Source organism: Bacillus sp. NTK071 (genome assembly GCF_017303315.1).
In the GTDB taxonomy this organism is placed as follows: Bacteria; Bacillota; Bacilli; order Bacillales; family Guptibacillaceae; genus Guptibacillus.
In genome coordinates, this window is record NZ_JAFKOI010000003.1 from 115,344 (window position 1) to 230,686 (window position 115,343).

General features: G+C 40.8%; 107 protein-coding genes, 1 pseudogene and 1 riboswitch (2 of these 109 cut by a window edge). Of the genes and pseudogenes, 34 read left to right on the forward strand and 74 right to left on the reverse strand.

Annotation, left to right across the window (positions count from 1 at the left end; all coding sequences use genetic code 11):
* Together JI666_RS08295 and JI666_RS08300 are read right to left on the reverse strand one after the other, a co-directional pair.
* Nucleotides 1–231 carry the 5' portion of an SLAP domain-containing protein gene (locus tag JI666_RS08295; RefSeq protein ID WP_206890657.1) on the reverse strand. The gene continues 147 nt to the left of window position 1, outside the view, so only the first 231 of its 378 coding nucleotides appear in the window; its start codon is at nucleotides 229–231; the stop codon falls past the left edge of the window.
* Complete coding sequence (locus JI666_RS08300) at nucleotides 228–1,277, reverse strand: FUSC family protein (RefSeq protein ID WP_206890659.1); 1,050 nt, start codon at nucleotides 1,275–1,277, stop codon at nucleotides 228–230. Before JI666_RS08300 ends, JI666_RS08295 begins: the two co-directional genes overlap by 4 nt.
* A 107-nt stretch (nucleotides 1,278–1,384) precedes the next feature.
* Between JI666_RS08300 and JI666_RS08305 the strand changes: the two genes are divergently transcribed.
* Nucleotides 1,385–2,020 (forward strand): DUF429 domain-containing protein, encoded by a 636-nt coding sequence (locus JI666_RS08305; RefSeq protein ID WP_206890667.1) that lies wholly within the window; start codon nucleotides 1,385–1,387, stop codon nucleotides 2,018–2,020.
* A gap of 226 nt (nucleotides 2,021–2,246) precedes the next feature.
* Here JI666_RS08305 and JI666_RS08310 read toward each other — a convergent pair whose 3' ends face one another.
* The 3 genes from JI666_RS08310 to JI666_RS08320 are packed head-to-tail and all read right to left on the reverse strand — an operon-like array spanning nucleotide 2,247 to nucleotide 4,102.
* A complete protein-coding gene (locus tag JI666_RS08310; protein ID WP_206890670.1) occupies nucleotides 2,247–2,444 on the reverse strand; it encodes a hypothetical protein in 198 nt (65 codons plus the stop codon).
* Nucleotides 2,445–2,498: 54 nt separating this feature from the next.
* Nucleotides 2,499–2,972, reverse strand: coding sequence for a glutathione peroxidase (locus JI666_RS08315; protein ID WP_206890671.1), 474 nt, complete (start codon nucleotides 2,970–2,972; stop codon nucleotides 2,499–2,501).
* Between the two features lie 59 nt (nucleotides 2,973–3,031).
* The gene (locus JI666_RS08320; RefSeq protein ID WP_206890673.1) at nucleotides 3,032–4,102 is read right to left on the reverse strand and encodes a class I SAM-dependent methyltransferase; all 1,071 of its coding nucleotides are present in this window, start codon (nucleotides 4,100–4,102) and stop codon (nucleotides 3,032–3,034) included.
* A gap of 135 nt (nucleotides 4,103–4,237) precedes the next feature.
* On the opposite strand from JI666_RS08320, the gene JI666_RS08325 reads away from it, so the two are divergent.
* The 3 genes from JI666_RS08325 to JI666_RS08335 all read left to right on the forward strand — a co-directional run bounded on the left by JI666_RS08325 (nucleotide 4,238) and on the right by JI666_RS08335 (nucleotide 8,499).
* Entirely contained in the window at nucleotides 4,238–5,980 is a 1,743-nt protein-coding gene (locus JI666_RS08325) for a B12-binding domain-containing radical SAM protein (protein ID WP_206890675.1), read from the forward strand.
* 130 nt (nucleotides 5,981–6,110) lie between these two features.
* Complete coding sequence (locus JI666_RS08330; protein WP_286170667.1) at nucleotides 6,111–7,562, forward strand: amidase; 1,452 nt, start codon at nucleotides 6,111–6,113, stop codon at nucleotides 7,560–7,562.
* Nucleotides 7,563–7,590: 28 nt separating this feature from the next.
* Nucleotides 7,591–8,499, forward strand: coding sequence for a DMT family transporter (locus JI666_RS08335; protein ID WP_206890677.1), 909 nt, complete (start codon nucleotides 7,591–7,593; stop codon nucleotides 8,497–8,499).
* A 65-nt stretch (nucleotides 8,500–8,564) separates the two neighbouring features.
* Here the strand turns inward: JI666_RS08335 and JI666_RS08340 are convergent, their stop codons facing one another.
* Genes JI666_RS08340 through JI666_RS08355 form a run of 4 tightly spaced genes read right to left on the reverse strand, consistent with a single transcriptional unit; the run spans nucleotide 8,565 to nucleotide 12,177 of the window.
* Nucleotides 8,565–9,314, reverse strand: a complete 750-nt coding sequence (locus tag JI666_RS08340) for an IucA/IucC family C-terminal-domain containing protein (protein ID WP_206890678.1) — start codon at nucleotides 9,312–9,314, stop codon at nucleotides 8,565–8,567.
* Entirely contained in the window at nucleotides 9,289–10,104 is an 816-nt protein-coding gene (locus tag JI666_RS08345) for an ABC transporter ATP-binding protein (RefSeq protein ID WP_206890681.1), read from the reverse strand. The genes JI666_RS08340 and JI666_RS08345 overlap by 26 nt, the downstream gene beginning before the upstream one ends.
* Nucleotides 10,105–10,120: 16 nt before the next feature.
* Nucleotides 10,121–11,170 carry a FecCD family ABC transporter permease gene (locus JI666_RS08350; protein ID WP_206890683.1) on the reverse strand — a complete coding sequence of 350 codons (1,050 nt, stop codon included), beginning with the start codon at nucleotides 11,168–11,170 and terminating at the stop codon, nucleotides 10,121–10,123.
* Complete coding sequence (locus JI666_RS08355; protein WP_206890685.1) at nucleotides 11,167–12,177, reverse strand: FecCD family ABC transporter permease; 1,011 nt, start codon at nucleotides 12,175–12,177, stop codon at nucleotides 11,167–11,169. The genes JI666_RS08350 and JI666_RS08355 overlap by 4 nt, the downstream gene beginning before the upstream one ends.
* Before the next feature lie 169 nt (nucleotides 12,178–12,346).
* Here JI666_RS08355 and JI666_RS08360 point away from each other — a divergent pair, with 169 nt between their 5' ends.
* Nucleotides 12,347–13,303: an ABC transporter substrate-binding protein gene (locus JI666_RS08360; RefSeq protein WP_206890687.1), complete on the forward strand. Its 957-nt coding sequence runs from the start codon at nucleotides 12,347–12,349 to the stop codon at nucleotides 13,301–13,303.
* Between the two features lie 137 nt (nucleotides 13,304–13,440).
* Nucleotides 13,441–14,358 (forward strand): zinc dependent phospholipase C family protein, encoded by a 918-nt coding sequence (locus tag JI666_RS08365; RefSeq protein ID WP_206890689.1) that lies wholly within the window; start codon nucleotides 13,441–13,443, stop codon nucleotides 14,356–14,358.
* A 169-nt stretch (nucleotides 14,359–14,527) separates the two neighbouring features.
* On the opposite strand, the gene JI666_RS08370 is transcribed toward JI666_RS08365, so the two are convergent.
* Nucleotides 14,528–15,814 carry an MFS transporter gene (locus tag JI666_RS08370; protein ID WP_206890693.1) on the reverse strand — a complete coding sequence of 429 codons (1,287 nt, stop codon included), beginning with the start codon at nucleotides 15,812–15,814 and terminating at the stop codon, nucleotides 14,528–14,530.
* 150 nt (nucleotides 15,815–15,964) lie between these two features.
* Between JI666_RS08370 and yxiS the strand changes: the two genes are divergently transcribed.
* On the forward strand, nucleotides 15,965–16,273 hold the full coding sequence (gene yxiS / locus JI666_RS08375) for a protein YxiS (RefSeq protein WP_206890695.1): 309 nt from the start codon (nucleotides 15,965–15,967) through the stop codon (nucleotides 16,271–16,273).
* A 96-nt stretch (nucleotides 16,274–16,369) separates the two neighbouring features.
* Here the strand turns inward: yxiS and JI666_RS08380 are convergent, their stop codons facing one another.
* Nucleotides 16,370–17,290: an NAD(P)-dependent oxidoreductase gene (locus JI666_RS08380; RefSeq protein ID WP_349769313.1), complete on the reverse strand. Its 921-nt coding sequence runs from the start codon at nucleotides 17,288–17,290 to the stop codon at nucleotides 16,370–16,372.
* 35 nt (nucleotides 17,291–17,325) lie between these two features.
* On the opposite strand from JI666_RS08380, the gene JI666_RS08385 reads away from it, so the two are divergent.
* Entirely contained in the window at nucleotides 17,326–18,285 is a 960-nt protein-coding gene (locus tag JI666_RS08385; protein ID WP_206890698.1) for a YndJ family protein, read from the forward strand.
* Nucleotides 18,286–18,305: 20 nt separating this feature from the next.
* Here the strand turns inward: JI666_RS08385 and wrbA are convergent, their stop codons facing one another.
* The 3 genes from wrbA to JI666_RS08400 all read right to left on the reverse strand — a co-directional run bounded on the left by wrbA (nucleotide 18,306) and on the right by JI666_RS08400 (nucleotide 19,995).
* Entirely contained in the window at nucleotides 18,306–18,932 is a 627-nt protein-coding gene (wrbA, locus tag JI666_RS08390) for an NAD(P)H:quinone oxidoreductase (protein ID WP_206890699.1), read from the reverse strand.
* Nucleotides 18,933–19,108: 176 nt separating this feature from the next.
* The gene (locus tag JI666_RS08395) at nucleotides 19,109–19,549 is read right to left on the reverse strand and encodes a MarR family winged helix-turn-helix transcriptional regulator (RefSeq protein WP_206890700.1); all 441 of its coding nucleotides are present in this window, start codon (nucleotides 19,547–19,549) and stop codon (nucleotides 19,109–19,111) included.
* A 74-nt stretch (nucleotides 19,550–19,623) separates the two neighbouring features.
* A complete protein-coding gene (locus tag JI666_RS08400; RefSeq protein WP_349769314.1) occupies nucleotides 19,624–19,995 on the reverse strand; it encodes a MarR family winged helix-turn-helix transcriptional regulator in 372 nt (123 codons plus the stop codon).
* Nucleotides 19,996–20,234: 239 nt separating this feature from the next.
* On the opposite strand from JI666_RS08400, the gene JI666_RS08405 reads away from it, so the two are divergent.
* Entirely contained in the window at nucleotides 20,235–20,657 is a 423-nt protein-coding gene (locus JI666_RS08405) for an organic hydroperoxide resistance protein (protein ID WP_048311227.1), read from the forward strand.
* Nucleotides 20,658–20,840: 183 nt separating this feature from the next.
* Nucleotides 20,841–21,635, forward strand: a complete 795-nt coding sequence (locus tag JI666_RS08410; RefSeq protein ID WP_206890708.1) for an MBL fold metallo-hydrolase — start codon at nucleotides 20,841–20,843, stop codon at nucleotides 21,633–21,635.
* On the opposite strand, the gene JI666_RS08415 is transcribed toward JI666_RS08410, so the two are convergent.
* From JI666_RS08415 to msrB, 3 genes are all read right to left on the reverse strand, one after another.
* Nucleotides 21,632–22,681, reverse strand: a complete 1,050-nt coding sequence (locus tag JI666_RS08415) for a GGDEF domain-containing protein (protein ID WP_206890709.1) — start codon at nucleotides 22,679–22,681, stop codon at nucleotides 21,632–21,634. The genes JI666_RS08410 and JI666_RS08415 overlap by 4 nt on opposite strands.
* Nucleotides 22,682–22,827: 146 nt before the next feature.
* The gene (locus JI666_RS08420; RefSeq protein WP_206890716.1) at nucleotides 22,828–23,826 is read right to left on the reverse strand and encodes an NAD(P)/FAD-dependent oxidoreductase; all 999 of its coding nucleotides are present in this window, start codon (nucleotides 23,824–23,826) and stop codon (nucleotides 22,828–22,830) included.
* Nucleotides 23,823–24,779, reverse strand: coding sequence for a peptide-methionine (R)-S-oxide reductase MsrB (gene msrB / locus JI666_RS08425; protein ID WP_206890718.1), 957 nt, complete (start codon nucleotides 24,777–24,779; stop codon nucleotides 23,823–23,825). Before msrB ends, JI666_RS08420 begins: the two co-directional genes overlap by 4 nt.
* A gap of 167 nt (nucleotides 24,780–24,946) precedes the next feature.
* Between msrB and JI666_RS08430 the strand changes: the two genes are divergently transcribed.
* Together JI666_RS08430 and JI666_RS08435 are read left to right on the forward strand one after the other, a co-directional pair.
* Nucleotides 24,947–26,179: an aminopeptidase gene (locus tag JI666_RS08430; protein WP_206890720.1), complete on the forward strand. Its 1,233-nt coding sequence runs from the start codon at nucleotides 24,947–24,949 to the stop codon at nucleotides 26,177–26,179.
* Between the two features lie 254 nt (nucleotides 26,180–26,433).
* Nucleotides 26,434–27,375, forward strand: a complete 942-nt coding sequence (locus JI666_RS08435) for an ATP-grasp domain-containing protein (protein ID WP_206890722.1) — start codon at nucleotides 26,434–26,436, stop codon at nucleotides 27,373–27,375.
* A 537-nt stretch (nucleotides 27,376–27,912) separates the two neighbouring features.
* Here the strand turns inward: JI666_RS08435 and JI666_RS08440 are convergent.
* Entirely contained in the window at nucleotides 27,913–29,037 is a 1,125-nt protein-coding gene (locus JI666_RS08440; protein WP_206890729.1) for an HD-GYP domain-containing protein, read from the reverse strand.
* Between the two features lie 254 nt (nucleotides 29,038–29,291).
* Here JI666_RS08440 and JI666_RS08445 point away from each other — a divergent pair, with 254 nt between their 5' ends.
* A complete protein-coding gene (locus JI666_RS08445) occupies nucleotides 29,292–30,401 on the forward strand; it encodes a DUF2515 family protein (protein WP_206890732.1) in 1,110 nt (369 codons plus the stop codon).
* A gap of 24 nt (nucleotides 30,402–30,425) precedes the next feature.
* On the opposite strand, the gene JI666_RS08450 is transcribed toward JI666_RS08445, so the two are convergent.
* The 3 genes from JI666_RS08450 to JI666_RS08460 form a co-directional block, all read right to left on the reverse strand.
* The gene (locus JI666_RS08450) at nucleotides 30,426–30,881 is read right to left on the reverse strand and encodes a hypothetical protein (RefSeq protein ID WP_206890734.1); all 456 of its coding nucleotides are present in this window, start codon (nucleotides 30,879–30,881) and stop codon (nucleotides 30,426–30,428) included.
* A 2-nt stretch (nucleotides 30,882–30,883) separates the two neighbouring features.
* Nucleotides 30,884–31,696, reverse strand: a complete 813-nt coding sequence (locus JI666_RS08455) for a DUF3100 domain-containing protein (protein WP_240688029.1) — start codon at nucleotides 31,694–31,696, stop codon at nucleotides 30,884–30,886.
* Between the two features lie 176 nt (nucleotides 31,697–31,872).
* Nucleotides 31,873–33,087 carry a dicarboxylate/amino acid:cation symporter gene (locus JI666_RS08460; RefSeq protein ID WP_206890735.1) on the reverse strand — a complete coding sequence of 405 codons (1,215 nt, stop codon included), beginning with the start codon at nucleotides 33,085–33,087 and terminating at the stop codon, nucleotides 31,873–31,875.
* A gap of 226 nt (nucleotides 33,088–33,313) precedes the next feature.
* On the opposite strand from JI666_RS08460, the gene JI666_RS08465 reads away from it, so the two are divergent.
* The 4 genes from JI666_RS08465 to ulaA all read left to right on the forward strand — a co-directional run bounded on the left by JI666_RS08465 (nucleotide 33,314) and on the right by ulaA (nucleotide 37,784).
* Nucleotides 33,314–33,601 carry a hypothetical protein gene (locus JI666_RS08465; RefSeq protein WP_206890737.1) on the forward strand — a complete coding sequence of 96 codons (288 nt, stop codon included), beginning with the start codon at nucleotides 33,314–33,316 and terminating at the stop codon, nucleotides 33,599–33,601.
* Between the two features lie 403 nt (nucleotides 33,602–34,004).
* Complete coding sequence (locus JI666_RS08470; RefSeq protein ID WP_206890739.1) at nucleotides 34,005–36,110, forward strand: BglG family transcription antiterminator; 2,106 nt, start codon at nucleotides 34,005–34,007, stop codon at nucleotides 36,108–36,110.
* 15 nt (nucleotides 36,111–36,125) lie between these two features.
* Entirely contained in the window at nucleotides 36,126–36,401 is a 276-nt protein-coding gene (locus JI666_RS08475; RefSeq protein WP_136946554.1) for a PTS sugar transporter subunit IIB, read from the forward strand.
* Nucleotides 36,402–36,404: 3 nt separating this feature from the next.
* Nucleotides 36,405–37,784 (forward strand): PTS ascorbate transporter subunit IIC, encoded by a 1,380-nt coding sequence (gene ulaA / locus JI666_RS08480; RefSeq protein ID WP_206890743.1) that lies wholly within the window; start codon nucleotides 36,405–36,407, stop codon nucleotides 37,782–37,784.
* An 85-nt stretch (nucleotides 37,785–37,869) separates the two neighbouring features.
* Here the strand turns inward: ulaA and JI666_RS08485 are convergent, their stop codons facing one another.
* The 4 genes from JI666_RS08485 to JI666_RS08500 form a co-directional block, all read right to left on the reverse strand.
* Nucleotides 37,870–38,940 (reverse strand): DUF4030 domain-containing protein, encoded by a 1,071-nt coding sequence (locus JI666_RS08485; protein ID WP_206890745.1) that lies wholly within the window; start codon nucleotides 38,938–38,940, stop codon nucleotides 37,870–37,872.
* The gene (locus tag JI666_RS08490; RefSeq protein WP_206890747.1) at nucleotides 38,924–39,499 is read right to left on the reverse strand and encodes a sigma-70 family RNA polymerase sigma factor; all 576 of its coding nucleotides are present in this window, start codon (nucleotides 39,497–39,499) and stop codon (nucleotides 38,924–38,926) included. The genes JI666_RS08485 and JI666_RS08490 overlap by 17 nt, the downstream gene beginning before the upstream one ends.
* A 257-nt stretch (nucleotides 39,500–39,756) precedes the next feature.
* Nucleotides 39,757–39,927 (reverse strand): hypothetical protein, encoded by a 171-nt coding sequence (locus JI666_RS08495; protein WP_206890748.1) that lies wholly within the window; start codon nucleotides 39,925–39,927, stop codon nucleotides 39,757–39,759.
* A 383-nt stretch (nucleotides 39,928–40,310) separates the two neighbouring features.
* The gene (locus JI666_RS08500) at nucleotides 40,311–41,735 is read right to left on the reverse strand and encodes an aldehyde dehydrogenase family protein (protein WP_206890751.1); all 1,425 of its coding nucleotides are present in this window, start codon (nucleotides 41,733–41,735) and stop codon (nucleotides 40,311–40,313) included.
* A gap of 209 nt (nucleotides 41,736–41,944) precedes the next feature.
* Here JI666_RS08500 and JI666_RS08505 point away from each other — a divergent pair, with 209 nt between their 5' ends.
* The gene (locus JI666_RS08505; protein WP_206890758.1) at nucleotides 41,945–42,667 is read left to right on the forward strand and encodes a 3-ketoacyl-ACP reductase; all 723 of its coding nucleotides are present in this window, start codon (nucleotides 41,945–41,947) and stop codon (nucleotides 42,665–42,667) included.
* A gap of 61 nt (nucleotides 42,668–42,728) precedes the next feature.
* On the opposite strand, the gene JI666_RS08510 is transcribed toward JI666_RS08505, so the two are convergent.
* Together JI666_RS08510 and JI666_RS08515 are read right to left on the reverse strand one after the other, a co-directional pair.
* A complete protein-coding gene (locus tag JI666_RS08510) occupies nucleotides 42,729–43,721 on the reverse strand; it encodes a S66 family peptidase (protein ID WP_206890766.1) in 993 nt (330 codons plus the stop codon).
* Nucleotides 43,722–43,850: 129 nt separating this feature from the next.
* Nucleotides 43,851–44,867, reverse strand: a complete 1,017-nt coding sequence (locus tag JI666_RS08515) for an aldo/keto reductase (protein WP_211201473.1) — start codon at nucleotides 44,865–44,867, stop codon at nucleotides 43,851–43,853.
* Nucleotides 44,868–45,150: 283 nt separating this feature from the next.
* On the opposite strand from JI666_RS08515, the gene JI666_RS08520 reads away from it, so the two are divergent.
* Entirely contained in the window at nucleotides 45,151–45,411 is a 261-nt protein-coding gene (locus tag JI666_RS08520) for a GlsB/YeaQ/YmgE family stress response membrane protein (protein ID WP_206890996.1), read from the forward strand.
* Nucleotides 45,412–45,572: 161 nt separating this feature from the next.
* Here JI666_RS08520 and JI666_RS08525 read toward each other — a convergent pair whose 3' ends face one another.
* The gene (locus JI666_RS08525; RefSeq protein ID WP_206890768.1) at nucleotides 45,573–46,748 is read right to left on the reverse strand and encodes a GNAT family N-acetyltransferase; all 1,176 of its coding nucleotides are present in this window, start codon (nucleotides 46,746–46,748) and stop codon (nucleotides 45,573–45,575) included.
* A 22-nt stretch (nucleotides 46,749–46,770) separates the two neighbouring features.
* Nucleotides 46,771–47,346, reverse strand: a complete 576-nt coding sequence (locus JI666_RS08530) for a hypothetical protein (protein WP_206890770.1) — start codon at nucleotides 47,344–47,346, stop codon at nucleotides 46,771–46,773.
* A gap of 181 nt (nucleotides 47,347–47,527) precedes the next feature.
* Between JI666_RS08530 and JI666_RS08535 the strand changes: the two genes are divergently transcribed.
* Complete coding sequence (locus tag JI666_RS08535; protein WP_206890772.1) at nucleotides 47,528–47,812, forward strand: spore morphogenesis/germination protein YwcE; 285 nt, start codon at nucleotides 47,528–47,530, stop codon at nucleotides 47,810–47,812.
* A 44-nt stretch (nucleotides 47,813–47,856) separates the two neighbouring features.
* Here the strand turns inward: JI666_RS08535 and qoxD are convergent, their stop codons facing one another.
* From qoxD to JI666_RS08570, 7 genes are all read right to left on the reverse strand, one after another.
* Nucleotides 47,857–48,177, reverse strand: a complete 321-nt coding sequence (qoxD, locus tag JI666_RS08540) for a cytochrome aa3 quinol oxidase subunit IV (protein ID WP_206890775.1) — start codon at nucleotides 48,175–48,177, stop codon at nucleotides 47,857–47,859.
* A gap of 1 nt (nucleotide 48,178) precedes the next feature.
* Nucleotides 48,179–48,787, reverse strand: coding sequence for a cytochrome aa3 quinol oxidase subunit III (gene qoxC, locus JI666_RS08545; protein WP_206890780.1), 609 nt, complete (start codon nucleotides 48,785–48,787; stop codon nucleotides 48,179–48,181).
* A 14-nt stretch (nucleotides 48,788–48,801) separates the two neighbouring features.
* Nucleotides 48,802–50,742, reverse strand: a complete 1,941-nt coding sequence (gene qoxB, locus JI666_RS08550) for a cytochrome aa3 quinol oxidase subunit I (RefSeq protein WP_206890782.1) — start codon at nucleotides 50,740–50,742, stop codon at nucleotides 48,802–48,804.
* 17 nt (nucleotides 50,743–50,759) lie between these two features.
* Entirely contained in the window at nucleotides 50,760–51,695 is a 936-nt protein-coding gene (gene qoxA, locus JI666_RS08555) for a cytochrome aa3 quinol oxidase subunit II (RefSeq protein WP_206890998.1), read from the reverse strand.
* A 379-nt stretch (nucleotides 51,696–52,074) separates the two neighbouring features.
* A complete protein-coding gene (locus JI666_RS08560) occupies nucleotides 52,075–53,514 on the reverse strand; it encodes a sucrose-6-phosphate hydrolase (RefSeq protein ID WP_206890783.1) in 1,440 nt (479 codons plus the stop codon).
* 64 nt (nucleotides 53,515–53,578) lie between these two features.
* Nucleotides 53,579–54,973: a sucrose-specific PTS transporter subunit IIBC gene (locus tag JI666_RS08565; RefSeq protein WP_206890785.1), complete on the reverse strand. Its 1,395-nt coding sequence runs from the start codon at nucleotides 54,971–54,973 to the stop codon at nucleotides 53,579–53,581.
* Nucleotides 54,974–55,155: 182 nt separating this feature from the next.
* Complete coding sequence (locus JI666_RS08570; protein WP_206890787.1) at nucleotides 55,156–56,145, reverse strand: LacI family DNA-binding transcriptional regulator; 990 nt, start codon at nucleotides 56,143–56,145, stop codon at nucleotides 55,156–55,158.
* 210 nt (nucleotides 56,146–56,355) lie between these two features.
* Between JI666_RS08570 and JI666_RS08575 the strand changes: the two genes are divergently transcribed.
* Nucleotides 56,356–57,759, forward strand: a complete 1,404-nt coding sequence (locus JI666_RS08575; RefSeq protein WP_206890789.1) for an MFS transporter — start codon at nucleotides 56,356–56,358, stop codon at nucleotides 57,757–57,759.
* Between the two features lie 45 nt (nucleotides 57,760–57,804).
* Here the strand turns inward: JI666_RS08575 and JI666_RS08580 are convergent, their stop codons facing one another.
* Together JI666_RS08580 and JI666_RS08585 are read right to left on the reverse strand one after the other, a co-directional pair.
* Nucleotides 57,805–59,136, reverse strand: a complete 1,332-nt coding sequence (locus tag JI666_RS08580; RefSeq protein ID WP_206890791.1) for an NAD(P)/FAD-dependent oxidoreductase — start codon at nucleotides 59,134–59,136, stop codon at nucleotides 57,805–57,807.
* A gap of 140 nt (nucleotides 59,137–59,276) precedes the next feature.
* Nucleotides 59,277–59,561 (reverse strand): hypothetical protein, encoded by a 285-nt coding sequence (locus JI666_RS08585; protein WP_206890792.1) that lies wholly within the window; start codon nucleotides 59,559–59,561, stop codon nucleotides 59,277–59,279.
* Between the two features lie 173 nt (nucleotides 59,562–59,734).
* Here JI666_RS08585 and JI666_RS08590 point away from each other — a divergent pair, with 173 nt between their 5' ends.
* Nucleotides 59,735–60,814, forward strand: coding sequence for a CotH kinase family protein (locus tag JI666_RS08590; RefSeq protein ID WP_206890795.1), 1,080 nt, complete (start codon nucleotides 59,735–59,737; stop codon nucleotides 60,812–60,814).
* Between the two features lie 199 nt (nucleotides 60,815–61,013).
* Here JI666_RS08590 and JI666_RS08595 read toward each other — a convergent pair whose 3' ends face one another.
* From JI666_RS08595 to JI666_RS08615, 5 genes are all read right to left on the reverse strand, one after another.
* Nucleotides 61,014–62,882: a cation:proton antiporter gene (locus JI666_RS08595; RefSeq protein WP_206890796.1), complete on the reverse strand. Its 1,869-nt coding sequence runs from the start codon at nucleotides 62,880–62,882 to the stop codon at nucleotides 61,014–61,016.
* A gap of 272 nt (nucleotides 62,883–63,154) precedes the next feature.
* A complete protein-coding gene (gene topB, locus JI666_RS08600; protein ID WP_206890798.1) occupies nucleotides 63,155–65,317 on the reverse strand; it encodes a DNA topoisomerase III in 2,163 nt (720 codons plus the stop codon).
* A 111-nt stretch (nucleotides 65,318–65,428) separates the two neighbouring features.
* Nucleotides 65,429–66,340 (reverse strand): HD-GYP domain-containing protein, encoded by a 912-nt coding sequence (locus tag JI666_RS08605; protein WP_206890799.1) that lies wholly within the window; start codon nucleotides 66,338–66,340, stop codon nucleotides 65,429–65,431.
* Nucleotides 66,341–66,454: 114 nt separating this feature from the next.
* Nucleotides 66,455–66,937 (reverse strand): hypothetical protein, encoded by a 483-nt coding sequence (locus tag JI666_RS08610; protein ID WP_206890801.1) that lies wholly within the window; start codon nucleotides 66,935–66,937, stop codon nucleotides 66,455–66,457.
* Between the two features lie 192 nt (nucleotides 66,938–67,129).
* Complete coding sequence (locus tag JI666_RS08615) at nucleotides 67,130–68,794, reverse strand: glycoside hydrolase family 13 protein (protein ID WP_206890803.1); 1,665 nt, start codon at nucleotides 68,792–68,794, stop codon at nucleotides 67,130–67,132.
* Between the two features lie 212 nt (nucleotides 68,795–69,006).
* A riboswitch (purine riboswitch) is annotated at nucleotides 69,007–69,108 on the forward strand.
* 59 nt (nucleotides 69,109–69,167) lie between these two features.
* Between JI666_RS08615 and ade the strand changes: the two genes are divergently transcribed.
* A complete protein-coding gene (ade, locus tag JI666_RS08620; RefSeq protein WP_206890805.1) occupies nucleotides 69,168–70,889 on the forward strand; it encodes an adenine deaminase in 1,722 nt (573 codons plus the stop codon).
* Between the two features lie 43 nt (nucleotides 70,890–70,932).
* On the opposite strand, the gene JI666_RS08625 is transcribed toward ade, so the two are convergent.
* Entirely contained in the window at nucleotides 70,933–72,096 is a 1,164-nt protein-coding gene (locus JI666_RS08625) for an iron-containing alcohol dehydrogenase (RefSeq protein ID WP_206890806.1), read from the reverse strand.
* A 66-nt stretch (nucleotides 72,097–72,162) separates the two neighbouring features.
* Nucleotides 72,163–73,134, reverse strand: coding sequence for a Gfo/Idh/MocA family protein (locus JI666_RS08630; RefSeq protein WP_286170671.1), 972 nt, complete (start codon nucleotides 73,132–73,134; stop codon nucleotides 72,163–72,165).
* Between the two features lie 172 nt (nucleotides 73,135–73,306).
* Between JI666_RS08630 and JI666_RS08635 the strand changes: the two genes are divergently transcribed.
* A complete protein-coding gene (locus JI666_RS08635; RefSeq protein WP_048311180.1) occupies nucleotides 73,307–73,792 on the forward strand; it encodes a CarD family transcriptional regulator in 486 nt (161 codons plus the stop codon).
* Nucleotides 73,793–73,890: 98 nt separating this feature from the next.
* On the opposite strand, the gene gntK is transcribed toward JI666_RS08635, so the two are convergent.
* From gntK to gnd, 3 genes are all read right to left on the reverse strand, one after another.
* Entirely contained in the window at nucleotides 73,891–75,432 is a 1,542-nt protein-coding gene (gntK, locus tag JI666_RS08640; RefSeq protein ID WP_206891001.1) for a gluconokinase, read from the reverse strand.
* 80 nt (nucleotides 75,433–75,512) lie between these two features.
* A complete protein-coding gene (locus JI666_RS08645; protein WP_206890808.1) occupies nucleotides 75,513–76,856 on the reverse strand; it encodes a GntP family permease in 1,344 nt (447 codons plus the stop codon).
* A 12-nt stretch (nucleotides 76,857–76,868) separates the two neighbouring features.
* A complete protein-coding gene (gene gnd / locus JI666_RS08650; protein WP_206890815.1) occupies nucleotides 76,869–77,768 on the reverse strand; it encodes a phosphogluconate dehydrogenase (NAD(+)-dependent, decarboxylating) in 900 nt (299 codons plus the stop codon).
* A gap of 155 nt (nucleotides 77,769–77,923) precedes the next feature.
* Between gnd and JI666_RS08655 the strand changes: the two genes are divergently transcribed.
* Together JI666_RS08655 and JI666_RS08660 are read left to right on the forward strand one after the other, a co-directional pair.
* The gene (locus JI666_RS08655; protein ID WP_206890816.1) at nucleotides 77,924–78,781 is read left to right on the forward strand and encodes a MurR/RpiR family transcriptional regulator; all 858 of its coding nucleotides are present in this window, start codon (nucleotides 77,924–77,926) and stop codon (nucleotides 78,779–78,781) included.
* Between the two features lie 171 nt (nucleotides 78,782–78,952).
* Complete coding sequence (locus JI666_RS08660) at nucleotides 78,953–80,071, forward strand: NADH-dependent flavin oxidoreductase (protein WP_206890818.1); 1,119 nt, start codon at nucleotides 78,953–78,955, stop codon at nucleotides 80,069–80,071.
* Between the two features lie 35 nt (nucleotides 80,072–80,106).
* On the opposite strand, the gene JI666_RS08665 is transcribed toward JI666_RS08660, so the two are convergent.
* The 3 genes from JI666_RS08665 to JI666_RS08675 all read right to left on the reverse strand — a co-directional run bounded on the left by JI666_RS08665 (nucleotide 80,107) and on the right by JI666_RS08675 (nucleotide 83,473).
* On the reverse strand, nucleotides 80,107–80,418 hold the full coding sequence (locus JI666_RS08665; RefSeq protein WP_286170692.1) for a DUF1330 domain-containing protein: 312 nt from the start codon (nucleotides 80,416–80,418) through the stop codon (nucleotides 80,107–80,109).
* Nucleotides 80,396–82,669, reverse strand: coding sequence for a molybdopterin-dependent oxidoreductase (locus JI666_RS08670; RefSeq protein ID WP_206890828.1), 2,274 nt, complete (start codon nucleotides 82,667–82,669; stop codon nucleotides 80,396–80,398). The genes JI666_RS08665 and JI666_RS08670 overlap by 23 nt, the downstream gene beginning before the upstream one ends.
* A 108-nt stretch (nucleotides 82,670–82,777) precedes the next feature.
* The gene (locus JI666_RS08675; RefSeq protein ID WP_206890831.1) at nucleotides 82,778–83,473 is read right to left on the reverse strand and encodes a helix-turn-helix transcriptional regulator; all 696 of its coding nucleotides are present in this window, start codon (nucleotides 83,471–83,473) and stop codon (nucleotides 82,778–82,780) included.
* A gap of 135 nt (nucleotides 83,474–83,608) precedes the next feature.
* On the opposite strand from JI666_RS08675, the gene JI666_RS08680 reads away from it, so the two are divergent.
* From JI666_RS08680 to JI666_RS08690, 3 genes are read left to right on the forward strand one after another with little or no spacing between them, the layout of a single operon-like run.
* The gene (locus JI666_RS08680; RefSeq protein WP_206890832.1) at nucleotides 83,609–84,499 is read left to right on the forward strand and encodes a R2-like ligand-binding oxidase; all 891 of its coding nucleotides are present in this window, start codon (nucleotides 83,609–83,611) and stop codon (nucleotides 84,497–84,499) included.
* Nucleotides 84,500–84,518: 19 nt separating this feature from the next.
* Complete coding sequence (locus JI666_RS08685) at nucleotides 84,519–86,045, forward strand: aldehyde dehydrogenase family protein (protein WP_206890833.1); 1,527 nt, start codon at nucleotides 84,519–84,521, stop codon at nucleotides 86,043–86,045.
* A 17-nt stretch (nucleotides 86,046–86,062) separates the two neighbouring features.
* Nucleotides 86,063–87,277, forward strand: a complete 1,215-nt coding sequence (locus JI666_RS08690) for an iron-containing alcohol dehydrogenase (protein ID WP_206890834.1) — start codon at nucleotides 86,063–86,065, stop codon at nucleotides 87,275–87,277.
* A 43-nt stretch (nucleotides 87,278–87,320) separates the two neighbouring features.
* On the opposite strand, the gene JI666_RS08695 is transcribed toward JI666_RS08690, so the two are convergent.
* The gene (locus JI666_RS08695; RefSeq protein ID WP_206890835.1) at nucleotides 87,321–87,938 is read right to left on the reverse strand and encodes an NAD(P)-dependent oxidoreductase; all 618 of its coding nucleotides are present in this window, start codon (nucleotides 87,936–87,938) and stop codon (nucleotides 87,321–87,323) included.
* 55 nt (nucleotides 87,939–87,993) lie between these two features.
* Nucleotides 87,994–89,190: a class I SAM-dependent rRNA methyltransferase gene (locus JI666_RS08700; RefSeq protein ID WP_206890836.1), complete on the reverse strand. Its 1,197-nt coding sequence runs from the start codon at nucleotides 89,188–89,190 to the stop codon at nucleotides 87,994–87,996.
* Between the two features lie 123 nt (nucleotides 89,191–89,313).
* Here JI666_RS08700 and JI666_RS21650 point away from each other — a divergent pair, with 123 nt between their 5' ends.
* Both JI666_RS21650 and JI666_RS08705 read left to right on the forward strand, forming a co-directional pair.
* Complete coding sequence (locus JI666_RS21650) at nucleotides 89,314–89,439, forward strand: hypothetical protein (RefSeq protein ID WP_286170675.1); 126 nt, start codon at nucleotides 89,314–89,316, stop codon at nucleotides 89,437–89,439.
* An 88-nt stretch (nucleotides 89,440–89,527) separates the two neighbouring features.
* Nucleotides 89,528–90,859, forward strand: coding sequence for an MFS transporter (locus tag JI666_RS08705; protein ID WP_206890837.1), 1,332 nt, complete (start codon nucleotides 89,528–89,530; stop codon nucleotides 90,857–90,859).
* 76 nt (nucleotides 90,860–90,935) lie between these two features.
* On the opposite strand, the gene JI666_RS08710 is transcribed toward JI666_RS08705, so the two are convergent.
* Complete coding sequence (locus JI666_RS08710; RefSeq protein WP_206890839.1) at nucleotides 90,936–92,447, reverse strand: RQC-minor-2 family DNA-binding protein; 1,512 nt, start codon at nucleotides 92,445–92,447, stop codon at nucleotides 90,936–90,938.
* A gap of 164 nt (nucleotides 92,448–92,611) precedes the next feature.
* Here JI666_RS08710 and JI666_RS08715 point away from each other — a divergent pair, with 164 nt between their 5' ends.
* The gene (locus JI666_RS08715) at nucleotides 92,612–94,066 is read left to right on the forward strand and encodes a phospholipase D family protein (protein WP_206890841.1); all 1,455 of its coding nucleotides are present in this window, start codon (nucleotides 92,612–92,614) and stop codon (nucleotides 94,064–94,066) included.
* Nucleotides 94,067–94,112: 46 nt separating this feature from the next.
* Here the strand turns inward: JI666_RS08715 and yxzF are convergent, their stop codons facing one another.
* Nucleotides 94,113–94,202, reverse strand: a complete 90-nt coding sequence (gene yxzF / locus JI666_RS22065) for a small protein YxzF (protein WP_491745569.1) — start codon at nucleotides 94,200–94,202, stop codon at nucleotides 94,113–94,115.
* Nucleotides 94,203–94,331: 129 nt separating this feature from the next.
* Between yxzF and JI666_RS08720 the strand changes: the two genes are divergently transcribed.
* The gene (locus JI666_RS08720) at nucleotides 94,332–94,700 is read left to right on the forward strand and encodes a VOC family protein (protein ID WP_206890842.1); all 369 of its coding nucleotides are present in this window, start codon (nucleotides 94,332–94,334) and stop codon (nucleotides 94,698–94,700) included.
* A 52-nt stretch (nucleotides 94,701–94,752) separates the two neighbouring features.
* Here the strand turns inward: JI666_RS08720 and JI666_RS08725 are convergent, their stop codons facing one another.
* From JI666_RS08725 to nagA, 5 genes are all read right to left on the reverse strand, one after another.
* The gene (locus JI666_RS08725; protein WP_048311162.1) at nucleotides 94,753–94,983 is read right to left on the reverse strand and encodes an excisionase family DNA-binding protein; all 231 of its coding nucleotides are present in this window, start codon (nucleotides 94,981–94,983) and stop codon (nucleotides 94,753–94,755) included.
* A gap of 289 nt (nucleotides 94,984–95,272) precedes the next feature.
* The gene (locus JI666_RS08730; RefSeq protein ID WP_206890844.1) at nucleotides 95,273–96,022 is read right to left on the reverse strand and encodes an SIS domain-containing protein; all 750 of its coding nucleotides are present in this window, start codon (nucleotides 96,020–96,022) and stop codon (nucleotides 95,273–95,275) included.
* A 15-nt stretch (nucleotides 96,023–96,037) separates the two neighbouring features.
* Nucleotides 96,038–96,760, reverse strand: a complete 723-nt coding sequence (locus JI666_RS08735) for a GntR family transcriptional regulator (protein WP_206890846.1) — start codon at nucleotides 96,758–96,760, stop codon at nucleotides 96,038–96,040.
* Between the two features lie 33 nt (nucleotides 96,761–96,793).
* Nucleotides 96,794–97,510: a glucosamine-6-phosphate deaminase gene (gene nagB, locus JI666_RS08740; protein WP_206890847.1), complete on the reverse strand. Its 717-nt coding sequence runs from the start codon at nucleotides 97,508–97,510 to the stop codon at nucleotides 96,794–96,796.
* A gap of 12 nt (nucleotides 97,511–97,522) precedes the next feature.
* Nucleotides 97,523–98,701, reverse strand: a complete 1,179-nt coding sequence (gene nagA / locus JI666_RS08745) for an N-acetylglucosamine-6-phosphate deacetylase (protein ID WP_206890850.1) — start codon at nucleotides 98,699–98,701, stop codon at nucleotides 97,523–97,525.
* A 181-nt stretch (nucleotides 98,702–98,882) separates the two neighbouring features.
* On the opposite strand from nagA, the gene nagE reads away from it, so the two are divergent.
* Nucleotides 98,883–100,736, forward strand: a complete 1,854-nt coding sequence (gene nagE, locus JI666_RS08750; protein WP_206890857.1) for an N-acetylglucosamine-specific PTS transporter subunit IIBC — start codon at nucleotides 98,883–98,885, stop codon at nucleotides 100,734–100,736.
* Nucleotides 100,737–100,794: 58 nt separating this feature from the next.
* Here the strand turns inward: nagE and JI666_RS08755 are convergent, their stop codons facing one another.
* From JI666_RS08755 to JI666_RS08820, 14 genes and pseudogenes are all read right to left on the reverse strand, one after another.
* Nucleotides 100,795–101,358 (reverse strand): hypothetical protein, encoded by a 564-nt coding sequence (locus tag JI666_RS08755; RefSeq protein WP_206890859.1) that lies wholly within the window; start codon nucleotides 101,356–101,358, stop codon nucleotides 100,795–100,797.
* Between the two features lie 12 nt (nucleotides 101,359–101,370).
* Nucleotides 101,371–102,558, reverse strand: a complete 1,188-nt coding sequence (locus JI666_RS08760; protein ID WP_206890861.1) for a ParM/StbA family protein — start codon at nucleotides 102,556–102,558, stop codon at nucleotides 101,371–101,373.
* A 494-nt stretch (nucleotides 102,559–103,052) separates the two neighbouring features.
* Nucleotides 103,053–103,322 (reverse strand): DUF4190 domain-containing protein, encoded by a 270-nt coding sequence (locus tag JI666_RS08765; RefSeq protein WP_206890862.1) that lies wholly within the window; start codon nucleotides 103,320–103,322, stop codon nucleotides 103,053–103,055.
* Between the two features lie 253 nt (nucleotides 103,323–103,575).
* Nucleotides 103,576–105,099, reverse strand: a pseudogene (gene mqo, locus JI666_RS08770) (malate dehydrogenase (quinone)); the annotation flags it as partial.
* A 229-nt stretch (nucleotides 105,100–105,328) separates the two neighbouring features.
* Complete coding sequence (yiaA, locus tag JI666_RS08775; RefSeq protein WP_206890865.1) at nucleotides 105,329–105,799, reverse strand: inner membrane protein YiaA; 471 nt, start codon at nucleotides 105,797–105,799, stop codon at nucleotides 105,329–105,331.
* 211 nt (nucleotides 105,800–106,010) lie between these two features.
* On the reverse strand, nucleotides 106,011–106,490 hold the full coding sequence (gene rlmH, locus JI666_RS08780; RefSeq protein ID WP_206890866.1) for a 23S rRNA (pseudouridine(1915)-N(3))-methyltransferase RlmH: 480 nt from the start codon (nucleotides 106,488–106,490) through the stop codon (nucleotides 106,011–106,013).
* A 110-nt stretch (nucleotides 106,491–106,600) separates the two neighbouring features.
* A complete protein-coding gene (locus JI666_RS08785; RefSeq protein ID WP_206890867.1) occupies nucleotides 106,601–106,765 on the reverse strand; it encodes a CxxH/CxxC protein in 165 nt (54 codons plus the stop codon).
* Between the two features lie 84 nt (nucleotides 106,766–106,849).
* On the reverse strand, nucleotides 106,850–108,058 hold the full coding sequence (locus JI666_RS08790) for a S1C family serine protease (RefSeq protein ID WP_206890868.1): 1,209 nt from the start codon (nucleotides 108,056–108,058) through the stop codon (nucleotides 106,850–106,852).
* A gap of 90 nt (nucleotides 108,059–108,148) precedes the next feature.
* The gene (locus JI666_RS08795; RefSeq protein WP_206890869.1) at nucleotides 108,149–108,943 is read right to left on the reverse strand and encodes an MBL fold metallo-hydrolase; all 795 of its coding nucleotides are present in this window, start codon (nucleotides 108,941–108,943) and stop codon (nucleotides 108,149–108,151) included.
* 17 nt (nucleotides 108,944–108,960) lie between these two features.
* Nucleotides 108,961–109,860 (reverse strand): two-component system regulatory protein YycI, encoded by a 900-nt coding sequence (locus JI666_RS08800; protein WP_206890871.1) that lies wholly within the window; start codon nucleotides 109,858–109,860, stop codon nucleotides 108,961–108,963.
* The gene (locus JI666_RS08805) at nucleotides 109,847–111,220 is read right to left on the reverse strand and encodes a YycH family regulatory protein (RefSeq protein WP_206890873.1); all 1,374 of its coding nucleotides are present in this window, start codon (nucleotides 111,218–111,220) and stop codon (nucleotides 109,847–109,849) included. The genes JI666_RS08800 and JI666_RS08805 overlap by 14 nt, the downstream gene beginning before the upstream one ends.
* The gene (gene walK, locus JI666_RS08810) at nucleotides 111,217–113,019 is read right to left on the reverse strand and encodes a cell wall metabolism sensor histidine kinase WalK (protein ID WP_206890875.1); all 1,803 of its coding nucleotides are present in this window, start codon (nucleotides 113,017–113,019) and stop codon (nucleotides 111,217–111,219) included. The genes JI666_RS08805 and walK overlap by 4 nt, the downstream gene beginning before the upstream one ends.
* A gap of 7 nt (nucleotides 113,020–113,026) precedes the next feature.
* On the reverse strand, nucleotides 113,027–113,734 hold the full coding sequence (gene vicR, locus JI666_RS08815) for a cell wall metabolism response regulator VicR (protein WP_206890880.1): 708 nt from the start codon (nucleotides 113,732–113,734) through the stop codon (nucleotides 113,027–113,029).
* Nucleotides 113,735–114,056: 322 nt separating this feature from the next.
* Nucleotides 114,057–115,343 carry the 3' portion of a M23 family metallopeptidase gene (locus tag JI666_RS08820; RefSeq protein ID WP_206890881.1) on the reverse strand. 114 nt of this gene lie beyond the right edge of the window, so 1,287 of the gene's 1,401 nt are visible here — the last part of the coding sequence; its start codon lies beyond the right edge, outside the window; the stop codon is at nucleotides 114,057–114,059.

A 115,343-nucleotide genomic window follows, 5' to 3' on the forward strand; every position in this document is an offset into this window, starting at 1 on the left:
GTCACCGTCCTCCTTGTAACAAAGCAAGCGATCTTGTAATCGCCAGTCGTCCCTCCCATTTAGAATGCAAACAGATGCAAGTACGCATCCTTGATGGTTGAAAGCAGCCCTAACCGGAACAAACTCCAATCTTCCTTCTTGTATAGGATTCTGTTCGTAAACGGTCTGGAACATTTTCCGATCACTTGGAGCAATTGTCCTGTCCCATTTCTCTTCAAATAATAAGGTCAACGCGATCGCTCCCTTTTGCTATATCGATCTTCTTTTTCTTCCAACGTGCAGAGGTCATCAATCACATCATTTAAAGAGAGAAGCTCAAAAATAATAATCATCTTCCCAGTAAAATGATGACGTGGCTCATCCACTTCTGTTCGCTCATTATCGAGTCGATGAAACAACTCGTCTAACTTCTCGATACTCTCCAAATGCTTTTGGGTAAGCTGGTTGGACGGTTTATGAAATGCTCTTGATATTGAATGACCCGCCTCGCATATAATGCGATGGTCTTCTTCAACCATTCCTTTTCTTGTATCTGTAAACAACATATTGCCCAGGTGATAAAGGATTTTCTGCAAGTATTCGAGCTTCTTTAGAACGACTGAAAAGCTACGAACGTCATGCATGCTGTGTCTTCGGTACTTCCATTCCTCTCGCTGGTAGGAGATTAATTTATACGTCCGTTCAAGATCTCGACTTAAACGTTGGTATACAAGCGTCTGTTTTCTAGCATGCGGCAAATCTGCAATGATTTGCTCAAGTAAATCACCCGCATTATGATAGAGTCGCTCGACACCCTCGTTGATCATCGTATGAAATTTTGGGGGCATCACGAAATAGTTTACTGCGGTTGAGACAACAATTCCGATTAACGTTGTACTGAGACGAAAGGCGAATAAAGACATGTAATCACCTGAAGTATCTGGGATCATCGCTACTGCAGTAAGCGTTGCAACAAGCATACCGTCATCCAAACCAAGCTTGTGGCACGCAATAAGTGTGAAGGTCGCGGCTAGCGCGTATGTGAAGGGAGATTGATGAAGAAAAGATTCAAACAACATGGCAAACCCGGCACCGATTGCGGCGGCTGGAAAACGCACGATTCCTTTTTTAATCGAATCTGATGCCGTTGGCTCAACTGTTACAATTGCCGTAATGACCGCAAATAGAACTGGCAATCCAAGCGCATCACAAATCCAGGCTGTCAAAAAAGCTGCCAGACCCGTCTTCAGAATTCTCCCACCTACAAATTTAAATACTTTCTGTTTTAGTTCCACCATATATATCAGTCCGTTTCTATTCTTTCATTATAACGTACGTAGATGGTTTACATGAACCCGTTTTCAACTTAATGTGTACTTAAACAAACTCTGAAGGAGAAATCCGTATGACCATATATGTAGGTATTGACCTATCCGGGCCGTCCAATACAAAAGAAACGTCGCTCGCTTTCTTTAAAGGAGAAGACTCGCACCTTACCTTCCAACAGATCGTTAATGGGGCAACAGATGAGGAGATCTACGAGCTGTTGCAAGAGCAAACAGACTCAGTCGTCATCGGCATTGATGCGCCGCTCTCCTATCAACCTGGCGGAGGAGATCGGAAAGCCGATCGTGCTCTAAGGAAAGAAATTATCGCAAAAGGAATGAAAAGCGGATCGATAATGACCCCTACCATGACGCGAATGGTTTACTTAACGCTACGAGGAATTACGCTTTCAAGAGGCTTATCAAGCACAACCTCTGCTAGCATTGTTGAAGTTCATCCAGGAGCTGCAGTTGGTTTACGTTCGCCGGACCTCTCTTCTGTCTTAACCTATAAATTAGAAATTGATCCTCGTCACAACCTTAAAGCGTTTCTCGAAAAAGACGGTGTTAAAGACATACCAACTGATGTGCTTCAATCGTCCCACTCCTTCGATGCCTGTCTCGCTGCTTATGCCGCATGGAAATGGAAACAAGACAAATCTGAATTTCTCTATCCTGCCGAGCCTCCTTTTCACCCGTTTCCATTTAGTTGTTGAAAGGTTCTTTTCTCAAAAATTGTTGCTATATGAGTGGGTTAATTTCCGCTCCAGGATGCTCGCTTTCCGCGGGGCGGGCGCTGAGCCTCCTTCCGCTCCAATCAGCTAAGTGTAACCTCTCATACGAAAATTTCTTTTAAAAGATTTTTCTATAGAAAACCTCAAATCATAGCTAATTGAAGCGGAAATTCACCACAGAAAACACCATAGAAAAAGACCCTGTGCACTAGCTGCGCAGGGTTTTTTGATCTAAGACTTTTGGAACGATGCCGCGAACGACGATGTATAGTAGACTTATAAAAAATGCTGTGATTGCCATTGCAAATGAAGGAAACACATCCCATTCACGGTCCATGTCCCAGCCACTGAACATCGCTCCTGAAAAAGTGCCAATCATATAGCAAAACGGAATCCACCATTTCATTTCGAGATCACCTCAAAAATGATATACCCCGTTTCGACAACATTCGAACCTTTTTTAGAGCATTCCTTCAATCTCTTTTTTAATAGACGATGGTTCTGTTTTCGGCTCAAAGCGCTTGATGACTTGACCATCTTGATCAATCAAAAACTTCGTAAAGTTCCATGGAATATCTTCGTGTGGAACACCAGGTGCTTCGTTCGTTAAGTACTTGTACAATGGATGTGCGTCTTCTCCATTCACGTCCACTTTCGCGAACATTGGAAAGCTTACACCGTAATTGATCGAACAAAACTCTTCAATTTCTTCCTCTGAGCCTGGTTCCTGAGCGCCGAATTGATTACAAGGAAAACCAAGAATTTCAAACGGCTTATCTTCTAAAGACGTATACAATTCTTGGAGCCCCTCATACTGTGGTGTTAAACCACATTTACTTGCCGTATTTACAATGAGAAGGACCTTCCCACTGTATTCAGATAACGGAACCTCTTTTCCTTGAAGCGTTTCTGCAGTAAAAGAATGGACACTCATCAAATTCCTCCTAATGATTACTTCACCCCACTTTTACCATAGTTAGGATGGTAAGGCTACTAACGCGCTCTTGCGATAATGCCATTGTGAACTTTTATAAACCCATGCCTGACAATATCAAACCCGTTCTCATAGGCATACAGCCCCATCTGGCGGATATCCATTAATTCGCGATACGTATGGTTCATCATATCGGCCATCACGTGATAATAGATTCTCGATTTCATCTGATTCCGCGGTGTAGTCATGACCACATACCCATCATCCTTCACGAATTTTCGATGCCACTCAAGTATGGCTGGCTTATGTTCATCAGGGACATGCTCAAGAAGACCAACGCTCAGAACAATATCAAACTCTTTATGAAAATCAAGCTCCCGGATATCTTTTACAAGATACGTAATGTTCATTTGGTCTTTGTACCAAACCTTTGGAGCGCCCGTTTGGGGATTCGTACCAAGGAATGGATAAGTATTCGGAAAATGCGCAAACCGATCCGTCTTACAGAAAGCATCATAATCGACCATGACTACTTCTCCGCCAGGATACATGGCGTGAAGCTGCATCGCTTCATATCCTTCAGCCGCCCCGAGAAAGAGAATACGAGGATTCTTCACATCCAATCCCTCAAAAAGAGCTCGTTTTCCGCGCGGATCCCAGATGCCATCTTCAATACGGTGAACGTAGTTCCACAGGGATAGACGCGCCATCTCCCCGAGACCTTGCTTAATGTCACGAAGGTGGAAACCTTTGAAGCTATCTTTCAGAGAGGATTTCAAGCGCTGCTGCTCAGCAGGTACGTCCTGCATAAACAGATTATGAAAAGATCGATTGAAATACTCCCAGGACGTTTTAACAGGCATATCCTGCTCGTGCTCTCTTTCCCAATCTTTCCGTTCCTTCGCAAGCTTTTTTACTTCAAAAGGCCTACCAATCTCTTTCCATGACAGCTGCGACCAGTCACTCACAACATTGGCGTTCAGAAATCGATCCAACTGTTCGTTTCTAGCATTTCGTAGATCGACGCGATAACTTGGCAAAAGTGCAGTATACTCGAAGTCCTGTTCTGAAAAAGGATGTTCCGGCGTTATTGAAGCAAGTTCCACTAGCGTCACTCCCTGCTTTTTCATTCATTCTCTCACGTAATCGTTTTCATTTCAAATATTTTCCGAATAATCAGACTGTAAGTTCCCCATTCTGTAACTGATTAATTTTTCCTGAAGGTGATATAATGAAGAAATTAACGATGCAGGAGTTGGAAAAGAATGAAGATTGTTGTTAGTACGTTAAATGCGAAGTTTATTCATACATGTCTCGCGTTGCGTTACTTAAAAGCTTCCGCTGCCCCAGAGTATGACGTCAAGATGGCAGAATATACGATTAAAGATCCGATTATGAATATTGTAAGTGACCTTCATAGCATGAAAGCAGATGTAATTGGATTTAGCTGCTACATTTGGAACATTGAAGAGACGATTCCGGTTATTGAAATGCTGAAGAAAGTAAACCCATCGTTAACGATTGTACTCGGTGGACCAGAAGTTTCATATGATGTGTATGAGTGGCTCGACCGTATTCCACAAGCGGATTATATTGTGATGGGTGAAGGCGAGGAGACGTTCAAGAACCTTCTTCAATCAATTGAATCAGGGGATGCCGAACACGTTAAAGGAATTGCCTACCGTAAAGACGGAACCAACCATATTAATTCACCTGCACCAAAGCTTAGTTTGAGTGAAATTCCTTCTCCATTCCGATTTGAAGAGGATCTCGCTGACCTTGGTCGTCGTGTCACTTATGTTGAAACAAGTCGTGGCTGTCCTTATTCATGTCAATTCTGTCTTTCTTCTATTGAAGTCGGCGTCAGGTATTTTCCTGCCGAACGCATGAAGGAAGAACTTCGCTACCTAATGGACAATGGTGCCAAAACAATTAAATTCGTCGATCGAACGTTTAACATTCGAAGAAACTATGCGATTGATATGTTTCAGTTCTTAATTGACGAGCATCGCCCAGGCTGTGTTTTCCAATTTGAAATTACAGCTGACATCATGCGTCCTGAAGTGCTTGAGTTTCTAAATCGCGAAGCACCACCAGGACTATTCCGATTTGAGATTGGAATTCAATCAACTAATGATGAAACGAACGAGCTTGTGATGCGAAAGCAGAACTTCGAGAAGCTTGCACGTACTGTCACAATGGTGAAAGAAGGCGGAAAGATTGACCAGCATCTTGATTTAATTGCAGGTCTGCCTGAGGAAGATTACAATTCGTTCCGTAAAACATTTAACGATGTCTTCTCTTTCCGACCAGAAGAGCTACAGCTTGGATTTCTTAAAATGCTTCGTGGTACGGGTGTCCGCTTAAGCGCTGAGAAACACGGCTATCTATATATGGATAACGCCCCATATGAAATTCTCGGAAACAACGTCCTATCGTTTGATGACGTGATTCGCATTAAACAGGTAGAAGATGTGCTCGAGAAATACTGGAACGATCATCGAATGGATACAACGATCGAATATTTAGTAACCACTGTCTTTGCATCTCCATTTGACTTCTTCCAGGAGTTCGGAAGTTACTGGGAAGGGAAAGGCTGGTCACGGATCGGTCATCAACTTGAAGATCTTTTCCGTCGCCTTGCTGCTTTTATTAGCATATATGCGCCTGAACACTTAGAGCACGTTACCACGCTGATGAAAATTGATTATCTTTCTAAATCGAAAAAGAAACCTCGTACTGTTTGGTGGAGCGATCGTCTCGGCAAAGAAGAAGAAATTGCTTTGTTAAAGTTCGTTAATGAAAATCCACTCGTACTTGGAGAAGCTTATCAAGCGTTAAATCTATCAGAACGTGATCTTTATAAACATACCGTCATTGATCTCCTTCCCAGCAGTCAGGAAGAACCTGATCAAAAAAATATTTTACTTGTTTACTATCATCCGAAAACAGATGAGCGTGAAGTGTTCTACGGCCCGCTTCCTTCAGAATCTTCGGTTGTCCTGTGAGGAAATGAGGCATTTCGTTGATCGCGAAGTGCCTTTTCTCTTTCTCCTTATAAAGGATTCTGATGCTAAAAGCCGAATAGATTAACTAACCAATGTCGGAGGGTAGGCCGACAAAATATGGAGGGATAGCATGACACTAGTAGAAATGGATGCCCTGTCCCTGTCGAAGAAAATTTCCAATCGAGAAATTTCATCGTACCATGCTGTAAAAACGTATATTGAGCACCTTAACACGATCAACCCTGTCCTAAACTGTCTTGTTGAGAATCGCTTTGAAGCTGCTTTAGAAGAAGCAAGAAGAGCTGATTATACACTTACAACGGAAGAAGCTAGAGGTCGTTTGTTTGGTGTTCCAATCAGTGTAAAAGAGTGTTTTCATGTTGAGAATATGACCACAACAGGGGGGCTTAGCTACCGAGCAGGCTCGCGTGAGAAAAAAGATGCAGAAGTAATCAGACGTCTTCGAGCAGAAGGAGCGATTATACTCGGCAAAACGAATACCCCTGCGCTTTGCTTCTGTCAGGAAACAGATAATAAACATTACGGGAGAACGAATAATCCGTGGGATATTACGAGAACAGCCGGAGGGTCAAGTGGCGGAGAGGGCTCGCTGATCGCAGCAGGTGGTGCCGCTGTTGGGATTGGGGCTGATATTGGTGGGTCGATACGCTTTCCTGCACATTTTAATGGCGTAGTCGGATTTAAATCAGGAGAACGTCAGGTATCGCAGGAAGGGAATTTTCCATATGTCGATAAACCAGAGCAGGAGCGCATGCTTGGCATTGGAGCTATAAGTAAGTCTGTTCAGGATGCACGGCTAATCAACGAGATTATTGCGAATGAACCGCCACCTGATCGTACCCTTTCAGATTTTAAGATCGTCTATCCCCTTCCACACCACCGTTTTCCGATTAACCGTGAGACGTATCAACTGATTACGAGTATAAGAGATACGTTTGATGGAGAACTCGCTGAAGAACAAGCAAACCCGCCGTTCTTTAATGAGGCTGCCTTGATGTGGCAGCAAATGATGTCCATTGATGGTGGAGCCGATATGGCAAAGCTGATGTTGGACCATGACAAAGCGAGTCCATTCGGGGAATACATGAAAGAAAAGTTCTTCCGCAACTCTGATGTCCACCCTTATCTTTCATGGGCATTAATTGGAGCGCGACTTTTTAAACCAACGCAAAAGCAAATCAACCAGATCCACGCTGCCCTAAAGCGTGGTGATGATATTCTAGAAGACTATTTAGACGATCGTATATTAATTATGCCTGTTTACCATTCGCCAGCTCCAGTTCACGGTCAACTCTATCAAGAGCTTTTTTCGATACGGAAAACGTTTCTGCATTACATGCCAAACGTAGCGTATGCCAATGTATGGGGACTTCCCTCCCTTGTCGTTCCTGTTGGAACAAGTAAAGAGGGGCTACCGATCGGTGTTCAGCTTGTCAGTCGCGTCGGCAATGAGGAAGCGCTCTTCCAATTCGGTGAGCAGCTTGAGAAACGGGTTGGTGGCTATAACCGCTGTACAGCACACGATAATGCCAAGGAACAAGCTGAGGCTGAATTGGTTTAACGAGTCACAATGGAGGAATGAATAAGAGTTGTCTACAGAACAAAACACGAAACCATACGTAGCTATTATCATCGCTGTTCTTTTCGTATCAACATCAGCCGTTTTCGTGAAGCTAGCTTCTGCACCTGCTTCGATCATTGCGATGTATCGTCTTCTGATCGCGATTTTGATTATGCTACCAATTGTTTTTATCAAGTATAGAAATTCATTTAAAGCTATTAAAGGAACAGACTGGGGATATGGAAGTCTAGCAGGCGTGAGCCTCGCTTTTCACTTCATTCTCTGGTTCGAGTCACTGAATTACACTTCTGTCGCAAGTTCAGTTGTTCTTGTTACACTACAGCCGCTTTTTGCATTTGTCGGTACGTTTCTCTTCTTCAAAGAAAAACTCACCCTTCCCGCGATTGCAGGAGGGGTAACGGCTGTTGCTGGATCAATTGTAATTAGCTGGGGCGATTTTCAATTAAATGGGATTGCACTATTAGGCGACCTACTTGCTCTAACAGCTTGTGCCATGGTAACCGGCTATCTCTTATTCGGTCAGAATATCCGAAAGAGGCTAGATCTCATTCCATACACATTCATTGTCTATGGGATTGCGGCTGTGACGCTCGTTCTCTATAATCTGATCTTGCACTATCCTTTTGTTTCATACCCTGCTTCTGACTGGATGTATTTCATCCTACTGGCACTCTTCCCTACTCTCTTAGGCCATTCGCTCCTAAACTGGGCGGTGAAATGGGTAAGCGTGAACGTTATTTCGATGAGCATCCTTTTTGAGCCAATCGGAGCAAGTCTCCTTGCCTATTTCATTCTTGGAGAGACACTCCATAAGATGCAGTGGATTGGAGGAGGCATCATCTTAGCAGGGCTATATCTGTTCATTCGAAGTTACAGACGAAAACCAGCGAACAAACTTAAAAAGCGTGCCCTTTAGGGTACGCTTTTTCATTCGACACCAATCGAGCTAAACCGGGTGGTGCCTGTCACCCGCGGTCCCGCCTAGCGGGCTTTTGGGCATGTTTTACAGCACGGGCTTTCAGCGGAGATTTGATCTTTCAAACAGCACGTTTTTCGGATGCGCAGAGATCCTTCCTCTCGTTCTGTTTTCTCAGAATAATAAGGTAGGAAGGGGTTAGCTCCGCACGTGAAGCTTGTGCAGTTGAACTCACGAAGGAAATAATGAAAGTCCTCTTCTCCCCTACGTTTTTGCTCGGAATCCCCTTCACCCGGAATAAGTGTTTCATAGAGCCAGAATAAATAGATCGCTGCGTTTTCCCAGAGAATCGTAGCGGATAGTTTCGTCGCTTTCACCATTGTTTCAATAATAGGTGCAAGGTTCTCATTAATCAGCTCGTTCGCTAGCACAGCTCTAGCATCGATTCGATCCTTCCCATTCCTTCTCCATTCATCACGGATAACAAGATTCATACTCCAAGACTCGGCATCTGTATCCAGTTGATAGGCAAGTTGCTCTGGAGCTGCCACAATCGGCTTATTCCACATTGTAAACGCATATAGACTGGAAACGAGCGTCATTAAACCATAACGCTTCATAAACTGTGATCCAGCGACAATAGGATTAGGGAAATGTCCGTCACCCACAAGGCGTTCGAGTATCGCCGTCAACTTCTCCTCATCAAGAAGTTGCTCTACATTTGGGTAACTACTTGCATCAATTCCAATGTGAAGACGAAGCTTCTCAAGTCGTTTCTTCTCTTCTATGCTAAACTTTTGTGGTGTTGCGGCCATGAACCTTCCTCCCCTTCCCATGCGGAACACAGAGTGGTGTGCCGAATAGCGGATCTTCGATAATGTCACTTCGAAGTCCAAATACTTGCTGCACAAGCTCTTCATTCACAATATCTTCTGGCTTCCCCTGGTCATAAATCCCTTTATCTTTGACTGCAATAATATGGTCAGCGTATCGGCACGCAAGGTTAAGATCATGCAGCACCATCAGAATCGTTCGATTGTCTTCTTTATTCAATTCAAAAAGCAAATCAAGTACTTCTACCTGGTGAGCTAGATCTAGATACGTCGTTGGTTCATCAAGTAGAATAATGTCTGTATCTTGAGCGAGTGTTAGCGCAATCCACGCTCGTTGACGCTGTCCACCGGAAAGCGAATCCACATTCCGCTCTGCAAATTCTTCCATGTGTGTTGCTCGTAACGCCTTTTGTACGGCTTGTTCGTCTGCCTCTGACCACTGACTTAACCACGTTTGATACGGATACCGTCCTTGCTTAACAAGTTGCAGAACAGTTAGTCCTTCAGGAGCCACGGGTGACTGCGGAAGAATAGCCATTTTACGAGCAATTTCTTTCGTTGGTTTGTTCGATATCGCTTCTCCATCAAGAACAATTCCTCCAGAATGGGGCTTTAGGAGGCGCGCTAGGCTTCGTAACAGCGTCGACTTGCCACATCCATTTCCACCAATTAACACACTCATTTCACCTTTAGGAATAAGTAAATTGAGCTCATCAATAACGGTATGCTCACCGTATCCAAGCGTTAGATCTTCCGTTTGTAAAGCGTACACTTCGCCCACCTCCTCATTATTTGTTTCTTGATCGATACAATAGATAAATAAAATACGGCGCCCCAATTGCTGCTGTGAACACTCCAGCAGGCACTTCAAGCGGAGAAAATAACGTGCGTCCAATTAAATCTGCGATCATAACAAGCATGCTTCCAACTAACGCAGACACAGGGACGAGCACACCAAACGAGGAACCTACCAGCTTCCGCGCAATGTGCGGAGCCATTAGCCCTACAAAGCCAACGCCTCCCGCAAAAGCGACTGCGCCTCCTGCGAGTCCTGTGCTAATGAAGAGCAAAACGATTCTATCTCGTAGAAGCATAGCTCCTGCCCCTTTTGCCACATCATCACCTAGCTCTTGAAGATTCACCCTTCTGGAATACACCATGAGAAGAATGAGAAGAATCGCCACCCATGGAAGCAGTGTGAGTACATCCTGTCCGTTTGTCCCATGCACGCTACCTGTAATCCATATATTCGCATCTGAGGCTCTATAGATTGGTCCAACAATCATCAGTAACGTCGTTAAAGCTTGTAGAACAGCTGTAAGACCGATCCCAATTAGCACAAGACGGATTGGTGAAATGCCGTTTTTCCAAGATAAAACAAAGACGAGAAAACCTGCTAGAACTGCTCCGATAAAAGAAGCAAGCGGTTGCCATTGAATACTTACAGTTAGCGCATTCGTTTTGTCACTAAACACCGTTAGAAATCCAATCGTAGCAAGCGCCCCACCCCAGGTAATCCCTAAAATATCAGGGGAAGCGAGTGGGTTACGAATCATCCCCTGCAAAATCGCTCCTGAAACTGCTAAAGCTGCACCAGCAAGAACCGCCATCGCAATCCTTGGAAAGCGGAACTGCTTCACAACAAGCTCATTCATATCTGTCCCATATCCGAACAGTGCTTTTACGACAGCATCAGGTGTCATAAAAATCTCACCAATGCCTATGCTAAGCAATGCTGTTACAATAACTGCACCTATTAAGGAAGCAATTATCCAGACAGCACGTCGATCAATTAGAAATGAAAATGCTTTTATTCGAAAGGAAGTGTATTTCGTCATAGCTGCTTAAACTCCCTTCGAGCAATGTAAATGAAAAATGGTGTGCCGATCACAGCCGTTAGAACACCAACAGGTGCTTCAAGCGGCATAATCACGTAGCGCGCTGCAATGTCGGCCGATAGTAAGAGAATTGCGCCTAGTATAGCACTGTAAGGAATAATCCAACGATAATCAGTGCCTGTTAAAAAGCGCGCAAGATGCGGAACCACAATCCCAACTAATGCAATCGGTCCTGCAACCGCAACAGAGCCTCCCGCAAGCAGAACAATCAATAGCGCAGCACCTGCCTTCACAAGGAGCGTCCGCTGGCCAAGCCCTTTAGCGACATCTTCACCCATGACAAGCGTATTAATTTTTTTACTAATGAAAACGGCACCAACTAATCCAATTACGATATATGGAATGACAGCTCCAAGCATGGCTAAGCTACGACCTTCAATAGAACCCGCAAGCCAGAACAGCACATCCTCTAGGGCTTTCTCGTTTAATACGAGCATCCCTTGCGTTAATGAAGAGAACATCGCTGCAATAGCAGCCCCCGCAAGCGTCAGCTTCATTGGTGTAAGTCCTTCTCTTCCCAGTGCCCCAAGTACGGAAACAATCACGGATGCAAGTGCTGCTCCGAGAAAGGCGAGCCAGCTGAATGCTGCGAGCGATGTGACAGAGAAGAACGTCACAGCTACAACAATCGCAAAGCTTGCACCTGCGTTAACACCAAGAATAGAAGGGGAAGCGAGCGGATTACGTGTGATTGCCTGCATCAATGCTCCCGCTACAGCGAGGCTTGCCCCAACGGCTGCACCAATTAAAGCACGAGGAACACGATTCTCAATAATAATAATATGTTCATTGCTTCCGTCAAACTGCGTAAATGCTTGAAGTGCTGTTGACCAGGATATACTTGTAAGACCATAAACAACACTTGAAGCCATAAGGGCAATCACAATGAGAACACCAATCGCAATTCCTATCCATTTACTGTTTATTGTTTGTAATTTATGAGTCATAAAGGTTTAATCCCTTTCTTTATCATCCACTTTAAGTGTAAAAAAAGAACGAAACCGTGTCAATGATTTTGAGAATCAATCTCAATTACGTATTGACTCTTTTGTGACAATTGAGTATCATTACAGCGTAAATGAAAATGATTATCACTTTACATAGGAGGCTACTACAATGCATAAAAAAGGTTGGATGATCCTTACTCTTGCCATGGTTATGATTCTTGCTGCATGTGGAACAAACGGGAATAATGCAAGCGACGGTAAGTCAGGAGATCAAGAAGAACAAGCAACTCGCACTGTTAGTCACGCGATGGGCGAAACAGAAGTTCCTGAAAATCCCGAAAAAGTTGTTATTCTAACGAATGAAGGAACAGAAGCCCTTCTTGCAATGGATGTTACACCTGTTGGTGCTGTTCAATCATGGCTTGGTGATCCCTGGTATGACCACATTTCAGATCAAATGGAAGGTGTAGAAGTCGTAGGAACAGAAAGTGAAGTAAATCTTGAGGCTGTTGCGGGACTCAAGCCTGACTTAATTATCGGAAATAAACTTCGTCAGGAAGACATCTATGATCAACTTAGCGCGATTGCCCCAACCGTTTACTCAGAAACATTGAAAGGCGATTGGCAGGAAAACTTTACGTTCTATGCAAAAGCGATGAACATGGAAGATAAAGGCGACGAAGTGATGAGCGCTTATAATGACCGCATCGACTCCATGAGTGAGGAGCTTGGTGATCAGCTTGATAAAGAAGTATCCGTTGTTCGTTTCCTTGCAGGACAAACGAGAATCTATTACAAAGACTCATTCTCAGGTGTTATTCTCGAGCAACTAGGCTTCGACCGCCCTGAATCGCAGCAAAAAAATGACTTTGCTAAGGAAGTAACGAAAGAGCGCATTCCTGAAATGGATGGTGACGTACTCTTTTACTTCACTTATGACGCAGGAGATGGAGATGCCAATTCCACTGCAAAAGAATGGACAAACGATCCTCTCTGGAACAACCTTGAAGTTGTTAAAGAAGACAATGTTCACGAAGTAAGCGATGCGATTTGGAACACTTCTGGTGGCGTTATTTCTGCAAATAAGATGCTAGACGATATTGAGAACGTCTTTCTAAGTAAATAGGACAAAGTCCGGCTGATGCCGGGCTTTTTTCATGCTTGTTTCTCAGATATTAAGGGAAAGAAATAATAAATGTGGCAAGAAGACAGGTTCTTGTCAGGTATAATAGAGTAACACATCTATAGAGGGGGGATATATCGATGCCAAATGTCTGGACACATATATTATTCGGAGAAGAAGCTGCTATGGAGGCCGGCATATGGAATACGATCAAAGAAGACCTTCCTTTCTTTCGACTCGGTGCACAGGGTCCTGATCCCTTTTTCTACCATAATTTCTGGCCCTGGAAAAAGAAGAAACCTGTACAGGAAACAGGTTCAGTGCTCCACCAGATTAATTGTGGTCCATTTCTAATGGACATGATTGAATACGGAAAGCATAATGATTCAAAGCTTCGTGCCTATATACTAGGATTCGTTACCCATCACATTCTAGACCGAAATGCACATCCTTACATCCATTACCGCTCAGGACTCGAAGGCAATCGCCACCAGCAGTTAGAAATCATTATCGATACCATTTTGATGAAAGAATACAAAGATATCGAAACGTGGAAAACACCTGTTTATCAAGAAATTCACATCGGAAAGTCTCTCTACACACCGATCGAAGTCATGCTTTATGAGCTAATTCAAACGCATTATCCCGAAACGGCTGATCGCATGCCCGATGATTACATTAATCATTCGTATCGAGATATGCTTCTTGCGCTTAAAATACTATTCGACCCGCTCGGCTGGAAAAATCAAATCTTAAAGAAACAAGTTTCCTCCTTTTCTTACCGAAAACAGATTGGGGATGAAGATTATTTAAATCGCGAAGGAACAACATGGATTCATCCAGCCGTTAAACAAGAAGAGTCTACCGCAACTTTTGAAGAGCTGCTCGAACAAGCGGAAGAAGAAGCAACGAGTATACTTCCACTTATTCTTGACTACTGGCATAATGAAGAAAATTGCATCACTGAATTAAAAAACCAAATTGGTGACCGTTCGTATGATACGGGGAAAGACTGTAGCCTATCGTTGGAGTTGAAGCATTTTGACCCAATTGTGTAAGCGGAAACAAAAAATGCTCAGAGTAGACTCTGAGCATTTCTCATGTAACGATTACATGTTTTATCCGCGATATTTTCGATATATCCGCGAAAATCCTGTTTTATCCGCGATAAACAAAATATATCCGCGAATTTGAGATTATATCCGCGAAACCCCACCTGAACCACCATCACACATCAACACCCTCATTCACCATTACAATCTTGGCCTGTTCTTTTCCTTTATCGATATTCACTTTGTTAAGTAAATAGATGCCTGCTAGGAAGAAGACGACAAGCGAGACGATACCGAAGCGACTTGATCCTGTGAGCTGCCCAACAAAAGCAAATAGGAACGGTCCAAAGATCGCTGAGAATTTAGCTGATATGCCAAAGAAACCGTAAAATTCAGCGTGACGATGTTCAGGTACCATACTGCCGAAGATTGAGCGACTTAACGCCTGTGCACCACCCTGAACAAATCCCACCATCATCGCAAGAAGATAGAAATGGGTAGCTGTTGTCATAAAGTAGCCAAGTAGTACGATTCCAACATAGATCCAAAGCGCAATCATGAGTGCTCGTTTTGCACTAATTTTCTTTGCAAGGTAACCGAAGAAAAAGGCAAAAGGGATGCCAACAAATTGCGTAATCAGTAATGCAGCAATTAAATCATTCGCTCCAATGCCGATATCCCGACCGTAAATGGTTGCCATTTTGATGATAGTAGATATGCCATCATTAAATAACCAGAAGGCAATTAGAAAGATTAATAGCTGTTTATAGTGATTCAATTCTTTAAATGTCATCCGCAAGCGTTTAAAGCCAATTGACATATACGAACCGCTTAATGATGGCTGGCTGTGCGGCTCCTCTTTAACATGTTTGAACAGCGGAAGTGAGAAAATAAACCACCAGACACCAACACTTGCAAAAGAGAGCTGTGTTGCAACAAGGGCGTTCGGGAGAAGAAACCACGATGGATTCATAATCATAAGCAGGTTAATAAGAAGCAAGACTCCTCCACCTATATACCCAAACGCGTATCCTCTTGCTGAAATCCGGTCGATCTCTTCGCCTTTTGCAATCTCAGGTAAAAAAGCGTCGTAGAAAACATTACTTCCAGAAAAGCCAATCGTACCGAAGATTAATAGAATTGATGCTAGAAGATAGCCGCCCTCACCTACAAATGCCATTAAAATACTGGCGACCATTCCCATATACGCAAAGAACCGCAGAAATTGCTTCTTAGAATTTGAGTAATCGGCTATTGCCCCGAGAACTGGTGCAAGAAGAGCAACGATTAGAACCGCAAGCGACTGAGAATAGCCCCAATAAGACGTTGCAAGGCTACGATCTATATTCTTTGCAGCTACATCGTAATAAAAGACAGGTAGGACGGCTGCCATCATTGTCGTCGCAAACGCAGAGTTGGCAAAATCGTACATCATCCAACTTCGAATCTCTCTTTTTCTCATCTCGTTTCCCCCATGAAGTTCGATTGTATGAAATATCGCTGATGAACCGATTTGTCTTCCTAAGAAAATTCATCCTTTATAACATGGATACTTGCCACACTTTCATCCGGCGAGTACACTAACGATAGAATAGTGAAACGGAGGGCCATTATGGACCAAAAAGAGATTCAAGAACAAGTAATTGAAAACTATAAACGTGATGAAAACATGATGATTCTTGTCTTTGCTCAGTGGTGCGTGAACAACGATCTTAATCCAGAAACGCTTTATGAAAAAGCATACCCTGATCAAATTAACAATTCTTCACTCAAGCAAAGCATCGAGCTTGTTGTTCCTAAAGAGGAATCAGAGCACATTCCTGACCAAACGGTTATCGGAGTACTGTCTCTATTCGGAAATGACGACCTCGCTTTTGTTGTAACGGAAGAAATCGAAAAGCGTCAAAAAGAAGAGAAATAAACGCTTTACCAGTTTATTCGGCAACAAGAGGAAACTTCCCTTTTTACGTAGAACAAAGAGACCCACAGCAACTGCTGCGGGTCTCTTTATTTGCATTTAATTCTCACGAAATAACTTTACTAATGCTTGTGTACCGCTACCCTCTTCCCCTCGTTCAGCGAGGTCTTCATACAATTGCTTTGAAAGCTCAAGTCCTGGTGTGAGCATGCCCATTTGTTTTGCAGATTCCAGGGCAATCGTCATATCTTTAATAAAATGCTTCACATAGAAACCTGGCTCAAGGCGATTTGAAATCATTCTTGGTGCAAGGTTACTTAATGACCAGCTACCTGCTGCTCCTGATTCAATGCTCTCTAGAACAGTAGAAGGGTTTAATCCAGCTTTTTCTGCGTAGACGATTGCTTCACACACACCAATCATGTTGCTTGCAATCGCAATCTGGTTACACATCTTTGTGTGCTGACCTGCACCTGCAGGACCTTGCAGCACAATGTTATGTCCCATCACTTCAAGGATAGGCTTAACTTGCTCAAAGATTTCTAGTTCGCCCCCAACCATAATCGATAACTTTCCTTCTCTCGCGCCAACATCTCCTCCTGAAACAGGAGCATCAAGTGCATAGAGCTGCTTTGACAAAGCATGCTGATAGATTTCCTCCGCAAGCGCTGGGCTTGAAGTGGTCATATCAATCAAAATAGAATGAGCACGAGCATTCTCAAGTAATCCGTTCTCTCCTATGTACACTTCTTCTACATCTTTCGGATAGCCAACCATTGTCATGATCACATCCGCTTTAGATGAAAGATCCTTCACAGACTCCTGCCACTCAGCTCCCTCGTTAACAAGAGTTTCCGCCTTTTGTTTCGTTCTTGTATAGATTAGTGTTCGGTATCCTGCATCGATTAGATTTCGTACCATGCTCTCTCCCATCACTCCTATACCGATAAATCCTAGTACAGGCTTTGTAGACATTTCCATTTCATTCGCCTCTCTTTCAAAAATTTCCTTTTCTCTCACTTCTCTTCATCGTACACTAAAAGAGAGGTGAAATCATGATGAAAACAAGTAGCTTTGCTGGTCTTTTTCTTTGGGTACTATTTGTGGTAGCAAAACTAGTTACCACGCCAATTGATACACTCCAATATGTCATGATGTTATTACTGTTCGCTTATCTGGTTCTCGTTCCTTTAACGCTGAACCTTGTACCGCAAAAGAACGCTTTTTATCGTTACGCAACACGACTTCAGCCCTTTGCTGCAGTCTGTGCAGGCATCTCCTTCTTTTTTGACCAGGGACTTATTGCCGTTCTTTTAGCAGTCCCCTGGCTGATCACAACCATTTTCATTGCCCTATATGGCTTCACACGCTTATTACAAGAATGGAAGAGAAGTACAATTTTCGATGTGTTAATACAGCTCGGATTGATGTATATCAGCATCGGTGGTGTCTGGCTCATTCTCCACCGATCAGGAATAGAGATTCTTAACTTTAGCGATGTTATCGTGCTGCTAACATCCATTCACTTTCACTATGCGGCGTTCATCACACCGATTTCAATGGCGTTCATTGGCAAGATGCTTGTTAAAACAGCACCAGCTTTGAAACCATTGTTCAAATTAGTTGCGTTCCTTGTGTTGATTGGACCGCCATTTATCGCAGCAGGAATTACGTTCGGAGACACAATGCCTGTTCTCGAATTTGCTTCCGTTGTAGAATTTGTCACGCCGCTCGTCGTTTTTTCTATCCTTTGTCTCGTCTACTTAATCCCGAAATTGGATTACGCAGTGAAAATGCTTTTATCCATTTCGTTTGTTTCTCTTCTCTTCTCCATGAGCTCAGCGATGATTTACGGATTTGCGCATGTAAATGAGACGGTTATCCTTGGTATACCCTTAATGATCTTCTTTCATGGTTTTGTGAACACATTTGGGTTTTCCCTTTTTGGATTACTCGGTGTGACCGCATTAAATGACACAAGCACACCAATACAAAAATCCAGCCTCTCGATGTAGAGAAGCTGGATTTATTTTAATTATAGTGTTTTCAATGCACCGGCAACTTTGGCGACACGTGCACCAAGGCGAGAAGCCATTGTTAGTTCAGCTTCTACAGGTGAACGTGAACCGTCAGTGCCAGCTATCGTCGACGCACCGTATGGTGAACCACCGATACCCTCTGTTGTTAGCTGCTCTGGATTCTCACCATAAGGTAAGCCAACGTAAATCATGCCAAAGTGCATGAGTGGAACGAATGTTGTAAGAGCTGTTGTTTCTTGACCCCCGTGAACAGAACCTGTGCTTGTAACAACGGCAGTGGCTTTACCTTCAAGCTCACCATTCATCCAGAGTGAACCAGCTGAATCTAGATACTGCTTCATTTGTGCTGGCATTGAGCCATATCGAGTCGGAACTCCCCAAACAATGCCATCAGCCCAGCGAAGGTCATCAAGCGTTGCTTCTGGAACATCATCCTGTGCTTCTTGCGCTTCTACGTAAGGTGGTTGTTGGGACATCGCCTGTTTCACAACATCAAATTCAGGAACCTTTACAACCTTCACTTCAACGTCGCCAGCACCTTTTGCGCCTTCTGCTACCGCCTGTACCATTTGATAAATGTGACCATATGCACTGTAATATGGAATTAAAATTTTTGTACTCATTATCCCACTCCTTTTCGAATTGTAATCTATAGAAAAGCCACTGCCGGCTGATCTAATTTAGTTCGATCTCAATTATCTCTACTTCGAGATTTTACCCGTATGAGAGTTAAGTAAACATTTCAATTGGCTTCATTTCAAGTATCTTTAATTCGAGATATTAGGTAGAGAAGAAGCCCTTAAAGCTTCTCTGCGTAGTGACCAAGTTTCTTCAGCAAGCCTATAGCCGTTTCCTTTTCACTTACATCCAATCCTGCGAAGATCGATTGAACCTGTTTCTCATGATTAGGGAAAATACGATCCATTAAGCTTTTCCCATCATCTGTAATCACGGCATGTGTAATTCTACGATCATTCGGACAAGGATTACGTGTTAAATACCCTTTTCCTTCAAGTTTGTCGACAACATACGTGATGCTTCCACTTGCGAGTAGGATTTTCTCCCCAATTTGCTGCAACGGCTGGCTCCCTTTGTGATACAGCAACTCTAATACAGCGAATTCTGTGGGATTTAATCCATAGCTCTGGATATCCGTTTTAATTTCATCTGTTACAGATCGACTAGCCCTTGCAAGCACAATAAACAGTTTTAATGACAGTTCACGATCGATTTCACTCATGGCACTCACCCTTAGCTTCTAATATCTTGAATTCGAGATAATTATACTTATGTTAAGCTCAATCTGTCAATGCTTCATTTTTTATCATTGACAGAATGAATATGATCCAACAACTGTTGGAAGCCAGTTAACGCTTTTGTAAATTCCTCTTTTGACAGACCACTGTTTGTCGCCATAGCGTCAGGAATTATTGAAGCATCGTCCCTTAACTCTTCCCCTTTAATCGTTAAACGAACCATCACTCTTCGTTCATCTTCTTTTGAACGTTCTCTTCTAACAAGTCCGGACTCTTCCATTCGCTTAAGCAACGGTGTGAGCGTTCCAGAATCGAGATAAAGTTCTGCACCAAGTGCTTTAACCGTGGTTTCATGTTGCTCCCACAGAACAAGCAATACAAGGTATTGAGGATACGTAATTCCTAATTTATCTAAATAAGGGCGATACATTTTCGTGATCTCCCTTGAACAAGCATAAACAGAAAAACATAGCTGATTTTCTAATTTTAATTGATCATTGTGTTCGATTGCTAACACCTTCTTTTGTAATAAGTTGTGCACAATCAATTTATCTTGATTAGAGGAAGATGTCAACTTGAGTTGTTTCGTTGACAAACTAACTGAGCTATTATACATTTAGTTTTGTAAAATTAAATTGTGCACAACTTAAATAATGGGAGGAATTTAAAATGGAAGCTTTATATACAGCAAAAGCAGTAGCAAACGGTGGTCGTCAAGGTAAGGTAGAGTCATCAGACGGTGTGATTAACATGGATCTTCGTATGCCTAAAGAACTTGGCGGTCAGGGTGGGGAAGCTACTAACCCTGAACAACTATTTGCAGCAGGATATGCGGCATGCTTCGATAGCGCACTAAATATGGTTGCGCGTATGAAGCGTATTAAGATTAAAGACACTTCAGTCGAAGCTCACGTATCAATTGGGAAAGAAGAGGATGGCGCATTTGGACTTAGCGCGAAGCTACAAGTAACCATCCCTGGTGTTGATCAAGCAACAGCTGAAGAATTAGTGGAAGCTGCACACCAAACATGCCCATATTCAAGAGCGACTCGTGGCAACATGGAAGTTGAATTAGAAGCAATTGCGAAATAAGTGAAGAAATGAGAGGGAGCTGCCAATCGGGCGGCTCTTTTTTTGGTTTGGCCAATATAATTTAATTTTGGCTAATATATCTTGATTTTGGACGATAAACCACTACACAAGCACGCAATCACCCTTTTTTTCTACAGAAAACTAGCTATACTAATACTAGAGTAATGGAAGGTGTGATCAATTGTGCTCACTGTTTCAGAATTTGAGAGCATTAAAGCGATTAAAGGCACATTTAAACTTGGTGGCGTTAGAATGAACGTCTACCTCTACCTTGTTGATGGGCTTTTGATCGATAGTGGTCCGAAACGGCTGCAAAAAGAGATTGTGGACTACTTATCAAAGGAAAGCTACAATCAAATCATTTTCACGCATCATCATGAAGACCATACAGGTAACGCAACGGTTCTAAACAATGTTCCAACCTATATTCACCCGGCAGGCATCACCCTTTGCGAGCAAAAACCGCATTTACCTTTCTATCGGCGCGTCTTCTGGGGTTCAAGAAAACCATTCACACCTGAAGGAATCGAGCATCAAATCCAAACGAGGCACCACACATTTGAATTGATTCACACACCTGGTCATGCTCCAGATCACCTTGCTTTGTTTGAAAAAGACCAGGGATGGCTATTTACAGGTGACCTTTATGTGATGAGTCATCCCAAAAGCATCTTTGCTTTCGAGTCGATTCCCGACGTTATTACGTCTCTTGAAAAGGTGTTAACTTACGATTTCGATACAGTCTTATGCTCCCATGCAGGTGTTCTTCCAAACGGTCGGAGACGCTTAGAAGAAAAACTCAACTATTTGCGTTCTGTTCAGGACGAAGTGCTCCAAAAATACAATGATGGAAAACCAGTTTCTCTCATTCAAAAAGAACTTTTTCCTTCGAAACATATTCTTAATTATTTCTCTCTTTTTGAAAACTCTTCAAAACACATCGTCACATCGATCATAAACAAAGGAGGATCCCGCTAACGTGCGTGACCCTCCTCTACCTGTTGGTCATACCAACATATTCTGTTTCTTCCCAATCTTTTCGCCTCATATAAACGCTCATCGGCAATGCGCAAGCACTGCTCAATGCTACTTTCCAGTGGGAAAAGCGCAGTTCCATAGCTCATCGTAACAGAGAAGTATTCAGCATCGGTTTTGAAACGCAACTTCCTTATCGCGGACTGAATACGCAATAAGCATTCCTTTGCTTCTTCACTATTTGTCGCATTTAGAATAAAAGCAAACTCTTCACCACCATAGCGATAGGCTTTCGCGTCATCTTCAAGCTCTTCTTCCACTACCATCCCAATCTGCTTTAAAACATCGTCTCCTACCAAGTGCCCGAATCTGTCATTAACAGATTTAAAGAAATCGATATCGGCAAGGACAAGCATCAGTGGCTGATCATTCTTCGAACACGTATGTAGATCTTCCTGGAAAGCGCGATGGTTATAAAGATTTGTTAGAAAATCCTTGCGCGCAATGTCCTCAAGTTTCGTATTCTTGGATCGCATTGTGCGCTCTCGCGATACAATGATTCCTCCTAGAACACCCATAAATAATAGAAACATACAATCAAACATGTAATCGATCAACTGCTGTCCCTGAAAAGAATACCCATTGAATAAAAGGATGGCAGTATATCCTGCCCCGAGTAGAAAAGATGCGATTATTCCTCCACTAAATTTCCAGTAGACCGCAACATGTAAAATGAGTAGATACGCGATTGGAAAGAAAGGACTCCCAGATCCACCAGTCAAGGAAACAAGCCATAGAAAGGCTGCGTAATCAAAAACGACACTTACTTTTGTCATAAACAAATAGATTCTAGAATTGATTTCGGTCTTACGAAGAGAAAGTTCTGAGATCGCCATGTAAACCAATCCAAAAAGAAAAAGAATTAAAAATCCGATGCTACTACCATTTAGATAGAAGTAGTAATAGCTACCGGCAATAAGTAAGAATATCCATCGAAACATTGACAAAATCATCTCGATGATATGATCGTTTTTCGTTAATAGATTCATTCACATACCCCTGTTATAAGTTTGGTTGGTTATATCGCTGAATAACTTTGTAATATTTACCATGTTTTTATTATAACTGAATAGGCATGAAACATCGCTTTATTTTCAAAACTTTCTAAAAGGAAATGAAAGAAAAAAGAAAGGCTTCAGATCGAAGCCTTTCTCTCCATTTCATCATTCATTTCATTTGCAGCATCTAAGCCTGATAAGACCGCACTTTCAATTCTAGTTCTCCCAGATTGATCATCGCTTCGTAAAAAGGCGTCTCCAGCCACAACAATTGATTCCTGTTCTGACACCCAAAGCGTTGGAGAGGAATGAACCTGTTCAGCCTGCGCATAACGCCATCTCTTAAGTTGAGAAGACGAAACGTGCTCAGAATGAATAATGGGAGATACTCTATTCATGAGTTCAGTCAAGATTACCTCATCTTCTTTTGAGTAAAAAGATTTCGATAGCTCTGACGTCGCATAAATACTGATAATTCGTTCCTTTGAGATTCCCTTAGAATAGCTATCAACAATTCGTTCAATCCCATCGGGCAAATCTGCGTCTTGATGCCCCGAATTCGGAAGTGTTGTGGCAGATTCTTCATTCAATGCAAGCAAACCAACAAGCGCAGGATCGAACACAATACGACTGAGTGATTGATGGGCATGATTTGATAGCTGAATATCACTTGCTTGAAGAAGCTTAAGTGACTGTGGCGCAGGTGGAGTTAAAAGGACAGCGCGCGCTTTAACACTATCTCCTTCTTCAAGAAATAGCACGTAGAAATGACCATCATGCTCAATGCGCTCAACTTTAGAGGACAACCGGGCTGGCACCTCGCTCGCGAGGTGCTTTACCAATTGATTCATCCCATCCGTCGACTTGTATCTTGCATGATTTTCACCAAACCATTTAGACACCCAGCCATTCTGCCCCCAATGATCTACTAATTGCTGGAACTCTTCTGTTCCCACTGTAAAAAATTGAGCGCCGTGATCTGCCTTGCCACCGTTGATTCGTCTTGTTGCAAGACGACCGCCCACGCTTTTACTTTTATCAAGAACAAGAACTTCTTTTCCACTTTCAATCAGCTTAGTTGCGGCAACAATGCCAGAAATGCCGCCACCAACAATGGCTACGTCAACTTCCTTCATTCAAAAAGCACTCGATATTCGCCGTAACCTTCTTCCTCAAGACTTTCCACTGGGATAAATTTCATCGCAGCTGAATTAATGCAATAGCGGAGGCCATTCTCTCCAGGACCATCATTAAAGACATGGCCAAGATGAGAATCGGCTTCCTTACTGCGCACTTCCGTTCGAATCATAAAGTGGCTAAGGTCTTTCTTTTCTTTCACGCGATGATTATGAATTGGTTGTGTGAAACTTGGCCAACCGCAACCTGCATCATACTGATCTGTTGAGCTAAAGAGTGGCTCGCCTGAAACGATATCAACGTAGATCCCTGCCTTGTTATTGTCATAATACTCATTTTGGAAAGGACGCTCTGTACCGTTCTTTTGCGTTACTTGATACTGTTCAGGAGTTAATCGCTCGCGAAGTTCCGCATCATCTTTCTGATACGCCCAATTCTTTTCAATGAAATCTGCGCGACCAGAACCTTTCTTATAGCGGTTGTAATGAGCTGGGTTTTTCTTATGATAATCCTGATGGTAATCCTCCGCTGGATAGAACGGTTTGGCAGGAAGGATCTTTGTCACGATTGGTTTCTGGAATCGGCCGCTTGCTTCGAGCTCTTTACGAGACTCCTCAGCAAGCTTCTCCTGCTCATCATTATGATAATAGATCGCCGTGATATACGTGTCGCCTCGATCAAAGAACTGTCCGCCTGCATCTGTTGGATCAATTTGACGCCAAAACAGATCTAACAGTTTACTATATGGAAAAACAGATGGATCAAATGTAATTTGAACGGCCTCAACGTGGCCCGTAGTTTTTGAAATCACTTCTTCATAAGTTGGATAAGGCTTATCTCCACCTGTATATCCAGATACGATGCTTTGGATGCCTGGCATTTCTTCAAAGGGCTCAACCATACACCAGAAACAGCCACCGGCAAATGTTGCAAGCTCATAATTCGTACTCATTCTCTACCACTCCAATATAGAAGATTTACTTATAACATATCCCGAATGGAGGGTTTATTGCCAGAAACTTGCTTTATCGAACTGTAATGGAGGAATAAATTACTAAAAAGTAAGAAATCTGATACACTTAAGTTGTATGACTATTGAGATAAAGGAGATCCTTACCTATGGCTACCTTTCATGAAAATTTACAGAAATACGCAGATTTAGCGGTTAAAGTTGGCGTTAATATTCAAAAGGGACAAACTCTTGTTGTGAATGCTCCACTAACATCAGCTGAGTTTGTGCGTAACATTGCAGAAAGCGCTTATGAAGCTGGAGCAAAAAATGTTCATGTCGAATGGAACGACGAAGATTTAACGCGCATCAAATTTGATAAAGCTCCAGACGAAGCTTTCAAAGAATTCCCAACGTGGAAAGCTAAAGGCTTCGAGGAACTGGCAGAGAACGGAGCGGCGTTCCTTTCGATTACATCGTCTAACCCAGATCTACTTAAAGGTGTAGACCCTGAACGTATTTCCAATGCGAGCAAAACAGCTGGAAAAGCAATGGAAGGGTACCGTAATTACATCATGTCAGACCATAATAGCTGGTCAGTTGTAGCTGTTCCTTCTAAAGCGTGGGCAGCGAAAGTCTTTCCTGACGCACCTGAAGAAGAACAGGAAGCCAAACTATGGGATGCCATTTTCCAGGCAACTCGCGTTTCAACAGGTGACCCCGTTCAATCTTGGAAAGAACACAGTGCAAATCTTGAACAGAAAGTTGATTACTTGAACAAGAAGCACTACAAGAAACTCCATTACAAAGCACCTGGTACCGATTTAACGATCGAGCTACCTGACGCACATCTGTGGGTAGGCGGCGTGAGCGAGAATGTGAAAGGCGACCATTTCGTTGCGAATATGCCGACGGAAGAAGTTTTCACCATCCCTCATAGAAATGGAATCAATGGCGTTGTTGCTTCAACTAAGCCACTTAGCTACGGCGGAACTGTCATTGAAGACTTCTCTCTTACATTTGAAGAAGGCAGAATCGTTAAAGCGGAAGCGAAACACGGGAATGAAACACTACAACACCTCATTGAAACAGATGAAGGTTCCCATTACCTTGGGGAAGTGGCACTCGTCCCTCATGATTCTCCAATTTCAAACGCTGAGATTATTTTCTTCAATACACTGTTTGATGAGAACGCTTCTAATCACCTTGCGATCGGCAATGCTTATTCCTTCTGCCTTGAAGGCGGTAAGAACATGTCTAAGGAAGAACTAGAAGCAGCTGGAGCCAACGAAAGTGTGACGCATGTTGACTTTATGATTGGATCTGAGCAGATGGATATCGATGGCATTAAAGAAGATGGATCAAGTGAACCTATTTTCCGAGATGGGAACTGGTCAATTTAGTTCATTATGCAGAGCCTACATGGCTCTGTTTTTTTATTCGCTCTTTTATAAAAGATTGTTGCTTTTGAAACTATTGTTGAAATAAACACTACAATTCGCTGATTGGAGCGGAAATCAACCTCCTATAGCAACAATATCTACGAAAAGAGCCTTTTTATTTGACTTAAACGTTTTCACTGGGATTATAAGCAATTGTGCTTTATACTTGAGTAAAATGATAGGTTTTAACGGTTATTTGTGAAGGAGGCCATAACATGAGTGCAAAAGTATACATCATTCACGAAAATGACGAGTGGACGAAGCCACTTAAGCATGAGCTAGAGACACTTAATGTGCCATACGAGGATTGGTTTTTAAGCGAAGGAAGTCTCGATTTATCAGACGTTCCACCTGAAGGGATCTACTATAATCGCATGAGCGCATCTTCTCATACGAGGGGACATCGCTATGCACCAGAATATACAGCTGCCGTACTCTCATGGCTTGAAAGTCATGGGCGTCGAGTACTAAATGACAGCCGTGCTCTAGCGTTAGAAGTGAGCAAAGTTGCTCAGTATAATGCGCTGAGACAACATGGCATCGTCACACCAAAAACCATTGCAGCGGTTGGGAAAGATCACCTTAAGAAAGCAGCAGATTCCTTCAGCGAGCCGTTCATTACAAAACATAATCGAGCTGGAAAAGGACTCGGTGTTCAACTTTTCCAACAGCCTGAATCGCTTAAATCGTATGTAGAAAGTGAAAATTTCGATGAATCAATCGATGGCATTACATTGCTTCAGCAATACATTCAATCACCAGACTCATCCATTACACGCTGCGAATTCGTAGGTGGTAAGTTTCTCTATGCTGTCCGTGTCGATACATCTGACGGTTTTGAGCTTTGTCCAGCAGATGCTTGTCAGGTAGGCGATTCATTCTGCCCGACTACAGAACAGCCTAGACCGAAGTTTGAAATTATAGAGGATTTTGATCATCCTGTTCTTGCAAATTATGCCGCCTTCTTAAAAGCGAACGGCATTACATTTGCAGGAATTGAGTGCATTCAGAATGAGCGCGGTGACCTGTTCACGTATGATGTGAATACCAATACAAATTACAATGCTGACGCAGAGAGTAAAGCAGGCATTTCTGGTATGAGAGCGATCGCAGAAACACTTGAGAGAGAACTTTCTGAGCTTCATTCCTTTACATGAATGGAAAAAAGAGCGTCAAATCTATGCAATTTGCTGCTCCATTTTATTAAAGGCCAGTTTAATACAAAAATTAAATTCGAGATAAATGTATGGAGATAAGGTTCTCCGGGGGATGACTCACTTTCCGCGGGGCATGCGCTGAGCCTCCTCAGGCTCCGTCTTCTGGGGTCTCACCTGTCATGCTCATCCCACAGGAGTCTCGCCATCCCCCTCCGGACCTTGCCGAAGTAGGCGTTTGAAATCTCTCTTGTGACTTCTTAGCTTAAAATGGATGAGAACGCAACTACCATCAAAGCGTTTGTCTCCTATGTAATCAGTTCCACCATATTTTAGGTTTGAAAATAGATTTTCATCTATAGGGAGCTTTAATGAAGCATAACTATTAAAAAATATACGGTCAGAGGCACATTAGCCACTGACCGTTTTTTGTACGATTTTTTTGATGTTTATGTTTCGAATTCAAATACCATTTTCTCATGCAATTATGTGCTTGTACTTCAAAACAGAAATCGACCGTTACGATTTGCGCTCTTGTTTCTAATAGTCATCATATTGTACTTTAATCGCCAGAAATCCGTCTAAATGTTTGATAAAGAGATCAATTAGAGTTGGATCGAACTGCTTGCCTTTTTCTTTATTGAAGTGGGTAGTAATGCGCTCAATGCTCCACGCTTTTTTGTATGGGCGATCTGAAGCTAGTGCATCAAATACATCTACTACAGAGACGATTCGTCCGTATAAGTGAATGTTCTCACCGCTAAGACCATCTGGATACCCTCGACCATCCCACCGCTCATGATGCTGTTTCGCAATCACAGCAGCAGCTTGTAAAATACTCCGATTCGAGTTCTTCAGTAAATCATAGCCGATATTTGAGTGAGCCTGAATAGCTGTATATTCTTCTTTAGATAGCCTGCCTGGTTTATTCAAAATAGCATCAGGAATGGCCACTTTTCCAATGTCATGCACTGGCGAAGCCACTTTAATTAGATCTGCTTCTTCCTCACTTAACCCGGCTTTAATCGCTAGAAACTTAGCATATTCTGCTACACGCTTAACATGATTACCCGTTTCCTTTGAGCGCACTTCACCAATTTCGCCCATCTTAAAAATAATTTCCTTCTGAGCTTCTTCTACCTCAATGTTCATGAGCACTGCTTCAAGGGCTTGTGCTGTATAAGAAGCTGCAAGACTTAAATATTTCACATCCTGCGCTGTAAATACTTCATCTTCCGTTAACTTATTGATTACCTGATAAACACCAAGCGTTTTATTCTGCTTATTTATTAAAGGAATCACCAAGAGTGATTTCGTTCGATAGCCTGTTTTCACATCAATATCTGAATGAAACCGTTCGTCCTCATAGGCATTCGCAATTATGAGAGGTTTTGTTGTTTGAAACGCATACCCCGCAAGTCCAGCTTTTGAAGGAATACGTACTTCGTCCACACCGTGAGCGACTTTTGCCCATAGTTCATCTGTCCATTCATCATGAATCCAGAGTATACAACGATCAGCCACTGTCATATCCCGTCCCATATCAGCCATGAGCATTAAAAGTCGGTCTAGTTTGTGTTCCACAGTAATTTCGGCAGCATAGTCAAAAATAATTTGGAGAAGCTCATCAGATTCAAGCTTCCTTTTAAACTCGCCATTGGACATAACCTGTTAGCGCTCCCCTCAAAGTACTTCGCTCTTAAATAAAAAGTGTAAAAAATCATGTATTAGCAAAATGATTAAGCTTATGGATAATACTTCTATCATACACGCTTACAATCCCTCGTAATAGGTCAAGACGTGCAAAAGATTATCCATACCTTATTCATACAAAATGGGTGGCGAAGTACGAACTCCACTCTTCTTTCTTATCAAGAGCATCATAGATATATAGAAAGAAGAGCAGGGGGGATTTGCTAATGGCGTTTCTCAAATCATTATTTCAATCATCACTCAATACCTCCCCTTCAACCTTCCTATTAAAAGAGCTACAGCATAACAAGCAACCACCAATGTCTCGCTTTACACAAAGTGAGTTACAGCTTATCAAAACTATTCAACAGAAAACGGCTACATACAATCGAAACAACGTTACACGCACGAAAGCTTATCTTGATTTCTTTAAGCAACACCCTGAGATTCACTGGTCAATGCTTGCTCATCTTGTATCACGTAACGCAGGTTGGACGATGACAGATCTAAAAGGCGAATACCTTCCTCGTCTTCTTACACGTAAGCAACAAGAAGCTTTTTTCTCATTCTTAGAACGTGGGAACTGGCTTATTTTCCAAGATGCTTATCCGCAACTGCTTCTTTATCATGAAAGCATGAAAAAAACACATTCTCTTTTTCACCTTTTACCTGCATTCCATGTCTCTTCCTTTATGAGAATATCTTGGAATGATTTCTTAACAAAAAGAAAATCAGATCTTCTAACAATCGCCCTTATCATTAATGAGCAACATTACATCGAATCACGTGTCATCCAAATGAAAGATTATCAGCAAACTGTTTTTCAAACGCTTGCCTTTCAACTACAGGAACTATTAAATACTAATACGCTGCTTTTTCCTATGCAAAATGGTAATGCAGTTCATTTAATGGGAGAAACAGCGCATCACTTTTTATATGTAAAGGAAAGGATCAACCTTGGTAAAAGGCTATATGCCCAGCTTTTTTCTAGTGAACAGGTCGTGCGTAGTGTGCTTGAATGGGCAGAATCACATCCACACACAGGCTCAAGAAAAGACTACTGGCCACATTTATACAACACTGTGAAAGATGGCGAGCCTAACGCAAGACGGGAGCTGAAGAACTGCACTATTATAAAAGGACCAAAAATCTATAGCCCTCCACTTTCAGTTTGGAACGATGTTACGCATACAGCCCCACACCGAAAAGATTGGTTCACCTCTTCAAAATCAATCAACCTTTTTCATCTCCCTGCAGCTGACTTATCTGGAAACATCGAGAAAACCCACTGTTCAACAATTGCTCTTCTCGAAAAACTGCCTACATTTCTCAAATGAAAAAGACCCCCGAATGGGAGTCTATTAAATCAAACCTTGCATGCGAAGTACCATTTCAGCGATAAGCGCTGATCCAAGAAACGTACCGACCATCACAAACATTGCGACAACAATGCTTCTCCAACCTAGCTTCACAAAATCCGTCCAAGATCGTCCAATCGCAATTCCTGCATATGCGAGTATCGGTGTCGCAAGCGCTAGGATATTAATATCCTGCGTCCACTTCACTACATACTCTGATCCCGGCATAACAGGCATAGATACGATAATACCAATGATTCCTATATAAGCAACGCTCGGTATATTAACAGGTAGAACGTGCTGCAGAATAAGTCCAACAAGGCAAATAATGATTAATACAACCATACCAGGTAATGCGGAAACCGGGAACACACTATATCCGACCCAATTTCCGACCGCGGCAATCACTCCGAAAATGAGCAACAACAATGTCCATTCTTGTATATTTTTCAATAACATCCTTACGCCCCCTTCCCAATCTCTGCATTACGCTGTTTCTTTCTTGTTAGTACGGTATACATTTTCTCCGTAAGAGGTAATCCAATGAGAATACTCATATAAAGACCAGTAGAGAGCGATAGCAAATTACTTGCTCCTGCAAAAGCAATAATGTCATCAGAAAACGCTGGAAAAGCCGCAACGAGCGAGCCACTAGCAGCAGCCATCATGCTTCCACTCCCTATGCCAGATGCCATTGCGAAGGACAGCGGATGAATTGGAGTAATAGTCGCGAGGAACCCTGAAATCACTCCCATGAAAACCGCACCGAATACCGTTCCGAAAATATAAATCGCCATAACGCCTCTTCCTTCTGGCGAATTGAACCCATATTTATCAACGATTAATCCAACGTTCGGCTCCCTTGCAACAGAGTGCGTCATGCCAATGCTCTCTCTTTTTAGGCCCAGCATGACAGCGATTGGTAGTGCAAGAAAAATAGTACCTAGATTACCAAACTCCTGAAGCAATAGTGCTGGTCCTGCTTCAATTAATTTTGGTAAAGATGGTCCTATAATTACACCGATTTTGGCAATTAATAGCGTTACACCAAGAACAATTAGTGGCTCAGCATTCAGTGCCTGCTTCTTTTTTACAACAGGTGTGAAAAACAATCCTAATCCGATTAACATCGCATATAGCATCGGCAACAGTAAAACCACACCCGGCCCCACCGTAAACGAAAATACTCCAATCCACTCAGTTAACGCAACAATAGCAAAAACAAGCATATGCAAACGCCAATCTTTCCATATTCCTTTTAATTGATCTGCCACCCATATCCCCCATTCCCTTTTACACATAAAAGCTCTAAAGACAATATTATTATAAAATTTAGATTATTTAAAGGGTAAATAGGTGAACTTTAGAAATAAGTGCTTGTATTTGTCGGATTTTTACATAGAAATATTAAAAAAGACCAGGCCAACCGCCTGGTCTCTCATTCTATCTATTACTTCGATTTTTCTTTCCGTCCAATGATTGTTGCCCCAACGAGATCTCCTGTTACGTTCAACGCCGTAGCGCCCATTCCGACTAAGGCATCAACGGCTGTTAACAATGCAACAGTTTCCATCGGCAATCCAACCTGAGCAAAAACAGTAGCAATCATTACAATACCAGCACCCGGAACACCTGCTGTACCGATCGTTGCTAATGTACCAACAATCACAATCATGAGCATGTCAGTAATGCTTAACGGTGCACCCACGACGTTAGCCGCAAATACCGCTGAGATCGCAATTCGAATGGCTGCCCCATCCATATTAATTGTTGCACCAAGCGGTAAGCTAAATCCATACAAGCTTTTTGGTAGACCCAAGCCATTTGCTGCATTCAAAGTTAACGGCAACGTACCGGAACTACTTTGTGTAGCAAAAGCCGTAATCATCGGTGTACGTGCTTTAGAGAAGAACTCTTTCGGACTAACTTTGAAAAAGACTAGGAAGATCACATAAATGGCAACCTGTACGAGTAACGCAATATAAAGCACAGCAATCATGTTCCCAAGAGACAGAATCGTATCCAATCCCTGGTTTCCAATTGTCTTAGCAATAATCGCAAAGATACCGATTGGAACGTACTGAAGAACAACGTTCATAATTTTAAAAGTTGCCTCATTCAAGCCTTCTACAACTTTGTAGAGGTGTTCTCCTAATTCAGCGTGCTCTGCTGAAGTTCGTAATGCAGAAATGGCAATCCCGAAAGCGAATGCTGTGAAGATGATTCCAAGTAAATTCATTTCACTGAACGCCGTCACAATGTTGGAAGGGACAATGTTTAATAGAACACTGATAATACCTGGATTTTCAGGAACTTCAAACGATTGATTTGGATCAAGTGATAACCCAGTACCCGGATCAAATAAACTAGCAACGGTTAACCCAACAATTATGGCAAATGCTGATGTTAACGTATAGTAAAGGAATACCTTCCCACCCATACTGCCCAGGTTCGATAGTTTCGTTTGATTAACCCCAACAATTAGCGTAAAAATAACAAGTGGAATAATAAGAAATGATAGCAACTTGATTAATAGATCACCTAATGGTGCTAAAACAGCTGCATCCTCACCAAAAACGACCCCAACCGCAATGCCCAATATGAGGGCTACGGATATTTTTAGAATTAACGAAGCATTTATATAACTCAACCAGATTTTCTTCATTGGTTAACCTCCTCATACAGCCAATCTAAATAATTCGTATATAATAACTAGGAATTAAGATACAGCAGAAGTAAGAAGATGTCAAAGTAATAGCTTGAAGAAGCTTCTTCCAGTACAATCTTGCTCTTAAAATGCTTTTACTCTTTTAATCTATTAATATGTATAAATAGATTACCAATTGGTTAGACTTTCTATTGAAAACGAATATATGACCAGGAGGATTAACATGAACAAAGTAAAAGCTTTCCCCATTACCCCTTTTGAAACTTATCTTGAAATGACTCAGTATGGTACAGAAGTACACTTCGAGCATGATAAGTATGAGCTGCTGTCAGGAATCTATGAGCAAGGTAAGATGTATTTCCTCATCGACTATCATACTGGACTCACCTATGAAGTTGAGCAAAAAATCGCTGAGAACTTGCTCGATTTATATGCAGAAGGTAAAGGTGATGAGCTAGTAAAGGAAATCACACCACGTCTGCACTCTTCCTCAACTTTATCGTATAGCTAGAAAGTCCTGCCAGGGAGCAGGACTTTTTATTTTTTTTCGGCTTTTCTTGAGGCTGTTTTCGCAAACATGGTTGCTTTTGCTATAAGAGTAGTGATTTCCGCTCCAATCAGCTAAGTGTGGCTTTTTAGACAAACCCTTTTTAAACCACATATGACGAATTCTACCAAAATAGTCATCACCCTCTCATACCTCTTCATTTCTTTATCTTCATCCATCTATACCGTAAATAAACTTCTTCCTATCCACATTACACATGTGTTCAATTTTGCAAATGTATCAATCACAAAAACTGAACGTTGCAAACCCTTTCATGTTTATGATGTAAGCGATATACTTAGCACTATCAAATCATGATTTGTTTCATCCGTATCATTTTGCAATTGTAAGGGAGTTGGAGATCTCCATGCCACTTGATGAAAGAAGCACATTTCTATTAACGAAACTTGTTCACGCAACTGAATTAGTCACTGTCGAACATATAATTGAGCAGCTAGGAATTTCAAAACGAACGGTACATTATGACTTGCAGAAGATTAATGATTGGTTGGAAGAGAATAAGCTTCCCATTACCCAAACAAAGCAGGGACTAGGCTATTACCTCTCAGAAGAAACGAAACAAACCGTTCCTACATTGATGAAGGAACTTAATGAATGGCAATACCATTACTCTCAAATGGAACGTGTCACGTTAATTGGGGTAGAACTTCTAACGAAAAACCAACCAGTGTTTATGCAAGACTTCATCAAACGCACACAGGTTAGTCGAGGCACAGTCTCAAAGGACTTAAAACTAGTTAAGAAACTACTAAAAGAAGAAGAATTAACATTACACTTTGAACGATCCGAAGGTTACACTGTCGAAGGAAAAGAGGAGAATATGCGTAGAATCTTAAGTCGGTTTATGACAGAGGTTCTAACGAATGAGCAGCTAACAGAAATGACGAACTTTCTGTATCCCATGCTAAAGAACGGTGAAGAAAACACCTATTCGAATTTATTTCAAATGAAGCAAATCATTATGAATGTCGAGCCGGTCTTAAAGGCAGAGTTAACAGACGACACGATTCAAGTTCTAGCTATTCAGCTCGTTGTCCTTCTTCAGCGTTTAAAAGGTGAGCACCGTATTCAGCTTGATCCAGATGAAAAACAAGCCGTCTCCTCAACGAGAGAGTTCGAAGCAGCTAAGAGCATCGCTTTGGAATTAGAACATCAATTTAAACTCTCCCTATCGATCGACGAGATTTGTTTCATCACGATGCAACTACTTGGATCAAGGGTGAATTATTCAGAAGTAAGTGCGATAGGAAATCTTGAGATTGAGAAGCTTAGAAAAGTAGTTAGTGAAATAATTCACGAATTCCAAGTATATGCTTGTGTACTTTTCGAACAACGAGAAGAACTAGAAGAAGCCCTCTTTCTTCACCTTAAACCGACGTATTATCGCTTAAAGTATAATGTTCCTACTAACAACGAATTGACAGCATCTGTTCAAGAAGAATATCCAGAGGTTTTCTCTATTACGAAGCGTGCCGTCTGGCCGATTGAATTGATGCTATCTCATAAACTACCAGATGACGAATTAGCCTATCTCGCTATGCACTTTGGTGCCTGGATGCAGAAGGAAGAGATCTCAGGTGTAACGTTTGGGAGAGCCATTATTGTTTGTGAAAAGGGGATTGGAACTTCGAACATTTTAAGAGGCCAACTAGAAAAGCTTCTGACAAACGTCGAAGTAATCGGAACGGTTTCAAGAAGACAATTCTTGAACAACCACTACGATGTGGATTACATCTTCTCTACTTCCCCACTCCAACACGAAACGTTGCCAGTCCTAACTGTCAGTCCAATTTTGACCCAGCAGGACAAAGAGAAAATTCTTCATTGGATGGAAGAAGTGCAATCAACACCGAACGATCATACAGCACCTACAACAGACGATATCATTGAAATAATGAAAAAATACGGCACCATTACGAACGAAAAAGAGTTAAAGAACGAATTAAATCAATTGTTCGCTCCATCACCAGCTACTCTATCAATAGAAAGGTTTGACAGACCTATGTTAAATGACTTACTACACGAAGAAACGATTCAATTTGCATCACACACCGAAAATTGGAGAGAAGCGATTAAAACGGCTGCATTGCCGCTTCTAACGAAAGAGCAAATCAATTCATCTTATATTGATGCCATGATCAAAAATGTTGAAGATCTGGGACCTTATGTTGTGATTGCACCAGGTATTGCAATTCCTCACGCTCGCCCTGAAGAGGGTGTTAATACAGTCGGGATGAGCTTACTTCGATTAGATGAATCAGTATCCTTTTCATCTAAAGACAAGCATCAGGTGAAATTATTAATCGTGCTAGCTGCGGTGGATAACGAAACCCATCTTAAAGCCCTCGCTCAACTGTCAGATCTATTATCTGAAGAAGAAAACCTAGAAATGATTTATGGCGCTACAGAAAAAGAAGATATTATCAAACTCGTATCAAAATACTCAAATTAAAAGGAGAGAATGAAAATGAAAAAAATTCTTGTTGTATGTGGTAATGGACTTGGAAGCAGCTTTATCGTAGAAATGAACGTCAAAACGATCTTGAACGATCTTGGTATTGAAGCTGAAGTGGATCATACTGATCTCACAACTAGTAAATCTGAAACAGCAGATTTCTACTTAGGATCTACAGAAATTGTTGAAAACCTTGAAGATGGCAACCGAAATGTGATTAAACTTAACAATCTTATGGATAAGAAAGAGCTAAGGACGGCGATTGAAGCAAATTTGAAAGGGGCATAAACCATGGTCGATCTTATAATGAGAGATATCCTAGGGACACCGGCGATACTTGTAGGGTTATTTGCCCTTATCGGTCTTCTCCTTCAAAAGAAAGATATAGCAAATGTCATTTCAGGCACATTAAAAACAATCATGGGATTTGTTATTCTGGGGGCAGGCGCTGGCGTGCTTGTCGCCTCCCTTAATAACTTCAGTAGCATGTTTGATCATGCTTTTGAAATCCAAGGAATTATCCCCAATAATGAAGCAATTGTTGCATTAGCACAGGATGCATTTGGTGCAGAAACAGCTATGATCATGCTATTCGGTATGGTTGTGAACATTATCCTTGCACGTATAACACCTTTTCGATACATCTTCTTAACAGGTCACCACACGATGTTCATGGCATGTCTCATTGCTGTTATTCTTTCAACTGGTGGCTTTAGTGGCGCTACTATGATTATTACTGGGTCTATTATTCTTGGAGCTCTTATGGTTCTCTTACCTGCTCTTTTGCAACCATATACAAGAAAAATCACAGGAAGTGATGATTTTGCCATCGGCCACTTTGGCACGTTCGGTTATTTAATCGCAGCGGCTGTTGGAAAAGCAGTCGGTAAAAACTCTAAATCGACTGAGGAAATTAAAGTTCCAAAATCGCTTAACTTCCTACGCGATACATCTGTGTCAGTCTCACTTACAATGGCCATTCTTTTCTTCGTCGTCGCCCTCTTCACTGGCCCAGCGTTCATTGAATCAGAGTTAAGCGGTGGCACAAATTTTCTAGTCTTTTCGTTTATGCAGGCGCTTACTTTCGCAGCAGGCGTATACATCATCCTTGCTGGTGTTCGAATGCTTCTTTCTGAAATCGTTCCAGCATTTAAAGGAATTGCAGATAAGATCGTTCCTAATGCAACACCTGCACTCGATTGCCCAGCCGTTTTCCCATTCGCAAACAATGCGGTCATCATCGGGTTTTTCTTTAGCTTTATTGCAGGATTACTCAGCATGTTCCTTCTACCGCTAATGGGACTTAAAGTCATTGTTCCCGGGCTAGTCCCTCACTTTTTTACAGGTGCAGCAGCAGGCGTATTCGGAAATGCAACAGGTGGTCGGAAAGGAGCCGTGTTTGGCTCAATGGCAAACGGTTTAATGATTAGCTTCTTGCCAGCTCTTCTTCTTCCAGTCCTTGGCTCATTAGGATTCCAAGGGACAACTTTTGGAGATTCAGATTTCGCTGTAGTTGGACTCCTACTAGGAGGCTTGATGGAACTTCTTTCTTCAAACATTCTGTTCCTTGTCATCGTCGCGATCATACTAGCTGCTATTTTCGTAGTCGCTTCCATGATTAAGCGCGCTTCAGGACAAAATGATCAAGAAGGAAAGCAAGAAGCAATGTAGTTATAAACAGGCCTCTATGGTTAGGAGGCCTGTTTATTTAGTGGGATTTTTATTTAGACTTGGGGGAGTAGAGCAGGTTGCAAACTTAGTTTATCTCCTTATTTTCTTTACTATATATTACAACTTGATAATCATCTCCCTCTACAATCTCTTGTATCTTCTCTGAGTTAATAAATGTATGGATCTCTTCTTCTATATTTTCAGCTTTTATCAGAGCATTAGGATCTGATTCTTTAATTGCAGTATCTACTGATAATTTGTATGGATCAGAGTAGAAGGTGAATCCAACTAATTCTACTTGAAGATCGTCCTTACCAATTAATCCTTCTACAAGTGTATCTATAACTGGACTCCATCTTCTTTCTGCTTCCTCTCTAACTGGATCATACCGATATACTTTTATAGTGAATTTTCCAGATTCCTTTTCTTCTGCGACCTTCCTAACTACTTCTTTTATTTCTTCTATTCTTGATTCTGATACAGGTATTTCGAGTGAAATATTTTTCACTTGATCATTAATCCAAACATCAGCTGATTTAAATTTGTAATGACGTTCGTTAAGGCTTGAAGAAATCTCTTCGCTTAATTTTAAACTTCTCTTTTCGTATTCAGCATACTTCCGTTTCATTTCTGCCGAAACACCATCGTCATAAGGTTCCTCGTTTTTAGGGAACCCAACTTCTACTTTATAGGCTTCAAGTTCATGTGCTTCTAAAATAGCATGACTATATTCAATAATATCTTCCTTATTATTTTGATAATATTCCTCTGAGCCAGTTACTCCAAAAGAAATCGTTTTTTCTCTAAAATCAATATTTGTTCCATTACTAACTTTATAATCTCTTTCTTTTAATTCATGAATTAAAAGATCTCCAATGGAATCTACGCCGATCGATTCTTCTTTATCCATCAAATCGTTTAGAAACGGTATTTTAGAGATAACTGATGCCATTGATGGCGAAACAAATGATAAGCTTACTATTAAACCAAGAACTAGCGTTGCCACAGCTGAAAAATATACAAGTTTGCGTTTACTAGTAATCGTTCGTTGAGGTTGTCTAAGTCTATCTTTTACTCTTCTTCTAATGCTCTCTTCTTGCTCTATCGAATATTGCTGATCAAACTCTACTTTTCCTTTTTCAATCTCCCGCTTCATAATTTCCTCCTTCCCATTCCACCATTGTTTCTTTCAACAATTGTCTTCCTCGCGATAATCTTGTTTTTACCGTGTTTGGGTTCATTTTTAACGTTTGGCCTATTTCTCCAACACTAAAATCTTGAAAGTAATAAAGTATAATAATTTCTCGATATTTAGGACGAAGATCTAATACTTTCTCCATTACACTCTGGTTGTTTTCTTTTTCTAAGAATTCTTCTTCTGTGCTTTTCGATTTTAAAAACCTCTCTAAAATATCCGATGGGGATTGAAGCAAATTAAATTTCCTTTTTCTTAAAAAATCTTTTGAAGTGTTTACCGTTATACGAGATATCCAGGTTTTTATCGAAGAATCGTTTCTAAACTTATGTAAGTTTGTATAGCACTTATAAAAAACTTCTTGGGCTATATCCTCTGCTAGGGAGTGATCTTTAACGTACGAAAAAGCTAATATGAATACTTGCTTAGAGTGATTTCTAATTAACTCATCAACTTCGTCTTCATAGACTGATTTATTCCAATTATCATCTTCATAAATAAGTTCATCTTGTTCTTTCAATTTATTACCTCCTTCCACCTTGCCCTCTATAGACTTAATGAACGTCCGAACGGTTTCATTCTTTTAAAAAAATATTAAAAAGGAATCTGTTAACCAGTAGATTGATACAAGAAATAACGAACAAAAAAGAGACTCCAAGCAAAAGAAGTCTCTGTTAATGCTATTATATATTGAATTCTGCAGTCACCATATAAATAAACTGATTCGTCCACTTCACCCCAGGATTACTTCAATATTATATCTAAATAACTTACAAACTACTCAACCTGTTCTCGATCTAGCTTGCGATTGATTTCATGAAGCAAATAGAGTCCTCGAATTAAACAACCTACTATGATTGCGAATCCAATAATCAGTCCAATTTCTTTTAAGCCTATTAATAAAAACCCTACAACACCGCTGACGATAATAAGGAAAAAGAGAAACATGACGCACCTCCTTACTTATGCTACCATTACTGTACCATTTTCTTGTAATTGTTGAGGTTAACTCTTTATGATCTATTGAAATAATAAAAGGCTCTTTCCTAAGAGATTGTTGCTTTTAAAAGTTTTTTTGTAAAAAGGAAACACTTAGCTGATTGGAGCGAAAAGATGCTCGACTCCTGCGGGTTGAGCGGGACAGGTGAGACCCCACAGGCGCAATGTTTTTATGCGCCGAGGAGGCTCACCGCCCGCCCCGCGGAAAGCGAGCATCCTGAAGCGGAAATCTACCACTACATTTACAGCAACAATGGCTACGAATAGAGCCTAAAAAAAGAGCAGCTGCCATTCGACAGCTGCTCTTAATCATGTTTTCCTATATCATCATCTTATGCTGGATACCCAAGAATCGCTTTCTTCTCAAGGTACTCCTCAATTCCGAAGTCGCCCCACTCTCTGCCGATTCCTGATTGCTTATAGCCACCAAATGGTGCAGAAAAGTCGAGTTCAGCATTGTTCACTTTAATACGACCAGCGCGGATGCTTGTTGCTACTTTGCGAAGCGTTTCTTTATCTTCTCCGAACACATAGCCTGCTAAGCCATATACTGTATCATTTGCGATTTCAATCGCTTCATCAATTGTTTCGTACGTGATAATGGACATGACTGGTCCAAAGATTTCTTCTTGAGCGATGACCATGTCATTCTTCACGTCAGTAAAGATGGTAGGTTTAACGAAATATCCTTTCTCAATGCCGTCTGGCTTACCAGTTCCGCCAGCAATGAGCGTTGCACCTTCATCGATTCCTTTTTCAATATAAGATTGAACAGTATCCCACTGTTTCTGTGATACGAGTGGTCCAACATAGTTTTTATCTTGTGGATCACCTACAGGAAATTCTGGAAGTACTTTTTTCACTGCTTCTTCAAACGCTTCTTTCTTTGAAGCTGGAATAATCATTCTTGTTCCTGCTGAGCAAACCTGACCAGAATTTGTTGCGATATGACTGACAGCTGCTTTTGCCGCTTTTTCTACATCTGCATCTTCTAGCATAACGAATGGAGATTTGCCGCCAAGTTCGAGTGCCACATTTTTAATCGTTTCTGATGCATTTTTCATTACTTTTTCACCAACACCTGCTGAACCTGTAAAGGATACAAAATCAATATCAGGGTGTGAGCTAATGCCGTCCCCAATTGTTTCGCCTGTACCGTTCACGAGGTTAAATACACCTTTTGGAACGCCAACTTTTTCGAAAATTTCAGTTAAGATAATCGCAGCAAAAGGTGTAATTTCTGCAGGTTTCAGAACGACTGGGCTACCTGCCGCAAATGCACTTGCGATTTTCGTTGACGTTTGGTTCGTTGGAAAGTTCCAAGGTGTAATGAGTCCACTAACACCAATTGATTCTTTCACAACGGTATGATCACCACGGTCTTCTGAGAAAGAGAACTCTTTCAATGCCTTAGCTGCCTCAGAAAAGTGGTTATATCCCATATTGTAATGAACCTTCTCTGATATGGAGCGAGGAGAACCTAACTCTTCCGTAATAACGTCAATGATTTCTTCTTTACGATTCGCATACTCTGCAGCAATATTCTCAAGCATTTCAACGCGCTCTTCTCTACTTGTTTGAGAAAAAGATGGAAATGCCGCACGAGCTGCAGCTACCGCTTTATCTAGATCTTCTTTTGTTCCTAAACTAATTTTGCCAATGATTTCTTCTGTAGCTGGGTTAACCACTTCAAACGTTTCTGAACCAGTTGATTCAACCCACTCGCCATTAATGAAATGTTTTAAGTGATTACGCATAATGTAAAAAACTCCTTTTTTTGTTTCAGATTTGTTACCTGTCTTTTACCATTTTCTTGTATTTGCCTTCCTAATGACTGTTACCGTTATCTGGTTGAACTAAACATAGTAGTGTTTAAAAGCGGTGCAATTGCATTCATTATCTTTGAAACTTATTACTCCAAACCGTACACTGAAAAGGAAAAGGATACTAGAAAGGATGATTCGAAATGGCACAAGCAATAAAAGGGAAAATTGCTTACGTCACAGGCGCAAGTAGCGGAATCGGACGCGCTACGGCTCTAGAACTTGCTAGAGAAGGTGTAAACGTAGGATTAATCGCACGAACAGAAAACAAACTAAAAGAAGTTGCAGATGAAGCAAAAGCGCTTGGAGTGGATGCAAGTTATGCCACTGCTGACATTGCAGAGATTGAGGAAGTGAATGAAGCTGTTGCTAACCTAGAAAAGAATCTTGGTCCAGCTGACGTCCTCATCAATAACGCAGGCATTGGATTGTACGGTCCATTCCTAGAACTTGACCCTAAAGACTTTAAGCACACATTTGAAGTGAATGTGTATGGCACCTATCACGTCACCCGCGCAGTTCTGCCACAAATGATTGAGAAAGATCGCGGAGACATCATTAACATCTCTTCGAGTAGCGGTCTTAAAGGAACGTCTGGGTCAACGGCTTATAGTGCTTCGAAATTCGCAATTCAAGGAATGACAGAAGCGCTTATGCAAGAAGTACGACGAAATAACATTCGTGTCTTCACACTGAATCCAAGTCTTGTCGCAACAGAGCTCGCATTCGGTGACAAGCTTTCCGAACAGGATAAAGAGAAATACATGCAACCTGAAGATATTGCTGAATATATGATCGGTCAGCTTAAATTGCATCCGCGTATTTTCATTAAGCAATCCTTGCAGTGGGCAACAAACCCGTTTTAATCTCATAAAAATATAAACAGGGGAACTTCACGCAAAAGTTCCCCTGTTTATTGACCAAAACTCAAATCCAATTTTCAGTACAATACACTTTCTTCTTCCTTGTATCGATCTTCACTTTCTTACCAATTGCTAAAGGATGCATTGGGTGCGTATGACATGTATCAAACTCTGCTAAAATAGGAATTTTGCGACCATCCAGCTGTTCTAACAGAAGATCTAGTGGTTTCTTACTTGTTCCTAAATCATCATACAACTCGTGTTTCCCTAAGATAATTCCTGATACTTTATCAAAAAGTCCACTCAGTTTTAACATCGCGAAATTCTTCTCAACAACCGCTGCATTTTTCGAGCAATCTTCTAGCAATAGAATATCTCCTTGCTTCACTTCAGGAAAATACTCTGAGCTTATGAATCCATACATGGCGTTCACGTTTCCACCAATCAACCGCCCCTCTGCCACACCTTCATTGACTGATATCCACTCGTTCTCATAAAGTTTTTTCTCGGTTGTTTTTTCTAACCAATTTACTGGTTCATCTGACCACAGAAGAGGCATTGGGACTTCATATGGAAGTGAACTTGCATTCATAAAATAGTTTTCAAAGTAACGATAGGTGTCATTCACAAGTGGCTTAAACTCGCCAAATGAAGGGATAAGTGCAGGTCCATAATAAGTTGTGATTCCAGTCTTTGCATAGAGAGCAAGCAATAAAGCTGTGGCATCTGAGTAACCTACAACTAACTTCCTATGCTTCTTAAACGCTTCGTAATCAATGTACGGCAACATACTGTTTGAGTTTGTACCGCCAATTGTAGACATGACCATTCTAATTTCTGGATTTCTTATTAACTCATTAAATTCTTCAGCTCGCGCTTCGGGTGTTCCTGATCGGTAAATTTCCGTTTTACCTGTTAGGTTGCCTTCTACAATGACAAATCCCTTCTCTTCTAGAAATGCCTTGGCACGTTCATACCGAGTACGCGCCGTCACTGTCGCAGGTGAAGACGGTGTGAAAATGCCAATTTTATCACCTTTTTTCAAGTGATTGAACATGAGTCATGCCTTCTTTCTTTATCATCATAAACACACTACCAATTATTTCAAAATCATGTTGTAAACTCAATCACTTCTTATACTCATAACAAAAAAAGCACGCTCACAATTGAGCGTGCTATCTACCCATTAGTTCTCTTGCAATTGTGAACGCAACGGTGGTCCATATTCCTTCAAACTACCGTTCTCTAAATCATCAACATGCTTATATAGTATCTCATCTATCAACTGGAGGTCATCGTTCGATAGTTCAAAATCGTCCGCGCCTTCAACACCGTCCATTTGTGATGGCTTACGTGCACCCCAAAGCGCAACATCGGTTCCTGGCTGATGATCAAGAAGCCAGCGAATAGAAAGCTGGATTAAGTTACGATCTTTCTTATTTGCAAGATCCTTTAACTCTCCAACAGCATCAATCATACTTGGGAAGCGATCACCCTGGAACAAGTCAATTTTACTGCGCAAATCGTCATCAGAGAAGCTTGCATCTTTCGAATACTTTCCTGTCAGCATACCGTGAGCAAGTGATCCCCACGATAGCGTTGCGATTTCGTTCTTCTTACAATACTCAAACCAATCAATGAGATAGCGCTGCAACATGTTTAGATGCATCTGAGACGTATGAATCGGCGCATACTTTTGCCACTCATTCATTTGCTCAGGACTAAAGTTACTAACACCAATCGCTCGAATCTTGCCTTGATCATAGAATTCCTTCATCTTCTTTGCTGTCTCTTCTATCGATACATCCGTATCAGGCCAGTGAATTTGATACACATCAATATAATCTGTCTGGAGGCGATCAAGACTTTCATGAAGTTCTTGCTCCAAACGTTCTGGTCTTGTATCACGATAGTTTCCATCATCAGTAAATCCAATACCAGCTTTCGTTGCAAGAACAAGATCCTCGCGCTTCACATTGGAGCTAGCAATAGCTTTACCTACTAATTCCTCAGATAGACCCTGACCATAAGCAGGTGCTGTGTCGATCATTGTTACTCCTTTATCGATAGCTGCATGAATCGTCTCAATTGATTGATCTTCATCCGTTCCGCCCCAGCCGGAGCCACCGATCGCCCACGTACCGAGAGCAATTCTTGTTGCTACTACTTCACTTTTTCCGAGTTTCACTTTCTTTATATCCATTGTTACCCTCCTTGTATTATAGAGGTGAGTTTAACCGAATTTACTTAGGTCAAAACATTAGAATGTTCTCTAACACTTACAAAAGAAAACGATGGATGAGTAGGTTTTACTCTCTAATAAATAACTGTACTATGAACGAGTAGCATACTAACACTAATTCATTCGTACAAATACAATTGAATAGAATTACGCATTTAGCAAAATATATACAGAAACCCTCGTGTTTTATTCTTTAAGCATAGAACAATACAGTAAGGGTAATGAGAATTTGGAGGTGTTTTCAATAGGATTTATATGGAGTTTAATCATTGGTGGTATTATTGGTTGGCTTGCTGGTGTTGTAACGGGCCGCGATGTTCCTGGAGGTATTATTGGAAATATTATTGCAGGATTTGTTGGTGCGTGGTTAGGTACGCTAATATTAGGTAATTGGGGACCGGATATCGGTGGATTTAGCATTATCCCAGCTATCATAGGCTCGATTATCTTAGTGTTGATTGTGAGCTTTATCATTGGAAAAAGTCGCGAAAAAAGGGATACTTGACCTTCAACAAAAACAATTATATCCAAACATTTAGTTAGAGTTTGTATTCAAAAAAGCACAATTCTTAAATTAGAAGTGTGCTTTTTCACCTAAATAACAAGAGAAATCTTAACGGTAAATAAAGATTATATTTCGTGTAAAACTTCAAAGTTTCTATCACACTAGAAAAAATCCATAAAATTCGTTTCCCTTTCAGGCACAATCCTCTTTAAAAGTTTCAAATCCTTCTCAGGTCCTTGGAGCAACCCAGCTTCATAAAGAAACTCAGGTTTCTGATACCCGGTTAGAATTGCCGTAAGTGTATTGATATTACAGCGAAGTCCGCGCTTTGGTGGATGATCACATGATGCATTTTCTTTATTGCCTCGATACACATCTATTCCATCACTCTTAATATGAAAACTCCCGTTGTTCCACACTGCATGGTCATCATTAATATGTAGGAAAAGTGATTCGTTTTCACTCAAATCAAAAGGATATTGAGTTAAGAAAGATTCCACATCTACAATTCGTGCCATGAAATAGGCTTCTACTTTCGTATTTACTTTAGGATTCGAAAGGAGGAACGTGAATGGATCATTCTCATGCGTTAGGAGCGTACCGCCATCAATCATCGAGTCATGCTGACAAAGATAATTCCATAGGCCTCGTCTTGCTTCACCGTCCAGACACACAAACTCTTCTACTTCAAGTGTACGTTCTTTCACTTGATAATAAGCGTATCCTGTTATTTCTCCATCCTCATTTGTATAGCTTGCAAATAAGAACCCTTCTGAATACACACGTTCTTTCCACCACTGTTCTGTCCGAACGAGCATACCATTAAAGCGTTTTGCGAACGTTTCGTATACGGGATTAAGTGTCTCATACACTTGCTCTAGTGGAATTCGTCGTACTCTTCCACTTACGCGAGGCAATGGCTGAAAATCTTCTTTTTTCAATTTGAGCTTTTTCCAACTACTCAGAACTTCAAAGCCAAATTTACGGTAAAACGAAATTTCAAATGGGTGTAGAAAAGAGATCGTTTGTCCTTTATTTTTCATTTCTGAAAGAGCATGACGAAGGAGCTGTGCCACACGTCCGCCCCTCCTATATTCGGGATATGTCGCAACGGAAGCAATGCCACCCATAGCATATGTCTTTCCTGCCAACCAGGTCTCAAAATCAATTAAGTGAAGTTTGGCAGCAAGCTCTTCCCCTTCAAAATCTCCCCATATTTCATGCTGAAGATAGCCATCTTTTCGTTTTTCTAGTTCTGCTTCAGGAATTTGATATTGAAAAGCATATTCGGAAAGTCGAATGGCATCCATTACTTCATGGTTTTCAAGTTTACGCATCGTTGTCCTCCTGTGACGGATGTTATTTTTTCATTGTAACAATAAGTGGTCCGATAATAGGAATGAAGCCGTAAAGTCCAGTCACCTGATCACGGTCTCGTAAGGCGAGGATGGATAAAAAAGTTAACACAACAAAATCAATCGTCATAACATGTACGAAATTGGATTCAAGAAACGCCGTCTCATACACACCAGGCTCTCTTCCCATAATGCCATATCCCATTAGAAAAATCGTTACTAGCATAAGAATCACTGCGAGAGCATTAGATGAGAGAAAACGCTGTAACTTAACTGGTATTCGATTTGCTCGCTCTACTTTCCTGTTTAGAATAAAATATGGCAATAAGCTAAATGCACCTAAAACAAATGAACCAAGAACAAATGGCCATGCTGGTACTGAACCTCGATCTGAACGTAGGAGCAATATAGCAAAAACGGCTGGCCAAACACCAAGCAATGAAAACATTGCGAGTAAGCCGGGATCTGGATCGTTCATTGTTATTAAATCAGACAAGTAGTTACCATTACCGCTTGGAGCTATAAATACTGAATAGAAAATAAATCCAAGCCATATAATGAATAATAATATCCTCTTCATTCCTAATCCCACTTTCTATTCAATCTACTTACAGCATAAAGTTTGACCGAATAAATCTCAAATATGTGTACAATTTTCAAACAATTGTGGTATACTAATTGTAACAAAACATTCACAAATTATTCTTGGTTTCGACACAAATACAATATGTAAGCGTTATCAATAAAAGGAGTTGTTCACTATGGACGTATATATGGTATATCTTTTCGTAATTACAGCAACACCGTTGTTCCTCTGGCAGGAATATAGAAAGCTTGCACTTGCGCATACACCGTTTATTGTAGCGATTTGGGCTCTTCTTATCTTCTATATTGGTGGAGGGATGACTCCGGCAGCACATACACTCTTTATTACACTATTCGTTATTAATGTTCTCTTTGCACATCTTGCTGCATATCTCATCTTTGCTCGTCCATTCCTTAAGGAACGTTCCATTGCGAAGAAGATGTCACCAACTAAAGAATAATTCAAAAAAGCTGCTCACCATTTCCAGGTGAACAGCTTTTTTTGTTACATGTAATGCATGCCGAATGACATAACCCAGATGGATCCTGCCACAACAGCAACAGCAATAAACACGGCGTATAGAATCGTACCTAATTGAACTTTACTATCTTCACTCTCCGTAATGTGCATAAACATTAAGAGCTGAATTGCTGCTTGTACTAGCGCTAGTCCTACCACAATCACCATAATTGTGGTGAGACTATATCCTGAGTAGAACCCAATCCAAAGAGCTAATAACGTTAATACGATCGAAAGACCGAAACCTACAACATGGCTCCATGGAAAGTGGTTATGACTATTTGTCTGCTCGTTATTAGAGGCCATCTTACATCACCATCCCATACAAGTAGACTGCTGTGAAGATGAAAATCCACACAACGTCAAGAAAGTGCCAGTAAAGACTTGAGATGAACACCTTTCTTGTTGTATCTGGTGTTAAACCACGTTGTTTCAACTGAATTAGTATCAAGGAAATCCATGCAATACCCATCGTAACGTGGGCACCGTGCGTACCTACTAGTACAAAGAACCCTGACCAATAAGCGCTTGTTGTCAGTGCAGCACCTTCATGGATATAATGCACGAACTCATAGATTTCAAATCCTAGAAACCCTAGTCCAAGCGCTAGTGTAATTCCCAACCAGAGAAACAATCCTTTAAGAGAGTGGTTTCTCATATAATGAATCGCTAATCCACAAGTAAAACTACTTGTGAGTAGCAAGAATGTTTCAATTAACACACCTGATATTTCAAAAAGCTCTTCTGGGCCCGGTCCGCCTGCCGTACGTCCTACTAGAACTAAGTAAGTCGCAAACAGTGTTGAGAAGAGCGCAATCTCTGCCCCGAGGAAAATCCAGAAGCCTAGAATATTCAGACGGCCCGTTTCCGTCTGATATTCTAAAGGCGTGTTAGGAGAATGTTCGACTGCTTCCATGCTTCACGCCTCCTTTAGTAATTAGTCTTTTCATGTTCTTCTATCTCTTCTACGCTAACGTAGAAGCCTTTATCGTAATCAAATGAGCGAATAACCATTGTTGCTAGAACACCAATTAATCCGAGAATTGACATCCAGTGCCATGAGAAGACCATTCCGAATCCTGAGATAAAGAAGAACACACTCATTACAACAGGTACTCCTGAATAGCTTGGCATATGAATTGGTTTGTATGGTTTCGTTTCTGGTTTCTTGCCTTGTTTTATCTCTTCTTTCATAATCCAGAATGCATCATGACCTTTTACTTCTGGAAGATGTGCAAAGTTATAGTGTGGTACTGGTGCAGGTGTTGCCCATTCAAGCGTTCTTGCATCCCACGGATCTCCAGTTGTTTCGCGTGGAGAATAGCGGAAACTGTAGTAGATGTTGTAAACAAGAATCAAGAAGCCAATTCCCATTAACAGGCCACCGAATGTCGCAAGAACATTCAGGTTCATCCAACCATCTGCTACTCCGTATGTGTATACTCGACGAGGCATTCCAGCAAGACCTAGGAAATACATCGGGAAGAAACACAAGTTAAAACCTGCTACGAAAATCCAGAAGCTCCATTTTCCTAGACGCTCGTTCAAGCGGTGATTGAACATCTTTGGATACCAGAAGTATAGACCTGCGAAACAAGCATATACCGTACCTGAGATCAACACGTAGTGGAAGTGAGCAACAAGGAAGTACGTATTGTGATATTGATAGTCAGCTGCAGCCATCGCTAGCATAACCCCTGTTACCCCACCAATAACGAAGTTCGGGATAAAGGCTAGTGCCCACAGCATCGCTGTCGTAAACCGTATTCGTCCTTTGTACAGTGTGAAAAGCCAGTTGAATATCTTCACCCCGGTCGGAACGGCGATTAGCATCGTTGTGATGGAGAAGAATGAGTTAACTGCTCCACCCGCTCCCATTGTAAAGAAGTGGTGAACCCATACAAGGAAACTTAATCCGGCAATAATAACCATGGAGTAAACCATTGCTTTATAACCAAAGATTGTTTTACGTGCAAATGTACTAATAATTTCTGAGAACATACCGAATGCTGGAAGAATAACAATATACACTTCAGGATGACCCCAGATCCAGAATAGGTTTGCCCAAAGCATTGGCATACCGCCATCCATCATAGTAAAGAAGTGACTTCCAAACAGACGGTCAAATGTCATAAGTGCAAGTGCCACGGTAAGAACCGGGAATGCAAAGATGATAATAACCATTGTAATTAATGAAGACCATGTGAAGATCGGCATTTGCATCAGCTTCATTGATGGTACTCTCATTTTCAGAATTGTAACGAGGAAGTTAATACCCGTTAGTAATGTACCAATCCCGGCAATCTGTAAGCCGAGTAGATAATAGTTCTGCCCAACACTTGGGCTTAGTTCAAGTCCAGCTAGAGGAACATAGCTTGTCCAACCAGCAGATGGAGAGCCACCAATAACAAATGAAATGTTAAAGAGCATAGCTCCCATGAAGAACGTCCAGAAACTTACTGCGTTTAAGAACGGATATGCGACGTCTCGTGCCCCGATTTGTAGTGGAACGACAACGTTAATTAAACCAATTAAGAACGGCATCGCCATGAAGATAATCATGATCGTTCCGTGTGTTGTAAAGATTTCGTTATAGTGATTTGCGTCCAAGAAGCCAGCATCTGGAACCGTTAACTGCGCTCTCATTAGCATGGCGTCTACACCACCGCGGAATAGCATAAGAACAGCTGCGATGATATACATTATACCTAGTTTCTTATGGTCAACTGTTGTTAACCATTCCGTCCATAGCCATTTCCACTTCTTGAAATAGGTTAAGACGAAGATGGCTCCGATCAACGTTAACGCAATCGAAACGTCAGCGCCATATATTAGTGGATCACCGGTAACAAAAAATTCATCCAGTTTCATGGTGTCTTCCTCCTCTCTTAATGCGAGTGTCCCTCAGAGTCTTTTTTGTCGTCATCATGGTTCATGTCTGAGTGATCCATGTCTGAGGACTCATCTTTGTCAGTTGATTCGCCGTTACGCACTTTGGTTGCGTATTCGGCATCCATTCCATGATCAACCCATTGAAGGTGTGTTTCCGAGAAAGTCATCTCTTCCGCATGACCTTTCAACATCAGTTCATTGTACTTTTCTTGAGTAAGTTCAGGAGCATCTTGTGCCTCAGCCACCCAATCTTCATATTCTTCTTGTGATTCAGCCGTTACAGTAAACGTCTGCTCTGTAAATCCTTCACCCGTAAAGTTAGCGTTACGGCCTCTATATTCTCCAGGCACATCCGCTTGTAGATAGAGCTCATTCATCATACCTGACATTGTATATTCCTGTCCGCCAAGTGATGGAATCCAGAACGAACCCATTGAATCTGCAGAAGCAAGTTTGAATAGAATAGGGTGATCTTCTGGGATATGAATATAGTTAACTGTCTCAATATTTTCTTCCGGATAACTAAATACCCACTTCCAATCAACCGATGTAGCGTGTATAACAATCGGGTCTTTGTGTGAAGTTGCTTCAGGAGCTTCCTCTAGAGCCATAATCGTTTGAACAGTTGGAACCGCTAGCACCACTAGAATGATAATCGGAATAATAGTCCATACGATTTCAAGGAATACGTTACCTTCAATATGTGGAGGCTCATATTCAGGACCACTTTTACGTTCGCGATATTTTACTAGAATTAGAGTAAATAGAACAAATACAACAATTACAATAAAGAGCATAAACCCAATTGAGAATAGAATTAGATTTGCTTGTTGCTCCGCAACTGGTCCTTTTGGATCAAGTACTGTTAAGTTACTACAGCCACTCAGTACCATAGCTGCTAGAATCATACCAAGCGCAAGCATCGACTTCATTCGCTTCACCGCCAGGCCACCTTCCTTTCTTTCTCTATATTAGATAACTAGATTTTAAACAAAAAATGACAGTAAACACCTGTTAACACTGGTTATTGTAGCAGGTTCTTATATTGAATGTGACACATGTCACAAAGTGTCAAAAGTTGCTCATGTTTCTATCACTTTTTCGACACATTTCATACATATTTTGTTCATATTTATGGAATGTTTTAACCATAATGGATAAAATAGCGCTTGCCTATTAAGCTCTTCCTTATTCTAAGGCAGGTTTATTGTAATACTATTATTCATTTTGCTACAGTTTAAATGTGCTAAAAGTGTCGAAAGCAGAATAAAGCCCCGCCAATAAAATGCCGGGGCTTTATTCTGCTATTATTTAATTTAGTTTCCATCTGGTTGCTTTGAATTCAACCTCACCAACAGCATTGAATACAAGACTATCATCACCCTTATTAGGGAATATTCTTGAAGTGAAGACCTCTTCCCCACCGTTTACAAATACTTCAATCGAAGAAGCATCCACATAGAAACGAAGCTCATTTACTTCTGCAATTGAACAACTACGAGATTCCTCTTTCCCGTCGATAAAGCTCTCTCGTTTAAACGTTAGTTTCTGCTCTTTTGAATCGAATACCATTGAGGAATAATTTCTAAAATGAATAGAGAAAGAACCATCTACTTTTCTAAGTTGTAGCAGTAATTCATAAACAGTTCCGTTCATGTCTGCCCATTCAATTTGTTCATTAGATAGGTTCGCCGTTTTCTCTACTTTTTGGTGACGCAATACTTCTAGTTCTGGCACAGGGCGTTGAATCAATTTGCCATTCACGTAGTTCAGCTCGCGTGGAATGGTTAGCATATGAATCCATTTATGCTCTCTTGTTGGATGATGTTCTTCTCCCTGTTCAGGAACGCCCATCCAACCAATTAACAGGCGTCGTCCATTCTCATCAAGTGTCGTTTGAGGAGCATAGAATTCAAAGCCACGATCAAGTTCATTAAACGAGCCATGAGATAATTTCCCATCTTCATAATCAAGTTTGCCAGTTAGGTATCCTGTTTGATACACATTCTGATATAAGTCACCCTCAGCCTCTATTCCTTGAGGAGAAAATAGTAAGACGTCTGTTCCGTCTAATTCAAATAAGTCAGGACACTCCCACATGTAACCGAACGAACCGAGCTCTTGATGACCTGAAGCTGTTACATCACCTTTTAGTTCCCAGTTCTTTAGATCTTTAGATTCGAACAGTACTACTCTACCTTCTTCGTCTAGATTCTGCGTTCCGATGACCATATACCACTTATCTAAATGCTGCCATACTTTTGGATCACGGAAATGCGCGGTATACCCTTCAGGAAGATTTAGTACAACGCCCTTCTTGTCAAAGTGAAACCCATCCGTTGATTCTGCAAGACACTGATACGTTTCACGGTTTCCTTCTTCATCTTTCACATTACCCGTATAGAATAGGAGCATCTTATCTTCATGAGAGATCGCACTACCAGAATAACAGCCATTTTTATCGTACCAATCCCCTGGAGTTAAGGCGGTTGGAGCAAGCTCCCAATAAACTAAATCAGTTGAGGTATAATGTCCCCAGAACTTGGCGCCATGATCAGTTTTGAATGGCATCCATTGAAAGAATACATGATAGACACCATTCCACTGAATAAATCCATTTGGGTCATTTAATAGACCTACCGGTGGCATCAGGTGAAAATGAGATCGGTGATGATCACCTGCAACTGTTTCACGGTGTGCTTCCATTTCTTTTAGCGCTAATTCCTTTAATTCATCATTTCGGTTCAGCATCTTTATCACCTATACCTTTTAAATTTTGAAAAGGGGCCGCTCTATGAGGACCCCTTCGTTATTTCTATTTATCAAGCATTCCGTCTTTGTAACCGAACGCCCAAGTTAAACCAAAAGCGATACCGATTGAAATGATGTTAACGAGTAGGTACAAGAAAATTTGGCTATTTAAGAAAAGAAGTGTACCTGGGATAACGGTCACGGCTAGACCCGTTGCTTTCAATTTAAATAGGGAAGCAAGGAATCCTCCGACAGCACCTCCGATAAGTCCCATAACAAAAGGCTTCATGTAGCGAAGATTAACACCAAAGATCGCTGGCTCCGTAATTCCAAGGAATGCAGAGAGGGATGACGGAAGCGCTAGTGCTTTCAGCTTTTTAGACTTCGTTTTTAATCCAACTGCAAGTGCAGCTCCACCCTGTGCTGCGATTGCAGCAGAGATAATTGGGTTAAACGGGTTGAAGCCAAGGTTTTCGAAAAGTTGAATCTCAAGGAAATTAAAGATATGGTGCACACCAGTAATAACGATAATCTGGTGGAAGAATCCGATAATTAAACCACTTAAACCAAATGGAAGATCAAGAATATAGATCGTTCCTGCCATAATGTACTCTTCAACAGTATGGAAAATTGGTCCAATCGCAAATAGCGACAGTGTAATCATAATTAACAGAACAAGAAACGGTGTTAGAATAAGATCCAATGATTCTGGAACCATTTTACGAATTCGCTTCTCAAGCTTGGCACCTAGTAAACCAGCAACGAACGCTGGTATTACGGAACCTTGATACCCTACAACTGGAATAAACCCAAGAAACTTAAGCGGCTCTGCATCGCCTGCTGCTACTGCCCATGCGTTAGGAAGTGCCGGTGTAACAAGCATTAAACCGAGCACTAACCCAATGGTTGGATTTCCTCCGAATACCCGGAACGTTGACCAGGCTACAAGCGCAGGTAGGAAAATAAAGGCTGTATCTGTTAATACTTGTGTAAATAAAATGAAGTTATCGGAAATATCTCCTGGCGTTAAGCCGAAAAGCGCAAGGATCTGTTCTTGTAGAACGAGACCGCGTAGTCCCATAAATAATCCCGTTGCCACTAGTGCTGGAATAATTGGGACAAATACGTCACCAAACGAACGAATAGCACGTTGAAATGCATTTCCTTGTTTAGCAGTTTCTTCTTTTTGATCTGCCTTTGTCGAACCTGTTGCACCAAGTGCTGTTACCTCATCATAAATACGATTAACTGTTCCAGTTCCAAAAATCACTTGATATTGACCAGAATTATAGAAAGCACCTTTTACTTTCTCAACTTCCTCTACTTTTTCTTGATTAATCTTCTCTTTATCATGAACCATAATGCGAAGTCTTGTTGCACAGTGTGCGACTGATTGAATATTCTCCTGCCCACCAATAGCTTCAATGACTGCCTGCGCAATTTCACGATTTGTCGCCATCTTAATTTCCCCCTCCAGTGTTCTCTTAGTGTGGTATCGATTCCATATTGCTTAGAAAATGAATGCTAACGTTTACATTTTCTGAATTATATTTTCAAAGTTTCTTGTAAAAAGACAGTTTGTTACGTATGTGAACGATTCCACATCATTGAAAAAAGAAGTGACATCGCTTTCAAAAGCTACTATACACTATCTCTTTTAATAAGTCTATAGTTAAGTTCTATTTTTTCTTTTTCTAGAACTTTTCCTGTTAGCTTCTCTAAAATAAGCTGCGCAGTTTTTTGGCCAGCATCTTCGTTGAAATAGTCTACAGTCGATAACGGTGGTGTTACATGCCGAGATAAATCCGAAGCTCCTATACCAAATAATGCTACCTTACCAGGAACGTCAATTTGCTTTTCTTTCAGATAACCCAGTGCACCAATGGCCATTCGATCTGTTACTGCAAAGAGGGCGCTCGGCTTAACATGTGTATCTTCCATTAACTGTTTCGCAGCTTGATACCCTGATTCAAAACTGAAGTTTCCATGCTGAATCCACTCTTCTTTAATAGGAAGATGATGCTTTGCCATAGCATCTAGATATCCTTGCTTGCGAACAACCCCAACGGCATGATCTGTTTCAGGTACGCCTATAAAAGCAATATGTTGATGGCCTTTTGAAATAAAGGACTCTGTTACGTCAAATGCTGAATTGTAATCATCATAAACAACGGATGTGACACCGGTAAGTTCCTGGCCAAGTGCAACAAAAGGAATTGATAAGTCAGCAATGGTTTCAAGCAATTCTTGATTTCGGTTTGTTGCAAGTAAAATAATGCCGTCTACCTGACGACTTTTCAATAGTTTAATATTTTGAATTTCCTTCTCGGGTTTCAACTGCGTATTTGTTAATAGAATTTGATAGCCATTTGCTGCCAATTCTTCTTCAATTCCATTTACAACTCTACTAGCTGTTTCAGTGCTGATTCTTGGAAGAATCACACCAATAACCCCTGATCGCTTCGTTCGCATCGTCTTAGCATGAGCGCTAGGAATATACCCCATCTCTTTAACCGCTTCTACGACACGCTGCCTAGCTTCATGGCTCACATAGCCATTGTCGTTAAGAACTCTTGATACAGTTGTTCGCGAAACACCAGCGCGCTTCGCAACATCTTTAATAGTTGGCATAGCCGTTCCTCCACTTGAGCAGATTCTCCAATCTCATCATAATCCAAAAGTAAAGGGTTGTCTATAACTGGAAAAATGTGTTGCCTTGTCAAAATGGCCAAGGCAACATATTTTACATTCCATTCATTAGCCACTATGATTAAAAGGTCTGTGCATTATTTCGTGTTACTAAATAAATTGAAAAACAGTTAAATGGAAAGAAGGGTAACTATGACTCAACCAAATGAATATCAACATGCAACGTTAGATGCATCTGAAAAAAAGAGGCTTATTATCCTTGTTTGTACAATTCTAGCTTTCGCCGTTATGAATGGAACGATGTTTAATGTAGCTATTCCTGATATCGCGGCTTCGTTTAACCTCAGCCCTTCAGAAGTAAGCTGGGTGTTAACGGCTTATATTCTAGTGTTTGCAATAGGTTCATTGATGTACGGAAAGCTAGCTGACATCTATCCTATTAAAACACTTTTCACAATTGGAATTAGTATTTTCTCACTTGGCGCTTTTATTGGATTCCTTTCACCGAACTATCCAACTCTTCTCGCTGCCCGTATTCTTCAAGCAGTTGGAGGAGCTACCATACCAGCACTTGCTTTCATCGTTCCAATTCGTTTTCTTCCTAAAGAAAAAGGCCGGGTTTTCGGATTAATCTCTTCCACTGTTGCCTTCGCATCTGGAGTTGGCCCGATTATTGGAGGCGTTGTGGGCGGTACTCTGAACTGGCGCTTCCTCTTTCTATTCTCAGTGGCAACGGCACTTGCTATACCACTGTTCCGAAAGTGGCTTCCGGATGAAGAAAAACGTGAAGGCTCCATCGATTTACCAGGAGCATCTCTTATGGCAATCTCCGTTGCATCGCTATTGTTTTATATCACAATATTGAATTGGTATTTACTCGTAACTTTTATTGTATTTTTTATTCTCTTCCTATGGAGAACTTTTACAATCAAGAATCCTTTTATTGATCCAGTTATACTAAAGAACACAAAATACACCATCACCGTTCTTACTAGTTTTCTAGGAACGTCCGCTTTATTTGGACTTATTTTTGTGATTCCCATTATGCTAAGGGATTTGAACGGATTGTCTACGTTAAACATTGGCCTAGTACTCTTTCCTGGAGCAATGGCAGCTGGCTTGATTGGTCAGGTCGGTGGAAAGATTATCGAACAAAAAGGAGCCACTGTTGTTGTTAGACTGGCACTTATCCTTATTGCCGGTGGAACATTCTTTATATCAACCTTTTCAGGCTACAACGCATGGGTGATTGCTCCATGTCTTTTAATTGCCTATCTTGGCTTCCCACTTATCCAAAGTTCGACGGCAGACTTGCTTTCCACTATCCTTCCAGATAACCAGAACGGCGTGGGAATGGGTATTTTTAATTTATTGAACTTCATGGCAGGCGCTTTTAGTTCAGCTATTTTTGGACGTCTTCTTGATATGAAAGATGTTTCCTTTACTATGAATCCACTATCAAGAACGGGTGATAATCTTATTTATAGTAACCTCTATATTGGATTATCTCTAATTGCTATTATAGCGTTGTCCATTTTCACACTTAAGTTTTTTTCAAAGAGGGAAAAATCATTATCTGAGTCACCAGTTTCATAAATTCTTAATTAGCACACAAAAATCGGCCATGAGCCGATTTTTTGTTTATACGTATTGGGCTACATACAAACCGCTGGCAGCAGCTTGTGATAAAGAGTGTGTTTCTCCAGAACAATCCCCAATTAAATAAAGCCCTGGTACTTCCGTTTCAAATTGATCACTCGTTCTAATCTTTGGTTCGTAGAATTTGCCGTCCATTCCGTAAACTAACGTATCATCATCGATTGGCTCTCCTAACAGGTTTTGAAGAGCATCTAGAAATTCAAGAAGGCCTCTCACAAATTTCTCAGGTACTTCATCGACTAAGTTCCCGCCCTCAGCTTCCAAAGATGGCTGAATTCCATTCTGAGCGATCACGTAATCGTTAGTAGGTCTATCATTTTTCAAATCCTGTAGACGCTGTACCACAATTCGAGCCCTCTGCCGATTAATGTCACCAATAACATTCTCAGCAAATTGATCAGCCTCTTTCTTCGTATCAAATAATGAAGGAATAAATAACGTGAAATTTAAATTACTCCCCGGTGTCTTTTCTTCACGCATATTCTGTCCATCCGCCATAACTAGACCATGCTGATACTTTCGAATGATTCTTCCATTTGGATTCATACAGTAGGTCGTACCTTCATACCCGTCCCCTGCAATATGGAGCTTTGTCTCAAATGTTTCTTTCAACATTTGGTCAAGCTGGTTACCACGCATTTCTACACGCAAACCTAAATCAATGCGAGATGGACCTGGCTTGAGTCCCAATTTCTCACACTGGTCGTACATCCACTGGCCACCGCTATTACCAGTAGAAATCACAACCTTTTCTGTCATCACAGGTCCTTGGTTTGTTTCGAGAACGAATAGCTCTCCTTTGTTAATAGAAGAAACATCTGTCTCAAACCATATCTCAATTCGCTTTGATAAATAGTTATATAACCTTTGAATAACGGAAGTAGAAAGAGCTGTCCCAAGATGTCTTACAGAAGTAGTTAATACTTTTAATCCATGAATCTCTGCTTGTTGTTGTAAATGTGGGCTATGAGTATGGTAAAGATCTGCTTCACCACCTCCAAAAGAGCAAATGACATCATCTACTTCAGACATAAGCGCCTCAGCTTTTTGATTACCTATTTTTCTATCAAGACTTCCACCAAAGTCATTTGTATAATTGAACTTCCCTTCTGACTTACCAAGTCCACCAAATCCTATGTATTGATCACAAACCTCACAAGTACAGCTACTTTTGGACTCAGCTTTACACGTTCGCTCGGAAAGTCTCTTCCCTTTATCAATCATTATAATCTTGTACTCCGGATGCTCTAGCGTTAGTTTGTAAGCCATAAAGATTCCGCTTACACCAGCACCAATGATTGCAACATCATACATTTGGAAGCCTCCACTACTCTTTTTTTATTAGCATATCACATAAAAAAAGGACTGATGCAGATCTCCATCAGTCATTCAATCTATGGTTTAACTGAAATAGCACTTATAAAAAATATAAATAAGTGCTTGTACCTTATTTCCTAATCGAATAACGAACCGTTCTTAAAGCATGAACTTGAACGTCTGCCGCTACTACGACGGCCTGTGCCTCTTCGTCTACTTGAGCGTCGACCTGTGCTACGACAACCGCTTGAACGATGACGACCACTGCTTTTTCGACCACTCGAACGGTTACCACGGGATTTATTACCCGATTTACGATTACCACCTTTTGCTTCAATTGGGTTTTGAATCATAAAATTCGAAAGTCCAGCTTCCTGAGCCTGCTGTACTAAATTCTCGATATTCATTAAGTTATTATCCAATCTTTTCTTCTCCTTTCAATTACATCTGCGCTAGCATTACTTCATCTTATGTAGAATGGAAGAGCTTGTTCTACACTCTCTTTAAACTCCACTTTCTCCCATATATGTAGCAACACCGTTTTCCGATTCATACTTTATAAGCAGACGTTTACGAAAGAGAGGCCTTTCTACAAATGAAAATCCCTGAATATAAACTATTGATTGACGCGAAAGGATTGAAGAAACTCAAAAAAGAGAAGTGGAACGGACGGCTTGTCCCAGCTACTCTAAAAGTTGGCGATAGTGATTACTCAGTAAATACTGGATTCCGTGGTGCCCATACGCGTAAATTTAAGAAGAAATCGTTCGAAGTCGAATTTGACGAGCCTGAAGCGTTTCATCACCAAAAAACCATTCATCTCAATGCTGAGTATAATGATTATTCACTGCTTAGAAGTAAGCTTTCATTCGATTTATTTAACAAACTACAAGTCCTTTCTCCAAAAGCAGAGCACATCCTATTAACACTTAACGATTCATACAGAAGTATATACCTGAAACTAGACTCAATTGATGAATACTACTTAGATAACAATTCCTTACCAAAGGGCGGCATTTACTATGCACAGAACGACGACGCAAACTTTTCACTGCTCCGTCCAGACGATTATAAGCCGAAAAAATCGCTTATGGACGGTTATAAAAGAAAGTATGGATCAGATGAGGATGATGTTGCTTTACAAGTACTTTTATACAAAATAAATACATTAACGAGAGAAGAATTTCTTAAAGAAGCTAACAACCTTATCGATGTAGAGAAATATATTAACTGGCTTTGTGGAGTTGTTTGCACTCAAAATTTCGACGCTTTTATCCAGAATTACGCCCTCTATAGAAATCGAGTGACTGATCAATTTGAAGTGATTCCGTGGGATTACGATGCAACGTGGGGGAGAGATATCAACGGACGTTTAATGGAATACGACTATATTCCTATTACTGGTTATAATACATTGACTGCACGAATATTGGACTGCCCTGCTTTGAAAAAACAGTATCGAGAAAGAATGAATTGTATACTAGAAACAATCTTTACCGAACAAGCCTTAGAACCCGAAATTCGTCAACACCATCAAACGCTAAGACCATACGTAATGCAAGACAGCTTTCAAAGAACCAAATTAGGTTATTTTGACTCAGAGCCGGAATTCATTCTTACCTTTATTCGTGATCGGAGAGCATATTTGCAAAAAGAATTAGCTAATTTAATATAAAAGGCGCTTTTCTCAAAGATTGTTGCTTTTGAAAGAATTTGTATTAAGAATCAAACTTAGCTGAAGAGGCTCAGCGCTCGCTGCGCGGAAAGCGAGCATACTGGAGCGGAAATCCCTCTCACTCTTATAGAAACAATATTTACGAAAAGAGCAATATAAAAAACTAAGGGGGTCAGGTTCGTACCTGACCCCCTTAGCTTTATTCTTGTTTGTCTTTTTCTTTCTTATCGCCATTACGCTGTTTCTCTAACTTTTCTCTGATTCGATTAAACTCTTTACTTGGTGGCATCAGGCTAACGATAACGTCTCCTGCTTCAGCTTGTGTCTGAGAATCATGTGCAAAGAATTCAAGACTTCCAGACGGTTTCTTGAGGAAGAGCATGATCGTTTCATCATCACTTTCATCAAGGTATTTATCATAAGAATATTGTTGCGTAATGTTCGTTTTACGGAAAACATACCCGCTCTCAACTTTTCGATTGAGACTTTCCCATGTTGCTCCTTCTTTAAAGGCAACTCGTCCACCAATCGTATGCACAAGCTCTTCTAAATCGTCTCCCCGATCATTTCGAAGACTCAATTGGAAGAGATTATTACGACCTATTTCAGGAACAAACGTGGTACATACAAGAGCATTGTAAGAGTCTAGTTCAGTTGCTGCTAGCATGTATTCGTAAGGTGTGAGATCCAATCGATATTCCGTTTGTTCAGATAGGATTTCCCCTCTATAAAAAGGAACACCTGCTTTTCTCGTCGTTATTAACCTTTGCCAGGAGGAGTCCGTCACGAGAACTGGAATTTTAAGCTCTGTTAGTGTTTTAGAAAGCGCAGTCGAGAAGGAACTACCTCCTACAATAACAAGCCCAGGTTGCCCATCGCTTGCAAGTCCTAGCTTCTCAGCCGTCCACCTAATCGAGAAGCCATGGACAACTACCGTCGCGAATACGAGCGCAAAGGTGAGCGACATCAAAATTTTAGCATCTTCAAATCCAGCATCAAGTAACACGCTAGCAAAATAACTTGCAACAGTTAACGCAACGATTCCTCGAGGAGCAATCCATCCTACAAGTGTTTTTTCCTGCCAGGAAAGATCTGTTCCAATCGTAGATAGCCAGATCGATAGTGGCCTTACTACAAATAGCATAAGTAATACAAAAGCGAGAATTTGCCAGTGGAAAATTTCAAGCAATGTATCAACAGAAAGCGATGCTGTTAACATAATAAAGATAGTTGAGATAAGAAGAACTGAGATATTCTCTTTAAAATGTCTCATATCATCAATGGATGAAATGTGCATGTTCGCAAGTGTAATACCCATGGCAGTAACAGCTAATAGCCCTGTTTCATGAGTGATTTCATCCGCCACTGCGAAACACATAATAACGACAGCAAAAACAACTGGGGACTTTAAAAATTCTGGCACGTAGCCCTTCTCGAACATCCAACCAATTCCTCGTCCACATAGGAAGCCAAAAAGTGTTGCAAAGAGTGAACCAAGGAAGAAAATTAGTAGTGCGGTAGCAGTTGCTTCCTCTACTTTAAGGAATTTAATAATTTCAAAAGCAAATACGGCAAGGAGCGCGCCTAGAGGATCAACTATGATCCCTTCCCACTTCAATATTTTAGCTGGTCTTGGTTTTAGCTTCGCTTGTCTTAACAGGGGAAGAATAACGGTTGGTCCCGTTACAATAAATAATCCACCAATAACAAACGCTACACCCCAGGAAAGCCCAGCTACATAATGAGCTGATAACGAACCAAGAAGCCATGCTAGAAAAGCTCCTACAGTTACAATTCTTCCGACTGGTCGCCCAAGCCCTTTAATCTCTCGAAAATCAAGATTTAAACTTCCTTCAAAAAGAATGATAGCTACTGCTATTGATACAAATGGATCAAATAATCCTCCAAACACTTCTTCTGGATGAATCAACCCAAAAATCGGTCCCACTAAAAGACCAATTATTGACATAACGACAATGGCAGGCAAATGGAAACGCCAGGCAATCCACTGCGAAAAGATGCCAAGAGCACCAACAAGCATAATATTGAATAAGATTGAATCGACCATGGACAGCCTCCTTATTTGAAACGAATCCTCGTTTCTTTTGTTTCTTCATTATTCTGTAGTCTAAGTATTACTTCACTATAATCGAAACGAACAGAAATGTTTGAAAATATGCTCATACCTGCGGATATTAGTAAAAATGGCTCCTAATTACAAGAAACACAATCTGCTTTATTTTACACGGTTGGACATATAAACGGCAACTTTAGGCTCTCTAGATACCACCGGTACAATGGATTTGTAAGAATGAAGGGAGCAGGTTTCCCTGCTCCCTGTTACTTGTCCTGATCGAGTTTTAGTTTAGCAAGTGCATCGGCTAGGGCGGTGTTTACCGGTTCATCGTTGCCCTGTTTTTTCATATAGCTTGATACGTCTCTCTTCGATGCTTTGTTATTCTTTTCCTTTTTTCGTCGCTCGTTAAACGATGAAAGCTTTTCTCTATGGCCACATTTGCAAATGAATGTTTGGGCATCCCCCTGACCATGAAGCTCAAGTTTCTTTTTACATTTCGGACAACGGGCATTCGTTACTTTGCTTTTTCCTTTACGATAGCCACACTCACGATCCTGACAAATAAGCATTTTTCCTTTTTTATTCTTCACTTCTAACATTAAGTTGCCACAATCAGGACATTTCGTTCCTGTTAGGTTATCATGCTTATATTTCTTCGTGCTCGATTTGATTTTTTTCACTGTTTCATCCGCGTATGCTTTCATTTCTTCAATGAACGCCTGCTTCGAAAGTTTTCCTTTGCCTATTGCTTCAAGTTTTTGCTCCCACTCAGCAGTAAGGGCAGGAGATTGAAGTTCATCAGGTACAAGTTCTAGCAATTGCTTGCCTTTTGATGTAATAGACAAGTCCTTCCCATTCTTTTCGATTAAAAAGCTATTGAAAAGCTTTTCGATAATATCAGCACGGGTTGCCACGGTACCGAGACCACCTGTTTCGCCTAAGGTTTTCGCAAGATTTCTATCCTGGTTACCAAGGAATTGAGCTGGTTTTTCCATGGCCGTTAAGAGTGTTCCCTCATTAAAACGTGAAGGTGGATTCGTTGTACCTTCTGTTCTAGTTAAGGATAAGACGCGAAGTTCCTGTCCTTTGGTGAGTTCAGGAAGTATCTCATCTGCCTCATCTGTCTGGTAAACTTCTTTCCATCCCGCCGCTAATACGCGCTTGCCTTTTGCATCGAACCTCTCATCCCCAATTGTCGCCGTAACCGTTACCTGTTCGTATTCAAATGGAGAATAAAGAGCTGCTACAAAACGCTTTACAATTAAGTCATACACTTTACGATCCTTATCACTTAACTCGCGAATAACTGGCGTTTGTTCCGTTGGAATAATCGCATGATGATCTGATACTTTCGCATCATCGATAATATGTTTCCCAGTTTGAATTGGCTTCCCGAGAACTTTTCTCGCCATTTTTTCATAAGGAGCGATTGCCTCGAGTCGCTCCTTCAATGTATCTTTCATATCAGAAGAAAGGAAACGAGAATCTGTTCTTGGATAAGTCACTAGCTTATGCTGCTCGTAAAGTCGTTGGGTCGCAGAAAGAGTTTCTTTAGCAGAAAAGCCAAACCGCTTATGTGCGTCCCGCTGAAGCTCGGTTAAATCATATAGTCCCGGCGCAAAAGTTTTCTTTTTCGTCTTTTTTACTTCTTCAATTCGCGCAGACTTTTCGGATAGGTTTTGCAAATAGGAATCTATTTTATCTTTATTAAATAGACGGGTTTCATTGGTTTTCGCATCTCGCCATGTCAGGGTAAATCCATCGACAACAGCAGCTAAACCATAATAGCGCTCAGGCTTGAACGATTTAATTTCGCCTTCTCTTTTTGCAATCATCGCGAGTGTTGGTGTTTGAACCCTTCCGCTCGACAGCTGTGCATTGTATTTCGTTGTTAACGCTCGAGTAGCATTAAGTCCAACATACCAATCTGCTTCCGAACGTGCTGCCGCAGCATAGTATAAATTCTTGTACTGAGAAGCATCTTTTAATTGTTTAAATCCTTCTCGTATCGCTTTATCTGTCACGGATGAAATCCAGAGACGTTTTAACGGTTTGTTCGCACGAGCCTTTTCAATAATCCAACGCGCTACTAGTTCTCCTTCTCGTCCCGCATCCGTTGCAATAATAATTTCGCTAACGTCTTGGCGATTCATTTGTGTTTTGACAACACTAAATTGCTTTCCGCTTCTCTTAATGACAACAAGCTTTAGCGGTGAGGGAAGCATTGGCAAAGCTTCTAAATCCCATGTTTTATATGCTGTATCATAAACCTCTGGATCGGCAAGCGTAACAAGGTGCCCAAGCGCCCAAGTTACGATATAACGGTCTCCTTCAAGAAATCCATTTCCACCTTTTGTACAATTTAAGACCCTCGCAATATCGCGTCCCACCGAAGGTTTTTCCGCAAGAATTAACTGTTTACCCACTCTACCATTCTCCTCATTTACGTTTCATTAGTTTGTTCAATCATACCAGTTTCCATGTTGCACGTGAAACAATGCAAACAAAAAAGAAGATGTCATCCCATCTTCCCCTTTTTACTGCTTCTTATTAAGAACTCCATCTTCAATCAACACTTGTTCGAGAGCATTTACAACCTCAGGTTCGTATAAAATGCCTGCAAGGCGCTTTATATCATTCATCGCATATTCAGGTGTGTACGCTTTTCGATAAGAGCGATCATCTGTCATTGCATCGTAGGAATCACTTACCCCGATAATCTTCGCGCCTATGGTTATTTCCTCACCCTTCAGGCCTTCAGGATAACCGGAACCATTTACGCGCTCATGATGCTGATGGATGATGTTGCTTATACCAGCGTAATATGTATCTTTCACCATCTCTGCTCCATCGGCAGGGTGTTTTTTCATAAGCTCATATTCCTCGTTTGATAGACTTCCTGGCTTATTAAGAATTCCCTCTGGCACATTGATCTTCCCAACATCGTGGAGAATCGAGGCAACGATTAAATTATCCATCTCTTCTGCAGATAAATTTAGTTTTTTCCCAATTTCAAAACTCATTCTCTGGACACGATCGCTATGTTCTTTCGTGTAACGATCTTTATCTCCGACGCTTTTTACATTAGCTAAAAGCTTAACTATTTTTTCGCTAATAAACCGAAAAGTAGATTCGTTAATGACCCATAAAAGAGTTACTTCTGTTACAACATGAAAGAATATGAGTTCTGATAATCTTCTAACTGAAAAATAATCACCAGTTCCTAGCGTTATTCCAAGATCTTCACTTTTAATTTCACCGTCAAGTATATAGAAAAATTCAATTGTGTTCGGATTTTTGCTAGGGTAGATATAAAAACCAGTATCACTTTTAATGGTGTGCTTCATAAATTCAAGACCAGACCCCTTAGCTAACAATCTCAAAGAGGCTGATTCTTGCTCTGCTTTTTCAAGATATTCATTTTTGCGCCCAAATTCAAAGCCTTTCATGCCTTACCCCCTTACCGTGAGGAAACATATACTTCATATTTATCTATTATATAGTACTAGTTATATGAAAAAAAGGTACACCTTGAAATAAGGAATACCTTCTTGTATAAATGATCACGGTCCAACAACTTGAATCGGATCAACCCAAACCCATCGATCTGCAATCTGAACATAAACCCATGAGCATTCTGCTTCAATACCTTCTTCAGCCGCTTCTTCTATCATGTCAGCCGTCATCTTGTTTGTTTTCTCGATGAGATCACCAATTAATTCATCAAGCTCTTCATTGTATTTAGAAGTAAGCTCAGCTTTTTTTGTTTTCACTTCGTTCTCTAGCTCCGCAAGTTCTGCTTCTGATTCTCCATCTTGACGAGCTTCTTCAAGCTTAGCATCAAGCTTTGCTGTTTCAAGAGAAAGCTTAGCAAGAAGATTCTCACCATCTTCTTGAGCAGATTGAATTTCTTCTTCAATCTTAACGTTTGTTTCCTCAATTTTATGTAGAATTTCATCATTAGTGCTTTCTGCTGCAAATGCGCCTGTGCCCATGAACATAAATAGAGCCATTACTGAAAATAATGCTACAATCAACTTTTTCATCTTAAATCCCCCTACCATTCTAGTATGTAGTGAGGAAATGTAATCAGGTCATTTCTCCCACCAATCAACACTATACGGTAAATTTTTCAAAAAATCTATTCTTTTCCCACTGTTTTTCTACAATATTTGTCTATTTCTTGGACTTATTCTCTCAAATGTGAAAGAAGCAGCCGGAATGCCGGCTGCTCCTCATTATGCACGATTTAGTCGATACACTCTCGCTTCATATGGTTTTAAAACAATCGATTCATTTGATACGTGATTCACTTTGTAATTGTTTAATAGAAGCTGGTCTTCCTCGATAATGAACTCCGATTTAAATACAGCTGGCTCGGTTGATAAGTTTGTTACAACCAACACTCTGTCATCTTTCGTTGTTCTTGTGTAAGCGTAGATTTGCTTATCATCTTCAAGCAGTAAATCGTAGCTTCCATAAGTGAACACTAGATTGTTTTTCTTCAGTTCAATCATTTTCTTATAGAATGATAGAACTGACTCTTCATCCTGTTCCTGCTTCTTCACATTAATATCAACGTAGTTCGGATTCACCTTCATCCACGGATTACCAGTAGTGAACCCTGCGTTAGAATCACTATTCCACTGCATTGGCGTTCTACTGTTATCACGCGATGATGCCCAAATCACTCTCATAATTTGATCATGAGAGACGCCTGCAGCGCGCTGAATACGATAGCGGTTCTTATCCGCAACATCGTCGTAATCCTCAATGGAAGGAAATTGAACATTTGTCATGCCAATTTCCTGCCCCTGATAGATGAAAGGAGTTCCTTGCATGAGAAAGTACATCGCCCCCATAGAAGTGGCGCTTTCTCTCCAATACTCTTTATCGTTACCCCATGTCGAAACCACTCGTGGCTTATCATGATTCTCAACGAAAAGTGCGTTCCAACCTTTGTTTTCAAGTCCTTTTTGCCAGCGGGTTAAAACTTTCTTCAATGAAACAATATCAAGATCAGGATTTTCTTCAGCATCCCACAATCCGAGATGCTCAAATTGGAAAATCATATCCATCTTTCCGTCTTCTTCATCTACCCATTGATCCGCTTCATCAATACTTACCCCGTTGGCTTCTCCAACTGTCATCACATCATAGTTTGCATACGTTTCATCTTTAAACTCTTGTAAGAATTCTTGAATACCTTTTTGATTCATATGCATATCAAAAGAGGAAACATACTCCTTTTTACCCGGGTTAGGCATATCAGGGAGGCCAGGACGCTTTTTGATATGGCTGATTGCATCAATTCTGAAACCATCAATCCCTTTATCAAGCCACCAGTTAACCGTGTCATACAACGCAACGCGCACTTCAGGGTTTTCCCAGTTTACATCTGGTTGTTTCGTTGAGAAAACATGAAGATAGTATTGATCGGTTTTCTGATCATACTCCCAAGCTGATCCGCCAAAAATACTTTCCCAGTTATTTGGCTCACGACCATCCTTGCCATCCCGCCAAATATACCAATCCCGTTTAGGGTCTTCTTTAGATGAGCGTGATTCAATAAACCATTCATGTTCATCACTTGTATGGTTCAAAACAAGGTCTATAATTAACTTCATGTCACGTTTATGAACTTCTTGAAGTAACTGATCAAAGTCCTTCATCGTACCAAAGTCTTCCATGATGTCCTGGTAATCTGAAATATCATAACCATTATCATCGTTTGGAGATTTGTACATCGGGCAAATCCAAATGACATCAACCCCAAGATCCTTGATATAATCAAGTCTTTGAATAATTCCTTGTAGATCACCAACACCATCTCCATTGGAGTCCTGAAAGCTCCGGGGATAGATTTGATAACCTACGGCTTCTTTCCACCAAATTTTTTTCATTTCACTACACCCTCATCTATTAGTTAAAGTGAGCTAGCCAAGTGCAAACGTTTGCTCAAATGCCGATAAAAAAAGCGCTTTCTTTTTACCCATTAAGTTATTCCTACTTGTAGTTTACTTGTATTTAATCTTTTTATCAATAACCTTATTAAAGTATTTTTTCAACTTCATACGCCTATGCTATTGACGTGAAGGATTGAGGGCTATAAAATACGCTAAAACGCACCAGGTTTCGTATATCTTTGGAGATATGGTCCAAACGTTTCTACCAAACTACCGCAAATGGTTTGACTACGATGACAATTCTGGGATAAATAAATGAAAATGTCATCCTCTGTCAGGCGTAACCGTCTAGAACGAGAGGAGAAAAGAAATGGATAAATTAATTAATAGGATTCAAACCGCAGCAGGTAAACGATTTGCTGATACGGTTATTAAAAACGGATACATACTTGATAGTTATAACCTTGAACTGTTTAAAGCAGACGTAGCAATTGTGGATGGTGTTATTGCAGGAATCGGAGAGTTCGATGGTGCAGAAATAATTGATGCAAAGGGAAAGTACGTTGTCCCCTCTCTTATTGACGCGCACGTTCATATCGAATCTGCCATGGTTACACCAACTGAATTTGCTAAAGCAGTGCTTCCTCATGGTGTAACAACTGTTGTAACCGATCCTCATGAGATTGCAAATGTTTGTGGAACAGAAGGTCTATCTTTTATGCTAAAGGACTCTGAATCTGTGCCAATGGACATCTTCTTCATGCTCCCTTCAAGCGTTCCTTCTACTTCGTTCGAAAATGCAGGAGCTACACTTACTGCTAAAGATCTTGAACCTTTCTATAAACACGACCGTGTGCTTGGCCTTGCAGAAGTGATGGATTATCCTTCTGTTGCCAAAACGTCAGATTCCATGATGCAAAAACTCCATGATGCACATTTAAATAAGAAAAAGATTGATGGTCATGCTGCAGGTCTCGACTCCCGTGCCCTAAACATCTACAAAGCGGCAGGCATTGATACAGATCATGAGTGTATAACAGCAGATGAAGCATTAGAGAGAATTAGAAGAGGGATGTACGTATTGATTCGTGAAGGATCTGTTGCAAAGAACCTTAAACAACTCCTACCTGCTGTTACAGAACGAAATGCAAGGCGGTTTATGTTCTGTACAGACGATAAGCACATGAATGACCTTCTAAAAGAAGGTAGTGTTGATCATAACATTAGACTGGCAATTGGGCATGGGATGAATCCACTTCAGGCCATTCAGATGGCCACACTAAATGCAGCAGAATGTTATGGATTAAAAACAAAAGGAGCTATTGCGCCAGGTCATGATGCTGATTTCTTGCTACTTGACGATCTTGAGTCGTTCTCCATTGCTCACGTGTATCGAGGCGGTAAACTTGTAGCTGAAAATGGGTCAACAGACGTTAGTTCGAAGACAATACCTTCTGAGGCTGTAATGAATTCGGTTCATATTCCTGAACTAACGCAGGATAACCTGCGCCTTTCTGTAAATGAAGGTAAAGCTAATGTAATTGAGATTATTCCTAATCAACTAGTGACGAATAAATTAAAGATTGATGTGGAACGAGATGATAGCAATTCCTTTATTTCTTCATCAAAAAACGATCTCATGAAACTCGCTGTGATCGAGCGTCACCATCATACTGGTAATATTGGACTCGGTATAGTAAAAGGACTTCAATTTAAGAGAGGCGCCATTGCTTCCACGGTTGGCCATGATTCTCATAATCTCATTATTGCAGGAACAAACGATCTCGATATGATTAAAGCAGCCCAGTTCATCCAGGATATGCAAGGCGGATTAGTTGTCATTCAAGATCAGACAGTAATCGGCCAGCTTCCGCTCCCAATCGCTGGCCTATTATCCGATAAAGATTATCGCTCTGTAGATAAGGACCTAGAAGATCTTGATAAAGCTCTCACGTCGATTGGTGCACCATCTCATTTCAACCCGTTTTTAACTCTCTCTTTTCTAAGTCTCCCGGTTATTCCTGAACTTAAATTAACAGATCTTGGACTCTTTGATGTGAATGCATTTCAACATATATCTATAACTGAATAATATATAGAAAGCAGCATGGCGATTACGCCATGCTGCTTTCTTATTAAAGAGAACGTTTCAAAATGTCTCTTACACTCTCTCGATCTAACTCTTTGTACGTTCCAACGCCAGGCTTAATGAACGTTTTCTCAATCATACTCTCAAATTCTGATTCATCGATGTCATAGTCAGCAAGATGAGATGGTGCACCAAGAGAATTCCAGAACTGACGAAGAGTTTTTGCTCCTTCTACTGCAACGTCATGGTCACTTTTATCTTCAGCAGAAACACCTAGAACATTAATAGCAAGCTGTTTCACACGTGAAGGATCCTCCTCCAATACATGTTCAAGCCAATTCGGGAACAGAATGGCTAATCCACCGCCATGTGGAATATCATAGACAGCTGATACAGCGTGTTCAATACGGTGTGTCGCCCAATCGCCTCCATCTGTTCCGTTACTTAACGTACCGTTGAATGCCGTTGTACTAAGATACATCATCGTTTCCCGGTGTTCATAAGATTCAAGGTTAGCTAGTAACTTTGGTCCTGTTTGAATAGCCGTACGAAGTAACGACTCGATAAATCCGTCGATCATTGGTGTGTTTCGTGTACGATGAAAATAGTGTTCAAGTGCATGAGACATGCTATCTACAATGCCATAAACGGTCTGGTTTTCAGGTACAGAGAAAGTATATGTTGGGTCTAATACAGAAAACGTTGGGAACACATGTGGTGAACCCCAGCCGAGCTTTTCTTTCGTTTCCCAGTTTGTAATAACGGAGACGGAATTCATTTCTGAACCAGTAGCAGCAAGTGTAAGGACCGTTCCAAAAGGAAGTGCAGATTCAATTGGCTCCTTTTGTGTAATCAAGTCCCATGCAGATCCTTCGTAATGTGCACCAGCTGCAATAGCTTTTGTACAATCAATAACACTTCCTCCGCCAACAGCTAGTAGAAAATCAATGCCTTCTTTCTTGCAGATCGCGGATCCTTTTTCAACAGTCGTAAGGCGTGGATTTGGTTCTACGCCAGACAGTTCGTAAACTTCAGCATTCACTTTCTCAAGTTCAGCCATCACGGCATCGTAAACACCGTTTCGTTTAATGCTTCCTCCACCATATACAACAAGAACTTTTGCTTCCTGTTTAATTTCGCGAGTTATTTGAGATACTTGTTCTTTCCCGAAATAAAGACGCGTTGGATTATATTGTAAGAATGTATTCATAAGACACCTCATTATCATTAGTCGAAGTTAGTGTAACACATTACTCTCATTGAAATGTAGAATGGCTTATCTCCCGCCAATTTCCACTTCACGTTTTTGATTTTCAGCGAGGTAAGCTGCCTCCATAAGAACGGTTAAATCGAGCGCAAGTGCATTATTTTCATCTGTTCCTTGATCTCGTTGAATATGTTCGACCCACTGTGCAAATGGCGAAGGACGATCTGATGGAATAGCAACTTCTTCCCACTGACTTCCGACTTTTTTGAGAAGGATTTCATCAGGAAATCCGTATAAAGCTGTACCCTTCGTTCCATGTATCTCTATCGTAAAAGGGGAATGTGCTGTTACAAACCCTGTTTCTGCAATACCATAAGAACCGTTGTTGTAACCAAAAGTGACCACAGCTTGATCCTCAACAGCTTTTTCCGTTACGTAACCGAATTGTGTTGTGACACGGTTTGGCATGCCTTGGAACAACCTTGTTAAGTAGACTGGATGACATCCCAGATCAATAAGTGCTCCACCCTGACACTCCTCTTTATGATAGAAATGTTGTGGAAGCCAGTCTGCTGTAGCCCCATTGTGAGCAAGACGGATTCGCGTTTGTGTAATATCACCAAGCTGCCCTGAATGGATCAGCTCTTGAATGGCTTCGGTGTAACCATCATACACACGAGGCAACGAGACAAATAATTTAACACCTGCTTCTTTAACAGCTCCTAGAATTTCAAGTGCTTCTTCCTCTGTTGCAGCAAGCACTTTTTCAGTAAAGATATGTTTACCAGCCCTTGCAGCTTTAATCATAATTTCTTTATGGGTGTTTGTTGGTGAATCGACAACGACCGCATCGATTTCTTCCATTCCAAGCAGATCATCAAGCTCACTTATGTACTCTACCTGACGAAGTTCAGCTTCTTCCCTTCCACGGTTCTCATCTTCATCCCAGATCGCCTTAATAGAAGTGTCAGGGTGCAACTCCGCTTCGTTCGCATAATCTTTTGCATGAACATGCCAGAAACTAATCATTCCAAGATTCATTTGTAACCGCCTCCAATACTGTTATCAATACTCTTTTCCTATTATTGTAATAGAGGTTGCATGAAGCAATCAAACTTGTGAACCTAATGTAAAAAATGTTTAATTCGTACAAATTAAAGGTTTATGTTATAATAGGAGATGTGCTATAATTTATAAATTTGGGGGTGGGCGCTTGTTTGAAGTAGGCGATAAAATATTTTATCCCATGTACGGTGCGGGTATAGTTGAAGCAATCGAGGAAAAGGAAATACTGGGCGAAACACAGCTCTATTATATTCTTAATATGCCTTTTCGAGATATTCAAGTGATGATTCCAAAAGGTAAAACGGAAAACTTGAAAATCCGTGAAGTATCGGATGCAAGCACGATGGACCAAGTTCTTACTTCTTTCAATGAAGAAGTTGAAGTTGAAGAGCCCAGTGCAAATAGAAACCAGCGTTATCGGGATAATATGAACAAGCTTAAAACTGGAGACATTCACAATCATGTGGAAGTAATCCGTGAGCTCGTTGCCCTAAACAAGAAACGACCTCTAGGAACAGATGATAAAAAACTACTGGAGAATGCGCAGCAGTTTCTCATAAGTGAAATTGTTCTAACGAAAGATGTTGAGTTAGATCAAGCTACAGTTATTCTAAAAGAAGCCATTAAACATTAATGATTGCATAACAAAGACAGCCCAATGCGGACTGTCTTTTTTGTTGTTCATTTTGAAAGCCTCCAGTGCCTGCCGGGTTTGAACGGGGCACATTCGCTTTACTTTGTTCCATTTTGAAATTTTGCTATTTCTGTGTATTCTTCGGTTAGTTTTCTTGAAATTCTGATGTAGATTGGTAGTAGTTCTGAGTAGATTTGGACGTTTTCTTGGTTTGGTTGGTGGCTGTGGGTGTCTCCAACTAGATCAGATACGATATTCAGGGAATCAATTTCGCCGAGTGCTTTCATGCCGAGAACGATTGCGCCGAGGCATGAGCTTTCATAGCTTTCGGGAACGGTTACTTCTTGATTAAAGATATCCGCCATCATTTGACGCCAAAGAGCTGAGCGTGCAAAACCACCTGTTGCTTTGATTTGTTTTGGTACACCTATGAGTTCTTCAAGAGCTAGAAGAACGCTGTATAGATTGTAAATAACGCCTTCGAGTACAGAACGAATCATATGCTCTTTTTTATGATTCATGGCAAGACCAAAGAAGCTTCCACGTGCATCTGCGTTCCAAAGCGGTGCCCGCTCCCCAGCAAGGTAAGGGTGAAAAATAAGACCGTCAGAGCCTGGATTTACCTGCTCTGCGATTCTTGTAAGAATTTCGTACGTATCAATGCCAAGTCGTTTGGCCGTTTCTGTTTCAGCTGCAGCAAACTGATCTCGTACCCACCGGAACGTAATTCCACCGTTATTCACAGGACCGCCAATGACCCACTTGTCCTCTGTAAGGGCATAGCAAAAGATACGACCTTTTGGATCTGTCACTGGTCGGTCTGTAACGGCTCTGATTGCGCCACTTGTTCCGATTGTGACAGCTACCACACCTGGTTCAATGGCATTAACACCAAGATTGGAAAGAACCCCGTCACTTGCTCCAAGGATGAATTTCGTTGATTCATTTAGACCGGTTTCTTCACAATAAGGCTCTTTTAAGCCTTTAACGATATGAGTTGTTGAAACTGGCTTCGATAGGTGATCTGCTGATACACCTGCTACCTCAAGTGCTTTATCATCCCAATCCAGCTGTTCGAGATTAAATAGACCCGTTGCTGAAGCGATTGAATAATCAACAACATACTCTTCAAAGAAGCGATAGAAAACATACTCCTTAATCGAGATGAATTTTGTCGTTGCTTGGAATAGATCCGTTTCTTCGTTTTTCAACCAAACGAGCTTAGAAAGTGGCGACATGGGATGAATCGGTGTCCCTGTTCGAAGATAGATCTCATGTCCATCCATCTCATTTTTAATTTTCTCTGCCCATTTTGCACTTCGATTGTCTGCCCACGTAATACATTTTGTTATCGGCTTACCCGCGCCATCCACAGCAATCAAACTATGCATTGCTGAGCTGAATGAAACGAATTTTACCTGCTCCGCTTTTAATTGATTATCTTGCATCACCGTTCGAATGGACTCCACAACGGCTAGTAGAATCTCTTCAGGATCTTGTTCAGCCGTTGCTGGTGTTGGTGTATATAACGGATATTCTACATTATGTTTTGATACTGGCTTACCATCCTCTTTATATAAAACAGCTTTCGTACTCGTTGTACCAATATCTACACCAATCATAAATCGGTCGTTGGTCATCATAAGGCATTCCTCCAATGTTTCATTATCATGAGCAAAAGAAGCGAACATCATGATGATGTTCGCATGTTATTCCTAGCTTAGCTGATGAAGAAGCTTAATACAAAGACGACTAAGAAACCAACCACACCTATTAACGTCTCCATTACCGTCCACGATTTTAAGGTATCTTTCTCATTCATTCCTAAGAATCTGTTAACAAGCCAGAATCCTGAATCGTTAACATGCGAAAGGACTGTTGCACCTGCAGCAATTGCAACGACCATTAGTCCAAGAACTGGTCCTTCCATTCCCATGCTCGTGATAAGAGGAGACATCAGACCTGCAGCTGTAACCATAGAAACAGTAGCCGACCCTTGCGCCACCCGAACAGCAGCAGCAATTAAGAATGCTAGTAAAATAGGCGGAAGTGCAGATGATGCCATTTTATCACCAAGTACTTCCCCAACGCCTGAATCAATTAGTACTTGTTTAAATACTCCACCGGCACCAGTTACTAGAATAATAATACCAGCTGGCTCAAGTGCTTTATTAGCAATACCCTGTACATCTTCCTTCGTATACCCACGCAATGTACCAAGTAGAATAAAGGCAAGAAGTGTTGCAATTGTTAAAGCAACGAATGGATGCCCCATAAAGGATAAGAATGCACGCCAAGGATTACCTTCATCAAGTAGAACATCTGATACCGTATTTGCTAGTATTAATACAAGGGGGATAAGAATAAGACTAGTAACTAATCCAAAACTAGGAAGCTCTTTGTCATATTCTTTCTGTTCAAGTTCCATGTAATCCGGAACCGTTACGTGAATCTTCTTTCCAATATATCGACCGAACAATGGCCCAGCGATAATCATTGCTGGAATACCAGCAAGTGAACCAAACAATATTACCCAACCAAGTTCCGCACCTATTAAATCAGCAACCGCAATCGGTCCTGGGGTTGGTGGAATAAAACTATGAGTTACAGCAAGACCGGCTAGAAGCGGAATCGCATAATGTAAAAGGGACTTCCCTGTCTTTTTTGCAAGACTATAAACGAGCGGTACAAGAATAATGAAACCAACATCAAAGAATACTGGAATGGCGACGATGAAACCTGTTAAACCAAGTGCCCATTGTGCTTTATCTTCACCGAATTTCTTAATCAATGTTTGAGCAAGGCGCTCTGCCCCACCAGACACTTCAAGCATTTGACCAAACATCGCACCTAGACCAACAACAACTGCTACGAAACCAAGCGTACCACCCATTCCGGCTGTTATTGATTCGATTACACCTTCAAGTGGCATACCAGCAGCAATACCAACTAGCAAACTGACAAGTAGTAAAGCAACGAAGGCGTGCAATTTTGTACGAATAACTAGAAATAAAAGGGCAAAAATAGCAAGCACTGCGATCAAAATTAACATGTTTCCTGACATATGATCTCCTCCTTAATTCGCTTTTTCTGTCGCATGACCACCGAATTCATTCCGAAGTGCTGCGACAACTTTTCCTGTGAATGTATCATCTTCAAGTGAGCGATAGCGCATCATAAGAGCTAGTGCAATAACAGGGGTAGCCGTTTGCAAATCAAGTGCTGTTTCGACAGTCCATTTTCCTTCCCCAGAAGAATTCATCACACCACGGATTTCATCAAGATTGGCATCTTTCGAAAAAGCCTGCTCTGTTAGTTCCATTAACCAAGAACGAATGACTGATCCATTGTTCCAGACGCGTGCCACTTTCTCATAATCAAAGTCGTATTCACTCTTACTTAGAAGATCAAAACCTTCTGCAATAGACTGCATCATGCCATATTCTACGCCATTATGTACCATCTTAAGGAAGTGACCACTTCCCGAAGGACCAGCATAAAGGTAACCGCTTTCAACGCAAATATCTTTAAAGAGTGGTTCAATCGTTTCAAAAGTAATAGCGTCTCCACCAATCATTGTACATGCACCATTACGAGCTCCAGATTTCCCTCCACTTGTTCCTACATCAAAGAAAGAGATGTTCCGTTCAGAAAGCTTTATAGCTCTATTTTTCGAATCGTTATAATGTGAATTACCACCATCTATAACAATGTCACCGCTTTCAAGAAGTTCCGAAAGCTCATTTGTCACTGCTTCAGTTATGTCTCCTGCAGGAACCATCATCCAAAGGATTCTTGGTGATTCTAGTTCATCAACAACCTCTTTAAGTGTAGATTTCCCATTAAAACCTTCGTCCTTCATTTTCTGAACCTGTTCATCATCTGCATCATGTACAACAACTTGATGGTTATGATCACGTAAATTCAATGCTAGATTGTAACCCATTTTCCCAAGACCAATTAAACCAACATTCATATTAAAAACTCCTTACCCAGAAGAAATATTTTTTCTTATAACGCAATTATACATTAAATATTTTTCATTACAAGCGCTTTCACGAAATCTATTTTCATCTTGTTTGTAATCGGTTACAATATTACAATCAGAGTTGATAGAGAGGAGTAATATCTATGTCCGACAACGAAACGCGTCACTGCTTGCCTAGAATCCGCTCATCATACTCACAATTTAGTGAGAAAGAGCGTCAGGTTGCGGATTACATTCTTAATCATTCGAACAAAATCATTCATAGCACGATTAACCAGGTAGCTGATGATCTGAATGTCGCTGACGCTACAGTCTTTCGCTTCTGTAAGCGAATAGGGTTTAAGGGTTTCCAGGCGATGAAAATTGCTCTCGCTGCTGAAATTGTAAATCCCATTCAAGATATTCATGAGACCATTTCTGAATCTGATTCATCAAAAGAGATTGCTGAGAAGGTTCTTCGTTCAAATATTCGAACCCTTGAGGATACATATCATATTCTTAATAACCAAACTATTGAACAGGCAGTGCAAGCATTATTAGAGGCCAATCGAATTGAATTCTATGGCAACGGTGGCTCAGGTATTATTGCAATGGACGCTCAACATAAGTTTATTCGAACAGGCCTACGAACGACGGCATACAGTGATGCACACTTGCAAATCATGTCAGCTTCACAATTATCAAGTGAGGATGTAGCCGTGCTTATCTCACACTCTGGAACGAATAAGGATATGTTACGCGTTGCGGACATCGCAAGAGAAACTGGTGCAACCACGATCGGCATTACAAATCTTGCAACATCACCATTAAGTAAGAAAGTTGACATCCCTCTCTACACTGTTTCACAAGAAACAGAATTTCGTTCGGAGGCGCTTGCTTCAAGAATTGCTCAATTAAGTCTGGTAGATGCGCTCTATGTGAACATAATGATCGCGAGGAAAGATCAATCGAAGAAATCCCTCCAACGCATGCGCGAAGCCATTTCTTCTAAACGAATTTAGAAATAGAAACATCAAAAATCCGCCCAGGCGGATTTTTTTGATGCCAATAACCTCTATCAAGTTTCCCACCTAACGTATAAACTAAGCAGGCATTTTATAAGACATAAAAAGGACTCCCATGCTAAACTGTAAGAGTTCTAATTACAGTAAGTGTATTGAAGGAGGATCACAATGTCTACTAATCTAAAAATGCTACAGCCTTATACTCTCCCTTCTGGTGTAGAACTTAAAAACAGAATCATGCTCGCACCTATGACCAATTTTTTATCCAATGATGATGGAACAGTATCGGATAAGGAACTTGCCTATTACAAAGAGCGTTCCGGTGGTGTTGGTACAGTTATAACAGCTTGCGCAAATGTTCTCCCACATGGTAAAGGATTTGCTGGTGAAATTGGAGCCTACCGCGACGAACAGATTCCTGGACTAAAGAAACTGGCTGATACGATACATGCTGAAGGCGCTAGAGCGATACTACAAATTTTCCACGGAGGAAGAATGTGCCCTCCAGAGCTTGTTCCAAATCAAGAAATTCTTAGTGCAAGTGCTATTCCAGCTGAACGAGAAGGTTCAAAAACACCACGCGCTATGACGGAACAAGAGATTCAAGATACTATTGTTGCATTCGGAGAAGCTACAAGACGTGCCATCGAAGCTGGATATGACGGTATTGAACTTCACGGAGCGAATACGTATTTGCTTCAACAATTCTTCTCTCCCCACTCTAATCGTAGAGAAGACGCTTGGGGTGGAAGTCTTGAGAATCGCATGAAGTTTCCACTTGCTGTTATTGAATCTGCACAAGCTGCCGTTAAAAAACATGCAGACGAATCATTTATAGTAGGTTACCGCGTCTCTCCTGAAGAACGCGAAAACCCTGGTATTACGATGGATGACACTCTTCAGCTTGTTGATGAACTTGCAAAGCGTAACTTGGATTATGTTCACGTATCACTTTCTGATTTCTATCAGGGATCAATGCGTGAAGAAGATACAACTCCTCGTATGGAATTGATTAAGGAGCGAATCGGTCACCTCGTACCTGTTATCGGTGTTGGATCTCTGCACACACCTGATGAAGTTGAAAAAGCGCTCGAAACCGGCGTTCCTCTTATTGCACTTGGACGCGAAATGATTATGGAGCCCCGCTGGGTCGAGAAAGTGCAGAATGGCGATACAGAAAGCATCCGCACAACCTTAAAAAAAGGAACTCAAGATGAACTTGTTGTACCTGAACCACTCTGGAGTACCATTTTCAGCGTACCTGGTTGGTTTCCTATTGAAGATTAATTAGAAAAGCCTCCGCATCACTGCGGAGGCTTTTTCTATTTCAATACTGGTCTTAGATCATCAATCTTCTCAAACAGGTGCCAGACAAAATCATCAACACCAAGTTCACGATGTGGATGTAAGTCTTCAAGGTCCGGATCATTAACATACTGATAGATGCCTTTTTTCGATTGCCACTCCACAAGCATCATAACTTGTCTTGGTGCGATATCTCCTTCAGGGGAGGAATCAAGCTTACCTATAGCAATAACTTTGCCCCCGTATTTACGAACAGGTTCTTCAGCTCTTCTCGCATACTCTGCATACTCTTCTCCATCCTTCACGTTAAACAAATTCAGAGCGTACATTGCCACGTTCATTCCTCCCTTGATTTACCTTTCTCACAGCAATCGGAATACCGTTTAGCACCGCCGTTCCTGACACAGCATCCAACCTTTTTTCATAACTTAAAAGATTTGTATTTACCCCTTCGTTCTGTCCGGCAACTTCCATTTTCGTTCCTTTCAACCCATGTCCATAACCATGTGGGATACTTGCTACACCCTGCATAATATCGTCCGTAATCTCGACCGTTACTTGAAGTCTACCTGCTTCAGACTCTACTTCTGCCATACCACCATCCACTAAATTAAACCTTTTTGCATCATTAGGATGAAGCAACATCGTACAACGGTTCTTTCCTTTCATTAAGACAGGAAGATTATGCAACCATGAATTATTAGATCGTAAATGTCGTCTGCCTATTAACATCATATTTGGCTGGTCACCTATTTCATCCTTCAGTCTCTTCACATCGTTTACAATTAGTTCAGGTGCTAGCTCAATTTTCCCTGTATGTGTTAAAAGGATTTCAGGAATTCTTGACTGCAACGGACCAAGATCTAGCCCATGTGGGTACTGTTCTAGTTTTGAAAGACTCAAACCTTCTGCGTCCTCAAAATGATCACCATAAGGGCCCGTTCGGAGCATATAATCAAGCATTCGCTCAGGTCCTTTTCGACATTGAAGAGAGGACATGATTTCTTCAGGATTTCGTCCAAAGACCGGTGATTGGTCGTTCTTCACATCTTTATTAATTAGAAATTGAATCGCGGCATCGTCCAATTGCGTTACAGCATCTTCAGATGGCTCTTCATCTCCAATTAAGGAAGCAAGCCTCAAAAGAATCTCCCACTCATCAAGCTGCCCTTCTTTCTTCTCGAATACTGGGCTTGAATAATGTGAAATATTTCTCACTGAAAGCTGATAGAATGAGAGATCATAATGAGATCGCTCAAGTGGTGAAGGGGCTGGTAGAATCACATTTGCATGGCGAGTCGTTTCATTTAAATAACAGTCTACACTCACCATAAAATCAAGATTTTTTGCTGCATCTTCTAAACGTTTACTATTCGGTGTAGATAACATCGGATTACCAGCAACGGTTACAAAGGCGCGCACCTGTCCCTCTCCAGGCGTATCCATCTCTTCTGCTAGACATGCTACGGGAAGCTCACCAAGAACCTCTGGCATTTCGCTCACTCTACTTTTAAACCGCCCAAATCGATACCCTTTCTTTCTAGACGTTTTCCCTCCAGCTGCTGGTGTTGTGAACATCACACCACCCTCATGATCGAGGTTGCCCGTAACGAAATTAATAACGTCTATGAGCCAGCTATTAATTGTCCCGAATGATTGTGTACAAGTTCCCATACGACCGTAGACTGCAGCACAAGAGGCAGAAGAAATTTCTCTCGCGATCATACGAATCGCTTCAGAATCAATGCCGCATACGCTCGCCATTTTCTCAGGTGAAAATTCCTTTGCTAGCTCTTTCACTTCTTTCAAACCATTAACATGATCAGCAAGATAATTATCCTTCGTCAATCTCTCGTCAAATAAGGTGTAGAGTAAACTAAATAGAAAATAAGCATCTTTTCCAGGCTTAATGAAGTGATGATCATCTGCCATTTTTGCTGTAGCTGTGCGAACTGGATCAACAACGACAAGACGGCCACCGCGTTTCTTTAAATCTTGAAGTCTCCCTCTCATATTAGGTCCTGTCATTAAGCTACCGTTCGAAACAACTGGATTCGCTCCAATACAGAGAAAATACTGCGTTCGGTCGACATCAGGAATTGGAATACTAAAGTCACCGCCATACATCAACTCAGCTGCTAACTGTTTAGGGATTTGATCTACCGTACTTGCTGAGTATTGATTTCGACTGCCAAGCGCCCTTAGAAAAATTGGCAAATAGAGCATGCCAGATAAATTATGAACGTTTGGATTACCAAGGTAAACGGCTACCGCATCTTTCCCATACGCTTCAATCACACCACGAAGACCTTTTCGAACTTCCTTAAATGCCTCTTCAAAACTAACAGTAAACCACTCTCCCCCCTTCCGAATCATCGGCTCTCGGATTCGGTCAGGATCATGGTGAAGTTCTTTTAAGCTAAACCCTTTTGGACATAGATACCCCTTACTAAACGGATCATTTTTATCTCCTTCAATGTGCGTAACTTCGCCATTAACCGTATGAATTTCGAGCCCACAAGTTGCTTCACATAGCGGACACGTTCGGTAGTGAATGCTTTCCGTATCATCGTTTTTCATGTTATCCCTCCTTCTTTTTGCATAAATACCAACCAGTCAGTATTTTAATTTTACTGAAAATTTTGTTTTTATACAAGTGCTTTTAAACTTAGACATCATTGTAATGGATTAGTGAATCCACTTCTCTCTTAATGCATTCGCTACTGCCTCAGCCCGATTGTTTGCATCTAATTTACGAATCGCTGAGGTAATATAATCCCTTGCTGTAAAATCACTAATATGCAAAATTCGGGCAATTTCTTTCGTGCTTTTGCCATTTGCAGCATGCTGAATAACCTCTGTTTCTCGAGGACTTAACGGGTTTTTGGATAGTGAGGTAATTGGAAGCATAAAGCCTAGTGCTTGACGGAAATAAACCATCACGTCATCAATTAGTCCTTGATGAATTGTAATTCCTTCCTCTTTCTCATCAATAAGGACACAGCCAATGGCAATACGTTCAATGCTTAAAGGAATAATGAGTACGGATGTTAAATTATAAGCTTCGATATATTCTTCGGGGAAAAGCTGATGATGTTGATCCATCATCAACAGAGCAGGTTTATTAGTAAGTAGTGCGCGTTGAATCGGTGGAATGCGCCGTATATCCTCTCGTATTGCATTCATAGAAAATACGCCGCTACGGTCCACACGGAGAACACCTTCTCCAATGCCCGTAAAATAAGAAAAAGTAAAGATACTTGCACGTCTGAAAGGAAAGTGAGAAAGACACTTTTGGAGCATTAGTTCACAACGATGGATTGGGTCTTTCGTTTCCAGTAACTGATGAAAAGATCGCATCCACGTTTCTTCATGCATCGACATGATTCACCCCTATCTTTTCAGGAATCGAATGTTCAGACATAAATCGTTAAACTAAATATGTAAGCGCTTTCTATGATAGCCCTTTTATTATAGAAGCTGATGGATTAAATCGCAAGCAATGAAAGGTGGTCTTATATGAGGAGAGAAATGATAACGACAAGTGAGCGCGGACTTCAAGAAGACTCGCTTCCATTTCGACTGTATCAAAAAGCCAAGAAGTTTGGAGGATGGGATCCAAAAGAGATTGATTTCACACAGGATGTGAAAGACTGGCAGTTTCTATCAGGAGCTCAGCAAGAAGAGATCCTTAGGCTAGTTTCGCAATTTCAAGCTGGTGAAGAAGCCGTAACACTTGATCTCCTACCACTCATTATGGTGATTGCAAAAGAAGGCAGAATTGAAGAAGAGATGTATCTAACGACTTTTCTATTTGAAGAAGCTAAGCATACTGAGTTTTTCAGACTTTTCCTTAACGAAATTGGTCAAAAAGACGATCTCTCACGTTATCATTCTGACACATATCAGAAAATTTTCTATCATATTCTGCCTAAAGCAATGGGCAAGCTCGAACACGATCATTCAAGGGAAGCACTTGCTGAAGCATCGACTATTTACAATATGTTTGTTGAAGGTGTTCTTGCTGAAACAGGCTACTTTTCTTTCTATGAATCACTAGAACAAGCACAAATAATGCCAGGTTTAATGAAAGGTGTTGGTCTGCTTAAAAGAGATGAATCACGTCATATCGGCTATGGAACCTTTTTGCTGCAGCGATTGATTGCAGAGAAACCACCTCTATTTGATCTCGTACAGAACAAAATGAATGAACTTGCTCCACTTGCCCAACAGTTAACTCAGGAAGGAATGGGTGGAAAAGCTCAAAATGCGTTTGGAAACACATTGGATGCAACGATGGCCTTTTCTATGAAACAGTTATCCGTTCGTATGGATATCCTTGCACGTGCAAAAGGCAAAAGCGTAAAAGATATTCAAAAAACGCTTGAAGCTGATGTCGGCGTCATTTAAAGCAAAAGGAGGATAAATAATGTCAGTTAACGGAGATATCAAGTCATATCCGCTTTTCATTAACGGTGAATGGACCGCCTCAGAAGCTAAACGTACATTCGATGTCGTCAATCCAGCGAATGGAGAGCTTGTTGCAAAGGTAGCAAGCGGAACAGAGAAGGATGTCGACCGCGCTGTGGAAGCCGCAGCTGCTGCATTTGAACAGGATGAATGGCGAGAAATGCCACCGAAAGAGCGTTCGAAAATCCTTTATGGGATTGCACAAAAGATCATGGAAAATGCCGAAGAGCTCGTGGGATTAGAAGCGATCTCATCAGGCGGAACAGTTCGAAGACTTGGCTCAAATGATGTTCTTCAGATGGTTGATTTATTCCAAACGCTCGGTAAATTTGTACTGGATTACACCTATTCTGAAACTCTCCCTTCTCCACCGTTTCCTGGACCCTCACACAATTTCATCTGGCGTGAACCAATCGGTGTATGTGCAGCCATTACGCCATGGAATATGCCGATGTTAATCGCTACGTGGAAGATTGCACCTGCGCTAGCAATGGGTAATACGATCGTTATTAAACCAGCAAGCTACACACCGCTCACAACTCTAAAGCTCGCTGAAATCATTTCTGAAGTTGTACCACCTGGTGTTATTAATGTGGTTACAGGAAGCGGTAAAGAAGTAGGTGAAGCGCTCGCCACTCATCCGAAAGTCGATAAAATTGCCTTTACTGGTTCAACTGAAGTAGGTCGCCACATTATGAGTCTCGCTTCTAAAACGATTAAAAACACGACACTTGAGCTTGGAGGTAAATCACCATCGATTTTACTAGAAGATGCAGATCTCTCACTAGCGCTTCCTGGAAGCTTATTCGGAGTCTTCCTCCATTCTGGACAACTCTGTGAATCTGGCACAAGATTATTTGTTCCAGATAAAATCTATGATCAGGTTATAGATGGATTAAAAGAGCTTTCAGAGAAGCTTGTTCTAGGTAATCCGCTTAATCCCGCTACTGATATGGGACCAGTAATCTCAGAGACTCAAGAAGAATCGATTTTATCTTATATCGAAAAAGGAAAGCAAGAAGGCGCTCGCCTCGTGTGCGGTGGACATGTAGTGAAAGTTGAAGGTTGTGAGAAAGGACATTTTATTGCTCCAACAATTTTTGCAGATGTGACAAACGATATGACAATAGCAAGAGAAGAAATCTTTGGACCTGTTTTATCTGTCATCCGCTATAGCGAAGTTGAAGATGCGATACGAATGGCTAACGATACCATTTACGGGCTTGCTGCAGGCGTATGGACGGCAGACGTTAATAAAGCATATAAAGTCGTTCGCAAACTGCGCGCTGGCGTTGTTTGGATCAATGACTGGCATATGCTTCGAAACGATGCTCCTTTCGGTGGATATAAGCAAAGCGGCATTGGTAGAGAGATGGGCAAACACTCACTTGATGCCTATACACAAATCAAGCATGTTCATACGTCGATGGTTCCAGACGTGGAACGTAGAACTTGGTACAGTCTTCTTCTTTCAAACCAATCTTAAAAATGGAGGTGAGCAGTATGTCATTAACTTATTCTCAAGTCATGCTTCGAACTGCAATTCATAGTGGTGCAGGAACTCGCGCGCTAGTACCTGATTTATTTAGGGGACTTCAATCGAAGCGAGTAGTCCTTTTTAGTGATCGTGGTCTTGAGCAGGCCGGAATTGTCGAGAAAATTAAAGAGATCTTTGCCTTAACACCGCATGGGACAGGACCAGAACTTGCAGGAGTATACCTAGATATTAAACAGGATGCAGGCAGTAAAGACGTGAATGCAGCGCTACGATACGCACGAGAAATAAGTGCTGACGGTCTACTTGCAGTTGGTGGTGGAAGCGTTATGGACACAGTAAAAGGAGTCAAATACTGTCTTCATCATGGCTTAACAGACATTAAAGAAGCCATTCCAGGCGGCCTACTCTATTTAACCTGGCCAGAAGCAAACTATATGCCGATCCCACATATCTCAATCCCAACAACAGCAGGAACGGGGTCAGAAGTTTCTCCTATTGCTGTTATTTATAACGAAGACATCAAAATGAAAACGAACATTATACATCCGTTCATTAATTCAGATATGGCTATTTTAGACCCTGAACTAACCACTGGTCTTCCGGCATCCATTACGGCATTCACCGGGTATGATGCGCTTACCCACGCTATCGAAGCACTCGCCTCACCAACAGCGACAGCATTGACCGATGCCTATGCGCTACATGCGATTCGACTAATCGAAACCCACCTTCCAACTGCAGTGAAGCAGGGACACAATTTAACTGCAAGAATGGAGATGCTACAGGCGAGCATGATGGGAATTACCGCCTTTAGTTTTGCACTTAATGCGATTCCAGTACACAACTTTGCCCATGCATATGGCGCGCTTTTCCGCATCCCACATGGCCTTGCAAATGCTGTTTTCCTTCCTGTCATCATCGAAATGATTCCAGATTTGTATTTGCCGAAAGTACAAGAGCTCGCCCAAGCGTTGAACCTAGAAACGAAAGGAAAAGAAAAAGAGACATTATTACAGGACGTTATCCAAAAAATTAAGTACATGCAGCAAGACATCGGCCTTCCTGCAGACTTTAAGGAATATGACATAAAGAGTGAAGCTTTGGAAGCAACGATAACGGCTGTTAAAATGGATCCTGCCGCTCTTAACTTTCCACTTTCTCCTGAACTAATAAAAGCTGTAGGTGAACGAGTGATTCATGCTCAAAAAGTATCTGTATAACCATATAAAAAGAACCGTGAAGCGATCGCTTCATGGTTCTTTTTCAATTGGCGAGTCCGATTGATTGACGAATGTAGAGGTGCTCAGTAGCTGCTTTAAGCATAAAATCAGCTACGTCTTCTCTTGAAATTCGTCGCCCTCCCCTTGGAACGCCACTCGTTGCTTTGCGATAATCGCTTGTTCTTCCATCATTCGTTAACCCCATTGGACGAGCAACTGTCCAGTCTGTATCACTTGCAGCAAGGAGATCTGCCGCTCTTCGATGATCAGCAAGGACGTTTTTCAGCAGTTTTCCTGCAATGAAACCTGTAACACCAGGTATTTCTTTATTAATGCCTGCAGAAGCCATGTAGATGATCCGCTTCACATCGTGAATACTCATTGCATCGAGAATGTTCGCTGTCATCGTAGAAAGATCAGTCGTTTTTCCAAGACCATTCGCTCCAAGGCACGATATAACCGCATCAAATTCAGGGCGCATCACCTGTTTGACATCAGCCGCTTGCATCGCATCCCCTAGCTCAACGGAGAGGTTTTTGTGAGAAGTCTCAAGCTTAGAAGGTGTTCGAACAAAAGCTGTTACATGATGTCCGGCTGCGATTGCTTGTCTTACGAATGCATTCCCAGTGCCCCCTGAAGCCCCAAATACAATCAAATTCATTGTTACTACCTCCCCCTTTAGAACAATACATCGTTCCACTTTCGACTTTGAACATTTACTTTATTTTTTTAATGAAAACGACCTTTAAATAGTTGCCTTCACGGAATTCTTTAATCGTTCTAAAATCTTCCGGTAGTGTAAATTCCTCAAGCAACTTATACTTTCCGTTCGTCTCTTTAAAGGCCTGGTCAATAAATCCTTTAAATTTCTTCATGTCATAACCACTATAATTGGTTGAGGCAACAATAATCCCATCATCTTCCGTTATGGAAATAGCATCTTTTATAAGATCCTTATAATCTTTTGCCGCACTGAACGTATGCTTCTTGGAGCGGGCAAAGCTTGGTGGATCCAGAATAACCATGTCGAAGGAAAGGTTCTTTTTCACAGCGTACTTAAAGTATTTAAACACATCCATAACAAGAATGTTTTGTTCTTCATAATCAATTCCGTTCACGCTAAATTGTTCGATTGTTTTGTTCAGACTTCGATTCGCAAGATCGACACTGGTTGTTTTAGATGCGCCTCCCTTAACAGCAAAGACGGAAAAAGCCCCTGTGTAAGAGAAAGTATTCAAGACCGTTTTTCCGCTAGCGTATTGATCACGAATTAACTTACGAACAGGACGCTGATCAAGAAACACCCCAACCATAGCACCTTCGTTTAAATACACAGCAAAGTCCACACCATTCTCTTTAACGATTAAAGGAAATTCGCCCCGAACTCCTGTGACAAAGTCATCATCTTCAACATACTGACCCTTGGCGTCAAAACGCTTCTTCTCGTAGATCCCTTTAAAGTCCACAAGGCGCTTTAAAGCTTCAACGACGAAGCTTTTAAACGAATAGACGCCTTCACTGTACCAGTTAATTAAATAAAACCCGTCAAAATAATCAATTGTTAGACCACCTAGGCCGTCTCCTTCACCATTTACTACTCGAAAAGCGGTCGTATTTGCATCTTCAAAGAAGGAATTCCGGTAGTGAAGCGCTGTTTGAATCTTTCTTACAAAAAACTCCTGATCGATCGATTCGTTCTGTTGTTGAGTCAGAACCCAGCCATATCCTTTATTCTGTCTGCCGTAATATCCTTTCCCTATAAAACGTCCCTGCTCATCTTCAAGTTTAAGAATGGTCCCTTCCTCTTTTAGACGTTCGCTATTTACGATCGCTTCCTTAAAAATGAGGGGATATCCGTTCTCAAATTTCTTTTTGTGCTTCGAATGAATCTGCACGCTTAATTCGTTTGTCATCATGTCATCCTATCTGTTCATGTTTTTATTATGGTTGCATTATATCATGTTCAACAGCGTCTACCTAAAGGGATAAATCCATGTATCAAGCTAAAACTAATCATTAAAAGGTGGTGAGAATGCTTGAAAACAAAATCAGGCACGGATATTGAAGAAGTGAAACGCCGTAATGCTAACTCTGGGTTAACGTACAACCAAGCTAAAGAACAACTTGCCAGTCAGTTGAAAAAGAAAAAGGATACGCTTTAATAAGGACGTGAGATGAGACAGATGAAGCCCTTATCGTTTACAATAACCTGGTGCTTCATGATTCAAAAGTAGCATCAGGAGGTTTTTAATGAGCGACCAAAATACAACAAGCTATTTCCGAACGATACTTCTTCTTAGTGTTGCGGTATGGCTTGTTGTCATGAATACGACAATGTTTAACGTAGCACTTCCAAACGTCCTAATTGAATTCAATCTTAGTCCAGCAGACGGAGCATGGATTGTTTCAGGCTATTCGATTATCCTTGCAATCTTTACGATTACGTATACACGCCTGTCTGACTATCTTCCAATAAAAAGTTTATTAATAACTGGAATCACTATATTTGGGGTCGGTTCGGTACTCGGTTTCTTTTCCGAGAGCTTTCCATTACTACTTGCAGCAAGACTTCTACAAGCAACCGGAGCAGCCGCTATCCCTGGGTTATCAATGGTATTTGCGGGCCGGTTCATTCCACTAGAAAGACGAGGCAGAGCAATGGCTATGATTGCCTCCGCTTCCTCACTAGGCTTTGGACTTGGTCCAGTTGTTGGTGGCGTGGTGACTGAATACCTTGACTGGAATTACCTTTTTACCGTGACACTTTTTGTTGTCCTATTAATACCAGTTCTGTTTCGCCGTCTACCCGATGAGAAGATTCGAAAAGGAAGCTTAGACTTTATTGGCGCACTGTTAACAGGTGCAACAGTAACGAGTTTCCTGCTTTATATCTCAACATTTAATTGGATGTATCTAGCGCTTGGTATCATTGTAGGTGGTCTTCTCTGGCTACGAATTACTAAGACTGATGTTCCGTTTATTCAACCTGCACTATTTAAAAATAAAGAATATCGAATGCTGCTATATATGAGTTACCTTGGATTCACAACTCATTTTGCTATCTTATTGCTTATGCCACTTATGCTTCAAAATGTATACGAGAAAGGACCTTCCATCGTTGGATATATTATTTTCCCTGGTGCCATGCTTTCAGCCGTAGCCGCCATCTATGTCGGCAAACTTCTTGATCGATATGGCAATATGAAGGTCATTTACCTTGCACATGGGCTACTTCTCTTTTCAACAGTGGTCTTTTATTTCTTATCACCAGTGAATGAGTACATGATTATGGTTGGGTATATGTTCACAAGCTTTGGTTTCTCAAGCCTATCTTCTAGTACGACAAATGAAGTATCGCGTATCCTTCCTTCTGAACAAATTGGAACAGGAATTGGCATTAAGCAGCTCATCCAATTCGTCGGGAGTGCTTCCGGCTCAGTAGCTGGAGGTATACTACTTGAGCTAAACGGATTAACCTATAGCAAAGGGTCTTTCCAAATTACCTACTTGTTCTTATTTATTCTAATGGGACTCTCTTTAGCCATCATGTTCCTCTATGCTAAGACTAGGAAAAAAGAATAGCAAAGTAGAACCTCCCAGCTCGTTGAGCCGGTAGGTTCTACTATGACACCATTCGACATAAAGCGGGTGGTGCCTGTCACTCGCGAACAAGCTGATAGGCTTTGCGCGTGAGCTGATATCCTTTTGAAAGTTTAACTAGTATTTCATCTTTTTCAAGCTGTTTCATCACTTTCACAACATGCTTTTCTTCCCAATCTTCAAGCAGCCCAAAAGCATCGCTTTCATTCAAACCCTTCGCCCTAATGGCATTTGTAGCCTTACCAGTCAGAACTTTTATAACCACGTGTAATGGATCATTTTCATTCGATTCAACGAAGGCAATCAGCGACTTTACTTGCCCATAAGTCATCGCCTGTCCCTTGATCTCTACATAAACATCGTCATCGGTAAGATCCTTCTTTTGGAATGTTTTTAGTTGCTCAAGATAATGTCTAACATGTGCCACTTCGGTTTCATTTATCTCAGGTAGACTTTTCCTTGGCTTAAAAGGTTCGATTGTATCCGTAGTTACGTTTGCTAACCAGATTAGCGGTGATCCTACTCTCTTTTCAGGTAGAACCACATGACGAATTTGTTTATAAGTCGTAACGAGGTGTGGTTGTTCAATGGACGCAAGTTCCTCGTCAGATAAATGCGCTTCAAGTTTGAGCACCTCATCAAACAGAGATTTATACGGTTCAACCCGATTAATCAGATTAGCTAATTTTTCTATTTTCTCAACTAAAAGAGGCGTTTTATCTATCATTTCATTAAATTGGTGCTCAATCGTCACAATTCTTTTGCGCGCTCTTTCCATATCTACCTCTTCGTTAAGGTAGACGTTCTTTTCATTTACTTGATAATAAATCGAATACGCACATTCTTCACAATGATACTCAATCTGACCTTTAGAAGATTGAAAGATCATGTCTTTCTCATGATCACAGAAATCACCCCATAACCAACCAGAAGGGATTGAACGATAAGCTCTCAGCACAACTCCAACTCGATGGCGCCAGTAGGAAAGGTCTTCAGGCGTATTCAAGAGAGAGATAAGTGGGGAACGGTTCATCTTCTCTACCGCTTCAACCACCTCTCTCTTTTTTCTAGCCAATTGAATAAAAGGATGACGGTGAAAAGATTCCACGATCTCTTTTTCCCAATCACTACGGGATTTCAGTGCAATTTCTGCGCAAAATAAATAATCCTGAATCACTCGATCAAGATGTAGATCTAATTCTTCACTCGAAAGTTGGAGATACTGTTCAGAATAAGCGAGTTCATTGTGAATTGGTATTCCGTGCATGGATGAAAAGGAATTCCACAGTAGAAGTTCAGGCTTGATCAACTGTGGAAATAATTCATCTTCGCGATTCAGCGGAATTGGTAGAACCGCGTTGCTATCCTGGTTTAGGAACGTCTGCAACTTTCTTATTTCCTCCGAAGACAGCGCAGCAACTTTCCGCTTTACTTGTTCATGAACCCGGTGAATGATTCCTTTCTGCACTTTTTGTCCTAAGGTTCTAATTCGTTTGTTCTTCTTTCCCATTGGCACAAATGCAAACAAAGGGTAAGCTTCAAAATGATAGGCATGTTGTTCGACGCTCATAAGGCAAAACCCGCTTTCTGAATTCCATTAGGTTACCTTTCAGTATAAAGCGGGTGCTAGAAATGGAACAACTAATAAACTCTCTATAAAACACATTGAGAAATGGGATAAATATATCGTAGTAAGGGTATAGAAAAGAAAATAGAATTTGAGGAGCGCACCACATGAAAAAGAGACACTGGTATCAGAAGAAGCGTTGGATTGTGTTAAGTATCTTTCTGCTTATTTATGTAGGGGTGATGACCTATCATCGATTTAAGCCGTTACCAGAAGGGGTCTCTTACGCAGGAGAAGTACATAACCTGAACAACAATGACATTGAATTCCTTTATGATTTAACATACGACAAGAATGGCAAAGAAGTCTACGATCATAGTATTTTTGACGAGATCAATCAAACAATCATGGAAGCAGATGACTTCTTAATCCTAGATCTCTTCTTATTTAACGGCTATACAGATGGAAAACGGGATTATCCTAAGATAAGTGAAGATTTATCAAAAGCCGTTGTGAAGAAGATGAAAGAAAACCCGGATCTAGAAGTTGTTTTGATTAGTGATGAAGTGAATACAACTTATGGTTCACATCAAGCTAAACAGATTCAACGGATTAAAGATATGGGAGCAGAAGTCATTTACACAGATCTAAACCGTCTGCGCGACCCGAACTTGTTCTATTCAGGGATATGGCGAATGACACTTTCTTGGTTCGGTCAGGACGGATTTGGATGGCTTCCAAACCCAATGGCTCCTTCCGCACCGAAAGTCACCATGAGATCTTATCTAGAACTCTTAAATGTGAAAGCGAACCATCGAAAAACTGTCGTGACAGAAGATGCTGGTATTGTTATGTCAGCCAATCCTCACGATGCTAGCGGATTTCACTCGAACATTGCTTTTAAGGTAAAAGGACCGATTCTAAATGATCTCATACAATCCGAAAAAGCAGTTGCATCCTATTCTGGCGGTGATTTATCTCGTTTTCCAGACGAAACGATTCCTGAAACAGAACCAGATGATACTTCTAACATTCAAGCGCAAATCGTAACGGAAAGTAAAATTCAAGATAGCGTTGTAACAGCTATTGATGATGCCAAAAAAGGTAACATGATCTATATCGGTATGTTCTACCTTGCCGACCGAGATATTGTTGATGCTCTTGTCGATGCCGCTGATCGGGAGGTCGACGTGCGTCTTGTGCTCGATCCGAACCAGAATGCATTTGGACAGCAAAAAATAGGCCTCCCGAATCTCCCTGTTACGGCTGAGCTCCATAAACAGGATAAAGAACATCTCTCAGTTCGCTGGTACGATACGAACAAAGAGCAATTTCACACGAAGCTTCTCTATGTGAAAGGGAAGAATGAAAGTACAATCGTTGGAGGATCAGGTAACTATACCTCAAGAAATATGGATGACTACAATATGGAAACGAATATCCATTTGAAAGCACCAAATGAAAGTGAAGTTGTCAAAAATGTCGATAGCTACTTTGAACGAATCTGGTCTAATGAGGATGGTGTTTATACTGTAGGTTACGAGGAGTATCAGGATTCTCTCCCTGCCATTAAATACGTCATGTATATCCTTCAGAAGATCTTTCAGGTTACCACATACTAGCAATAAGAAAATCCCCGAGAACGATCTTCTTGGGGATTTTCTTCATTTACCTTGTTCTTTGTTTATTTCGCAATTTCTTCACAATCGGATAGATGATTGGACCATATTTAATAGCACGTTTAATTAGCTTTCTCATAAAAGGATACCCTCCTCCTGATAGTTGAGGTATTCCCGATATTTAATTTCATAAACGAAATAGAAAAAGGATATGCATGAATCTGGAGAGAAGTACAAGTTATTCAAGGTATTAGGGGGGGTCTTATAAATGATTAAACAAGTGAATCAGATTGGCATACCGGTTCAGAAAATGGAACGTGCTGTTCAGTTTTACAAAGAATGGCTTGAGCTGCAACTTCTATTCGAAACTAACACAATGGCCTTTTTCGAATGTAATGGTTTACGTCTTCTCCTTTCACTTCCAGAGAACAAAGCGTCTGCCAACAAAAGTTCCATCATTTACTTTGAGGTAGATGAAATTGAGGCCACTTACACTCGACTACAAAAGAATGGGGTAATATTTACGGGCAAACCTCATGTCGTCGCAAAAACGGATGATACTGAGACGTGGATGGCCTTTTTTCAGGATAGTGAGCAGAATACTCACGCCATAATGAGCGAAGTTTCACTAAAATAAAGAAAGGATGCCGTTCATCTCAGGCATCCTTTCTTACTGTGCAATGAGTAACTTAATCCTCGTCCTTCACATCGGGATCTTCAGGTAGCGGCTCATTTGCTTCTTCTTCCATTCTCTTTTTCATCTTTTCAAGCTGTTCAAAATGGGTGTTAAACTGCTCTTTATAAAGTAAATACTGCTCGCCATCGAATAGCGTACGAACTCGCTTTTCGCGTATTAAGGTTTCAATATAGGACTCAGGTAGAGAGAGATACTCTGCCGTTTCTTTAACCGTGAGGTACATAGTCATGCCTCCAATTGGCTTGATTAAGTCTTAAGGCTTATAGTGAATTACTACTCAAGCTAATGTCTTCTTCAAATTTTTTCGTATAAGATAACTATAGCATATAGGGTAAAGCTGAATAAGTGGAGGGATACAAGATGAAGAGTGGTTTTTATGTAATCGTTGGAATACATCTTTATTCTCAGGTGGCTGCGCGAATAACGGAGTGTCAGAACGAATTATTACCGGGGTAATTTTTTTAGCAACGTTCAGCATGAAAAAAGCTCTCCTAATACATCAGGGGGAGCTTTCACTTATCATTAAGGCTATCCAAAAGTGGAATACGATCTTTATAGCGCTTTATTAGTGCCTTGTTTGATTCATCAGATCCATCTATATTTCCACTATTAAAAATGGGTGGATCAATCCCTCGCTGAATTAACTTATTAATCGCTTCAACAACTATAGTATTCATCATTGTCAAACCAAGAATACCCGAGATAGAGCCGAAAGAGATATTATGCTCTTCATCGTGCATCACTGCATCCCCTTGTTTTACATGATTATCTAGAACAAGATCGACCATCTCATACAAGTATTGACCTTTTTGATGACGAGATGGCTGTCCAACTGAAGCCTGCCTCGACGTTAAACCGATTACAAACGCTCCCTTTTCTTTACTTATACGTGCTACATCGATAGGAACAGGATTACGTCCTGACGTCGAAACGACAATAACGACATCACCTTGTCTTATATCCTGTTCAGGCATGAAAGCTTCAGCGTATCCATTCTTTCGTTCAAATAAAGTGGATCGTGTTCCGCCTTTATGTAGCATTAAATTTTCAACAAAAATAGGATGAATTGGTACAAGTCCACCTGCACGATAAAAGACTTCTTCAGACATCATATGCGAATGCCCGCAACCAAAAACGTGGAGAATGCTCCCTTTTTCTATACTGTCAGCGATCACTTCTGCTGCGCGGTTTATAGCGTTGGTTTCTGCTTTCTCTATGACTTCAAGAGCATCCTTTACATTCGATAAGTACTCATTAATCAAATACCCACCTCCAAATTATCGTTTAAGCGTAATCATAAATTTATATCGGTCAGCTCGATAAGATGATTTCACGACTTCAAGTGGGGTACCATCTGTAAGTGTTGTATTTCGTTGAATAAGAAGAATAGGAGCCCCTTTTTGTATGTTCAGGTTATCCGCCTCGTGCTGGTTTGCAACAGACGACTCCAGCAATTGAGTAGCTTCATCTATTTTAATCGATAATTGATTCTCGATGTGGTGATACAACGAGTGTTGGACGATTTCTTCAGTCAAACCCTTCACAAGGTTTGCTGAGATGTACGTTTTCTCTAACGCCATTGGTATTCCATCAGCCAGTCGTATTCGTTTAATTTCGTAGACAGGAGCATGCTCCTGAATAGCCAACTGTTCAGAAATATAAGTTGAAGCAGGAACAATTTCAAAACCTACAAGCTTGCTACTTGGCTCCATTCCACGCGACTTCATATCTTCTGTAAAACTCGTTAACCCCATTAACTGCTGTTCAATTTTCTTCTCAGCAACAAATGTACCTACCCCTTTTTGCCGGTAAAGGTAGCCGGAGTTAACGAGCTCTGTTATCGCCTGACGAACTGTCATACGGCTAATACTAAACCGCTCAGCATACTCCCTTTCTGATGGAAGTGAATCACCTGGTTTTAGTTCTCCTTGTTCAATTAACCCTTTGATCCATTCGACTAGTTGATAATAAATCGGCAATGGGGATGTCTTATCGATCATCTTAGACAAACTCCTTTCAGGCTTGCTCAATACTTATAGCGCTTTTTGGTCAGCAATAATTGTAACATGTGGATGACAGTTCAACACCGAGGCGGGAAACGTTTCACGCACATCACCATTTAACAACTCTTTTAAGGCACTTCTCTTCGTATCACCAGATACAAGTAACAGAATTTCTCTACTTCTCATAATTGTAGCAATCCCCATCGTAATGGCTTCACGAGGAACATCATCAATTTGATTGAAGAATCGTGCGTTTGCTTCTCTTGTGGACTGCGTAAGATCAACAAGATGAGTATTCGCTTCAAAAGATGTGCCTGGTTCGTTAAATCCGATGTGCCCATTGCTCCCCAACCCAAGAAGTTGAATATCAATTCCTCCTGTCTTTTCAATTCGCTCTTCATATGCCTTACATTCTTCCACAAGATCTAGCGCTACACCATTTGGAAGATGAATATTGTTTCTTGGGATATCCAATTCTCTAAATAAATTCTCATACATAAACGTATGATAGCTATTTGGGTTATCAGGAGATAACCCCACATACTCATCTAAATTATAAGTCGTCATTTTCTTATATGATGTGCCATTCATGCGATGATCTTCAATTAGTCTTTTATAAGTTCCCCTAGGCGTTCCACCTGTAGCAAGTCCCAAAACCAACTCTGGATTTGTAGAGATCTTATCAATTAAAAATCTCGCTGCGAGCGAACTCATATGTTCATAATCGATTGCTTCAATGATCCTCATTCTATTCACTCCCTATCTCGTATAAGCTAGCTGACCCTTACAAAATGTCATAACCACATCCCCATCATCGTTCAGAAGAATGAAATCCGCATCTTTTCCAGCTGCTATACTCCCTTTTCGGTCATACACTTCAAGCTGTTTTGCGGGATTTTCTGCAGCCATCTTAATTGCGTTCTTAAGTGTACATCCCGTAAAAGCTTGAATATTACGAAGCGCTTCATTCATTTTCAATACACTTCCTGCAAGGGTTCCATTCTTTAATATTGCTTTCCCATCCTGCACCCAAACATTCTGACCACCTAAATCATAGCGTCCATTCTTCAAGCACTTGGCTCTCATTGCATCAGTAATAAGAATCACACCACTGTCTGACTTCTGCTTATATGCAAGCTGAATCATTTCCGGCCTAACGTGATGACCATCGGCAATAACTTCTGCTTTTAAATTCTCGCTTAATAATGCTGCTCCCACGACACCAGGCTCTCGATGGTGGAGACCTCTCATTCCATTAAATAGATGGGTCACATGAGTTGCGCCATTTTCAACAGCCTCTACTACTTCTTCATATGTTGCATCGGAATGACCAATTGAAGCTACAATGCCCTGTTCTGATAAATAACGAACGAGAGCCACTCCATCGCTCTTCTCAGGCGCTAATGTTACGAGCTTAATCGTTCCTTGAGCAAGTTCATTCCACTCCTTAAAAAGCTTAATATCAGGGTCTAGAATAGCATGAGGTGGCTGTGCTCCAGCTCGCTTAGCGTTAAGAAATGGCCCCTCTAGATGAATCCCAAGGACCTCTGCACGCCCTATTTGTTGCTTTCCATGTATGTACTCACCAGCATTCTTCATTGCTTTCTCTAAAAGGTGTGCCTTCTGAGTAATCGATGTAGCCAAAAAACTAGTTGTGCCTTCTCTTGGAAGAGATTCTGCCATCACATCAAGCGCTTCCGGCGTTGCATCCATGGTGTCAGCCCCGTTAACGCCGTGGATATGAACGTCAATCATACCGGGAAGCAAACTCAAATTTTTAGGTGTAGGGTAGACAACGTCATGATTCTCCGCTCGATTATCTGCTCGCCCAATGGCTTGTATTTTTCCGTTTTCCACTTTTATATAACCATTTTGAATGGTTTCTTGTTCGGCATATACCGTTACATTTTCAATAATAAAAGCCTTGTCGCTCATCATGTTAACCCCTTCCATGAGTTGTGGTATTTTAATAGTATCACCACAAAGTACAGTTGTCTATACCAGTGAAGTAACCAGCAGATTTAAATGCCCTCAAATTGGTATAGACAACTATATTTAAGGTTGTTATGATGAACATGACAAAAAAGCGTTTTCAAATTGTGAAAGGGGTTGAACGTTTATGCTCGGAGCTTTACAACGCATTGGTAAGTCATTAATGCTTCCAATTGCTGTACTTCCAGCCGCTGCCTTGTTGCTTAGGTTAGGACAGGATGATTTTCTTGGTATACCCTTCGTAGCTGCTGCAGGGGGAGCGATTTTTGAAAACTTAGCACTCATTTTCGCCATTGGAGTGGCGATCGGTTTCTCAAAGGATGGCAATGGTGCAGCTGGCCTTGCAGGTGCAATTGGATATCTCGTTCTTACACAAGGAACGAAAGCAATTGATGAGAATATTAACATGGCCATTTTAGGAGGAATACTATCAGGTATTGTTGCAGGACTTCTCTATAATCGCTTTCATGATATAAAACTACCTACATGGCTTGGCTTCTTTGGCGGGCGACGCTTCGTTCCGATCGTCACTGCAACTGCAATGATACTATTAGCTGGTATTTTCGGATTCGTGTGGCCGCCTATTCAAGAGGGCATTAACGCTTTAGGAGAATGGATTATTGGTGCAGGAGCGCTTGGGGTAGGAGTATTCGGGTTCTTAAACAGGCTACTCATTCCATTTGGACTACACCATGTATTAAACAGCTTAGTCTGGTTTGTGTTCGGAGAATACAACGGTGCAACTGGAGACTTGAATCGCTTCTTCGCTGAGGATCCGTCTGCAGGTATCTTTATGACAGGATTCTTCCCAATTATGATGTTTGGTCTTCCTGCGGCATGCTTTGCAATGATAGCTGCTGCAAAAAAGGATAGAAGAGCAGAGGTAGGCGGGATGTTAATAGGAATTGCATTTGCCTCCTTTTTAACAGGGATTACTGAACCAATTGAGTTTGCTTTCATGTTCCTTTCACCGCTATTATATGGGATTCATGCACTCTTAACAGCAAGCTCTATGGTTTTGTCTTATGTACTTGATATTCATCATGGATTCGGGTTTTCAGCCGGAGCAATTGACTTTTTCCTTAATTATGGACTTGCCCAAAAACCAGCCCTCCTTCTAGGAATTGGATTGTTATATGGAATCATCTATTTCGTTATTTTCTATTTCTTAATAAAGAAACTGAATTTGAAAACGCCGGGTAGGGAAGATGAGGATATGATGATTCAGACTAACAAAACGGAAGGTGACAAGTACGACATTATGGCTGGTCACTTTATAAGAAGTATTGGGGGTATTGATAACATCTCATCCATTGATAACTGCACAACTCGACTGCGTTTACAGATGAATGATATGTCAAAAGTTGATGAAGCAGAGTTAAAAAGGCACGGTGCTCGTGGTGTTGTTAAAGTTAATAATCGTAACTTACAGATTATTGTTGGCACAGATGTTGAATTCGTTGCTGATGCAATGCGTGGCACAAGTTCAAATCCTGCTACTAGTCAAGGCGACTCAACTGCACAAACTGCACTTGCCGAGCAAGATTTTGTAATGCCTGTTCAAGGTAAAATTATTCCACTAACAGAAGTACCAGACGAAGTATTTTCTGCAGGTATGATGGGTGACGGTTTCGCTATATTACCCGAGAATGGAACCTTTACTTCACCTGTTGACGGGGAAATTGTTAGCGTTTTCCCTACCAAACACGCGATCGGTATTCGATCCACGCAAGGGGTAGAAATTCTAATTCATGTAGGAATAGATTCAGTTAACCTTAAAGGTGAAGGATTCACAACCCTGGTAAAAGAGGGTGAAGCAGTTAAAAAGGGACAGAAGCTTATGGAAGTGGACATTGATTCCATTAGACGGTCTATTCCCTCTCTTGCTACGCCAATCATTTTCACTAACCTAAAAACATTGAAAGTAAAGAAGACAGGTAGCGTGAAGCAAGGTGAGTCAGGCATACTCTCAATTGATTAATATACACTCACAATCTATCAAAAAAGGCAGCAGGAATGATTCCTGCTGCCTTTTCTTATTACTTATTCATCCGATCTAGAAAGCCGCCAAGTAGATCATCTGCACTCTCTTCTTCCTCTTCAACCGCTGAACTTTGCTCCTGCTTCGCTTGATCCCAATCAAAATTCATTAGATCATCGTCAGAATCTACTGGAGCTTCAATAGTATCTGACACTTCTCTTTGCACTGCTCTGTTTGAAAATTCCTCTTGCAAATAGAGCGCCTGATCAATATCAATCGAGTTACTAGTGAACGATGCAAGGAGTGAGGCAGCGCGCAGAGGATCTGATAAAATTTGGTAAACGATGTTTCCGAGAAGCGCCTCTGAATGCTCATGCTTAAGCCAATCCCTTTGCGCCTTACTTAACCCTTTTGGTAAAGGAACGGTGATGGCATCGTTGTCGCGTCTTATCGTTTGAGTAACACCATCTAACACATACTCCGCAATGCGGCTTGAGAAGTTACGCTTTTCTTCTTCTTTAAGCTTTTGCAGTTGCTTTAGAATATGATCAGGTGTGTCAGAAGGAAGACGAAATGTGATTGCCTGTCCTCTCTGAATCCCAGTCATCCCCGCCTTTTTCATCAAATCACCCTACTAGTTTTTGACCTTGTGCTTTTCTTCTCTTTTTTCTTGAGGCTTTTCCTTTGTATTCTTTCTGTTGAAATCAGAAATTAGCTTATAATAAGCGTTTGACATCATCCAGATGCTCTCTTTCTCATCTTCAAAGAAGTCAATATTATAGCCATCCAGGTTGTTATTTAGCGTTTTAAGATAATCTTTCAAAACAATTGAGCCACCACCAACAAAATAGCAAATCTCAGACTGAGAGTTTTTCTGCCATACATTGCGAAGATGACGATACTGCTTCTTAGCAAGTTCAAGTAGAATACGATCTGTAATATCGTGAACGCTCGTACGACTACCGCGCACCATGATATGGTTACGATCATTTTTCTTCGTAATGATATCTACTACGTCACGACGGCTATCAAGCTCCACGCCATGCTTTGAGCGAATCTCTTCACGAATAGCTTCAAGTGACTCAGCTACTCCAATATTAAAGCCCTGTGCTTTGTCATCATCAACGTTTCTATTCTTAATAACTGCGATATCTGTTGAAAGTCCACCAATATCCTGAATCAAAATACGCTTATCAATCAAATCTTTATTAATAATATTAAGATCGTTGTCCATTACAAGGTTAATGTACGCAGCAAATCCTTCAGGATAAACTTTAACTTCATCGAATTTAATGTTTACCTTCTTACCCTGATACTTAGGTGTCACAAGAAACTCTACCTGATGAACTGATCCTAGTAATCTTGAACGATAGCCAACGTCTTTGCCTTCTTTTACTTCACGTAATGGAAGACCTGTTCCAAGTGTGTAGTTTGCATCAACAACACCATTTTGGTTCTTGAAGTTAGCAGAATTTTTCTCATTAACTGCATCTAAAGCAAGTGATGCAAAAAGCATAACGAGCGTTTGATCTTCTTCAGATTTCGCACTACCTGGATCCAATTCCATTGGGTTGTCACTTTTCGTTGCTAGATTACCAACACGATAAATGGCGTTATTATCTTTTAAAGCTGGCGAGTGAACACGAATGTGAATTCCGTCAAGCGGATCTTTCGTATCAAGCTCCTCTATTCCAATTACTGGACGATCTTCTATATCTCTTGCGATAACGTTTGGTATGTATAGGTCGGATTCAAGTTTTCCATAAATTCCTTTTAAAGAGTCATTACCTACATCTACTGCTGCAATTCTTGAATTACTCATTTAATGATCCACCCTTTCATTTTTAATAGTCTAGTATTTCTACTATTAACTTAAAAGTTATAGAAATATGTGACCCGCGTCAATAAGTCAATTTATCTAGTTTACAATTACGTTTACATGTATACAAAAACGTGTACTTGTAAACAAAATATGTATTCATGTAAACAATATTGTAAACACCTTATATACCAACGTGTGTACATCTTTGTATACTTGTATACGATTAATGTGTACAATGTATACAATTCTGTTTACTTGTATACATTAGTCGTAAACATTTTTTTGTGGAGATTTATAATCTCTGTCAAATGGACAATACTCCTCCGTCTAATGAAATATGTGAGCAGGTGGAAATGAGTCGGTTTTAAATGAAGAAGCGGATTAGCATTTTATGAGGAAATAAAATGAGGGTTAGAATAATGACCTATTAATAAAAGTGGAGGCCTCACTAAGAGAACCGCCACTTTCGCAATCTGTTTAGAGCAATCTAAACGTTACATTAAGGAGGCTAAAGAGGCTAAGCCTGCCCAAAACCATATTTTCAAGCCAATTGTTACAATGCCTGTTATTAACCCAGTAACTGCAAACCCCTTTTTAAATGGATTCTTCATACCAATTACGCCGAAAATAATTGCTAAAATGGCAAGAGGATATGGGATTAATGGCACTGCAAAGAGGACAAGGCCAATGATTCCTAGCACCAAGGCTGAAACTGCTAGACCGTTGCTCTGTTGCTGTTGTGTTACGTTAACATTCCCTTCCATTCAAATTCCCCCTTTAAAATAGTGTTCTCTCTTTAGTAACCTGTTTTTTTACATAATTGAATTTATTAAACAATTTTTATTTTTATTACAAAAACTTTATAGGAGCAAACAAAAAATGCGGTAGATTAACTACCGCATTATCTCAAAGTTATTGTTTTAAGAAGGCGTAAGATCAATGGCTCCCAAAATTAACTTCGGTATATTCTACTCATTAAATTGGAAAGCTTAATCCTGTTTCTACATCACGAATTTATTAACTATAAACCGTCTCTTTTTGATGAAGTCCCAGTGTAAGGGCTGTTGAAGAATGAATTTCTTCGAAAAGCTCAGGGTGATTCCCTATTAAGACGCCATAGGATGGAATCATTTCTTTAATTTTTGCTTCCCAATCTGATATGTGATTTGGGAAACACTTTTCTAATACTTCAAGCATAACGTGAACTGCTGTAGAAGCACCTGGAGAAGCGCCTAACAACGCAGCAACCGAGCCGTCAGAAGAGCTCACAACCTCAGTACCAAATTGCAAAGTTCCTTTGCCAGATTCCGTATCCTTAATAATTTGTACGCGCTGGCCTGCTACTACTGTATCCCAATCTTCAAGTTTAGCGGTTGGAATAAATTCACGCACTTCTTCCATACGTTTTTCATCCGATAACATAACCTGCTGGATCAGGTATTTTGTAAGACCCATTTCTTTTAGGCCAGCCGACATCATCGTTAACACATTATTCGGCTTTACTGTGTTAATCAAATCCATATTTGAACCAGTTTTTAAGAACTTTGGCGAAAAGCCTGCGAATGGGCCAAAGAGCAAGGTCTTTTCGTTGTTGATGTACCTCGTGTCAAGATGCGGAACAGACATTGGAGGAGCACCAACCTTTGCTTTGCCGTATACCTTTCCGTGATGCTGTTCGATTACCTCAGGATTTTTGCAAACCATAAAGAGCCCACTTACAGGGAATCCTCCGATTTGCTTCGCCTCTGGAATTCCAGTCTTTTGTAGTAGTGGAAGACTACCACCTCCACCTCCGATAAAGACGAAATCTGCAGTGTGGTACTCGAGTTTGTCGTTATTAATATCGTGTACCTTCACTTCCCATAAACCGTCTTTCATGCGCTTGATATCCTTTACGCTATGCTTGTAGTTAACCTCTACGTTTTCACTCTTCAAATGATCAAACATGAGGCGAGTTAGTGCACCGAAATTTACATCTGTACCAGAATCGATTTTTGTAGCTGCAATCGGTTCATCCGATGTTCGTCCCTCCATGATGAGGGGAATCCATTCTTTCAGTTTTTCAGGATCCTCCGAGAATTCCATCCCTTTAAATAGGGGGCTCTCTGACAACGCTTCCAAACGCTTTTTCAAAAACGCTACATTACTCTCTCCATGTACTAAACTCATATGAGGAAGAGGCATGATAAAATCCTGCGGATTACTAATTAAACCGTTTTTCACTAAATAGGACCAGAACTGCCTTGAAAGCTGAAACTGTTCATTAACCTTTACAGCTTTGCTAATGTCGATCGATCCATCAGCATTCTCAGACGTATAGTTTAGCTCACATAGCGCAGCGTGTCCCGTTCCAGCATTATTCCATTCATTCGAGCTTTCTTCCCCTGCAGAGTCTAGTTTCTCAAACACTTTAATTTCCCATTCAGGTGCTAATTGTTTAAGTAAAGATCCTAAAGTCGCACTCATAACTCCAGCACCGATTAAAATAATGTCTTTTTTTTGATTGTTGCCCATGATACCATTCCTTATCTCATTTATTTGTAAAAAGAGTAGGCGCTTATGCTCAAGTTTCGCATAAAGCTGGCCTCACTTAGGAACATACCTTTTCTATCTCCATTATAACCTTATCATAGTTCGTTATCATGTTTGAAAATGAAATTTCTTTAATAATTAGATAAGTTATTCCCTTTCTAATCACTCAAGGCACCTATAAGCTCTGATTCTGACTAACAAAAAAGGACAGTACTGTTAGCAGTACCGCCCCCCATTATTAATCCTTTTCTCTAGCCAATTGCGTATCTCGAATATTTTTCTGAATGGTAATGGCCGCAAATAGACTAAGAACAAATGACATACCATAAAATCCTTTTTCGCTTAAGATGATACTTCCAGCATTATAAAGTCCGATTGCCATCAGGGAAATGGCTGTAATAACAGCAAACCAACTGAGCCCATAATAGATGCCCGAAACCGGGATATCCTCTTCCTTGTCCCTAACCGCTTTTTGCAGGGAGACCGCTGCATACAGTCCGAATACCAATACAGCAAAGTAATACCCCTTCTCATTCAGTTCCATTGCGGCATTGAAAAGGCCAATCAGATAAGCGAAAACACCTATTACCAAAGCTGCCCAACTTGCCCCTTTAAAAGCTGCAGTCGGTTCCCCTTCTTTTCTTTCCACCTTGATCTTTGGCTTCTTTTCATCCATATTCATTAACGGATTTTCATTCATATCAGACATTAGCCGATCCCCCTTACCGTCATTCAACATGTAGGTTCCTACACTGCCCTATTGAAACCATTATAGCAATTTATTACAGATTTTGTTTATTATTATTGGATGAATATTTATTTACATAACAATGGGGTTAACACCTCATTGTTAATACGGCTAATTAGGATTACGATGAGCTGGTTAATTCTTCATCTGCTTTTTATTACAAAAACTACAGCTATTTATGATACGGTTCCCCTCGGTTAATTTTAAACGCCCTATAAATCTGTTCCACTAGAACAAGCCGCATTAATTGATGAGGGAAAGTCATTTTTGAAAAAGAAAGTGTATCATTCGCTCTCTTAAGTACATCTTCACTTAGTCCAAGAGAGCCCCCAATAACAAATGCCACTTTACTCTTTCCATAGGTAGCAAGCTGATCCAAATTGTGAGCAAGCTGTTCGGATGTTTTCATCTTTCCATCAATTGCGAGAGCGATCACATGTGCATCAGGAGAGATTTTACCTAGGATTCGATCTCCCTCAGCTTTTTTTACTTGAATCATTTCAGTTTCACTTAAATTCTCGGGTGCCTTTTCGTCAGCTACTTCAATAACCTCTACCTTTGCAAAAGGGCCTAATCGCTTCGTATACTCAGCAATTCCTTGTTTTAAGTATTTCTCCTTCAGTTTTCCTACCGTTACAATACTTATATTCATTTATTTATCCCCACTTGTTCACTATTTCGTAAATCCACAGAAAATAAACAGGTTATCCACAGATTTTATCCACATATACACAATTTTCATCCACATGTCGTGACCGAATATTAGTTCGACACTATATATGTTGCAGGATTATTACAATACTCACAGGTTGTGGACAAATTGTCCTCATCCCCCTGTACCTTTTCTAGTACTGGGAAATGACCTGTTTCATCGACTGCAACGTCTAGCGCTAGCTCAACATGATCTTCACAACAAACTAATTTCATATGATCCCTCCTTGTTCAATTGTTATCCACTGTGCATAAGTTTTCACCAAAAGGAAACAGGAGAGTTCCCCCTCCTGTTGTTTTTTAAGAGCTTTGCTGTTGCGCTAGTGTTAAATCTAACTCTTCTTTCGTTCCTTCACGATAAATGGTCAGTTTCACTTTATCCCCAATTTTTTTCTTTGTATAAAGAAACTTGCGAAGTTCTATCGAGTTTTTAATTTGCTTACCATCCATTGCAGTAATAACATCAAGTTCTTTCAAGCCAGCTTGGTCTGCAGAAGAAGTTGGGAAAACGCTCATCACAACAACGCCATAATCAATATCCTTTGGAAGCTTAAGCGATTCACTCCAATGATAAGTTGGGATCTCAGATAATGATTTAGTGCCAATTCCAATCTCTGGTCTTCTTACTTCGCCATAGGACTCTAGATCATTTATGATGGGAGCAGCCATATTAATTGGAATTGAGAAACCAATCCCTTCTACACTGGATTGCGCAATTTTCATTGAGTTAATACCGATTAATTGTCCTGATATATTAATCAGTGCTCCACCGCTATTTCCTGGATTAATTGATGCATCTGTCTGGATTACGTCAGCATTCCAATCAATCGTTCCATTTTGATCAGTATCAACCGGAAAAGATCGCTCAGGATTACTGATAATTCCCTGAGTGACTGTTCCTTCAAGGAAACCAAGTGGATTCCCGATTGCAATCGCAGGTTCACCAGGCTTCAACGTATCCGAATCACCAAACTCTGCAACCGTTGTAACGGACTCTGAGGGGATTTTAAGTACGGCAAGGTCCATAAGAGGGTCAGTGCCTACAAGCTCCGCAGGCACGCGTTTCTCGGCGTTTAAACTAATCTCAATCTGTCCTGCACCTTCAACAACGTGATTATTTGTAACAACGAATGCTTGCTTACCTTCTTTTTTATAAATTACACCTGATCCTGCGCCTGCCTCACCATAGTCTTCAGCCCAAAAATCCGTCTTTTGTAAGTTAATAACGCCAACAACAGCTTTACCTACATTTTCAACAGCAGATGTAATATCATTTGTCACATCAATTCGAAGGTCTTTCGTCTCTGCACCCTGGTTACCTACTCCGCTCTCTTCCTCCGGTTCAGGAGCAACTTCAGGAACAACACCAAAGTCAGATAGAGCTGGAACCGTGAAAAGAATTAACAATGCGCCAAGAACAGCTCCCAGAAGTCCAGCTAAAAACGCACCACCACGGTTACCTTTCTGCTTCTTTGGTTGATTATAATCGTCGCCATCATAATAGCCCAATTTCTTCACCTTTCCTTTCAAAAAAAAGGAGACCTGTGCGACAGCTGATAACTGCTTGAAAAAATAGATACAAAAGTCTAACGCTAGTAGCTATAACGTTGTGACGAGTGTTGGATTCATAGGATCAGTATCGTATAAATCGATTTTATCTCCAACCAAAAACCCACTTTGTTCAAGCGTTTGCTGAACAGACAGTCTTGCCAGGTCTTTCATGTTATTATCTTTACTTAAATGGGCTAAATAAATACGCTTCGTTTGATCGCCTATAACATCTGCTAACGCAGCTCCAGCATCTTCATTTGATACATGACCCATATCTCCAAGGATTCTTCGTTTCACATTCCATGGATAACGCCCCATCATAAGCATATTAATATCGTGATTAGACTCAAAAACCATCATATCAGAGTCACGAATTGTACCTTTAATTCGGTCACTAACGTAACCTAGGTCCGTTGCGATGCTTAGCTTTTTTCCTTCGTGATGGAACACATAGAACATTGGCTCGGCAGCATCATGGGATACACCAAAAGACTCAACATCAAGATCTTCGAAGGTTTTAACGGTTTCCATATCGAAATGAAACTTCTGATCAACAGGGATTTCACCAATAAGACCACTCATTGCATCCCAAGTCTTTGCATTTGCATAAATAGGCAGCTTATAACGCCTAGCAAATATCCCTAGACCTTTAATATGATCACTATGTTCATGAGTCACAAGCAACCCATCTAGATCTTTAGGATCAAGATGGGCTTTTGCAAACAATTCTTCTAATTTCTTGCCACTTAAGCCCGCATCAACAAGAAGCTTATGCTTCTCTGTACCGACGTAAATGGCATTACCAGTGCTCCCGCTTGCAAGCACACTAAATTCAAGAGACATATAACATTCCTCTCCTACTAATCTCCTGTGGAAGATTGAGGTGTTGAAGGTTCCGTTTCAACTTTTTTACGATCAATTTCTTCCTCTTTACCCTTATCACTGTCAGCATTTTCTTCCGAGTCACTAAATACAGTTTTTTCAATTGCATTAACATAATAATACCGCTCAGGTTTATCATTCTTTTTATTTTCCACTACCACTCGCCAAGTTGGAACAAACACGAACGTATCCCGCTCATCTTCACTTGTCACTGTATAGTAGCCAATTGATACATCTTTGACCTCATCATAAGCTCCAATATCTTGTTGGCTAACTAATAAACCAATCGTTTCAGAAATTGGATCAATCTTACGTTCTTTCACGATTTTTTTCAGATTTAAATACGTCTGAGTGTAAGAAACGACTTTATCATCTTCTAACGTCACGATAACCATTCCAGAATCTTGACTGTAGAGAGGTTTATCTTCATATGTTTCAACAAAGTAAACAATATTAGGATTGTTGGAATCTCTCCTAAAGTACTGATACTTTCCGCCTTCATAAACATACGTTTCTAAGAAAAAGGAATATGCTGAAGCTGCATCAGGATCACTAATGGGATATGGTTTTTTAAGTGTCGATATGAGCTTTCGACCATTTAGCGTAATATCTTGACTTGTATTTTCTTCGAGTGTTTTCTCTTCTTTTTCTGTAAAGGGATGAACATTTCCACTAATAAAAGCCATTTTCTTAGCCTGAAGAGAAGGATCATTATCATACGTTACATTTAAGTCTTTGAGCTGATCTTCGAGAGTAATCTGGTTCTGATACTCAAGACTACTCATTTCCGTTTTCTTTTTATATAAGTCACCTGCAAGAAAAATATTAAACACAAGGAAGGTTAGAATTAGTATCGTTTTTGTTCTATTCCAGTCCAAATGCTACCCCTCCTTGTTCATTGCTTAGTGATTGAATAGGGGTCCACGTTTGGTTTAACTTAATGTACCATTGTGGAACGAGAGTGAATTTTTGGGATTGATTTAGAGAACGATCAATTGTAAAACCAATTGTGATGTTTGTCATTTCACTTTGCTTGAAACTCCCCTCACTCAAGAGAGATAGCACCTCATCATAACCTGGTAACGCACGCTCATCTATTGGATTTGTGTATTGAATATTCTTTAGCATTCGCTTATACGTACTTACTTCATTGTTCTTAACAATCACATTAATTTCATCCAAGTCTTCTGAAGAAGAACTGAAAACAGGGTACCCTTCTGTATTTAAGCGAAACGTCATTTGATCTGTTTTAGTTTTAGAGGAAGTCCATTCACTGAGTAAATAATTCTCTTCACTAAAATCATTAATACGAAAACCGAAGTGCTTATTAATAAATCCATAAGCATTTAAAATCGGCGCTTCGTTATCGACATTTGTCGTAGACGGTGGATTTTCGAACGTCATGTACTTGTTTTCTAAAAATGTTAAAGTACGACTTCCATCTGTATGAACGGTTTTAATATTAAACGAGCTTTTTTCAACACGATCTTGCTCTGGAAAGAAAGCTTCTTTAAAATTCTGTTCATTCGCTAGTTCGTCTGTGCTTACCTCATAGGTCTGTATCACTGGTTTCTGAATAGGGATGTAGAAAATAGGCAAACCATCTTTAACTTGAAAAGCCTTTGCTCTTATGACTTGCTCTTCAGTTGACGCATTCTTTATATCAGAAAAAGAAAAGTTTTCTTCGTACCACTTCTCTAATCCATTAGATACTTCAACTGCTGCACGCATACCTAGCTCGTTTGACGTATTCAAGAATATAATCTCATTGTTTTTCCCTGTAGCGACTGAAGGGATAATAATCCGATCAAACTTTTCAAGTGGAATATCATCTTTTGGAACACTAATTAGCTTCTTCAAGACATTATTCGATAATAGAGTTGGAAATATAAGCTCAACATTATTATCCATTTCACGTACACTCTCAAGATTGTTTTCCATCGTTAAGGATTTGATCTTCGTTCCAGAAATAAAAGTTGTGTAGAACGGGGTAATCGTATCCGAATTGAAAGAAGTAAAATGTTGATTGTTCTTATGATAAACGATTTGGTTCGGCTTAACGACTTGATTAATGTCAACGTCTTCCACACCTACAGGACTTGCTTCTTTTGGATCGGTTTCTTTCTGATAGTCTGGTTCAAAGGTCCAAATTTGCCATGTTAGGAACAAACTCGTAACCACCAGAATATTTAACAAAACAGCTTTAAAATTCTCTATACGCTTCTTTGTAATTCTCATTTGTCCCCGACCTCCCTTATGCGTTTATAAGGGAGCGTAAAGTAGATCGTCGTACCTTGTCCCCATTTACTCTCTGCCCATATATCACCGTGGTGAGCGTGAATCATCTCTTTAGCGATGGCTAGGCCTAGCCCCGTACCTCCGAGCTCTCTCGAACGGGCTTTATCCACGCGATAGAATCGGTCAAATATTTTTGAAAGGTTGTTTTTAGGAATTCCCACACCCTGATCACTAATGCTAATCCTAATCTTCTTCCCGATCGTCCAACATCGGGCCGTGATTGTTCCACCTTCTGGAGAATACTTTATTGCATTAGAAATAATGTTATCAAGCACCTGTGTCATCTTGTCTTGATCTACTTTTGTATAGATCGCAACACGCGGTAGCTGTCTAACGATTTCAATGTTTTCGCGTTTAGACATTTCAAAACGGTCAAGGATGTGATCAAACATCTCTACAAAATCAACCTCAGTAAACTGTAATCGATATTCTTTCTTGTCCATTTTCGATAGCTGAAGTAAGTCATTCACCAATCGAATCATTCGCTCCGTCTCATTTTGGGCAACACCAAGAAAACGAGGAGCAATCTCAGCGTCTTGTAGTGCTCCCTCTTGAAGAGCCTCAAGATAGCTTCTCATCGTCGTAAGAGGTGTACGTAGCTCATGCGATACATTCACAACGAATTCACGACGCTCTTGTTCAAGCTGCTCCTGCTCAGTAATATCATGTAGCACAGCTATTAAACCATTAATAGGCCCGTCCTCTTTATGAATGATCGAAAAGTTAACACGCATAATAAATGTTTGATGGTCATTGCTTAAATCTAGAATCATAGAGTCAGGTCCATTATAAACATCATCCCACGTCTTATCTTCTGAAAACTGTAGAATTTGATTTAAAGAAGTACCGAGAACCGTTTCACGTGAAACGCTCATCATTTCTTCAGCACGATCGTTCATTAGTATAATCATACCTTCTCGATCCGTTGCTATAACACCATCGGTCATATAAGCAAGTACAGAAGTTAGCTTCCGGCGCTCACCTTCTGTAATAGAATTAGCTTCCTGTAGCCTTCTCGTCAAATCATTAAAAGCAAGGGCGAGCTGACCTATTTCATCCTCACCGTATACTTTAACTTTACGTGTGAAGTCTCCACGCGCCATAACAAGCGCCTGTTTCCTCATATCTGATATTGGACGTGTAATCGTACGAGAAATGATTATACCAAGCAAACCAGTTAGTACTAGTGCAATAAGAGCAGATTGCGCTAAAAGATTGTTCACTTGATCAGCCTGTTCGAATACCTGCTTCATGTCGGCTTGAATGTATACAGCACCTACAATCGAATTTGTTTCCCCTTTAATTGGGAGACTATAGGCAAAAAAGCGATCTCCGTCTTTATCAATGAAAATATTATTTTCTGATACTCCGTTAAGAGCACTATTAACAAAAGTATTTGTAGAACGTGACCCCTCAACGCCTTCATCATTAAGAGTTCCAACAATTTGTCCCAAAGAATTAACGACATGAATTTGACGAATTTCATCTTGTCTAAAATTCTCAATTAAATCATTGATTGTATTTTCTTCTTCATCACTTTTACTATTCACTTGACCAGAGGCACTATCAGCAAGTAGCTCAGCTCGATCCATTACTGATGAGATATAATTAGTCTGAAACTGTTCTTCTAGCTTCTCATTAAAGTAAACAGAGATAAACTGAATAGCAATAAGGATGAGCAATACGTATATTATGGCAAATTTAAAATGAATGGACTTGAAAAAACCAACCTTACCCATTTAAGTTTTATTGCTCCTGTTCCGGTTCACGCATGTAATACCCTACACCACGTCTTGTAATAATCCACGTCGGATGGCTCGGATTGTCCTCAACCTTTTCGCGCAGTCTACGAACCGTCACATCTACCGTTCTCACGTCACCAAAGTAATCATAGCCCCATACCGTTTGAAGAAGGTGTTCTCGTGTCATAACTTGACCTATATGCTTTGATAAGTAATGGAGCAATTCAAACTCTCTATGAGTAAGCTCAATCGATTCCTCTCGTTTCGTTACGAGATATGCATCAGGATGAATCGTTAGTGCCCCTACTTTAATTAATGAATTTGTTGAAGATTCCTTCTCAGGCTCTTGTTGGCGACGTCTTAAATTTGCTTTAACACGTGCAATAAGTTCGCGCGTGCTAAACGGTTTAGTTACATAGTCATCTGCCCCAAGCTCAAGCCCAAGTACTTTGTCAATCTCCGAATCCTTGGCCGTTAGCATAATAATTGGCATCTCATATTTCTTGCGGACTTCTCTACAAACCTCCATACCATCCCGCTGAGGTAGCATAATATCAAGAAGAATCATATCAGGATTCTCTTCCTCCACCTTCGCAATCGCTTCATCGCCATCGTAAGCACAAACAACCGTAAAGCCTTCCTTCTCAAGGTTAAATTGCAGAATATCCGCAATTGGTTTTTCATCATCTACAACAAGAATTTTCTTGTCCATTTTGAACGCTCCTTCTTTGATATGACAATATCAGTTAAACGTTGAAATTAATCATGCATCTTTTAGTCTATTTTATCATATTATGTAGGTTTTATTTACGATCTTCCCTACAGTCGTTCCCTTAACTTATAAAGCAAAAACTTTTTTGGTTGAGATTGTCTCAATAAGTACAGTAGTTGATTTCAGCTTCAATCAGCAAAGTTTGTTGCTTTTAAGAGATTTTTATAAAAGAGAACCCCACTTTATAGTTGATTGGAGCGGAAATTAACCACTCCTCCATACATATAAAAGAAAACCTTCAGTGTGAACTGAAGGTTATGTGCTATAGGAATTTCATTGGATTCTGTAGTTCACCGTTTTTATATACTTCGAAGTGAAGGTGAATACCAGTTGAATTACCTGTTGTACCCATTACTCCGATTTTATCTCCCTTTTGGACTGTATCCCCAACCGAAACAGACATGGAGGAAAGATGAGAATACGTCGTTTTAAGCCCATTATTATGGCTTACCGTAATCTGGTTACCATATCCACTTCTCGTACCTGCAGCTGTGACCGTTCCATTGTCTACTGTACGGATCGTTTTGTTAGAAACTCCTGCAATATCAATCCCTTTATGGAAAGAGCCCCAGCGCTCACCCTGCTTACTTGTAATCGTACCTCCAACGGCCGGCCATCCAAAAGATCCCGAACCCTTCGAAGAAACTTCCTTCGTACCAACCAATACCACTTCAGTAATAGGTTCGTTCTTTACTTCTTCCTCAATAAGGTCCTTCTCAACAACTTGTCCATTCTCACGTTTCATTTCATAAGTAACAGTCTTCGTTCCCACTTTTCCTTGCTGTGTTACTTTTTTCTTCCCTTTTTCAAGTGAATCGCTTTTCTTGGTTTTCGTATCATAATCGATCTCTTCATCGACTTCTGATTCGATCGTTTCCGTTACCGTTACGAAGTCTTGCTCTTTCAAAACTTGAAGTTGATCACCTGGTGTTACGTCTTCTTTGTTCGAAAGATCATTTCTTTTCAATAGATCTTCCTCTTCCATATCGTACTTATGAGCGAGATCTTTCAAAGACTCGTCCGATTCTACCTCGTGTTCAACTTCTTCTTCGAAGCCATTTACAAGGCGAGAGACACCATTATCCATTGTAATAATATCCTCAGGATTTATATCAACCTTATCTATACTTAAGTTTTCCTCAAATTCTAGTAAATCAGTGGGATGACGCTCTTCACCGGTTGCTAATAAATTTTTAGTTGTTCTTTCGATTTCTGTAACTTTTTCATCCGATAGAAATGCCTTTGCATAATTCCATAAAGTATCTTTCGCTTGTTTCTCGCTAGCAAACACGCCAACTTTCTCATCGTCAAATGATAGCTCAAATCCTTCAGCAATGAACGTTAATTCTTCTTCTAAACGATCAAGAGCTTCCTCATTATCATAGGAGGATTGAAATTGGGTGGTTTCTACGACTTCTACATCATTTTCAACGGTTAGCGCTATTCCTTTAACGTTTTGATCTTTCTTTAATTTATCTATGTTTTCATTTAACGTTTCTTCCTGATCGACTATACCAACATCTTCGCCATCTATATAAACGTGATAAAC

Excerpts from the sequence above, each read along its gene's own strand:
- JI666_RS08300 (WP_206890659.1), bottom strand. The coding sequence starts at position 1,277 with ATGGTGGAACTAAAACAGAAAGTATTTAAATTTGTAGGTGGGAGAATT.
- JI666_RS08305 (WP_206890667.1), top strand. The coding sequence starts at position 1,385 with ATGACCATATATGTAGGTATTGACCTATCCGGGCCGTCCAATACAAAA.
- JI666_RS08310 (WP_206890670.1), bottom strand. The coding sequence starts at position 2,444 with ATGAAATGGTGGATTCCGTTTTGCTATATGATTGGCACTTTTTCAGGA.
- JI666_RS08315 (WP_206890671.1), bottom strand. The coding sequence starts at position 2,972 with ATGAGTGTCCATTCTTTTACTGCAGAAACGCTTCAAGGAAAAGAGGTT.
- JI666_RS08320 (WP_206890673.1), bottom strand. The coding sequence starts at position 4,102 with ATGAAAAAGCAGGGAGTGACGCTAGTGGAACTTGCTTCAATAACGCCG.
- JI666_RS08325 (WP_206890675.1), top strand. The coding sequence starts at position 4,238 with ATGAAGATTGTTGTTAGTACGTTAAATGCGAAGTTTATTCATACATGT.
- JI666_RS08330 (WP_286170667.1), top strand. The coding sequence starts at position 6,111 with ATGACACTAGTAGAAATGGATGCCCTGTCCCTGTCGAAGAAAATTTCC.
- JI666_RS08340 (WP_206890678.1), bottom strand. The coding sequence starts at position 9,314 with ATGGCCGCAACACCACAAAAGTTTAGCATAGAAGAGAAGAAACGACTT.
- JI666_RS08350 (WP_206890683.1), bottom strand. The coding sequence starts at position 11,170 with ATGACGAAATACACTTCCTTTCGAATAAAAGCATTTTCATTTCTAATT.
- JI666_RS08355 (WP_206890685.1), bottom strand. The coding sequence starts at position 12,177 with ATGACTCATAAATTACAAACAATAAACAGTAAATGGATAGGAATTGCG.
- JI666_RS08360 (WP_206890687.1), top strand. The coding sequence starts at position 12,347 with ATGCATAAAAAAGGTTGGATGATCCTTACTCTTGCCATGGTTATGATT.
- JI666_RS08365 (WP_206890689.1), top strand. The coding sequence starts at position 13,441 with ATGCCAAATGTCTGGACACATATATTATTCGGAGAAGAAGCTGCTATG.
- JI666_RS08370 (WP_206890693.1), bottom strand. The coding sequence starts at position 15,814 with ATGAGAAAAAGAGAGATTCGAAGTTGGATGATGTACGATTTTGCCAAC.
- yxiS (WP_206890695.1), top strand. The coding sequence starts at position 15,965 with ATGGACCAAAAAGAGATTCAAGAACAAGTAATTGAAAACTATAAACGT.
- JI666_RS08385 (WP_206890698.1), top strand. The coding sequence starts at position 17,326 with ATGATGAAAACAAGTAGCTTTGCTGGTCTTTTTCTTTGGGTACTATTT.
- wrbA (WP_206890699.1), bottom strand. The coding sequence starts at position 18,932 with ATGAGTACAAAAATTTTAATTCCATATTACAGTGCATATGGTCACATT.
- JI666_RS08395 (WP_206890700.1), bottom strand. The coding sequence starts at position 19,549 with ATGAGTGAAATCGATCGTGAACTGTCATTAAAACTGTTTATTGTGCTT.
- JI666_RS08400 (WP_349769314.1), bottom strand. The coding sequence starts at position 19,995 with ATGTATCGCCCTTATTTAGATAAATTAGGAATTACGTATCCTCAATAC.
- JI666_RS08405 (WP_048311227.1), top strand. The coding sequence starts at position 20,235 with ATGGAAGCTTTATATACAGCAAAAGCAGTAGCAAACGGTGGTCGTCAA.
- JI666_RS08415 (WP_206890709.1), bottom strand. The coding sequence starts at position 22,681 with ATGAATCTATTAACGAAAAACGATCATATCATCGAGATGATTTTGTCA.
- JI666_RS08420 (WP_206890716.1), bottom strand. The coding sequence starts at position 23,826 with ATGAAGGAAGTTGACGTAGCCATTGTTGGTGGCGGCATTTCTGGCATT.
- msrB (WP_206890718.1), bottom strand. The coding sequence starts at position 24,779 with ATGAGTACGAATTATGAGCTTGCAACATTTGCCGGTGGCTGTTTCTGG.
- JI666_RS08430 (WP_206890720.1), top strand. The coding sequence starts at position 24,947 with ATGGCTACCTTTCATGAAAATTTACAGAAATACGCAGATTTAGCGGTT.
- JI666_RS08435 (WP_206890722.1), top strand. The coding sequence starts at position 26,434 with ATGAGTGCAAAAGTATACATCATTCACGAAAATGACGAGTGGACGAAG.
- JI666_RS08440 (WP_206890729.1), bottom strand. The coding sequence starts at position 29,037 with ATGTCCAATGGCGAGTTTAAAAGGAAGCTTGAATCTGATGAGCTTCTC.
- JI666_RS08445 (WP_206890732.1), top strand. The coding sequence starts at position 29,292 with ATGGCGTTTCTCAAATCATTATTTCAATCATCACTCAATACCTCCCCT.
- JI666_RS08450 (WP_206890734.1), bottom strand. The coding sequence starts at position 30,881 with ATGTTATTGAAAAATATACAAGAATGGACATTGTTGTTGCTCATTTTC.
- JI666_RS08460 (WP_206890735.1), bottom strand. The coding sequence starts at position 33,087 with ATGAAGAAAATCTGGTTGAGTTATATAAATGCTTCGTTAATTCTAAAA.
- JI666_RS08465 (WP_206890737.1), top strand. The coding sequence starts at position 33,314 with ATGAACAAAGTAAAAGCTTTCCCCATTACCCCTTTTGAAACTTATCTT.
- JI666_RS08470 (WP_206890739.1), top strand. The coding sequence starts at position 34,005 with ATGCCACTTGATGAAAGAAGCACATTTCTATTAACGAAACTTGTTCAC.
- JI666_RS08475 (WP_136946554.1), top strand. The coding sequence starts at position 36,126 with ATGAAAAAAATTCTTGTTGTATGTGGTAATGGACTTGGAAGCAGCTTT.
- ulaA (WP_206890743.1), top strand. The coding sequence starts at position 36,405 with ATGGTCGATCTTATAATGAGAGATATCCTAGGGACACCGGCGATACTT.
- JI666_RS08485 (WP_206890745.1), bottom strand. The coding sequence starts at position 38,940 with ATGAAGCGGGAGATTGAAAAAGGAAAAGTAGAGTTTGATCAGCAATAT.
- JI666_RS08495 (WP_206890748.1), bottom strand. The coding sequence starts at position 39,927 with ATGTTTCTCTTTTTCCTTATTATCGTCAGCGGTGTTGTAGGGTTTTTA.
- JI666_RS08500 (WP_206890751.1), bottom strand. The coding sequence starts at position 41,735 with ATGCGTAATCACTTAAAACATTTCATTAATGGCGAGTGGGTTGAATCA.
- JI666_RS08505 (WP_206890758.1), top strand. The coding sequence starts at position 41,945 with ATGGCACAAGCAATAAAAGGGAAAATTGCTTACGTCACAGGCGCAAGT.
- JI666_RS08510 (WP_206890766.1), bottom strand. The coding sequence starts at position 43,721 with ATGTTCAATCACTTGAAAAAAGGTGATAAAATTGGCATTTTCACACCG.
- JI666_RS08515 (WP_211201473.1), bottom strand. The coding sequence starts at position 44,867 with ATGGATATAAAGAAAGTGAAACTCGGAAAAAGTGAAGTAGTAGCAACA.
- JI666_RS08525 (WP_206890768.1), bottom strand. The coding sequence starts at position 46,748 with ATGCGTAAACTTGAAAACCATGAAGTAATGGATGCCATTCGACTTTCC.
- JI666_RS08530 (WP_206890770.1), bottom strand. The coding sequence starts at position 47,346 with ATGAAGAGGATATTATTATTCATTATATGGCTTGGATTTATTTTCTAT.
- JI666_RS08535 (WP_206890772.1), top strand. The coding sequence starts at position 47,528 with ATGGACGTATATATGGTATATCTTTTCGTAATTACAGCAACACCGTTG.
- qoxD (WP_206890775.1), bottom strand. The coding sequence starts at position 48,177 with ATGGCCTCTAATAACGAGCAGACAAATAGTCATAACCACTTTCCATGG.
- qoxC (WP_206890780.1), bottom strand. The coding sequence starts at position 48,787 with ATGGAAGCAGTCGAACATTCTCCTAACACGCCTTTAGAATATCAGACG.
- qoxB (WP_206890782.1), bottom strand. The coding sequence starts at position 50,742 with ATGAAACTGGATGAATTTTTTGTTACCGGTGATCCACTAATATATGGC.
- qoxA (WP_206890998.1), bottom strand. The coding sequence starts at position 51,695 with ATGAAGTCGATGCTTGCGCTTGGTATGATTCTAGCAGCTATGGTACTG.
- JI666_RS08560 (WP_206890783.1), bottom strand. The coding sequence starts at position 53,514 with ATGCTGAACCGAAATGATGAATTAAAGGAATTAGCGCTAAAAGAAATG.
- JI666_RS08565 (WP_206890785.1), bottom strand. The coding sequence starts at position 54,973 with ATGGCGACAAATCGTGAAATTGCGCAGGCAGTCATTGAAGCTATTGGT.
- JI666_RS08570 (WP_206890787.1), bottom strand. The coding sequence starts at position 56,145 with ATGCCAACTATTAAAGATGTTGCGAAGCGCGCTGGTGTTTCGCGAACA.
- JI666_RS08575 (WP_206890789.1), top strand. The coding sequence starts at position 56,356 with ATGACTCAACCAAATGAATATCAACATGCAACGTTAGATGCATCTGAA.
- JI666_RS08580 (WP_206890791.1), bottom strand. The coding sequence starts at position 59,136 with ATGTATGATGTTGCAATCATTGGTGCTGGTGTAAGCGGAATCTTTATG.
- JI666_RS08590 (WP_206890795.1), top strand. The coding sequence starts at position 59,735 with ATGAAAATCCCTGAATATAAACTATTGATTGACGCGAAAGGATTGAAG.
- JI666_RS08595 (WP_206890796.1), bottom strand. The coding sequence starts at position 62,882 with ATGGTCGATTCAATCTTATTCAATATTATGCTTGTTGGTGCTCTTGGC.
- JI666_RS08605 (WP_206890799.1), bottom strand. The coding sequence starts at position 66,340 with ATGAAAGGCTTTGAATTTGGGCGCAAAAATGAATATCTTGAAAAAGCA.
- JI666_RS08610 (WP_206890801.1), bottom strand. The coding sequence starts at position 66,937 with ATGAAAAAGTTGATTGTAGCATTATTTTCAGTAATGGCTCTATTTATG.
- JI666_RS08615 (WP_206890803.1), bottom strand. The coding sequence starts at position 68,794 with ATGAAAAAAATTTGGTGGAAAGAAGCCGTAGGTTATCAAATCTATCCC.
- ade (WP_206890805.1), top strand. The coding sequence starts at position 69,168 with ATGGATAAATTAATTAATAGGATTCAAACCGCAGCAGGTAAACGATTT.
- JI666_RS08625 (WP_206890806.1), bottom strand. The coding sequence starts at position 72,096 with ATGAATACATTCTTACAATATAATCCAACGCGTCTTTATTTCGGGAAA.
- JI666_RS08630 (WP_286170671.1), bottom strand. The coding sequence starts at position 73,134 with ATGAATCTTGGAATGATTAGTTTCTGGCATGTTCATGCAAAAGATTAT.
- gntK (WP_206891001.1), bottom strand. The coding sequence starts at position 75,432 with ATGACCAACGACCGATTTATGATTGGTGTAGATATTGGTACAACGAGT.
- JI666_RS08645 (WP_206890808.1), bottom strand. The coding sequence starts at position 76,856 with ATGTCAGGAAACATGTTAATTTTGATCGCAGTGCTTGCTATTTTTGCC.
- gnd (WP_206890815.1), bottom strand. The coding sequence starts at position 77,768 with ATGAATGTTGGTTTAATTGGTCTTGGGAAAATGGGTTACAATCTAGCA.
- JI666_RS08655 (WP_206890816.1), top strand. The coding sequence starts at position 77,924 with ATGTCCGACAACGAAACGCGTCACTGCTTGCCTAGAATCCGCTCATCA.
- JI666_RS08660 (WP_206890818.1), top strand. The coding sequence starts at position 78,953 with ATGTCTACTAATCTAAAAATGCTACAGCCTTATACTCTCCCTTCTGGT.
- JI666_RS08665 (WP_286170692.1), bottom strand. The coding sequence starts at position 80,418 with ATGTACGCTCTGAATTTGTTTAACGTGAAGGATGGAGAAGAGTATGCA.
- JI666_RS08670 (WP_206890828.1), bottom strand. The coding sequence starts at position 82,669 with ATGAAAAACGATGATACGGAAAGCATTCACTACCGAACGTGTCCGCTA.
- JI666_RS08675 (WP_206890831.1), bottom strand. The coding sequence starts at position 83,473 with ATGTCGATGCATGAAGAAACGTGGATGCGATCTTTTCATCAGTTACTG.
- JI666_RS08680 (WP_206890832.1), top strand. The coding sequence starts at position 83,609 with ATGAGGAGAGAAATGATAACGACAAGTGAGCGCGGACTTCAAGAAGAC.
- JI666_RS08685 (WP_206890833.1), top strand. The coding sequence starts at position 84,519 with ATGTCAGTTAACGGAGATATCAAGTCATATCCGCTTTTCATTAACGGT.
- JI666_RS08690 (WP_206890834.1), top strand. The coding sequence starts at position 86,063 with ATGTCATTAACTTATTCTCAAGTCATGCTTCGAACTGCAATTCATAGT.
- JI666_RS08695 (WP_206890835.1), bottom strand. The coding sequence starts at position 87,938 with ATGAATTTGATTGTATTTGGGGCTTCAGGGGGCACTGGGAATGCATTC.
- JI666_RS08700 (WP_206890836.1), bottom strand. The coding sequence starts at position 89,190 with ATGACAAACGAATTAAGCGTGCAGATTCATTCGAAGCACAAAAAGAAA.
- JI666_RS08705 (WP_206890837.1), top strand. The coding sequence starts at position 89,528 with ATGAGCGACCAAAATACAACAAGCTATTTCCGAACGATACTTCTTCTT.
- JI666_RS08710 (WP_206890839.1), bottom strand. The coding sequence starts at position 92,447 with ATGAGCGTCGAACAACATGCCTATCATTTTGAAGCTTACCCTTTGTTT.
- JI666_RS08715 (WP_206890841.1), top strand. The coding sequence starts at position 92,612 with ATGAAAAAGAGACACTGGTATCAGAAGAAGCGTTGGATTGTGTTAAGT.
- yxzF (WP_491745569.1), bottom strand. The coding sequence starts at position 94,202 with ATGAGAAAGCTAATTAAACGTGCTATTAAATATGGTCCAATCATCTAT.
- JI666_RS08720 (WP_206890842.1), top strand. The coding sequence starts at position 94,332 with ATGATTAAACAAGTGAATCAGATTGGCATACCGGTTCAGAAAATGGAA.
- JI666_RS08725 (WP_048311162.1), bottom strand. The coding sequence starts at position 94,983 with ATGTACCTCACGGTTAAAGAAACGGCAGAGTATCTCTCTCTACCTGAG.
- JI666_RS08735 (WP_206890846.1), bottom strand. The coding sequence starts at position 96,760 with ATGATCGATAAGACATCCCCATTGCCGATTTATTATCAACTAGTCGAA.
- nagB (WP_206890847.1), bottom strand. The coding sequence starts at position 97,510 with ATGAGGATCATTGAAGCAATCGATTATGAACATATGAGTTCGCTCGCA.
- nagA (WP_206890850.1), bottom strand. The coding sequence starts at position 98,701 with ATGATGAGCGACAAGGCTTTTATTATTGAAAATGTAACGGTATATGCC.
- nagE (WP_206890857.1), top strand. The coding sequence starts at position 98,883 with ATGCTCGGAGCTTTACAACGCATTGGTAAGTCATTAATGCTTCCAATT.
- JI666_RS08755 (WP_206890859.1), bottom strand. The coding sequence starts at position 101,358 with ATGAAAAAGGCGGGGATGACTGGGATTCAGAGAGGACAGGCAATCACA.
- JI666_RS08760 (WP_206890861.1), bottom strand. The coding sequence starts at position 102,558 with ATGAGTAATTCAAGAATTGCAGCAGTAGATGTAGGTAATGACTCTTTA.
- JI666_RS08765 (WP_206890862.1), bottom strand. The coding sequence starts at position 103,322 with ATGGAAGGGAATGTTAACGTAACACAACAGCAACAGAGCAACGGTCTA.
- yiaA (WP_206890865.1), bottom strand. The coding sequence starts at position 105,799 with ATGTCTGATATGAATGAAAATCCGTTAATGAATATGGATGAAAAGAAG.
- rlmH (WP_206890866.1), bottom strand. The coding sequence starts at position 106,490 with ATGAATATAAGTATTGTAACGGTAGGAAAACTGAAGGAGAAATACTTA.
- JI666_RS08785 (WP_206890867.1), bottom strand. The coding sequence starts at position 106,765 with ATGAAATTAGTTTGTTGTGAAGATCATGTTGAGCTAGCGCTAGACGTT.
- JI666_RS08795 (WP_206890869.1), bottom strand. The coding sequence starts at position 108,943 with ATGTCTCTTGAATTTAGTGTGCTTGCAAGCGGGAGCACTGGTAATGCC.
- JI666_RS08805 (WP_206890873.1), bottom strand. The coding sequence starts at position 111,220 with ATGAGAATTACAAAGAAGCGTATAGAGAATTTTAAAGCTGTTTTGTTA.
- walK (WP_206890875.1), bottom strand. The coding sequence starts at position 113,019 with ATGGGTAAGGTTGGTTTTTTCAAGTCCATTCATTTTAAATTTGCCATA.
- vicR (WP_206890880.1), bottom strand. The coding sequence starts at position 113,734 with ATGGACAAGAAAATTCTTGTTGTAGATGATGAAAAACCAATTGCGGAT.